This is a genomic window from Streptomyces sp. NPDC055099 (genome assembly GCF_053607685.1).
In genome coordinates, this window is the sequence record NZ_JBSGUA010000014.1 from 148,772 (window position 1) to 264,114 (window position 115,343).

General features: G+C 71.0%; 92 protein-coding genes, 1 tRNA gene and 1 other RNA gene (2 of these 94 running past the window's edge). 33 read left to right on the forward strand and 61 right to left on the reverse strand.

The annotated features are described in order from the left end of the window. A protein-coding gene (locus ACWFRU_RS30375; protein WP_363211451.1) for an SsgA family sporulation/cell division regulator crosses the window boundary here: on the forward strand, positions 1 to 34 show its final stretch. 446 nt of this gene lie to the left of the window's left edge; the window shows 34 of its 480 coding nt (coding positions 447–480); its start codon lies off the left edge, out of view; it ends in the stop codon at positions 32 to 34. A 42-nt stretch (positions 35 to 76) separates the two neighbouring features. Here the strand turns inward: ACWFRU_RS30375 and ACWFRU_RS30380 are convergent, their stop codons facing one another. Beyond that, positions 77 to 1,456, reverse strand: a complete 1,380-nt coding sequence (locus tag ACWFRU_RS30380) for an FAD-binding oxidoreductase (protein ID WP_453691308.1) — start codon at positions 1,454 to 1,456, stop codon at positions 77 to 79. A gap of 98 nt (positions 1,457 to 1,554) precedes the next feature. On the opposite strand from ACWFRU_RS30380, the gene ACWFRU_RS30385 reads away from it, so the two are divergent. After that, a complete protein-coding gene (locus ACWFRU_RS30385; RefSeq protein ID WP_453691309.1) occupies positions 1,555 to 3,108 on the forward strand; it encodes a tetratricopeptide repeat protein in 1,554 nt (517 codons plus the stop codon). An 8-nt stretch (positions 3,109 to 3,116) separates the two neighbouring features. Here the strand turns inward: ACWFRU_RS30385 and ACWFRU_RS30390 are convergent, their stop codons facing one another. From ACWFRU_RS30390 to hppD, 4 genes are read right to left on the reverse strand one after another with little or no spacing between them, the layout of a single operon-like run. Then, a complete protein-coding gene (locus tag ACWFRU_RS30390) occupies positions 3,117 to 3,704 on the reverse strand; it encodes a nitrile hydratase subunit alpha (protein WP_453691310.1) in 588 nt (195 codons plus the stop codon). Next, positions 3,704 to 3,991, reverse strand: coding sequence for an SH3-like domain-containing protein (locus ACWFRU_RS30395; protein WP_453691311.1), 288 nt, complete (start codon positions 3,989 to 3,991; stop codon positions 3,704 to 3,706). The genes ACWFRU_RS30390 and ACWFRU_RS30395 overlap by 1 nt, the downstream gene beginning before the upstream one ends. After that, positions 3,984 to 4,283, reverse strand: coding sequence for a hypothetical protein (locus tag ACWFRU_RS30400; RefSeq protein WP_453691312.1), 300 nt, complete (start codon positions 4,281 to 4,283; stop codon positions 3,984 to 3,986). The genes ACWFRU_RS30395 and ACWFRU_RS30400 overlap by 8 nt, the downstream gene beginning before the upstream one ends. Positions 4,284 to 4,335: 52 nt before the next feature. Beyond that, entirely contained in the window at positions 4,336 to 5,505 is a 1,170-nt protein-coding gene (hppD, locus tag ACWFRU_RS30405) for a 4-hydroxyphenylpyruvate dioxygenase (RefSeq protein ID WP_453691313.1), read from the reverse strand. A 133-nt stretch (positions 5,506 to 5,638) separates the two neighbouring features. Here hppD and ACWFRU_RS30410 point away from each other — a divergent pair, with 133 nt between their 5' ends. The 6 genes from ACWFRU_RS30410 to ACWFRU_RS30435 all read left to right on the forward strand — a co-directional run bounded on the left by ACWFRU_RS30410 (position 5,639) and on the right by ACWFRU_RS30435 (position 10,623). Next, positions 5,639 to 6,109 (forward strand): Lrp/AsnC family transcriptional regulator, encoded by a 471-nt coding sequence (locus ACWFRU_RS30410; RefSeq protein ID WP_160505290.1) that lies wholly within the window; start codon positions 5,639 to 5,641, stop codon positions 6,107 to 6,109. Between the two features lie 37 nt (positions 6,110 to 6,146). Beyond that, positions 6,147 to 6,794, forward strand: a complete 648-nt coding sequence (locus ACWFRU_RS30415) for an ABC transporter permease (protein ID WP_453691406.1) — start codon at positions 6,147 to 6,149, stop codon at positions 6,792 to 6,794. Continuing rightward, positions 6,787 to 8,055: a betaine/proline/choline family ABC transporter ATP-binding protein gene (locus ACWFRU_RS30420; RefSeq protein WP_453691314.1), complete on the forward strand. Its 1,269-nt coding sequence runs from the start codon at positions 6,787 to 6,789 to the stop codon at positions 8,053 to 8,055. The genes ACWFRU_RS30415 and ACWFRU_RS30420 overlap by 8 nt, the downstream gene beginning before the upstream one ends. 5 nt (positions 8,056 to 8,060) lie before the next feature. Next, positions 8,061 to 8,960 (forward strand): ABC transporter permease, encoded by a 900-nt coding sequence (locus ACWFRU_RS30425; RefSeq protein WP_453691407.1) that lies wholly within the window; start codon positions 8,061 to 8,063, stop codon positions 8,958 to 8,960. Continuing rightward, positions 8,957 to 9,928 carry a glycine betaine ABC transporter substrate-binding protein gene (locus ACWFRU_RS30430; RefSeq protein ID WP_453691315.1) on the forward strand — a complete coding sequence of 324 codons (972 nt, stop codon included), beginning with the start codon at positions 8,957 to 8,959 and terminating at the stop codon, positions 9,926 to 9,928. Before ACWFRU_RS30425 ends, ACWFRU_RS30430 begins: the two co-directional genes overlap by 4 nt. 95 nt (positions 9,929 to 10,023) lie before the next feature. Then, positions 10,024 to 10,623, forward strand: a complete 600-nt coding sequence (locus tag ACWFRU_RS30435; RefSeq protein ID WP_453691316.1) for an ArsR/SmtB family transcription factor — start codon at positions 10,024 to 10,026, stop codon at positions 10,621 to 10,623. Between the two features lie 148 nt (positions 10,624 to 10,771). Here ACWFRU_RS30435 and ACWFRU_RS30440 read toward each other — a convergent pair whose 3' ends face one another. The 6 genes from ACWFRU_RS30440 to ACWFRU_RS30465 form a co-directional block, all read right to left on the reverse strand. Then, positions 10,772 to 11,578, reverse strand: a complete 807-nt coding sequence (locus ACWFRU_RS30440) for a S16 family serine protease (protein ID WP_453691317.1) — start codon at positions 11,576 to 11,578, stop codon at positions 10,772 to 10,774. Positions 11,579 to 11,727: 149 nt separating this feature from the next. Next, complete coding sequence (locus ACWFRU_RS30445; RefSeq protein WP_190080202.1) at positions 11,728 to 12,369, reverse strand: IclR family transcriptional regulator; 642 nt, start codon at positions 12,367 to 12,369, stop codon at positions 11,728 to 11,730. A 337-nt stretch (positions 12,370 to 12,706) separates the two neighbouring features. Continuing rightward, positions 12,707 to 14,506, reverse strand: a complete 1,800-nt coding sequence (locus ACWFRU_RS30450; RefSeq protein ID WP_453691318.1) for a DEAD/DEAH box helicase — start codon at positions 14,504 to 14,506, stop codon at positions 12,707 to 12,709. Positions 14,507 to 14,629: 123 nt separating this feature from the next. Continuing rightward, on the reverse strand, positions 14,630 to 16,081 hold the full coding sequence (locus ACWFRU_RS30455; RefSeq protein WP_453691319.1) for an MFS transporter: 1,452 nt from the start codon (positions 16,079 to 16,081) through the stop codon (positions 14,630 to 14,632). 94 nt (positions 16,082 to 16,175) lie between these two features. Beyond that, positions 16,176 to 16,448 carry a DUF397 domain-containing protein gene (locus ACWFRU_RS30460; protein ID WP_453691320.1) on the reverse strand — a complete coding sequence of 91 codons (273 nt, stop codon included), beginning with the start codon at positions 16,446 to 16,448 and terminating at the stop codon, positions 16,176 to 16,178. Then, on the reverse strand, positions 16,445 to 17,314 hold the full coding sequence (locus ACWFRU_RS30465) for a helix-turn-helix domain-containing protein (RefSeq protein ID WP_453691321.1): 870 nt from the start codon (positions 17,312 to 17,314) through the stop codon (positions 16,445 to 16,447). The genes ACWFRU_RS30460 and ACWFRU_RS30465 overlap by 4 nt, the downstream gene beginning before the upstream one ends. Positions 17,315 to 17,475: 161 nt before the next feature. Between ACWFRU_RS30465 and ACWFRU_RS30470 the strand changes: the two genes are divergently transcribed. The 5 genes from ACWFRU_RS30470 to ACWFRU_RS30490 all read left to right on the forward strand — a co-directional run bounded on the left by ACWFRU_RS30470 (position 17,476) and on the right by ACWFRU_RS30490 (position 19,840). Continuing rightward, positions 17,476 to 17,907 carry an ATP-binding protein gene (locus ACWFRU_RS30470; RefSeq protein ID WP_453691322.1) on the forward strand — a complete coding sequence of 144 codons (432 nt, stop codon included), beginning with the start codon at positions 17,476 to 17,478 and terminating at the stop codon, positions 17,905 to 17,907. 264 nt (positions 17,908 to 18,171) lie between these two features. Continuing rightward, positions 18,172 to 18,948 carry a helix-turn-helix domain-containing protein gene (locus ACWFRU_RS30475; RefSeq protein WP_453691323.1) on the forward strand — a complete coding sequence of 259 codons (777 nt, stop codon included), beginning with the start codon at positions 18,172 to 18,174 and terminating at the stop codon, positions 18,946 to 18,948. Between the two features lie 42 nt (positions 18,949 to 18,990). Further along, positions 18,991 to 19,254 carry a type II toxin-antitoxin system VapB family antitoxin gene (locus tag ACWFRU_RS30480; RefSeq protein ID WP_453691324.1) on the forward strand — a complete coding sequence of 88 codons (264 nt, stop codon included), beginning with the start codon at positions 18,991 to 18,993 and terminating at the stop codon, positions 19,252 to 19,254. Next, positions 19,251 to 19,658, forward strand: a complete 408-nt coding sequence (locus ACWFRU_RS30485) for a PIN domain-containing protein (RefSeq protein ID WP_453691325.1) — start codon at positions 19,251 to 19,253, stop codon at positions 19,656 to 19,658. Before ACWFRU_RS30480 ends, ACWFRU_RS30485 begins: the two co-directional genes overlap by 4 nt. A 107-nt stretch (positions 19,659 to 19,765) precedes the next feature. Continuing rightward, positions 19,766 to 19,840 (forward strand) — tRNA-Cys (locus ACWFRU_RS30490). 117 nt (positions 19,841 to 19,957) lie between these two features. Here the strand turns inward: ACWFRU_RS30490 and ACWFRU_RS30495 are convergent. The 12 genes from ACWFRU_RS30495 to ACWFRU_RS30550 all read right to left on the reverse strand — a co-directional run bounded on the left by ACWFRU_RS30495 (position 19,958) and on the right by ACWFRU_RS30550 (position 31,871). Continuing rightward, a complete protein-coding gene (locus tag ACWFRU_RS30495; protein ID WP_453691408.1) occupies positions 19,958 to 20,482 on the reverse strand; it encodes an AAA family ATPase in 525 nt (174 codons plus the stop codon). 8 nt (positions 20,483 to 20,490) lie between these two features. Further along, complete coding sequence (locus ACWFRU_RS30500) at positions 20,491 to 22,803, reverse strand: xanthine dehydrogenase family protein molybdopterin-binding subunit (protein WP_453691326.1); 2,313 nt, start codon at positions 22,801 to 22,803, stop codon at positions 20,491 to 20,493. Continuing rightward, positions 22,800 to 24,509, reverse strand: coding sequence for a 2Fe-2S iron-sulfur cluster-binding protein (locus ACWFRU_RS30505; protein ID WP_453691327.1), 1,710 nt, complete (start codon positions 24,507 to 24,509; stop codon positions 22,800 to 22,802). Before ACWFRU_RS30505 ends, ACWFRU_RS30500 begins: the two co-directional genes overlap by 4 nt. After that, positions 24,506 to 25,408 carry an FAD binding domain-containing protein gene (locus tag ACWFRU_RS30510; RefSeq protein ID WP_365816486.1) on the reverse strand — a complete coding sequence of 301 codons (903 nt, stop codon included), beginning with the start codon at positions 25,406 to 25,408 and terminating at the stop codon, positions 24,506 to 24,508. Before ACWFRU_RS30510 ends, ACWFRU_RS30505 begins: the two co-directional genes overlap by 4 nt. A 297-nt stretch (positions 25,409 to 25,705) precedes the next feature. Further along, complete coding sequence (locus tag ACWFRU_RS30515; protein WP_453691328.1) at positions 25,706 to 27,322, reverse strand: beta-N-acetylhexosaminidase; 1,617 nt, start codon at positions 27,320 to 27,322, stop codon at positions 25,706 to 25,708. Between the two features lie 96 nt (positions 27,323 to 27,418). After that, the gene (locus tag ACWFRU_RS30520; protein ID WP_363211472.1) at positions 27,419 to 27,727 is read right to left on the reverse strand and encodes a DUF3039 domain-containing protein; all 309 of its coding nucleotides are present in this window, start codon (positions 27,725 to 27,727) and stop codon (positions 27,419 to 27,421) included. Between the two features lie 72 nt (positions 27,728 to 27,799). Beyond that, a complete protein-coding gene (locus tag ACWFRU_RS30525; protein WP_453691329.1) occupies positions 27,800 to 28,420 on the reverse strand; it encodes a hypothetical protein in 621 nt (206 codons plus the stop codon). Further along, positions 28,417 to 29,097 (reverse strand): hypothetical protein, encoded by a 681-nt coding sequence (locus tag ACWFRU_RS30530; RefSeq protein ID WP_453691330.1) that lies wholly within the window; start codon positions 29,095 to 29,097, stop codon positions 28,417 to 28,419. Before ACWFRU_RS30530 ends, ACWFRU_RS30525 begins: the two co-directional genes overlap by 4 nt. Then, positions 29,087 to 29,494 (reverse strand): hypothetical protein, encoded by a 408-nt coding sequence (locus ACWFRU_RS30535; protein WP_453691331.1) that lies wholly within the window; start codon positions 29,492 to 29,494, stop codon positions 29,087 to 29,089. The genes ACWFRU_RS30530 and ACWFRU_RS30535 overlap by 11 nt, the downstream gene beginning before the upstream one ends. A 10-nt stretch (positions 29,495 to 29,504) precedes the next feature. Beyond that, positions 29,505 to 30,764, reverse strand: coding sequence for a hypothetical protein (locus ACWFRU_RS30540; RefSeq protein ID WP_453691332.1), 1,260 nt, complete (start codon positions 30,762 to 30,764; stop codon positions 29,505 to 29,507). 135 nt (positions 30,765 to 30,899) lie between these two features. Continuing rightward, entirely contained in the window at positions 30,900 to 31,187 is a 288-nt protein-coding gene (locus tag ACWFRU_RS30545; RefSeq protein ID WP_453691333.1) for a hypothetical protein, read from the reverse strand. Positions 31,188 to 31,268: 81 nt separating this feature from the next. Continuing rightward, positions 31,269 to 31,871, reverse strand: coding sequence for a YqgE/AlgH family protein (locus ACWFRU_RS30550; RefSeq protein WP_453691334.1), 603 nt, complete (start codon positions 31,869 to 31,871; stop codon positions 31,269 to 31,271). Between the two features lie 245 nt (positions 31,872 to 32,116). Between ACWFRU_RS30550 and murA the strand changes: the two genes are divergently transcribed. Beyond that, entirely contained in the window at positions 32,117 to 33,457 is a 1,341-nt protein-coding gene (gene murA / locus ACWFRU_RS30555) for a UDP-N-acetylglucosamine 1-carboxyvinyltransferase (RefSeq protein ID WP_453691335.1), read from the forward strand. 99 nt (positions 33,458 to 33,556) lie between these two features. On the opposite strand, the gene ACWFRU_RS30560 is transcribed toward murA, so the two are convergent. The 6 genes from ACWFRU_RS30560 to ACWFRU_RS30585 form a co-directional block, all read right to left on the reverse strand. Continuing rightward, positions 33,557 to 33,838, reverse strand: coding sequence for an HU family DNA-binding protein (locus tag ACWFRU_RS30560; protein ID WP_016645140.1), 282 nt, complete (start codon positions 33,836 to 33,838; stop codon positions 33,557 to 33,559). 295 nt (positions 33,839 to 34,133) lie between these two features. After that, a complete protein-coding gene (locus ACWFRU_RS30565; RefSeq protein ID WP_453691336.1) occupies positions 34,134 to 35,567 on the reverse strand; it encodes a malic enzyme-like NAD(P)-binding protein in 1,434 nt (477 codons plus the stop codon). A gap of 359 nt (positions 35,568 to 35,926) precedes the next feature. Then, complete coding sequence (locus ACWFRU_RS30570) at positions 35,927 to 38,281, reverse strand: HelD family protein (protein WP_453691337.1); 2,355 nt, start codon at positions 38,279 to 38,281, stop codon at positions 35,927 to 35,929. 94 nt (positions 38,282 to 38,375) lie between these two features. Continuing rightward, positions 38,376 to 39,176: a zf-HC2 domain-containing protein gene (locus ACWFRU_RS30575; RefSeq protein ID WP_453691338.1), complete on the reverse strand. Its 801-nt coding sequence runs from the start codon at positions 39,174 to 39,176 to the stop codon at positions 38,376 to 38,378. Next, entirely contained in the window at positions 39,173 to 39,757 is a 585-nt protein-coding gene (locus tag ACWFRU_RS30580) for a sigma-70 family RNA polymerase sigma factor (RefSeq protein WP_453691339.1), read from the reverse strand. Before ACWFRU_RS30580 ends, ACWFRU_RS30575 begins: the two co-directional genes overlap by 4 nt. Positions 39,758 to 39,852: 95 nt before the next feature. Further along, positions 39,853 to 40,440: a CGNR zinc finger domain-containing protein gene (locus tag ACWFRU_RS30585; protein ID WP_453691340.1), complete on the reverse strand. Its 588-nt coding sequence runs from the start codon at positions 40,438 to 40,440 to the stop codon at positions 39,853 to 39,855. A gap of 165 nt (positions 40,441 to 40,605) precedes the next feature. Between ACWFRU_RS30585 and ACWFRU_RS30590 the strand changes: the two genes are divergently transcribed. Continuing rightward, positions 40,606 to 41,202 carry an anthrone oxygenase family protein gene (locus ACWFRU_RS30590; RefSeq protein WP_453691341.1) on the forward strand — a complete coding sequence of 199 codons (597 nt, stop codon included), beginning with the start codon at positions 40,606 to 40,608 and terminating at the stop codon, positions 41,200 to 41,202. Here ACWFRU_RS30590 and ACWFRU_RS30595 read toward each other — a convergent pair. The 3 genes from ACWFRU_RS30595 to ACWFRU_RS30605 all read right to left on the reverse strand — a co-directional run bounded on the left by ACWFRU_RS30595 (position 41,154) and on the right by ACWFRU_RS30605 (position 44,497). Next, positions 41,154 to 42,317: a uroporphyrinogen-III synthase gene (locus ACWFRU_RS30595; protein WP_453691342.1), complete on the reverse strand. Its 1,164-nt coding sequence runs from the start codon at positions 42,315 to 42,317 to the stop codon at positions 41,154 to 41,156. The two genes, ACWFRU_RS30590 and ACWFRU_RS30595, sit on opposite strands and share 49 nt — an antisense overlap. Positions 42,318 to 42,448: 131 nt before the next feature. Continuing rightward, positions 42,449 to 43,807 (reverse strand): nitrate/nitrite transporter, encoded by a 1,359-nt coding sequence (locus ACWFRU_RS30600; RefSeq protein WP_453691343.1) that lies wholly within the window; start codon positions 43,805 to 43,807, stop codon positions 42,449 to 42,451. A 144-nt stretch (positions 43,808 to 43,951) separates the two neighbouring features. Then, the gene (locus ACWFRU_RS30605) at positions 43,952 to 44,497 is read right to left on the reverse strand and encodes a MarR family winged helix-turn-helix transcriptional regulator (RefSeq protein WP_453691344.1); all 546 of its coding nucleotides are present in this window, start codon (positions 44,495 to 44,497) and stop codon (positions 43,952 to 43,954) included. Positions 44,498 to 44,640: 143 nt separating this feature from the next. Between ACWFRU_RS30605 and ACWFRU_RS30610 the strand changes: the two genes are divergently transcribed. Further along, a complete protein-coding gene (locus ACWFRU_RS30610) occupies positions 44,641 to 45,630 on the forward strand; it encodes an EamA family transporter (RefSeq protein WP_453691345.1) in 990 nt (329 codons plus the stop codon). A 90-nt stretch (positions 45,631 to 45,720) separates the two neighbouring features. Here the strand turns inward: ACWFRU_RS30610 and ACWFRU_RS30615 are convergent, their stop codons facing one another. The 4 genes from ACWFRU_RS30615 to ACWFRU_RS30630 all read right to left on the reverse strand — a co-directional run bounded on the left by ACWFRU_RS30615 (position 45,721) and on the right by ACWFRU_RS30630 (position 51,283). Continuing rightward, a complete protein-coding gene (locus ACWFRU_RS30615; RefSeq protein ID WP_453691346.1) occupies positions 45,721 to 46,989 on the reverse strand; it encodes an acyltransferase family protein in 1,269 nt (422 codons plus the stop codon). Positions 46,990 to 47,060: 71 nt separating this feature from the next. After that, complete coding sequence (locus ACWFRU_RS30620; protein WP_453691347.1) at positions 47,061 to 49,331, reverse strand: glycosyltransferase; 2,271 nt, start codon at positions 49,329 to 49,331, stop codon at positions 47,061 to 47,063. Further along, positions 49,328 to 50,026, reverse strand: coding sequence for a hypothetical protein (locus ACWFRU_RS30625; RefSeq protein ID WP_453691348.1), 699 nt, complete (start codon positions 50,024 to 50,026; stop codon positions 49,328 to 49,330). Before ACWFRU_RS30625 ends, ACWFRU_RS30620 begins: the two co-directional genes overlap by 4 nt. 231 nt (positions 50,027 to 50,257) lie before the next feature. After that, positions 50,258 to 51,283, reverse strand: coding sequence for a LysR family transcriptional regulator (locus ACWFRU_RS30630; protein ID WP_453691349.1), 1,026 nt, complete (start codon positions 51,281 to 51,283; stop codon positions 50,258 to 50,260). Positions 51,284 to 51,368: 85 nt separating this feature from the next. On the opposite strand from ACWFRU_RS30630, the gene ACWFRU_RS30635 reads away from it, so the two are divergent. Continuing rightward, positions 51,369 to 52,631 (forward strand): MFS transporter, encoded by a 1,263-nt coding sequence (locus tag ACWFRU_RS30635; RefSeq protein ID WP_453691350.1) that lies wholly within the window; start codon positions 51,369 to 51,371, stop codon positions 52,629 to 52,631. Here the strand turns inward: ACWFRU_RS30635 and dacB are convergent. The 8 genes from dacB to ftsE form a co-directional block, all read right to left on the reverse strand. Beyond that, positions 52,555 to 54,147 (reverse strand): D-alanyl-D-alanine carboxypeptidase/D-alanyl-D-alanine endopeptidase, encoded by a 1,593-nt coding sequence (gene dacB, locus ACWFRU_RS30640; RefSeq protein WP_453691351.1) that lies wholly within the window; start codon positions 54,145 to 54,147, stop codon positions 52,555 to 52,557. The two genes, ACWFRU_RS30635 and dacB, sit on opposite strands and share 77 nt — an antisense overlap. A 121-nt stretch (positions 54,148 to 54,268) precedes the next feature. Beyond that, entirely contained in the window at positions 54,269 to 55,072 is an 804-nt protein-coding gene (locus ACWFRU_RS30645; protein WP_453691352.1) for a collagen-like protein, read from the reverse strand. Then, on the reverse strand, positions 55,069 to 55,341 hold the full coding sequence (locus ACWFRU_RS30650; RefSeq protein ID WP_453691353.1) for a hypothetical protein: 273 nt from the start codon (positions 55,339 to 55,341) through the stop codon (positions 55,069 to 55,071). Before ACWFRU_RS30650 ends, ACWFRU_RS30645 begins: the two co-directional genes overlap by 4 nt. 180 nt (positions 55,342 to 55,521) lie before the next feature. Then, positions 55,522 to 55,910, reverse strand: a transfer-messenger RNA (tmRNA) gene (gene ssrA, locus ACWFRU_RS30655). 118 nt (positions 55,911 to 56,028) lie between these two features. After that, the gene (smpB, locus tag ACWFRU_RS30660; protein ID WP_453691354.1) at positions 56,029 to 56,550 is read right to left on the reverse strand and encodes an SsrA-binding protein SmpB; all 522 of its coding nucleotides are present in this window, start codon (positions 56,548 to 56,550) and stop codon (positions 56,029 to 56,031) included. An 18-nt stretch (positions 56,551 to 56,568) separates the two neighbouring features. Continuing rightward, positions 56,569 to 57,750, reverse strand: coding sequence for a S41 family peptidase (locus tag ACWFRU_RS30665; RefSeq protein WP_453691355.1), 1,182 nt, complete (start codon positions 57,748 to 57,750; stop codon positions 56,569 to 56,571). Between the two features lie 78 nt (positions 57,751 to 57,828). Further along, the gene (gene ftsX, locus ACWFRU_RS30670) at positions 57,829 to 58,746 is read right to left on the reverse strand and encodes a permease-like cell division protein FtsX (protein WP_453691356.1); all 918 of its coding nucleotides are present in this window, start codon (positions 58,744 to 58,746) and stop codon (positions 57,829 to 57,831) included. A 43-nt stretch (positions 58,747 to 58,789) separates the two neighbouring features. After that, positions 58,790 to 59,479 (reverse strand): cell division ATP-binding protein FtsE, encoded by a 690-nt coding sequence (gene ftsE / locus ACWFRU_RS30675; protein WP_030788113.1) that lies wholly within the window; start codon positions 59,477 to 59,479, stop codon positions 58,790 to 58,792. A 240-nt stretch (positions 59,480 to 59,719) separates the two neighbouring features. Here ftsE and ACWFRU_RS30680 point away from each other — a divergent pair, with 240 nt between their 5' ends. Further along, positions 59,720 to 59,911, forward strand: coding sequence for a hypothetical protein (locus tag ACWFRU_RS30680; protein ID WP_361186803.1), 192 nt, complete (start codon positions 59,720 to 59,722; stop codon positions 59,909 to 59,911). Positions 59,912 to 60,025: 114 nt separating this feature from the next. On the opposite strand, the gene ACWFRU_RS30685 is transcribed toward ACWFRU_RS30680, so the two are convergent. The 4 genes from ACWFRU_RS30685 to ACWFRU_RS30700 all read right to left on the reverse strand — a co-directional run bounded on the left by ACWFRU_RS30685 (position 60,026) and on the right by ACWFRU_RS30700 (position 65,218). Further along, entirely contained in the window at positions 60,026 to 60,703 is a 678-nt protein-coding gene (locus tag ACWFRU_RS30685) for a hypothetical protein (protein WP_453691357.1), read from the reverse strand. 270 nt (positions 60,704 to 60,973) lie between these two features. Further along, positions 60,974 to 62,080, reverse strand: coding sequence for a peptide chain release factor 2 (prfB, locus tag ACWFRU_RS30690; protein ID WP_363211507.1), 1,107 nt, complete (start codon positions 62,078 to 62,080; stop codon positions 60,974 to 60,976). Positions 62,081 to 62,193: 113 nt separating this feature from the next. Further along, positions 62,194 to 63,432: a serine/threonine-protein kinase gene (locus tag ACWFRU_RS30695; protein ID WP_453691358.1), complete on the reverse strand. Its 1,239-nt coding sequence runs from the start codon at positions 63,430 to 63,432 to the stop codon at positions 62,194 to 62,196. A gap of 142 nt (positions 63,433 to 63,574) precedes the next feature. Further along, complete coding sequence (locus ACWFRU_RS30700) at positions 63,575 to 65,218, reverse strand: serine/threonine-protein kinase (RefSeq protein ID WP_453691359.1); 1,644 nt, start codon at positions 65,216 to 65,218, stop codon at positions 63,575 to 63,577. Between the two features lie 425 nt (positions 65,219 to 65,643). On the opposite strand from ACWFRU_RS30700, the gene ACWFRU_RS30705 reads away from it, so the two are divergent. The 6 genes from ACWFRU_RS30705 (at position 65,644) to ACWFRU_RS30730 (ending at position 76,084) form a co-directional block, all read left to right on the forward strand. Next, a complete protein-coding gene (locus tag ACWFRU_RS30705; RefSeq protein WP_453691360.1) occupies positions 65,644 to 68,844 on the forward strand; it encodes an FHA domain-containing protein in 3,201 nt (1,066 codons plus the stop codon). A gap of 174 nt (positions 68,845 to 69,018) precedes the next feature. Continuing rightward, a complete protein-coding gene (locus ACWFRU_RS30710) occupies positions 69,019 to 70,416 on the forward strand; it encodes an ABC transporter substrate-binding protein (RefSeq protein ID WP_453691361.1) in 1,398 nt (465 codons plus the stop codon). Between the two features lie 73 nt (positions 70,417 to 70,489). Beyond that, positions 70,490 to 71,770: a carbohydrate ABC transporter permease gene (locus ACWFRU_RS30715; protein ID WP_453691409.1), complete on the forward strand. Its 1,281-nt coding sequence runs from the start codon at positions 70,490 to 70,492 to the stop codon at positions 71,768 to 71,770. A gap of 88 nt (positions 71,771 to 71,858) precedes the next feature. Beyond that, positions 71,859 to 72,740, forward strand: a complete 882-nt coding sequence (locus ACWFRU_RS30720) for a carbohydrate ABC transporter permease (RefSeq protein WP_453691362.1) — start codon at positions 71,859 to 71,861, stop codon at positions 72,738 to 72,740. Positions 72,741 to 72,902: 162 nt separating this feature from the next. After that, a complete protein-coding gene (locus tag ACWFRU_RS30725; RefSeq protein ID WP_453691363.1) occupies positions 72,903 to 75,152 on the forward strand; it encodes a bifunctional glycosyltransferase/CDP-glycerol:glycerophosphate glycerophosphotransferase in 2,250 nt (749 codons plus the stop codon). A gap of 41 nt (positions 75,153 to 75,193) precedes the next feature. Further along, positions 75,194 to 76,084: a class I SAM-dependent methyltransferase gene (locus tag ACWFRU_RS30730; RefSeq protein WP_453691364.1), complete on the forward strand. Its 891-nt coding sequence runs from the start codon at positions 75,194 to 75,196 to the stop codon at positions 76,082 to 76,084. 9 nt (positions 76,085 to 76,093) lie between these two features. On the opposite strand, the gene ACWFRU_RS30735 is transcribed toward ACWFRU_RS30730, so the two are convergent. From ACWFRU_RS30735 to ACWFRU_RS30765, 7 genes are all read right to left on the reverse strand, one after another. Continuing rightward, positions 76,094 to 77,275, reverse strand: a complete 1,182-nt coding sequence (locus ACWFRU_RS30735) for a glycosyltransferase (RefSeq protein WP_453691365.1) — start codon at positions 77,273 to 77,275, stop codon at positions 76,094 to 76,096. Continuing rightward, positions 77,272 to 80,103, reverse strand: a complete 2,832-nt coding sequence (locus tag ACWFRU_RS30740) for a bifunctional glycosyltransferase/CDP-glycerol:glycerophosphate glycerophosphotransferase (protein WP_453691366.1) — start codon at positions 80,101 to 80,103, stop codon at positions 77,272 to 77,274. The genes ACWFRU_RS30735 and ACWFRU_RS30740 overlap by 4 nt, the downstream gene beginning before the upstream one ends. Then, on the reverse strand, positions 80,100 to 83,594 hold the full coding sequence (locus ACWFRU_RS30745) for a bifunctional glycosyltransferase/CDP-glycerol:glycerophosphate glycerophosphotransferase (RefSeq protein WP_453691367.1): 3,495 nt from the start codon (positions 83,592 to 83,594) through the stop codon (positions 80,100 to 80,102). Before ACWFRU_RS30745 ends, ACWFRU_RS30740 begins: the two co-directional genes overlap by 4 nt. Before the next feature lie 187 nt (positions 83,595 to 83,781). Next, on the reverse strand, positions 83,782 to 84,600 hold the full coding sequence (locus ACWFRU_RS30750; RefSeq protein WP_453691368.1) for a TylF/MycF/NovP-related O-methyltransferase: 819 nt from the start codon (positions 84,598 to 84,600) through the stop codon (positions 83,782 to 83,784). A 55-nt stretch (positions 84,601 to 84,655) separates the two neighbouring features. Continuing rightward, positions 84,656 to 85,396 carry a class I SAM-dependent methyltransferase gene (locus ACWFRU_RS30755; RefSeq protein ID WP_453691369.1) on the reverse strand — a complete coding sequence of 247 codons (741 nt, stop codon included), beginning with the start codon at positions 85,394 to 85,396 and terminating at the stop codon, positions 84,656 to 84,658. Between the two features lie 52 nt (positions 85,397 to 85,448). Further along, complete coding sequence (locus ACWFRU_RS30760) at positions 85,449 to 86,612, reverse strand: acyltransferase family protein (RefSeq protein ID WP_453691370.1); 1,164 nt, start codon at positions 86,610 to 86,612, stop codon at positions 85,449 to 85,451. Then, entirely contained in the window at positions 86,609 to 88,351 is a 1,743-nt protein-coding gene (locus tag ACWFRU_RS30765) for a hypothetical protein (RefSeq protein ID WP_453691371.1), read from the reverse strand. The genes ACWFRU_RS30760 and ACWFRU_RS30765 overlap by 4 nt, the downstream gene beginning before the upstream one ends. A 133-nt stretch (positions 88,352 to 88,484) precedes the next feature. On the opposite strand from ACWFRU_RS30765, the gene ACWFRU_RS30770 reads away from it, so the two are divergent. After that, entirely contained in the window at positions 88,485 to 89,420 is a 936-nt protein-coding gene (locus ACWFRU_RS30770; RefSeq protein ID WP_453691372.1) for a hypothetical protein, read from the forward strand. Beyond that, on the forward strand, positions 89,417 to 92,254 hold the full coding sequence (locus tag ACWFRU_RS30775; RefSeq protein ID WP_453691373.1) for a stealth conserved region 3 domain-containing protein: 2,838 nt from the start codon (positions 89,417 to 89,419) through the stop codon (positions 92,252 to 92,254). Before ACWFRU_RS30770 ends, ACWFRU_RS30775 begins: the two co-directional genes overlap by 4 nt. Here the strand turns inward: ACWFRU_RS30775 and ACWFRU_RS30780 are convergent. After that, a complete protein-coding gene (locus tag ACWFRU_RS30780) occupies positions 92,239 to 94,347 on the reverse strand; it encodes a bifunctional glycosyltransferase/CDP-glycerol:glycerophosphate glycerophosphotransferase (protein WP_453691374.1) in 2,109 nt (702 codons plus the stop codon). The genes ACWFRU_RS30775 and ACWFRU_RS30780 overlap by 16 nt on opposite strands. A gap of 151 nt (positions 94,348 to 94,498) precedes the next feature. Here ACWFRU_RS30780 and ACWFRU_RS30785 point away from each other — a divergent pair, with 151 nt between their 5' ends. The 4 genes from ACWFRU_RS30785 to galE all read left to right on the forward strand — a co-directional run bounded on the left by ACWFRU_RS30785 (position 94,499) and on the right by galE (position 102,352). Continuing rightward, complete coding sequence (locus tag ACWFRU_RS30785) at positions 94,499 to 97,990, forward strand: CDP-glycerol glycerophosphotransferase family protein (RefSeq protein ID WP_453691375.1); 3,492 nt, start codon at positions 94,499 to 94,501, stop codon at positions 97,988 to 97,990. Next, entirely contained in the window at positions 97,987 to 99,606 is a 1,620-nt protein-coding gene (locus ACWFRU_RS30790) for a hypothetical protein (RefSeq protein ID WP_453691376.1), read from the forward strand. Before ACWFRU_RS30785 ends, ACWFRU_RS30790 begins: the two co-directional genes overlap by 4 nt. A gap of 35 nt (positions 99,607 to 99,641) precedes the next feature. Next, positions 99,642 to 101,300, forward strand: a complete 1,659-nt coding sequence (locus tag ACWFRU_RS30795; protein WP_453691377.1) for a glycosyltransferase family 2 protein — start codon at positions 99,642 to 99,644, stop codon at positions 101,298 to 101,300. Between the two features lie 68 nt (positions 101,301 to 101,368). Further along, positions 101,369 to 102,352, forward strand: a complete 984-nt coding sequence (galE, locus tag ACWFRU_RS30800) for a UDP-glucose 4-epimerase GalE (RefSeq protein WP_453691378.1) — start codon at positions 101,369 to 101,371, stop codon at positions 102,350 to 102,352. Between the two features lie 17 nt (positions 102,353 to 102,369). Here the strand turns inward: galE and ACWFRU_RS30805 are convergent, their stop codons facing one another. Further along, entirely contained in the window at positions 102,370 to 103,002 is a 633-nt protein-coding gene (locus tag ACWFRU_RS30805; protein WP_453691379.1) for a TetR/AcrR family transcriptional regulator, read from the reverse strand. 123 nt (positions 103,003 to 103,125) lie between these two features. On the opposite strand from ACWFRU_RS30805, the gene ACWFRU_RS30810 reads away from it, so the two are divergent. Continuing rightward, entirely contained in the window at positions 103,126 to 104,037 is a 912-nt protein-coding gene (locus ACWFRU_RS30810; protein WP_453691380.1) for an ABC transporter permease, read from the forward strand. Further along, entirely contained in the window at positions 104,030 to 104,830 is an 801-nt protein-coding gene (locus tag ACWFRU_RS30815) for an ABC transporter ATP-binding protein (protein WP_453691381.1), read from the forward strand. The genes ACWFRU_RS30810 and ACWFRU_RS30815 overlap by 8 nt, the downstream gene beginning before the upstream one ends. Before the next feature lie 22 nt (positions 104,831 to 104,852). On the opposite strand, the gene ACWFRU_RS30820 is transcribed toward ACWFRU_RS30815, so the two are convergent. From ACWFRU_RS30820 to ACWFRU_RS30830, 3 genes are all read right to left on the reverse strand, one after another. Beyond that, positions 104,853 to 105,995, reverse strand: coding sequence for a glycosyltransferase (locus ACWFRU_RS30820; RefSeq protein ID WP_453691382.1), 1,143 nt, complete (start codon positions 105,993 to 105,995; stop codon positions 104,853 to 104,855). Then, positions 105,992 to 108,886, reverse strand: a complete 2,895-nt coding sequence (locus ACWFRU_RS30825; protein WP_453691383.1) for a bifunctional glycosyltransferase/CDP-glycerol:glycerophosphate glycerophosphotransferase — start codon at positions 108,884 to 108,886, stop codon at positions 105,992 to 105,994. Before ACWFRU_RS30825 ends, ACWFRU_RS30820 begins: the two co-directional genes overlap by 4 nt. A gap of 152 nt (positions 108,887 to 109,038) precedes the next feature. Further along, positions 109,039 to 113,985 carry an NAD-glutamate dehydrogenase gene (locus ACWFRU_RS30830; RefSeq protein ID WP_453691384.1) on the reverse strand — a complete coding sequence of 1,649 codons (4,947 nt, stop codon included), beginning with the start codon at positions 113,983 to 113,985 and terminating at the stop codon, positions 109,039 to 109,041. Between the two features lie 496 nt (positions 113,986 to 114,481). Here ACWFRU_RS30830 and ACWFRU_RS30835 point away from each other — a divergent pair, with 496 nt between their 5' ends. Then, on the forward strand, positions 114,482 to 115,048 hold the full coding sequence (locus ACWFRU_RS30835) for a DJ-1/PfpI family protein (RefSeq protein ID WP_453691385.1): 567 nt from the start codon (positions 114,482 to 114,484) through the stop codon (positions 115,046 to 115,048). Between the two features lie 7 nt (positions 115,049 to 115,055). Here ACWFRU_RS30835 and ACWFRU_RS30840 read toward each other — a convergent pair whose 3' ends face one another. Continuing rightward, positions 115,056 to 115,343, reverse strand: partial view of an HAD family hydrolase gene (locus ACWFRU_RS30840; protein WP_453691386.1) — the 3' portion only. It continues 390 nt past the right edge of the window; only the last 288 of its 678 coding nucleotides appear in the window; its start codon lies beyond the right edge, outside the window; its stop codon occupies positions 115,056 to 115,058.

Here is a 115,343-nt window from a genome sequence, read left to right on the forward strand (position 1 = left end):
CTGGCCCTCGGACGAGTCCACGGACGGTGAGTGAGCCGGCTCACGGGGGCCAGGGTCAGCGCTGCTTGCCGAAGCGTCAGAACAGCTTGCCGGGGTTGAGGAGGGAGAGCGGGTCGAAGGCTGCCTTGATGGCGCGCTGCATCTCCACGCCCACCGGGCCGATCTCGCGCGCCAGCCACTCCTTCTTCAGGACGCCCACGCCGTGTTCGCCGGTGATCGTGCCGCCGAGTTCCAGACCGAGGGCCATGATCTCGTCGAAGGACTCGCGGGCCCGGCGGCCCTCGTCGGCGTCGGCGGCGTCGAAGCACACGGTGGGGTGGGTGTTGCCGTCGCCGGCGTGGGCGCAGACGCCGATCGTGAGGCTGTACTTGTCGGCGATGCGCTCCACGCCTTCGAGCATGGCGGCGAGCTTGGAGCGCGGCACGCACACGTCGTCGATCATCGTCGTGCCCTTGACGGCTTCGAGCGCGGTGAGCGACAACCGCCGCGCCTGGAGCAGCAGTTCGGACTCCGCCGCGTCCTCGGCCGGTACCACCTGGGTGGCACCCGCGGCCTCGCAGAGCGCGCCGACGGCCGCGAGGTCCGCCGCGGGGTCGGCGGTGTCGAAGGCGGCGAGCAGCAGTGCCTCGGTGGTCTCCGGCAGGCCCATGTGGGCCAGCGCGTTGACGGCCCTGATGGTCGTGCGGTCCATCAGCTCCAGGAGGGAGGGGACGTGCCCGCCTTCCATGATCTTGCACACGGCGTCGCAGGCGGCCTTCGCCGAGCCGAACTCGGCTGCCAGGACGAGCTGTTGGGGCGGCTGCGGCTTCAGGGCGAGGGTGGCGCGGACGACGATGCCGAGGCTGCCCTCGGAGCCGACGAAGAGACGGGTGAGGTCGTAGCCCGCGACGCCCTTGGCGGTGCGCTTTCCGGTGCTCATGAGCCGTCCGTCGGCGAGGACGACGTCGAGGCCGAGCACGTACTCCGCCGTCACCCCGTACTTCACGCAGCACAGGCCGCCCGAGGCCGTGCCGATGTTCCCGCCGATGGTACAGGTCTCCCAACTGGACGGGTCCGGCGGGTAGTAGAGGCCGTGTTCGTTGACGGCGCGGGAGAGGGCGGCGTTGACGACGCCGGGTTCGACCACCGCGATCCGGTCGACGGGGTTGATCTCCAGGATGCGGTCCATCTTGACCAGCGAGAGGACGATGCAGCCCTCGCTGGCGTTCGCGCCGCCGGACAGGCCCGTGCGGGCGCCCTGCGGGACCACCGGGACCCGTAGCTCGGTCGCGGTGCGCATGACGTGCTGGACCTGTTCGACGGTGCGCGGCAGGACGACGACGGCCGGGGTGCCCGCGTCGCAGAAGCTCGCCATGTCGTTCGCGTACGAGGACGTGATGTCGGGGTCCGTGAGGACGGCGTCGGCGGGGAGTGCCTCGCGCCCGACACAGAGACGTTCGATGAGTGTGCGGCTCATGATCACAGCCTCGCACCCGGGGCCATCGGTGTGAACCCGTGTGCGACGCCCGTCCACGTGCCGTGATGTGCTCTTCGTATTGACGCACAGTGAGCGCCATGGAGATCGAGACCGGGTCCGAATCCGTTACGGAGCAGGCCGGCAAGGCCGAGAAGGCGCGGCCGGTGGCCGCGCCCCGTCTCTGGAGCGAGTCGCCGGGCGCGCGCCGCTCCCCCGCCCTGCGGCGGGTCCTCGTCGCCTCCGTCGCCGGGTGTGTGGTGCTCGGCGGTGTGGTGGTGCTGCTGCCCGGCTCGGACGGGAAGGCGGCGCCGCCCGCTCTTGGTCCCGCCGGGCGGGCGATGGCCGCCGCGGGGGCCGGGGCTCCGGCGGCGCTGCCCGATCTGACGGTCCTGATCGAGGAGCGGGAGGCGCATCTGCGCAAGCATCCGGGGGACGACGAGTCGTGGGCGGTGCTCGGGGCCGCCTACGTCGAGCGGGGCCTTCGGACCGCGGACTCCGCGTACTACCCCAAGGCGGAGGCGGCGCTGCGTACGTCCCTCAGGACCCGCCCGGAGGGGAACGCCCAGGCGCTGACGGGCATGGCGGCGCTGGCGAACGCGCGGCACGACTTCCGTGGGGCCAAGAAGTGGGCCGAGGGCGCGGTCAGGCTCGCGCCGAAGCGGTGGTCGGCCTATCCGGCGCTGATCGAGGCGTACGGCGGACTGGGGGACGCGAAGGGTGTGGGGAAGGCCCTGGAGACGCTCCAGGAGCTGAACGCGGACATCCCTTCGGTGATGGTGCGGTCCGGGCAGGTCTACCGGGACCGCGGCTGGCGCGAGGACGCGGCGGCGAAGCTGACGGACGCGGCGGCGCTCGCGGAGGGGCCCGCGGAGAAGGCGGTGTGCCTGTACCGGGTGGGCGAGCTGACCTGGGAACGGGGCGATCCGGCGGAGGCCCTGCGCTACTACGAGGCGGCGCTGGTCGCGGACCCGGACCATCACCCTTCCCTCGCCGGGAAGGGCCGCGCGCTCGCCGCCCTGGGCCGTACGTCGGAGGCCCTGCGCTCCTACCAGAGCGCGCTGGTCAAGCAGCCCGCCCCGGAGTACGCCCTGGAGCTTGGCGAGTTGTACGAGTCGCTGCGGCTCGGTCCGGCCGCCCGGGCGCAGTACGACGTGCTGCGGGCCCGGGTGAAGCAGGAGGGGGTCAACGGCGTCAACGACGAGCGCATCCTCGGCCTCTTCGAGGCGGACCACGGGGACGCGGACGCGGCGGTGGAGCGCCTGCGTGCGGAGTTCAAGCGGCACGCCAGTCCGCAGGTGGCGGACGCGCTGGGCTGGGCGCTGCATCGGTCCGGCGAGGACAAGGAGGCCCTGAAGTACGCGAAGCGGGCCACGGAGAAGGGCCCGCTGGTCGCGGTGTACGCCTATCACCGGGGGCAGATCGAGAGGGACCTGGGCAAGTACGGTGCGGCTCGGCGTCACATCGGCGAGGCGATGCGCCGGAACCCCTACTTCTCCCCGCTGCTCGCCCCTGCGGCGCGGGCCGCCCTGAAGCGCCTGGGCGATCCTCCCTCGGGCGGCCCGGCCCAGATGTACGCCCCCCGTGGCGAACGCCCGGCCCCGCTGCCTTCCCCGTCCCCGTCCCCGTCGAAGCCTCGCTCCAGCGAGAGCTGACCCGGGGGTCAGAGCTGGGACGTGCCGATCAGGGCGTTGCGGGTGACGAGCCCGACGAGGTCCGCCTCCGGGAGGGAGGCCGCGGAGTCGGGCCGCCGGGGCAGGACCATGTAGCGGGTCTCGGCGCTGGAGTCCCAGACCGTGATCTGCGTGTCGGGCGGCAGAACGAGGCCGAACTCCGCGAGCACCGCCCGCGGCTCCCGCACCACCCGGGAGCGGTACGCCTCGCTCTTGTACCAGCTCGGGGACGGGCCGAGGAGACGCACCGGATAGCAGGAGCACAGCGTGCAGACGACGACGTTGTGGACGTGCGCGGTGTTCTCCACCACCCGCAGCCGCTGCGGCTGGACCCCGCCCGCCGCGTAGCCCAGCTCCGCCACCGCCGACGTACCGTCCGCGAGCAGGCGCTCCTTGAACGCGGGGTCCGTCCACGCCCGCGCCACCACCCGCGCCCCGTTCAGCGGGGACGACCCCGCGAGGAACGCGTCCAGGGCCTCGTCGAGGACGACCCCCGCGACGATCCCCCGCTCCTCCAACAGGGCTTCCAGACCCCGTACTTGGCGGGAGATCACCGCGTCGTCGTGCGTGCCGGACATCAGCCGTCCTCCGAGGGTTCGGGTTCCAGGTAGCTCTCCCACAGGTCGAGGACCACCCCGTGCTCCCCCTCGCCCCACAGCTCCCACGCGGCGAACCGCACCGCGTACACCTGCTCCACCGGCGCGTCACCCCGCCCCTGGGAGCTGACGTCCGCCAGCGGGTGGCGCCCCTCGGGCTCGATCACCACGCCCGACTTGCCGCGGGCGTACCGCGGCAGACGGGTGTGGTGGGCCGGGTCGTGGTGGACGGTGCGGACGCGGGCGCCCGGGACGAAACGGTCACCCATCCCGCTCACCCAGCCGGCTCACGTCACCGGCCGTCAGCACGCCCTTGCGCACCAACAGCACCCGGATCGCGTGGAACCACCGCTCGTAGTACGACGCCGCCAGGTACTCACCCGGCGGCATCGTCTCCACGGCGTCCCTGAACTCGTCCAGGTTGTAGACGCCTTCACGCACCAGCGCACTGTTGAGCGCGAACACCCGCGCCTCCCAGTCCGCGTGGAAGGGCTCCGTGTCGTCGGTGGTGTCGATGGGCCCGAAGCCCGTCATCCCGCCGACGTCATTGATCCTGGCCATGCCCGCACCCTAATGCGGAACCCTTCCGGCAGCCCCTGCTCAAGGTCGATCTCTACAGATTGCCGCGCTTCTCCTGCTCCCGCTCGATCGCCTCGAACAGCGCCTTGAAGTTGCCCTTGCCGAAGCCCATCGAGCCGTGCCGCTCGATCATCTCGAAGAAGACCGTCGGACGGTCCTGGACCGGCTTGGTGAAGATCTGGAGCAGGTAGCCGTCCTCGTCGCGGTCGACCAGGATCTTCAGCTCGCGCAGGGTCTCCACCGGGACGCGGGTCTCGCCGGCCCACTCGCCCAGCGTGTCGTAGTACGAGTCGGGGGTGTCCAGGAACTGCACCCCGGCCGCGCGCATGGTGCGTACGGACTCCACGATGTCGTTCGTGGCGAGGGCGATGTGCTGGACGCCCGCGCCGCCGTAGAACTCCAGGTACTCGTCGATCTGGGACTTCTTCTTGGCGATGGCGGGCTCGTTGATGGGGAACTTCACCTTGAGGGTGCCGTCCGCGACCACCTTCGACATCAGCGCGCTGTACTCGGTCGCGATGTCGTCGCCCACGAACTCCTTCATGTTCGTGAAGCCCATGACCTTGTTGTAGAAGGCGACCCACTCGTTCATCTTGCCGAGCTCGACGTTGCCGACGCAGTGGTCGATCGCCTGGAAGGTGCGCTTGGCGGGCGGCTCGACGATCGGGGATGCGGCCTGGAAGCCGGGCAGGTAGGGGCCGTCGTAACCGCTGCGGTCGACGAGGGTGTGACGGGTCTTGCCGTACGTCGCGATGGCGGCGAGGACGACCGTGCCGTTCTCGTCCTTGACCTCGTACGGCTCGGTGAGGCCGCGGGCGCCGTGCTCGACGGCGTACGCGTACGCGGCGCGCGCGTCCGGCACCTCGATGGCGAGGTCGACGACACCGTCACCGTGCTCGGCGACGTGGCCCTCGATGAAGTTGCCCCAGTCCGTGGACGCCTTGATGACGGAGGTGAGCACGAAGCGGGCGCCGCCGTTGGTGAGGACGTACGAGGCGGTCTCGCGGCTGCCGGTCTCCGGTCCCGCGTACGCCACGAGTTTCATGCCGAACGCCGTGGAGTAGTAGTGGGCCGCCTGCTTGGCGTTGCCCACGGCGAAGACGACCGCGTCCATTCCCTTGACCGGGAAGGGATCGGCCTCGCGTGCGGTGTGGGGGGTGCCGGAGACGGCTGACGTGGGCTGAGTGTTCGCGGTAGCTGCCATGTCCGCAGGCTCCCGCCGTATCGCAAGGTGCGCAATAGTTTGCGTATTCAGTGGGCAATTTGTATGGCGACAGGCCAGGATGAGCGGGCTATCTGTACATGATGACCACCCCCGAAGCGGAGCTGAGCGCACCATGACGATCGATCATCTGGACGGCAGGCTCATCGTGCTGCTCGCCCGCGAGCCCCGTATCGGCGTCCTGGAGGCGTCCCGCAGGCTGGGCGTCGCGCGCGGGACCGTGCAGGCCCGGATGGACCGCCTTCAGTCGAACGGAGTCATCCGCGGCTTCGGTCCGGAGGTCGACCCCGCGGCCCTCGGCTACCCCGTCACCGCGTTCGCGACGCTGGAGATCAAACAGGGCCAGGGCGCCGACGTACGGGCACATTTGGCGACCGTCGCCGAGGTGCTCGAACTGCACACCATCACCGGTCACGGCGACATGCTCTGCCGTCTGGTGGCCCGTTCGAACGCGGATCTCCAACGTGTGATCGACCGGGTGGTGGGTTTTGATGGCATCGTCCGGGCCTCCACGGCGATCGTCATGGAGAACCCTGTTCCGCTGCGCATCATCCCGCTGGTCGAACAGGCATCGGAGGACACCTGACGCGGGCAGACCGCGAGACGGGCAGGTGAGCAGTTCAGTGAACTTCTGGGACTACCTCGGCAACCGCCACCAGCAGCTGCTTACGGACGCGTACCAGCACGCCAGCGCGGTCTTCCAGTGCATGGTCGTGGCGACCGTCGTCGGAGTGCTGATCGGCGTCGTCACCTACCGCAGCGCGTGGGCGGGCAATCTGGCCACGACCGCGACCTCCACGATCCTGACCGTCCCCTCGCTCGCCATGATCGGTCTGCTGATCCCCGTCGTCGGCCTCGGAGTCGCCCCGACGGTCATCGCCCTGACCCTCTACGGCCTGCTCCCCATCGTGCGCAACGCCATCGTCGGCCTGCGCGGCGTCGACCCCTCGCTCGTCGACGCGGCGAAGGGCATCGGGATGTCGCGTGCCGCACGTCTCGTCAGGGTGGAGCTGCCACTGGCCTGGCCGCCGATCCTGACCGGCATCCGCGTCTCCACGCAGATGCTGATGGGCATCGCGGCCATCGCCGCGTACGCGTCAGGACCCGGCCTCGGCAACGAGATCTTCCGCGGCATCGGCTCGCTCGGCAGCAAGAACGCGCTCAACCAGGTGCTCGCGGGCACGCTCGGGATCATCGTCCTGGCCCTGCTCTTCGACGCCGCGTTCGTCCTGATCGGCCGCCTGACCATCTCGAGGGGTATCCGTGTCTGAGACCGTGTCCGAGACTGTGTCAGCGTCCGAGTCCGGGACCACGGGCGCGACGATCGAGCTGGAACACCTCACCAAGCGGTACCCGGGCAGCGGTGACCCGGCGGTGGACAGCGTCAGCATGGAGATCAAGGCGGGCGAGATCGTCATCCTCGTCGGACCCTCGGGCTGCGGTAAGTCGACCACGCTGAAGATGATCAACCGGCTCATCGAGCCGACCAGCGGCCGTATCCGCATCGGCGGCGAGGACGTCACCGACATGGACCCGGTGAGGCTGCGCCGGAAGATCGGCTACGCGATCCAGTCCTCCGGGCTCTTCCCGCACATGACGGTCGCCCAGAACATCGCCATCGTGCCGAAGATGATCGGCTGGGGGAAGGCGAAGATCAAGTCCCGGGTCGAGGAGATGCTCGACCTCGTCGGGCTCGACCCGGCCGAGTTCCACGGCCGCTATCCGCGCCAGCTCTCCGGTGGCCAGCAGCAACGCGTCGGCGTGGCAAGGGCGTTGGCGGCCGACCCGCCCGTGCTCCTGATGGACGAGCCGTTCGGCGCGGTCGACCCGATCACCCGCGACCATCTCCAGGACGAGCTGATCCGGCTCCAGCACGAGCTGCACAAGACGATCGTCTTCGTCACGCACGACTTCGACGAGGCCATCAAGCTCGGCGACCGCATCGCGGTCCTGCGGGAGCGCTCGCACATCGCGCAGTTCGACACCCCGGAAGCCATCCTCACCAACCCCGCCGACGACTTCGTCTCGGGCTTCGTGGGCGCGGGCGCGGCCCTGAAGCGGCTCAACCTCACCCGCGTACGCGACGTGGAGATCGCCGACTTCGCGACGGTGACCGTCGACGACCCGCTCCAGACCATCTTCGACAAGCTGCGGGAAAGCGGCACGAACGAACTGCTGCTCCTGGACAAGCGCCGCCGCCCCTACAAGTGGCTGCGGCGCGGCGACCTGATGCGCGCCAGGGGCTCACTGGCCCGCGCGGGCACGCTCGTCCACGACACGGTCACCCGTGACGCCACTCTGCGCGACGCGCTCGAAGCGGTCCTCACGGACAACGCTGGGCGGGTCGCGGTCACCGGGCGGCGCGGTGAGTACACCGGCGTCGTGGACATGGAGACGCTGATGAACTCCGTCCACGAAATGCTGGAGGCCGACCGGCTCGACGCGATGGAGCACCAGCACGAACTGGAGGCGCAGCGCGCCGAGTTGACCCACCACGAGCAGGAAGGCCCCGGAGGGGAGGCGAAGGCGTGAACGGCATCCCCGGGAACAATCCCCGTGTCCCCGACCACCCCCCGGCCCCCGGCGGCGGACCAGGGGCGCGACCCGACGGCGAGCACGAGGTCAAGGGCCATCTCTACCGTGACACGGGCGAGGCCGAGCAGGAGCCGCCGCCCTCGGGCGCTGCCACGGGCCGGCGGCGGCGGATCGGCTGGCAGAAGCTCACCATCCTGCCCGCGTTCCTCGCCCTGGTCCTGCTGCTCACCTGGTGGTGGTTCGAGCAGGCCGACCTGGACTCGATCTCCACGAACGCCCTGGCGGACGGCAACGTCTGGCTCAGGCTCCGCCAGCACATCCAGCTGACGGTGATCTCCACCTTCTTCGTGCTGATCATCGCGATCCCGCTGGGCATCCTGCTGACCCGCAAGAAGCTCCGCAAGGCGGCGCCCGGCGCGATGGCCCTGGCCAACATCGGCCAGGCGACACCGGCGATCGGCCTGCTCGCCCTCCTGGTGATCTGGATCGGCATCGGCGAGAAGGCCGCCCTGATCGGCATCATCATCTACGCCGTCCTGCCGGTCCTCTCCAACACGATCGCGGGCCTGAACGCCAACGATCCGACCCTCCTGGAGGCCGCGCGCGGCATCGGCATGTCGCCGTGGGGAGTCCTCGGCAAGGTCGAGCTGCCGCTGGCCGTCCCGCTGATCCTGGCGGGGGTGCGCACCGCGCTCGTCCTGAACGTCGGCACGGCGACGCTCGCCACCTTCGGCGGTGGCGGCGGGCTCGGCGACCTCATCACCACCGGCATCACCAACCAGCGGATGCCGGTGCTCATGCTCGGCTCGATCCTGACGATCGCGCTCGCGCTCCTGGTCGACTGGCTGGCCTCGCTGGCCGAACTGGTGCTGCGTCCGCGCGGGTTGGAGGCCGGGACATGAGGGTCACGATGCGTACGGCGGCGTTCGGCGTGCTGGGCGGGGCCCTGCTCGTGAGCTGCGGTCTCACCAGCGGCAGCCCGATGGTGGACGACGTGAAGCCGGGCACGATCGGCAAGGGCCTGCCCCTGAAGGGCGTCGACCTCACCGTGACGTCCAAGGAGTTCACCGAGCAGCTCGTCCTCGGCGCGATCATGGGCATCGCCTTCGAGGCGGCCGGCGCGGACGTCCTGGACCGGACGGGCATCCAGGGCTCGATCGGCGCCCGCGAGGCCGTCAAGAGCGGTGACGCGGACGCCATGTACGAGTACACGGGCACCGCCTGGATCACCTACCTCGGCAACTCCGAGCCCATCGACGACCCCCACAAGCAGTGGGAGGCGGTGCGTGAGGCGGACGCGAAGAACGGCGTCACGTGGCTGCCGCCCGCCGAGCTGAACAACACGTACGCCCTGGCCGTCAACCGGAAGAACGAGGCCAAGTACAAGCCGAAGACCCTCTCGGACGTGGCGGCCCTCTCGAAGTCGGACCCGGACGCGGTCACGCTCTGCGTGGAGAGCGAGTTCTCCTCGCGCGAGGACGGGCTGCCGGGCATGCAGAAGGAGTACGGGATGAAGATCCCCGCCTCCAACATCACCAAGATGGACACCGGGATCATCTACACCCAGGTCTCCAAGGGGTCGTGCGTGTTCGGCGAGGTCTTCACCACGGACGGCCGCATCAAGGCGATGGACCTGTCGGTGACGGAGGACGACAAGCACTTCTTCCCCAACTACAACGTCGCCCCGGAGATCAACAGCAAGGCGCTCAAGAGGTACCCGAAGATGGCGGAGGTCCTGGACCCCATCACGAAGAAGCTGAACAACACGGTGGCCCAGGAGCTGAACTCCAAGGTGGACGTGCAGGGTCAGGATCCGCATGAGGTGGCGCTGGACTGGTTGGTGCAGGAGGGGTTCGTGAGGGAGGGGTAGCGCTTGGGTGCGGGGCGCCGCGGGGCGCCGATAGTTGCAAAGACTCCGTTGCAAAAAGCGTTGCAACGGAGTCTTTGCATGTCTACGGTGAAGGCATGACGGACGGCACGACAGACCCCGAGGGCCGGAAGGTCCATACGCTCACCCCTCGTTCCCTGCGGGGCCTCGCGCATCCCCTGCGCATGCAGCTGCTCATCTCGCTGCGGCGCGAAGGCCCGGCGACCGCCTCCCAACTGGCCTCCCGCCTGGGCGAGTCCAGCGGCGCGACGAGTTACCACCTGCGTCAGCTCGCGGCGCACGGCTTCGTCGAGGACGCGCCGGACCGGGGCAAGGGCCGGGAGCGCTGGTGGCAGTCGGCACACCAGGGGACCCGCCTGGACGAGTCCCTCATCAACGACCGTGACCCGGCGGTGCGCGGCGCCGTCGCGGTGTACCTCCACGAGGTCACGACGTTCCATGCCACGGAGACGTCCACCTGGGTCGGCACCCAGCACGACTGGCCCACGGAGTGGAGGGAGAGCTCCGACCTCAGCGACTACACCCTGCGTCTGACGCCCGAGCTCACCGCCGAACTGGCCGGAAAGATCAGCGAACTCATCGAGAGTTACCGCCCGTCGGAGGTCGCCGACACCACCCCGGGCTCAGCCAGGGTGCGCCTGCACACCCACGTCTTCCCGACGCATTACACAGCCTGAGAGGCCACAGCCATGCACCCGGACGTACATCTCCTGCTGCACCACGCCCGCGCCGAAGAGCTCCACCGTGCCGCGCCCTTACGTGACAGCCGGCCCCCGCTTCGCACTCAACTCGGCTGGACCATGGTCGAGTTGGGCCTGCGGCTGGTCAGCAGCTCGGGACCTTACCGCCCCGGTCCAGGGAACGCAGCGCGTCAACCGTGCCCTTCAGCGACGTGATCGGGATCAGCCGCAAGCCCTTCGGCAGCTCCGCCTGAGCGTCCGAGCACTCGTCCTCCGGGACCAGGAAGACGGTCGCACCGTCACGCTTGGCGGCCTGCGTCTTCAGCGCCACACCGCCGACCGGGCCGACCTTCCCGTCCTCGGAGATCGTGCCGGTGCCCGCGATCTTCCGGCCGCCCGTGAGGTCCCCGCCGCTGCCGTTGCCGTCGATCAGGTCGATGATGCCGAGCGAGAGGAAGAGGCCCGCGCTGGGGCCCCCGACCTTGCCGAGGTCGACCTTCACCTTCACCTTGTCGGTGCCGTCCACGCCGTTCGCCTTGAGGTACGAGAGCGCGGCTTGCGTGGCCGTGTCCTGCGACTTCCTCATGTCGCCGAGGTTGTGCTCCTCGACTTCCTTCACGTTGTCGCCCGTGGGGTACACCGAGTCCTTGGGCATCACGGCACGGTCCGTGCGGAACCAGCCGTCCACCACGTCGCTCAGGCTCGCGTCCATGTCGGGCCCCGTGGCCACGATGGTCGTCATCCGCAGCTGCCCCTCCGTCTCGCGCGTGGGCGTACCGGTGATCGTGATGACCGGCTTGCCCTCGCTCTCGCCGAGCACGTTCGCCGTCGACCCCGGCTGGGCCACCGCGAACGGCAACGGCGCGAGCCCGGCGACGGCCAGCAGGGCGACCACGGGAACGGCACAGACGGCGAGGGCCTTGGGGCGCGTGAGGCTAGAGAGGGAGAACACGGGATCAATCTAACGGACGGGGGTTCCCGTCCTGCCGGTCAGCTGACGACGGACGAGGAGAGCACATTCAGCCCGTCCGGCGCTTGAGGACGAACTCGGCGGAGCCGGTGATCGACGGTGCCCAGGAGAACCCGCTCGCCCGCGCGGCCTCAGCGCAACGCATCGGCTACTTCCCTCGCCGCGTCCACCACCCGTGGCCCCACCCGCTCCGGCACGGAGTCCGACAGCATGACGACGCCGACGCTGCCCTCTATGCCGGTCACGCCGACCAGAGGCGCCGCTGCCCCGCTCGCGCCGGCCTCCAGCTCGCCGTGCGTCAGCGCGTAGCCGGGGTCGGTGGCGAGGCCCTGCCGGGCGGCGAGGATCGCGCGGCCCGCGGCGCCCCGGTCCAGGGGATGCCGGAAGCCGGTCCGGTAGGCCACGTGGTAATCCGTCCAGGTCGGCTCCACGACGGCGACGGCGAGGGCCTCCGTGCCGTCGACCAGCGTCAGGTGCGCCGTCGCACCTATGTCCTCGGCCAGCGAGCGAAGCGCGGGCAGCGCGGCCTCGCGCACCAGCGGATGCACCTGGCGGCCCAGGCGCAGCACCCCGAGGCCGACCCTGGCCCGGCCGCCCAGGTCGCGACGGACCAGGGCATGCTGCTCAAGGGTGGCCAGGAGGCGGTACACCACCGTGCGGTTCACGCCGAGCTTGTTCGACAGCTCGGTGACGGTGAGCCCATGGTCGGTGTCGGCCAACAGCTTGAGGACGCGCAGTCCTCGGTCGAGCGTCTGGGAAGTCTCCGCGGTCACGACGCCCACTCCTTAGGTGAGGGTCGACGGCCTCTCTACGCAGCGGTTGCGTCGCCGGTCCCGTGGGCGACGCGCGTCAGAGGCCGCCGGTCGGAACTCCGGCTGCGCTCCGCGGCGGCGCTGCCACGGGGCGTGTACGTTGCGGGGACATTAGCGAGGCCGTCCCGCTCAGCGGAAGACTCCGTCCAGAATCCGGGCACGAGACCGACTGTTAGGGGCGCAATGCCCCATACGCGGGGCGCGTCGGCGGGGGTACGCACGACTCCCGCACACGCGGAACACACCCCTCCCCCTCACACCGGCGGAAGGCACGCTCACTTCACGGACAGGGGCCCGCTCACTTCATGCGGGTGGCCCACTCGCCGACCTTCGCGATCCGCTGCCGCAGCTGCCCGGCGGTGGCCTCGGCGCTCGGCGGGCCGCCGCACGTGCGCCGCAGCTCGGTGTGGATCACGCCGTGCGGCTTCCCGCTCTGGTGGACGTACGCGCCGACCATCGTGTTGAGCTGCTTGCGCAGCTCCAGCATCTCCTTGTGGGAGACCACGGGCCGCCGCTCGGCGGGCAGTTCGAGGAGATCCGCCTCCTCGTCGGGCCGCTTCTTGCTGTGCGCGATCTGCCGGGCCTGCCGCTTCTGGAGCAGCATCTGCACCTGGTCGGGTTCGAGGAGGCCGGGGATGCCCAGATAGTCCTGCTCCTCCTCGCTCCCCGGGTGCGCCTGCATCCCGAACTCCGCACCGTCGAACAGGACCCGGTCGAAGACGGCGTCGGACTCCAGCGCCTCGAAGGAGAACTGCTCCTGCTCGCCGGTGTCCTCGTCCTCCTGCTTGTTCGCCTCGTCCATCTCCTTCTCGGACTCGGCGTAGGGGTCCTCCTCGCCCTCCTTCTTCGGCTTGTCGAGCACGTGGTCGCGCTCGACCTCCATCTCGTTGGCGTGGCCGAGGAGGTCGGGGACGGTGGGCAGGAAGACGGACGCGGTCTCGCCGCGCCGCCGGGAACGCACGAAACGCCCCACGGCCTGCGCGAAGAAGAGCGGCGTCGAGATCGTGGTCGCGTACACGCCCACCGCGAGGCGCGGCACGTCGACGCCCTCGGACACCATGCGGACGGCGACCATCCACCGGTCGGTGCTCGCGGTGAAGTCGTCGATCCGCTTCGAGGCGCCCGTGTCGTCGGAGAGGACGACGGTGGCCTTCTCCCCGGTGAGCTCGCGGATCAGCTTGGCGTAGGCGCGGGCGGAGTCCTGGTCCGAGGCGATCACGAGCCCGCCCGCGTCCGGGATGGCCTTCCTGACCTCGGTCAGCCGCTGGTCGGCGGCCTTCAGCACGTTCGGCATCCACTCGCCGCGCGCGTCCAGGGCCGTCCGCCAGGCCTGCGAGATCGCGTCCTTGGTCATCGGCTCGCCGAGCCGCGCGGCGATCTCGTCACCGGCCTTGGTGCGCCACCGCATGTTGCCGGAGTAGGACAGGAAGATGACCGGCCGGACGACGCCGTCGCCCAGCGCGCTCCCGTAGCCGTACGTGTAGTCGGCGGCGGACCGCCGGATGCCGTCGTTCCCCTCCTCGTACGTGACGAAGGGGATGGGGTTGGTGTCGGACCTGAACGGCGTACCGGTGAGCGCGAGGCGCCGGGTGGCGGGCTCGAACGCTTCGAGGCAGGCCTCGCCCCACGACTTCGAGTCTCCCGCGTGGTGGATCTCGTCGAGGATCACCAGGGTCTTGCGCTGCTCGACGCGGTTGCGGTGCAGCATGGGCCGCACGCCGACGCCCGCGTACGTGACGGCGACGCCTTGGTACTCCTTGCTGAGCGGCCCCGCGCTGTACTCCGGGTCCAGCTTGATGCCTATGCGGGCCGCGGCCTCCGCCCACTGCTTCTTCAGGTGCTCGGTCGGCGCGACCACCGTCACCTGCTGCACGACATGGTGGTGCAGCAGCCAGGACGCGAGCGTCAGCGCGAAGGTCGTCTTGCCTGCGCCGGGTGTCGCGACGGCGAGGAAGTCACGCGGCTGCTCCTGGAGGTACCGCTCCATCGCGCCCTGCTGCCAGGCTCGCAGCTTGTTGGCGGTGCCCCAGGGGGCGCGGCCGGGGAAGGCGGGAGAGAGGTGGTGGGAGGAGGCGGAGTTGGCGGCGGTGGTAGTCACGGTCTCCGGGTTTTGACGTCTGGGGTAGGTACGACAACCGGGCCACCCTACCGGTGAAGGTTGACGCCTCGCGGAGAGCGGCACGGCCCCCGGGACGGGTGCGACGGGTCTCACACGGCGACCTCAGGCCGGGCGTTCCTCCAGGCGCGTCGCCACCCACGCCCCCACCAGGGCGACCGCCGCCATCGGCAGGAAGACGGCGACGAAGGCCCCCGGGTGCGATCCGCCGACCCCGGTGGAGCCGTGCGCGTCCACCATCCCGCCGCCCAGCGCGGCGAAGGCGGCGCCTCCCGCGGCCAGGAGCAGGGCGTTGGAGAGGCCGTCGGAGATCTGGAGTGCGGCGGAGTTGGCTCCCGCGTCGGCGGGCGGCGAGAGCCGGAGCAGCAGGACGCTGGTGGACCCGATGACGGTGCCCATGCCGAGACAGCCGAAGGCCCAGGCCACCGCCACGATCCACACCGGGACGGCGTCGATCAGGACGGTGGGAGCGGCGGCGATGGAGGCGGTCACCAGGAGCATCCCGACGACCATGAGCCGGGTACGGTGCGGCTCCATGCCCGGCCGCGACTGCACGAACGACCCGAGCGCCCACGTCGCACCGCCCACGGCGAGCGACAGCCCCGCCATGGTCGGCGAGAGCCCCCGCTGGGTGACGAGCATCAGCGGTACGAACGACTCGGCGGCGATGAAGGACCCGGCCGCGATGCCCCGCAGCAGCACGACGGAGGGCAGGCCGCGAGCGGCGCGGTACGTGCCGCGCGGCAGCAGCCCGAGGACGGCGGGCACGAGGACCACCGCCCCGACCGCGGCGGGCAGCAGCGAGAGCCAGCGCAGCTCCTGACCCGCGTACTGGAGGAGTCCGGCCCCCAGCGAGATCCCGAGCGCGAGCCGGATGCGACGGCGGTCGAAGGGGCCGGCGGGCACATCGGAGACGGGCCCGGCGGCCCGCTGCCGGATCTGCGGCAGCGCGATGGCCAGCGGCGCCACGACGAGCACCGGGATGCCGATGAAGACCCAGCGCCAGCCCAGGTGCTCGGTGACGGTCCCGGAGACCAGGGGCCCCACCACGGACGGCACCACCCAGCTCGCCGCGAACGCCGCGAGGATGGACGGCCGCAGATGCTCCGGGTAGGCGCGGCTGACGACCACGTACAGCGCGACGATGACGAGCCCGCCGCCGAACCCCTGCACGGCACGGCCGAGGATGAACATCCACATGGCCTGGGCGGTCCCGGAGAGCAGCAGCCCCGCGGCGAACGCGGCGATCCCGCAGGCCAGCGGCCCCAGCGGCCCGCGCCGGTCGGCCCACTGCCCGGAGAGCACCATGCCGAAGAGGCTGGTGGTGAAGTACGCGGAAAACCCGAAGGCGTAGAGGGAGACACCGTCCAGCTCACGGGCGGCCACCGGCATCGCCGTCCCCACGGCGGTCGCCTCGAAGGCGATGAGCAGCACCACGGAGACGATGCCGAGACTGAGCGCGCGGTAGGGCGCGCGGAGCACTCCGCCCTTGAGCTCGGACGGCGGGACTATCGGGGCGGCTGCGACTTCGGCGTCGCGTGGTTCCAGGGCGCTCATGCCCGCCAGCGTAAGGGGCGTGGCGGGCTATGACCCCTGTCCGGGGTCGGTCGGCTTCTGGTCCCTTGGTCGTACGTCTCCGGCTGTCTGCGGGTCAGCTCGCGGAGGCGTACGTGATGAAGTCGCCCCATGCGGCGGGGGTGACGGCGAGGCGGGGACCTTGGGTGTTCTTGGAGTCGCGGATGTGGATGGTGGCGGGGGTGGTGGCTACTTCTACGCAGTCCTCGCCGTTACTGCTGCTGCTGAAGCTGCTCTTTCGCCACTCCAACGCGACCTCGACACAGTCGTTGCCGTCGCCGCTGCTGCTGTAGCTGCTCTTGAACCACTCCAGTTTGGAGGCGTCCCCGGCAGAGGCCTTGCGGATCATGTCTCTCCCAGCACTTGTTCGATGAAGGCCAGCGACTTCCGCGGCGTGAGAGCTTGAGCCCGGATCATCCCATAGCGCAACTCAAGGATCCTGAGCTGTTTCGGATCAGATACCGGCCGGCCACTGAATGCTCCCTCAGAACGCCCTACTGCCGTGCCGTCGGGGAACTTCAGCACCTCGATGAGCCCGCCCGTACCGGGATGCTCTTCGCAGCTGGTTGGCATCACCTGGATCGCCACGTTTCTCAACTGGCCCACTTCCAAGAGGCGTTCAAGCTGGCGGCGCCATACCATTGTGCCTCCAACTGGGCGACGTAGCGTCACCTCCTCCTGGACGAAGCTCAGCGCCGGAATGGGGTCACGCTCGAAGATGGACCGGCGACCCATTCGAGCGGCCACCATGCCATCCATCTCGTCCAGCGTGTAGGCGGGCAACCACCCCGCGAAGAGTGCGCGCATATGCTCCTCTGTTTGCAGCAGCCCGTGGATGTTGTGGTTGCTGTACAGCAAGACCTCAACCGCCCGCTCCTCCAGCTTCGCCAGCTCCCGTACCTTCTTTGGATACCGGGCCTCCCGCATCTCCTTCTTCATCGCGGAGACGAGCCCGCCCGCGTTCAGGAACTCGTCCACCTTGTCCAGATACTCGGGACGAGGAATCCGCGCCCCGCGCTCGATCTTCCGGATGAGGTCTTCCCCGTACCCGATGGCCTCCCCGAACTGGGCTACCCGAAGGCCCGCTGCCTCCCTCCACAACTTGAGCTGGTGGCCAGTCATCTCGACCACCGCACTGATTTCGTCGTCCTCAGGATCGATGTCCCAACCAGGCTCATCCGCCCCGTCGTTACATGCCTCGCCGCCACTGTTCACGCCCACCACGCACCTCCGACGTACCGTCCAAGCCCAACGCGCACTCGTACCCGTACGTCACCCCGGACAGCCGGGACAAGCCGGGACAAGCGCGGGACAAACGCGGTACGCACAGTCCGCGCCGCTGTTCACGGTACGCACGCCCGGCCACGCTGAGTGACGTGAATCAAGAAACCGCCCGCACTTCGACCCCCGTGCGCCAGTTCACGATCCTGCTCTCCGCCACCCGCAGAGGCGCCCGCCTGGCTCGGCTTCTCACAGGCGAGCAACTCCGCGCCCAGGGGCTCCCGTTCGAGGCCGCGGAGCAGATCGTCGCCGAGTTGGCGAGCAACGCCGCGCTGCACGGGCACGTACCCGGCAGAAGTTTTCGACTGACGCTGACACTCACCGGGGCGGCCACGCTCCGTATCGAGGTGACGGATGCGAGGGCGGACCGCAGCCCACCGGCAGACGTCCAGCTCCCGCCCGTCTACGCCGAGTCGGGCCGAGGCCTGTTCCTGGTCGCCGCCCTGTCCGACCGCTGGGGCACGGAACACGGCTCGCCCCTCTGCAAAACAGTTTGGGCGGAAATTGATGTCTCCGACCCCATTTGATCCGATCGAGGTTTCCACGCCCTGGCGGCCCCGCGATCGGCGGGGCGCGACATCAAGTACGTAAGAAATGAGGGTGAGAACCTCCCCCACCCACCCCAAACCCCGCCGCCGTCACTCACACGGGTGATCTCCCCCAACGCAACTGGCGCATATGCCAGTTCGCGGTGCAAGCTCGGCCTCGACAACTCCAGACATAGGACGGCCCTCGCCGGGACTGCAATCCCAGTGCGAGGGCCTGACACCAAGGAAGAAGCAACCTTCCCGATGGCTGATCAGCAGCTTAACGCGCCCCCGTGCGCAGCGTCCCCCGTTCCGTCCTCCGGGATCGGGCACGACAACCGCCGCCACGCGGACCGCTTCACCGTGGTCGGCAACCACCTCACCCAGCACCGGGATCTCTCCCTCACGGCGATCGGCCTGGCCGCCCACATCCAGTCGCTGCCCGCCGGCGCCAAGGTCAGCATCAAACGCCTGGCGGAGCGCTTCCCCGAGGGGGAGGTCCGTATCGCCGCTGCCCTGCGCGAGCTGGAGGCCCACGGCTACCTCACGCGCACTCGGGAACGTCTGCCGTCGGGGCAGGTGATCACGCGAACGGTGTCGTACAACAACCCGCCCGCGATGACGGCAGCCCAGCCATCGCCGACGCCTGCCCCGCCACCCCCTCCCCCGGAAGCGCACGACACCGCCGCGACCACCCTCCTCACGGACCTGCGGCGCCACGATCCCCGCCTCCTGCTCGCCGAACGCGACGTACACCGCCTCGCACCGGCGGCCACGGCCTGGCTGGACCGGGGCATCAGCCCGGAGGCGGTGCGCCGCACGCTCACGGCAGGGCTCCCCACCTCCCCGATCCACCACCCGGCGGCCCTGCTGGCCCACCGCCTCACGGAGTTCCTGCCACCACCGCTCCCGGCCACCCCGGCGCCCCCATCACGCCCGGACCCCCTCCAGAACTGCGACCACTGCGACCGCGCTTTTCGGGCCCCGGGGCCGGGTTACTGCCGCGACTGCACCGCACCAAGCGCTACGACAGCGGCGTAGTATATACGTGCTAGCATTCCGTATATACGCAAGGGAGTGGTCATGACGAAGATGCTCATCGACATCGATGACGAAGCGCTCGCCGAGGCCCAGAAAATCCTGGGCACGGCCACCAAGAAGGACACCGTGAACCAGGCCCTCGCCGACATAAGGCGGCGCTCCGTACGCGCGGAGGCTCGTCGTGAGCTGGCCCAGCTCGTCGCCTCCGGCGCGATCGACCTCGACGCCCTCAACGAGAAGCACGGCTACGACTCCTACGAGGACCTGCACAAGCCGACCGGCAAGGACCAGACACCCGCCGCATGACCGTGCACTTCCTGGCCGACAGCTCGGCCCTCACGCTTCTGCTGCCCGACCTGGACGATCGCCACGGCATGAATCAGACGATCGACGCCGGACTGGTCGGGATCTGCGACGTGACCGAGCTGGAGTTCCTCTACACCGCCCGCTCGGCAGCCGACCGCGCCATAATTCTGCGCGCCCTGAACCTCGCCTACGCGTGGGTCCCCGTTCCCGACAGCGTTTACGCACGCGCACGCGAGGTCCAGCACACGCTGACCAATCGCGGCGAGCACCGCGCACCGGGAGTCGTGGATCTGCTCACCGCCGCGACCGCCGAACTGACCGAGCGCACGCTGCTCCACCGGGACCACGACTTCGAGACGATCGCGCGCCACACGGGGCAGCCCACGCTCTTCCTCGGCGCCTGAGCGCGCCGTGAATCATGAACGGGGTGTGGCAGTCCCGTTGCGGCAGCCGGAGATCCCTTGAGCGCGCCCGCCGGCCACGGCTAGGTTCAAGGAGTCGAGTTCAACTCGGCCGTGTGCCCGAGTGGTTCAGGGGCTGGACTGCAAATCCAGTTACGCGGGTTCGATTCCCGCCACGGCCTCCACGATCAAGGGGCGCGCCCCGAAGGGGCGCGGGGAACTGCGCGACCAGCCACGACGGACCCGCACGCGACGGACCCGCACTCGACGGACCTGCTCGCGACGGTCCCGCCTCCGTCTGGCTAGACCCGCGCCTCGTCGAGCCCCGCGAGAATCGCGTCCACCGTCTCGTCGACCGTCAGGTCGGAGCTGTCCAGCCAGAGGCCGAGCCTCGGGGTCGTGGAGCGGAACCCCGCGTCCAGGTCCTCCACCGTCCACGCGCCGTACCCGGTCTTGCCGCGCCCGGCCTCCCGCGCGGCGACCGCGTCCGGGCGCGGGGCGAGCACGACGACGTGCACGGGGTGCGTACGCAGCAGATCCACGTACGTCTTCAACTCCTCGCCCAGGATGACGTCCTGGACCACCGCGACGAAGCCCGCCGCCGCGTACGCGTCCGCCGTAGCCGCCGACAGGCCGTAGCGCAGGCGGAGTTGGGCCGCCGCCTCGTCCGAGGCGCCGGGCTCGTACTCCTGGCCGCCCGACACGATCATCCGGCGGAAGACGTCGCCCCGCACATGCGCCGCGCGCGGAAGGCGTTCGGCGAACGCCTGCGCCACCGTGGACTTGCCCGAGGCCATGATGCCGGTGATGACGACGACCCCGGCCAGGGGCGCCGTCACGTCGCCACCGCCGCCTGCGGACGGATCGGGAGGCGGTTCACCGGGCGGCCGGTGGCTGCCCGTACCGCTGAAGCCACCGCGGCCGGGGTCGTCACCACCGGCACCGCGCTCGCCGCCTTCGCGCCGAAGGGGGCGACCACGTCGCGCTCCTCGACCAGCTTCACGATGCGGATGTCCGGGGTGTCCAGGGCCGTCGGGAGCGCGTAGCCGGTGAGGTCCGGGTGGCGGACCAGGCCGCGCGGCGTACGGAGGTTCTCCGTGAGCGCCGCGCCGACGCCCTGCGTGACGCCCGCCTCGATACGTACCTTCAGCTGGGTCGGGTTGAGGATGCGGCCCACGTCCTGGGCGACCGCCAGCTCCACGACCCGTACCGAACCGATCTCGATGTCGACGTCCACCACCGCGCGGATCGCGCAGAACGCCATGCCGACGAACGCGTCGCCCTGGCCCGCCTCGTCGAGGGGCTCGGTGGGGTGGGGGCGGCACTGGGCCGTGGCCCAGAGTTCCTTGCCGTCCATCGCCTCCGTCACCGTCGTGCTCAGCACGCCGTCGTACGAGGTGATCTTGCCGTCGGTGATCTGGAGCAGCTCGGTCGACATACCGAACTTGTGGGCCAGGGGCTGGAGCAGCTGCGTGCGGACCATCTTCGCCGCGCGCTCCACCGCGCCGCCCGACACCCACGTGTGGCGGCCGTGGCAACTCGGTCCGGCGGGGGGCTGATCGGTGTCGACGGGAGCGACCCGTACGTCGTCGATGCCGAGCGTCTCCTGGACGATCTGGCGGGCGAGCGTGGTGAAGCCCTGCCCCGTCTCGACCGCCGCGCAGATCACGGTCGCGATGCCGTCGTGGACCTTCACGGTGGCCGTGGAGACCTCGTCCGTGCCCTCGGCGCCCAGGAGTTGGACCATGCCGAGGCCGTAGCCGACGCCCCGGCGCACCGCGGCGGGCTCACCCGCGCCCTCGGGGCCGCCGGGCAGCAGCCACTCGTCCTCGGGGGTGTCCTTGGGCAGCTCGGGGAGGGGGAAGTCCCGTACGGCGGCGAGGAGTTCGGCCACCGGGGCGGGACAGGTGACCGTCTGGCCGGTGGGGAGGATGTCCCCCGTCGCCATCGCGTTGCGCAGCCGCACCTCGGCCGGGTCGATGCCCAGCTTCTTCGCGATCTTGTCCATCTGGGCTTCGTACGCCGCGCACACCTGCATGGCGCCCTCGCCCCGGACATGTCCGGACGGCGGGTTGTTCGTGCGGACCGCCCAGCCCTCGATGAAGGCGTTCGGGACTACATACGGTCCGCAGGCGAAGGAGACGGCCGCGGCGAGCGCGTCCGACGACGTGTCCGCGTACGCGCCCGCGTCGAGCAGGACCTGCGCCTCCACCTTCACCAACTTGCCCTCGGCGTCCGCGTGATGGCGGTAGCGAAGGAGCGTCGGGTGGCGGTGGGCGTGGCCGAGGAAGGACTCCTCGCGGGTCGCCGTCAGCTTCACCGGGCAGCCGGTGGTCAGCGCGAGCAGGCCGAGCGGGAGGTGGAAACTGGCGTCCTCGCGGTCGGCGGTCGCCCCGGGCACGCCGGTCACGACGACCTTCACGATGTCGGGGTCGATGCCGTAGCAGGACGCGGCCATGTCGCGGTCGGTGTGCGGGTCGGTGGAGGCGATGTAGAGCTCCACGCCCCCGTCCGGACGCGGCACCGCGAGCCCCGCCTCGGCGCCGATCGGCGCCGGGTCCTGGCGGCCGATGCGGTAGAGGCCCTCGACGACGAGCTCGCCCGCCGCCTCCGGGTCGCCGTGCCGCAGCGGGATGTGCCGGATCAAGTTGCCGTCGGGGTGCAGGGGTTCGGCCGCGAAGGCCTTCTCCGGGTCGGTGACCGGTTCGAGGACCTCGTACTCGACGAAGATGGCCGCGGCGGCCATCCGTGCCGTGTCGGGGTGGTCGGCGGCCACGGCGGCGATGGGCTCGCCGTGGTGGCGTACGACCTCGGAGGCGAAGACCGGGCGGTCCGCGGTCTTGCGGCCGTGCAGCGCCTCGCCGGGCACGTCCTCGTGCGTGACGACGGACCGCACGCCCGGCATCTCGCGCGCCTGGGACGTGTCGATCGAGACGATGCGCGCGTGCGCGTGCGGCGAGCGCAGGACGGCCGCCCAGAGCAGTCCCTCCGCCCACAGGTCGGACGCGTAGGGGAACGTGCCCTCCGTCTTGGCGCGGGACTCCGCCGACGGCAGGGACGCGCCGATGCCGTGCGGCAGCGGCTCCGGGCCGGGCTGCGGCTCCACTGCGGTCGCGGTGTTCCCGTTCCCCGCGGCTTCGTTGCTCACGCCTGGCCTCCGCCCTGGCCGTATGGTCCTTCGTACGTTCCGTCCTGCGCCGCCGGGTTGACCCCTCCGGCGCCGGGTCCCGCCTGGTGCGGGATGCGTGCCTCACCGTCGCCCTGGGCGGACGGCTCGGCGGCCGCCGCCGACGCCTCGCGCTCGGCGACCACTTCCTGCACGGCGTCGAGCACGCCCCGGTAGCCGGAGCAGCGGCACAGGTTGCCGCACAGGGCGCGGCGCGTCTCCAGGTCGGTCGGGGCGGGATTGCCTTCAAGCAGGTCGTGCAGGGTCATCGCCATGCCCGGTACGCAGAAGCCGCACTGGACGGCACCACAGGCCGCGAGCGCCCGCTGCACGTCCGAGGGCCTTCCGTCGGCGGCGAGGCCCTCGACGGTGCGCACCTCACTGCCGGCGGCGGTGGCCGCGGGCACCAGGCAGGAGGCCACGAGACGGCCGTCCACCTGGACGTTGCAGGCACCGCACTCGCCCTGCGAGCAGCCGTCCTTGGCACCCGCGAGGCCGAGGCGCTCACGCAGGACGTAGAGGAGCGACTCGCCGATCCACGCGTCGGTGACGGGGCGGTCGGCGCCGTTGACGCGCAGGACGTACGAGCAGAGGGGGTGTTCGTCGGAGAGGGCGGTGGCGGTGAGGACCGCTTCGGGCTCGGGCTCGGCCTCGGGGGCGGGGTCGGCTTCGGGAGCGGGATCGGTTTCGGGAGCGGGGTCGGGGTCGGCTTGGGCGTCTGCCTCGGCTTCGACCTCGACCTCGGCGTCGGCTTCTGCATCCGCATCGACTTCGGCGTCGGCCTCGGCTGCGAGCTCCGGCTCCGGCTCGGGGTCCGGCTCCGCGGACACCTCAGACGTCTCGGGTACCTCGGGCACCTCAGGCGCCTCAGGAACCAGCGGCATCTCAGGCACCACATGCATCTCGGGAGCCACCGGCGCCGCCGGGACGAAGGGCTCCGGCGGCAGGACGGGTTCGTGGTGCTGCGGCTCGTGGTGCTGGGGCTCGGCGTACTGCTGCTGCGCGTGCGACTGCGGGTCGACCTGCGCCTGCGGGTCGGCGTACGGCTGCTGCACGGGCTCCGACCACGGCGCGCCCGCGCCGGCGCCTCCGGTCGCCCACGGCGCGGCCGCACCGCCCGGCAGCGTCGCCGGGGGCGTGCCGCCCCACTGCGCGGCGAGCGAGGACGCGGTGAACTCACCCGATTCGTCCGGAAGATCACCATTGGCGACGGGAATCGACCACTGCCCCGTGACGTCGGCGGGGGCCGGGGCGGCGGGCGCGTGCCCCTCCGCCTCGTGGAAGCTCCACTGCCCGGTGGCCCGGGGGTCGTACGCGTGCTCGTCGACGGAAGGCTGCGAAGGATGCGGCGGTTGCGGCGACTCGGGCACACCGCCCGCGTCGGGCCACGTCACGTTCTGGCCACCGGCGCCCGCGGCACCCGTGCCCGCGCCCGTCACCTCGGGCGGCATGACCCAGACACCCGTGGCGGCCGGGTCCGTCGCGTCGGCCGTCGTGGGGGTGACCGTTATCTGCGGCGGCACGTAACCGTGGCCGGGCGCGGCCAGCGGGGAGTGGTCGAAGTCCAGGGCGCCTTCCGGGAGCTGCACGAAGGCCGTGGCGTCCGAGTCGTACTCGCCCTGCGGATGCGGCTGCCAGCCGCCGTTCGCGGCGTCCGCGGCGTTTGCGTCGGTCTGGTCGTCCCTCACGACAGCGCCCTCCCCAGTGCTCGTCGGGCCAGCGCGGCGACGGTGCGCCGCAGGTGCAGTACGGCGGGCGGCAGCGGCTGCGGCGAGCCGTCCTCCGCCGGGGGCTGGTCGGGGATGCACGCGGCGGCGACGTACTCACCGAAGGCGGTGAGCGCCTCCGGCACGATCGTCCGCTCGCCGTCCCAGTCGATCAGCGAGGCGACCCACTGCTCGGCCTCCAGGGGCCGCAGCGGCATCGGCGCGACGGCACCGACCGCGCAGCGCACACCGCGCCGCGCCGGGTCGAGGACGAGCGCGACGGAGGCCAGGGCACGGCCGGGGCCGGTGCGTCCGGTCGCCTTCAGGAAGACCTGCGGGGCGTGCAGGAGCGGCAGCCGTACGAAGCCGATGAGTTCGCCGGGGCGGAGCATGTCCATCCCCGCGAGCAGGTGCGAGACGGGGACCTCGCGGCGTGCGCCGCCGGGGCCCGCGATGACGAGGACGGCTTCCAGGGCGGCCAGGACGGGCAGGGTGTCGCCGGTCGGTCCCGCCGTGGCGATGTTGCCGCCCAAGGTGCCCGCGTTGCGGATCTGCGGGGGTCCGGCGGCGCGCGCGGCCGCGGCGAGCGCGGGGATCAGGGCGGCGAAGTCGGGCCGTCCGACGCGTGCGTGGGTGAGGCCGGCGCCGAGCAGCGCGTGACCGTCCTGGTACTGCCAGCCGCGGATCTCGCTGATGCGGCCGAGGCCGACGAGGGCCGCGGGGCGCAGGAGGCCCGCGTTGACGGAGGCCATGAGGTCGGTGCCGCCGGCCACGGGCACGGCGGCGGGCATCGCGGCGAGCGCCTCCACGGCCTCGTCCAACGTCGCAGGCAGCGTCGCCGTCTGCGCTGTGTGCGCCGCCTGCGGTGCGTGCGTGCTCAAAACCGGCTGCCCCTTCCCGATGTCCGGCGGCTTTCTCGCCGTGCCCACCGTTACGCCTGTTCCGCCGTACGGTACGTGCTCACAGCCCGGACGTGGCAACTCTGGCACATCTTCCCCGGGCCCCGGCGCGGGGGTCCGCTAGGAGTCATTCGTCCGCAGACCTGGGGGATGTGCCGTTTTCACACGCCCTCGCCGGTCAGCGGGAATTGCCACTCTTCGGTGACTCTTGTACGGCTTTCGCCGGACCGCCCACGCTGTCAGCGCGGGCGGCCCGACACGCGGAGCACGGGGTGCGCCTCACACGTTCGGGGGCGCTCCGTCGATCGGGCGTCCGAGCACTCCCGGGCGCTTCTGCCACGGCAACGGGCCGCCGGGCGGGCGGTAGTCGACGCCGAGCGCGTCAAGTCGCGCGTAGTGCGGGGTCATTCGCCGCTCGAAGTCCGCGAAGTCGCGCTCGGCCGATGGCGGCAGCGGGCTCCAGGCGACCTCGGCGAAGGCGGCCAGACGCGGGAACACCTGGTAGTCCACGCGTGCGTGGTACTCCATCACCTCGGTCCAGACGTTGGCCTGGGTGCCGAGGACGTGGCGTGCCTCGTCCTCGGTGAGCTGCGGCGGCACCGGCTCGAAGCGGTAGACGTCCTCCAGGGTGCGGACGAAGCCGATGGGCGCGGGCTCGTCGGGGCCGCCGTCCTGCCGGTGATCCAAGTACACCTGCTGCTCGGGGCACATGACGACGTCGTGACCGGCCTTGGCCGCCGCGATGCCGCCCCCGTAGCCACGCCAGGAAGACACGGTGGCGCCCTCGGCGAGGCCGCCCTCCAGGATCTCGTCCCAGCCGATGAGCCTGCGCCCGCGCGCGGTCAGCCAGCTGTCGAAGTGCCGGATGAACCAGCTCTGCAGCCCGTTCTCGTCACCGACTCCCAGTTCCTTGATGCGGGCCTGCGCGGTGGGGGACGCCTTCCACTGGTCCTTGGGACATTCATCCCCTCCCACATGAATGAACGTGGAGGGGAAGAGCTCAAGAACTTCCTCGAACACCCCCTCGTAGAAACGGAGGGTGTTCTCGGTCGGGGCGAGGACGTTCGGATTGACGCCCCAGGTGTCCCAGACGCCGAGCGACGCGGTGTCGACGACGTCGGTGTTGCCGAGTTCCGGGTAGGCGTGGATGGAGGCCTGCGAGTGCCCGGGGATGTCGATCTCGGGTACGACGGCGATGTGCCGCTCATGGGCGTACGCGACGATCTCGCGGATGTCGTCCTGCGTGTAGTAACCGCCGTGCGGGGTGTCGTTCCACAGCTCGGAGGCGCGGTGCCCCCACTTCGTGCGCGGACGCCACGAACCGGCCTCCGTCAGCCTGGGGTAGCGCTTGATCTCGATGCGCCAGCCCTGGTCGTCGGTGAGGTGGAAGTGGAAGACGTTGAGCTTGTGGGCGGCGAGAAGATCGAGATACCGCAGCACGCCGTCCTTGGGCATGAAGTGCCGGGCCACGTCGAGCATCATGCCGCGCCACCCGAAGCGGGGGCTGTCCTCGATCAGACACCCCGGCACGGCGTACCGCCCGGCGGCCCGCAGCGGCGCGCGCCGGAAGGCCTCGGGCCCGATGAGCTGCCGCAGGCTCTGGGCCCCCCAGAAGACCCCGGGAGCGGCACCACCGGTGATCTCGACACCGCTCTGGGTCGCGCTGAGCCGGTACGCCTCGGGAGCAAGGGAGTCATCGATGCCGAGCGAGATGGCGCCGCCGTCACCGGGCGCGAGGGGCAGCCCCAACGCACCGCCGAGCGTGGCACGCAGCCAGCGCTCGGTGGACTCGGTGCCGGGCCCGGCACGGAGCGCGGTCGACGAATCGAGGATGAAGCCTTCGGGAAGCGGTCCCTCGGCGCGTGCGGGCGCCGGAATGAGTTGCTCAAAGGTCATGCGGCGAGGCTGCCACGCGATTGCACAACGCAAAAGGGGCGTTGCGGTACACGCAACGCCCTTTCACGAGGGTGGTCCTGGGACCGCGCCCGGGGGCTACTTCTTGCCGCCGCCCTTGCCGTCCTTGCCGCCCTTGTCCTTGTCGCCACCGGCGCTCATGGACTCGTAGATCTCCTTGCACATGGGGCAGACGGGGTACTTCTTCGGGTCACGACCCGGCACCCACACCTTGCCGCAGAGCGCGACGACGGGCGTACCGTCGAGCGCGCTCGCCATGATCTTGTCCTTCTGGACATAGTGCGCGTAGCGCTCGTGGTCACCGTCACCGCTCGACACCTGCGGCGTCGGCTCTACGAGGGTCCCCGTACCTGCCCCGCGCTCGGGCTCGGGCTCAAGAGTGCTCATGGCATCCAAGGGTACCTACGCTCACGGGTTGCGGGCATCGCCCGGACCGGTACACCGCACGCGGCACGATCCTCAGGGAACCACCCGGACCGACAGCGACCGCGCCAGGCCGTCAAGGTCGTCGGCGGCGCGCAGGAGGTGGGCGACATCTTCGGTGGCCGCCCATACGACGACGTCCGCCTTGTGCTCGTCCACCTGCCAGCCGTAACGGACGCAGCCCAGCAGGTGGGGCGAGTCGGTCTGCGGCACATAGCGGAAGGTGGTCAGTCCTTCGCCCAGCTTCTCGGACTTGACGCTCTTCACGACCGCGGGCTCGACGGCTCCCGGGTCGTCCGCCTCGGTGAGGGCGCGGAGGGCCGCCTCCCGAGGACCTGACGCCGGTCCGACGGCCGCGCAGACCGGGAGCGGCAGGTTGGTGGGCTGATCGAGATGGAGGAATACCCAGTGGTCCGAGCCGGGCGGCGCGAATGCCTCGGCGCAGCGCTCCAGGGTTCCCGCGACGAAGTCCACGCCGTTTGTGCCCGGGTCGAGGCCGTGGTCCTCCCACAACTCCTCGGCGACCTCCCGCGACCAGGCGCGGATGTCCTCCCACACCGACCAGGGGGCCGTCAGGCCGGACCGAGGCGGCACCATCACCCAGGGCGTGGGGTCGACGTCCTCGATGTCGATGACGGCCCGGAAGTACTCGCTCATCCACGCGTCCAGCGGAGATTCGCCATGAGGGCGTCGAACCATTCGACGAGGGCCTCGGCCAGCTCGTCCCGGGGACTGCCGCCCCCGACGGTCGAGAAGGCCGCCACGAACCAACGGTCCGGGTCACCCGGTACGGAGATCATGTACTCGACACGCCGCGAGGCGAGTTCTGTTCCTTGGCCGCTGTCGGCCTTCGCCACATGCTCCCGGCGGACCGCGAGGGCCCCGTCGACCTCCCCCGAACTCAGGTCGGCGCCCTCCACACCGTCCCTGGAGAGGAGCCGAACGGCCGCCTCGGTGGGCTCGGCCGCGTTCTGCGGCTGCGGCTGCGCCCGGCGCCGGGACAGGAGGCTCTCGGAGACGAGGATCGACGCCCCGACGCTGAATTCACCCATCGGCTTGACCGGCAGGTAGAGGTCCAGGGCCTTGCTCCTCACGGCCTGCGCCACAGCCTCCCGAAAGCGGCGCTCCAGCTCCCGCTTGTAGGGGCCGATCTTGTCCGGCGGCGCATCGGCGGGAATGCGGGCGCAGGCGTCGTCGAGGATCCGTCGGATTGCCTCCTCCGTGCCGTGACGCAGGGGGACTTGGGCCCACTGGTCGGGGAGGATGATGCGGTACCCGGTGACCGGGGCCACGTCGTCGATCCGTTCCGCCCACCCGACCGGCTCAGGCTGCACGAAGCCGCTCCGCGCGGTTGAGGTGCCACATTCCGGCGAAGCCGGCGAGGCAGACGCCCACAGCGATCCAGAGCGTCCAGGCGCCCATGCCCACGGCCCCCAGCAACGCGTAGAAGATGTACAGAATGAGCGCCCACTTGATCAGGCTGCGCTCACCGCGCAGATCCTCCCAATCATCCGGACGCCGCGACAAATAGATCACGAGCACCGGTACCAGCGCACACAACACCCAGTCCCACGTCGGCCACGGCAGCAATTCCCTGCCAAAGAAATCTTTGCTCGCGGGAGCAGCGAACATACGCACCATGGACAGCAGGAAGAACCATCTGAAAAAGCCCAGGTGCCACGCCAAACGCCGCTCACTGCGGGCTACCCCGTCGGCGCCTTCCACGGTCATCAACTCTTCCTCACCATCGCGAGCCCACTGACCGCGTCATGCGATCCTTCATTCTGCTGTACTCGCCGCCCGAGAACTTGTCGCCGGCTTTGTCCCCACTGTCAAGGACCGTACTGGCTCCCCACGACCCTACGAGCGCGTCCTTATGACGCTCGGCCTGGCGGGCGTTGGCCGCGAGCTGCGCGTCGGCGGGAAACTGAGCGCGCCACTTCTTGATGTCTTTCATCTGCCGACCGAGCTGGGCGTCTCCCAACACATCGGCCTTCTCCTGCGCGGTAATCTGCGGCATCTCCGCATCTCGCACCTCACCGGCGGCTTTCTTCCCGTCTGCCCGACTCTTGGCCAGCTGGCGCATATTTCGGGCTCTGGCGTTGTTGCGCGCATTTCCCGACCTTCCACCACCTTTCCGGGACTTCGCCACCGAACTGGCCCTCGACCCCGCGGTCTTCGACGCGCTCTGCACCTGTTGGGCGGTACCGGCCGACTTGGAGGCGACCGTGCGTGAGCTGTTCTGCAGGAGCTTGATCCCCTTGGCCGCTCTCATGCCATTACGGGCCAGCTTCAAGGCCCCGATGTCCATGAGGACGTCGAACCATGAACCGTTTCCTGTTGCCGCCTGTGCCGCGTGGGCAGCCAGCACCACGACAGTCAAGGCAGCCGCGATCCAGCCGATGCCCGGGAAGAGCATGGCTGCCACACCTACGGCCGTCGCGGCCCAGCTCAACCTGTCAGCCCACTCACCGATCCAGTCGGCGTCAGCGATCGCCCCCTTGGCGTCGTTCCACCAACTGTCCGCCATGTCATCGTCGATGGAGTCCCTGATCTTCGCTGCGAAGTGACCGGAGCGTTCGTCGTAATCGCCGACCGCGGAGTTGAATCGCCCCCGGGCACTCTCCAGGTCTTCTTTGGCACGCTTGAGTGCGGCGTCCTCCGCACCGGAGCCCGTGCCGCCCTTGCCGCCCTTTTCGCCCTTGCCGGAGGCAGGCTTGTCCTCAGCGCTGCCCTCGTGCGCGTCGATCACACGCTGAGCGTCCTTGGCGTCTTCAAGCGCCTTGTCCGCCCTCTTCTGGAACCCCTCGAGTTCATCTGCCCAGCCAGCCAGATGACCTTTGACCTCTCGGTACCGGTCTTCCGCCTCGTCAAGCTTTCGCCCCAAGCCCCGCGCATCCTCACCGAGCTTTTCCGCATACTTTCCCTTGAGGTTGTCCGCGTCAGCCATCGCGTTGAGCGCCGCGGCCTGAGTACGCAGATACTCGGCGATCTTCTTCATGTGCTTCACCTGGCCGCGAACCCCATCAGGATCACCCGGCACGGGATCACTTTCACACAGGGGCCGCCAGTCCTTCGGTCGTGCCACTCTTCCCCCGGAATCAAACGATGGGTCGACGTGATGACCGAGTCACCACTACTTCTTGCCAGGCTTCGACAACTCGTCATCGAGCTTCTTGAATGCGTTTCGCGTTTCCTCGACCATCGTGCCGACGGCATTCAACGACGCGAGCAGACGCTTGCGGTTGTCGTCCCAGTTGTCGATGAAATCGGCCATCGCTCCTCTGAGGTCGGAGGCCCCCACGACCGACGCGATGTCCTCTTTCCATTCACCCAGGTTCTTGAACTCTCTTTGAATGGCACCCAGCTGCTTCGCCGACGTATCGAGCAACTCATGGTCGACAGCCAGATCAGGATCAGACACTCCCCCGGCCTCCCCTCACGCACACGAGGCCACCGGACCATCGCCCGGCACACGTTAGGGGCCGGGTGCCCCGAGGAGTCCTCAGTTGAGCGACGCGTCATCCGGATAGGTGGCCACCATCGCCAGTTCGCTGCGCTGGCGGCGCAGGACCGCGCGCCACAACCGCTCCGGGGACGGCGAAGAGACGTCGCCGGGCTCGGACTCGACCACGTACCAGGCGCCCTCGACGAGCTCGTCCTCCAGTTGGCCCGGGCCCCAGCCCGCGTAGCCGGCGAAGATGCGCAGGGAGCCGAGCGCGGGCGCCAGGAGTTCGGGCGGGGTGTCCAGGTCGACCAGGCCGATCGCGCCGTGCACGCGGCGCCAGCCGATGGGCTCGCCTCTCCCCGGTCGCGGCCGGGAGCCGGCCCCCTCCTCCCCCGGAATCACCGCCACGCCGAGCGCCGAGTCGAGCGAGACGGGGCCGCCCTGGAAGACGACGCCCGGCGCGCCCGCCAGGTCACCCCAGCCCTCCAGGATGTCCGCGACGTCCACCGGCGTGGGCCGGTTGAGGACCACGCCGAGCGAGCCCTCCTCGTCGTGGTCGAGGAGCAGCACCACCGCGCGGTCGAAGTTCGGGTCCGCCAGGGCAGGCGTGGCCACGAGCAGCCGCCCTGTGAGCGAGGACACCTCGGTCATGAACGACATGATCCCGCATCTTTGCCCCGCGGGGGGAGGCAATGCCCGTACGGGAGTGAATGCAGCTCAGGGGCGCATGGGCGCGTCCGGAGCGCACACTTTCGGCGGTGACCCGGAGTGTCCGGTTCCGAACGGTTCGTGTTGTCACGAAGTCCTGACGTGTTTCGCGCGCCCTTGGCCTTACGGAGAGGGGGTACACGCCCATTACGCTTGCCCTTTGGTCCACCCGTCCATCCAATCGGAACGCGAGATTCATGACCGTCACCGACGATGTACTGCTTGTCCACGGCGGAACCCCGCTGGAGGGCGAGATCCGTGTCCGCGGCGCGAAGAACCTCGTGCCCAAGGCCATGGTCGCCGCGCTGCTCGGCAGCGCTCCGAGCAGGCTGCGCAATGTCCCCGACATCCGCGACGTCCGCGTCGTACGCGGACTCCTGCAGCTGCATGGCGTCACGGTCCGCCCCGGTGAGGAGCCGGGCGAGCTGGTCATGGACCCCTCGCACGTGGAGAGTGCCAACGTCGCGGACATCGACGCCCACGCCGGGTCGTCGCGCATCCCGATCCTCTTCTGCGGGCCGCTCCTGCACCGCCTCGGCCACGCCTTCATCCCCGGCCTCGGCGGCTGCGACATCGGCGGCCGACCCATCGACTTCCACTTCGAGGTGCTCCGCCAGTTCGGCGCGACCATCGAGAAGCGCGAGGGCGGCCAGTACCTGGAGGCCCCGCAGCGGCTGCGCGGCACGAAGATCAAGCTGCCGTACCCGTCCGTCGGCGCCACCGAGCAGGTCCTGCTGACCGCGGTTCTCGCGGAAGGCGTCACCGAGCTCTCGAACGCCGCCGTCGAGCCCGAGATCGAGGACCTCATCTGCGTGCTGCAGAAGATGGGCGCGATCATCGCGATGGACACCGACCGGACCATAAGGGTCACGGGTGTCGACAGCCTGGGCGGCTACAACCACCACGCCCTCTCGGACCGCCTGGAGGCCGCCTCCTGGGCTTCCGCGGCCCTGGCGACCGAAGGCAACATCTACGTCCGCGGCGCCCAGCAGCGCTCGATGATGACGTTCCTGAACACCTACCGGAAGGTGGGCGGTGCCTTCGAGATCGACGACGAGGGCATCCGCTTCTGGCACCCGGGCGGCTCGCTCAACGCGATCGCCCTGGAGACGGACGTGCACCCCGGCTTCCAGACGGACTGGCAGCAGCCGCTGGTCGTCGCGCTGACGCAGGCCGCCGGTCTGTCGATCGTGCACGAGACGGTGTACGAGTCGCGGCTCGGCTTCACCTCCGCGCTCAACCAGATGGGCGCACACATCCAGCTCTACCGCGAGTGCCTCGGCGGCTCCGACTGCCGCTTCGGGCAGCGCAACTTCCTCCACTCGGCGGTCGTGAGCGGCCCCACGAAGCTCCAGGGGGCCGATCTGGTCATCCCCGACCTGCGCGGCGGCTTCTCGTACCTGATCGCCGCTCTGGCGGCCCAGGGCACGTCCCGCGTGCACGGCATCGACCTGATCAACCGCGGCTACGAGAACTTCATGGACAAGCTCGTGGAACTCGGCGCGAAGGTCGAGCTGCCGGGGCGGGCGACGCTGTAGCAGATCCAGCCCGGCCGGCGATTGAGGCCATCTTTGAGACGGCACGCAGAAGGGGCGGCCACCCAACCGGGTGGCCGCCCCTTCTATCGCTGCTTCAGGCTACTTGCCCTTGGCCGCTTCCTTGAGCTTGGAGCCCGCCGAAACCTTGACGCTGTAGCCGGCCGGGATGTTGATCGGCTCGCCGGTCTGCGGGTTCCGGGCGGTGCGAGCGGCACGGTGGGTGCGCTCGAAGGTCAGGAAGCCGGGGATGGTGACCTTCTCGTCGCCCTTGGCAACGATCTCGCCGACGGTCTCGGCGAACGCCGCCAGCACGGCGTCGGCGTCCTTGCGGGTCACCTCGGCGCGGTCGGCCAGCGCGGCCACCAGCTCACTGCGGTTCATGTTTGTACTCCCGTGTTCTTCTTGCCGTTGAGGCGTGCCACGCGGCGGGGCCGCATGATGGGCACAGCGAAGCCGATGCTGCCAGGGTCCTCGGTCAGGCCCCGGACCCGGGTCCGTCATCCGGACCCTCGCGCCCAGAAAGGCATCCTGCCCCCACCTGCGGCGGGAAAGCCAATCCGGGCCCCTTGGGGTCACACGAAAAGCTTCACCGCCCCTGGGAAGGTGGCAGTCGGGGGCGCGCTTCCACGCCACCCTAGAGGGCCTTTGAGGGCCCCGCGTTCCGCGACGCGCCGTACTACTGGGCCGTGGCGGCTGTCACAGTCACCCCGGCGGCCTTCGCCGCGCTGCGCACCGCATCGGCGACCGCGCCCGCGACCTTGTCGTTGAAGACGCTGGGGATGATGTAGTTCGGGTTGAGCTCGTCCTCGGCGACGACGTCCGCGAGGGCGCCCGCCGCCGCCAGCATCATCTCCGTGTTGACGGTGCGCGACTGGGCGTCGAGCAGACCGCGGAAGACACCGGGGAAGACCAGGACGTTGTTGATCTGGTTCGGGAAGTCCGAGCGGCCCGTGGCCACAACTGCCGCCGTCTGACGGGCGATCGCGGGGTCGACCTCGGGGTCCGGATTCGCGAGCGCGAACACGATGGCGCCGTCGGCCATGGCCGCGACGTCGTCGGCGTTCAGGACGTTCGGGGCCGACACGCCGATGAAGACGTCGGCGCCGACGACCGCTTCCTTGAGGGTGCCGCGGGCGCCCTCGGGGTTGGTGTTGTCGGCGATCCAGCGCAGCGGCGAGTCCGGCGCGGCGTCCACGAGGTCCTCGCGGTCCGCGTGCACGACGCCGTGGATGTCGGCGACGACGGCGTGCTTGACGCCCGCCGCGATGAGCAGCTTGAGGATGGCCGTACCGGCCGCGCCCGCACCGGACATGACGACGCGTACGTCGCCGACTCCCTTGCCCACCACGCGAAGTGCGTTGGTCAGCGCGGCGAGCACGACGATCGCGGTGCCGTGCTGGTCGTCGTGGAAGACGGGGATGTCCAGCGCCTCGCGCAGGCGGGCCTCGATCTCGAAGCAGCGCGGCGCCGAGATGTCCTCCAGGTTGATGCCCGCGAACCCGGGTGCGATCGCCTTCACGATCTCGACGATCGCGTCGGTGTCCTGGGTGTCCAGGCACAGCGGCCACGCGTCGATGCCGGCGAAGCGCTTGAAGAGGGCCGCCTTGCCCTCCATGACCGGCAGCGCGGCCTTCGGACCGATGTTGCCGAGCCCGAGGACGGCCGAACCGTCCGTTACGACCGCAACGGAGTTGCGCTTGATGGTGAGGCGGCGCGCGTCCTCGGGGTTCTCGGCGATCGCCATGCACACGCGGGCCACGCCCGGGGTGTAGATCATGGAGAGGTCGTCGCGGTTGCGGATGGGGTGCTTGGACGCCATCTCGATCTTGCCGCCGAGGTGCATCAGGAACGTACGGTCGGAGACCTTGCCGACGGTGACGCCCTCGATGGTGCGCAGCTGGGCGACGATCTCGTCGCCGTGCGTCGTGGAGGTCGCCGCGATCGTGACGTCGATCCTCAGTGCCTCATGGCCGGACGCCGTGACGTCGAGGCCGGTCACCGAGCCTCCGTGGGACTCGACGGCCGTGGTGATCTGGGAGACCGCGGTGCCGCTCGCGGGCACCTCCAACCGGACCGTGTTCGAGTAGGAGACGCTGGGCGCCGTTGCCATGGCCGACTTCCTCTGCTTTCACCGTGTTGCTCTTGCCGTCCGATCGTCGCACCTACCACTGAGTACGTGGTAGCCGCCTCGGATTGCGAACTTTTCGTTCACCAGCTTTTCGGAAACTGGTTTCCACCATACGAGAAGTTGCGGGCCGTCGGTAGGGGGAGAACCGAAAGAGGCCTCCGTCACCGAGTGACGAAGGCCTCTTCGAACGCTTATGACACCGACCCGCCATGCTCGCCTCGCGGCAAGTGGTCGCTCGTAGCGACGATGGTTGGGCCCGGGGGCTTGGATCGGGCCGGTGCCACATCAACGGTAACAAACGATCCCCGCTAGGCAATTCCCGTCACGAGAAGTCTCCGAAGTCATTCGCGGAGCAGGTCCGGCACGCCGTCCGCGTCGGGGTCGTCGCGCTCGCCGGAAAGCACCGTGAGCTGCTGCGTGGCCCGCGTCAGCGCCACGTACAGGACGCGCAGGCCCGCCGGGGACTCGTCCGCGATCTCCGCCGGGGAGACGACGACCGTGGCGTCGTACTCCAGGCCCTTGGCCTCCAGGCTGCCCAGCGCCACGACGCGGTCACCGAGACCGTCGAGCCAGCGCGCCGCCTGCTCGCGTCGGTTCATCGCCACGACCACGCCGATGGTGCCGTCCACCTGGTCGAGCAGCCGCGCGGCCTCCGCGCGCACCGACGCGCCGAGGTCCTTGTCCCGTACGACCGCGAAGCGGGGCTTCACCCCGGTGGACCGTACGGCCGAAGGCGACTCGGAGCCCGGCATCGCGAGCGCGAGCACCTTGGCCGCGAGATCGGCGATCTCGGCGGGGTTGCGGTAGTTGACCGTGAGGGTGAAACGGCGGCGCGGGCGGCTGCCGAGGGCCTCGTCACGGGCGGCGGCGGCCTCGTCCGGGTCGGACCAGGAGGACTGGGCCGGGTCGCCGACGATCGTCCACGTGGCGTGCCGACCCCTGCGGCCGACCATGCGCCACTGCATGGGGGTCAGGTCCTGGGCCTCGTCGACGATGACGTGCGCGTACTCGGTGCGCTCCGCGGCGAGCCGCTCGGCGCGCTCGCGCTGGGACTCCTCGCGCTGCGGCATCAGTTCGTCGAGCCCGGTGAGCAGGTCGAGGGGGTCGAGATCCTTCTTCTTGCGGGGCCTGTGCGGCGTACCGAGGATCGAGTGGAGCTCGTCGAGGAGCGCCACGTCGTGCACGGACAGGGCGTCGCGCTTGAGGGAACGGGCGACCTTGCGGACCTCGCCCGGGTTCAGGACGCGGCGCGCCCAGCGGCCCAGGCGCCGCTCGTCGCCCATCGCGGAGAGCACGGCGCGCGGGGTGAGTTCGGGCCACCAGGCGTCGAGGAAGCGGATGAAGTCGTCCTCGGAGGTGATGTCCTCGTCGAAGGACGAACGCAGCTCGGCGGCCAGCTCCGGGTCGCTGTGCCGGCCCGCGGAGCCCGACTGGGACCACAGGGCGTCCAGGAGGAGCTTGCGGGCGCGTGGGCGCAGCAGGTTGACGGGAGCCGTGCCGCTGAGCGCGTTGCGGCGGATGCGGGCCAGCGCGTCGGCCTCCAGCTCCAAACGGCGGCCGAAGGCGACCACGCGCAGGCGGGTGGGGGTCTCGGCGGGGGCCTGGGGCGCGTCGTGCTCGTCGTCGCCGAAGGCGAGCTGGCCGTCCTGCGAGGCGGGCTTCGCGGTCGTGCCCGTACCCCCCTCCAGAGCGCCCCTGGCGGCCTTCCGCAGGACGTGCAGCATCCGGGAGGAGCCCTTGACCCTGGCCACCGCGGGAGAGTCGTAGACGGTGGCCTCGGCCGGGCCCGCCGCGTCGTCGGCCAGCGCTCCCACCGCGCGGATCGCGACCTGCCCCTCCTCGCCGAGCGAGGGCAGCACGCCTTCCGTGTAGGCCACGAGGAGCGGGGTCGGGGAGACGATGAGGATGCCGCCCGCGTAGCGCCTGCGGTCCTGGTAGAGGAGGTAGGCCGCGCGGTGCAGGGCCACGGCGGTCTTGCCGGTGCCGGGGCCGCCCTCGACGTACGTCACCGAGGCGGCGGGCGCCCGGATGACCATGTCCTGCTCGGCCTGGATCGACGCCACGATGTCCCGCATCGTGTGGCTGCGGGCCTGGCCGAGCGCCGCCATCAGGGCGCCGTCGCCGATGACCGGCAGCGACTCCCCGTCCAGGGTCGCCTTGAGCTCCGGGCGCATCAGGTCGTCCTCGACGCCCAGAACCCTGCGGCCCTTGGAGCGGATGACCCGGCGGCGTACGACACGGCCCGGGTCGACCGGCGTCGAGCGGTAGAACGGCGCGGCGGCCGGTGCACGCCAGTCGATTACCAGCGGGGAGTAGTCCGCGTCCAGGACGCCGATGCGGCCGATGTGCAGGGTCTCGGCGATCTCGGCCGTGTTGTCCTCGCCGACGGCGTCCTCGGCGGGCTCGACCGACGTGTACGCGCCGTCCGGGCCCTTCTTGCCGTCCTTGCCGAGCAGCAGGTCGATGCGCCCGAAGAGGAAGTCCTCGAACTCGTTGTTGAGTCGGTTGAGATGCACTCCCGCGCGAAACACCTGGGCGTCCCGCTCGGCGAGCGCGCCGGGCGTGCCGACCTGGGAGCGCTTGGCCGCGTCGGTCATGAGGAACTCGGCCTCGTGGATCTTCTCCTCGAGACGCCGGTAGACCTGGTCGAGATGTTCTTGTTCGACGCTGATCTCACGGTCGCGTACGTCGGCCACCGAGGCCCCTTTCCGGACGTGCAGCTGCCCAATCGAGCAGCCGTCTACCGTACGCGAAAGGGGGACCCCTGTGTGACCTCCCTGTGCACTTCTCCTACGCGTCGACCTCCACCAGACGGTCGCCGTCGAAGGTGGTCACCTCGAAGTGGTCGATGTCGTTCCGGTCCATCGCGGCGCCCCCGTGGACGTACAGGGGGCTGCGCGCCCACTTGTTCGGGCTGTTCTCGATGCCGTAGCCCCATTTCGGGACGGACCAGGTGGTGACCGTCTCCTTCTCGCCGTCCTTGCCGACCGCGACCAGGGAGCACTTGAGCGGGCCCTTGACGTTCTTGAGCTCAAGGACCGCGTGCGTGCCCCAGGCCTTCTTCTCCGTGCCGACCGTGGCGCTGACCTTGGTCTTCGGGTCCGTGGCCTTGATCTTCTCGTCCATGTGGTTGAAGAAGGCGTCCTCGGCGGGGCTCGTGGGGTGCGGTTCGCCCGCCACGTCCGTCGTCCCGCCGTCGTCGCTCACAGCGAGGACCGTGAGCGGCCCGCCGATGATCAGCGCGGCCGCGGCTGCCACCAGATACATGCCGCGCCTGCGCTTCTGCTGACGCTTCACGGAGACCTCGTCCACGAGGCGGTCCGCCAGGCGCGGGCTCGGCCGCGCGGCGAGCTGCTCGCCGATCGCCGGTACGCCGCGTCCGCCGGGGAGGTCCGCGAGCGCGGCCAGCATCGGTTCCATGCCGGAGAACTCCTCCAGCTGGTGCGCGCAGAACTCGCAGACCGCCAGATGTGCCTCGAAGGCCGTCGCCTCCGCGTCGTCCAGGATGCCGAGGGCGTAGGCGCCGACGGTCTCGTGCACGTCGCCCGCTTCAGCCTGCCCCCACGCGTCATGTCCGTAGGACTCGTTCATGCCGTCACCCCCCGCTCCTCAAGCGCAAGCTTCATCGAACGCAGCGCGTAGAAGACCCGCGAGCGCACCGTCCCACTCGGTATACCCAGAGTCTCGGCCGCCTCATTGACCGTACGCCCCTTGAAATAGGTTTCGACAAGTACTTCCCGGTGCGCGGGAGTCAGGTCGTCGAGCGCGTCCGAGAGAGTCATCAGCCACAGCGCCTTATCGATCTCGTCCTCCGCGGGGATGACCTCCAGCGGCGACGGATCGACCTCCTGCGGCCGGGCCTGCCGGCTGCGGTGGCCGTCGATGACGATGCGCCGGGCGACCGTCACCAGCCAGGGGCGTACCGAACCGGTCGCACGATTGAGCTGACCGGCGTTCTTCCAGGCACGGATGAGCGTTTCCTGTACGACATCTTCGGCGCGCTGCCGGTCGCCCGCCACCAGGCGGAGCACATAGGCCAGAAGTGGCCCCGCGTGCTCGCGGTAGAGGGCGCGCATCAACTCCTCGTCGGGTCCGTTGCGTTGGGGGACCAGACGATGTCGGGGCTGGCGTGCCTGCGGGCGCTCATCGGCCACGGCGGAATCCTTGCGCACGCTTGCCTCCGGTGTCCGCTCTTCGTCTTGGCTGGCTCACCGGAGATGTACGTACGCGGTGACGGCTGTGTTCAGCCGCCGTGGAAGAAATTCGATCAGGCCCGCGCGAGCGCCGCCCGCCGCCGGTGTCTGGCCACCCGTTCACGGTTGCCGCACACCTCACTCGAGCACCAGCGGCGGCGCCTGCCGCGCGAGGTGTCCAGGTACACGATGGGGCAGTTGTCGCCCTCGCACTGGCGCAGCAGGGCGCGCGCGACGGGGTCCGTGAGCAGGTCGACGGCATCGCGCGCCACGGCGGCGAGCAGGGCCGCGCAGCCGGGGTCGCCGTCCAGGGTGCGGGCGAGGCTGCCGTCGGGGCGCCGGACGGCGCGCGGGGCCGGGGGCGCTGCCGCGGCGAGGGCGTTGACCCGCCCCAACGCGGCTTCGGCGGGGCGCCCTTCGAGCTCGGCGAGCACCAACTGGCCGATGCTCTGCCGCAGTTCGCGGAAGCCCACGAGCCAGGCCGGGCCTGCCCCCGGCAGGGCGGTGCGATCCGGGATGAGCCCGGCGCCCGCGAGCCAGGCACGCAGCCGGTCCACGGAGTCGAGCCGTTCCACGGGATGGTTCGTCGCCACGAGGTCCAGAGAACTCCGCCCGGAGTCGAATCGCAGCTCGTAGGTGGCCGGGTCCATGCCCAGTGCCATGCGCCTGTCACCGCCTTGTGGGGTTACCGGTGAGTGCTCCCCCTACAGTGCCTCGCCGCGGGCGGGTGCGGAACCCCTGCCACCGGGCGCGGATGAGACGCGCGCTTATGGGGGCGCGCTTCGGGACCATGGTCCGGCGGCCGCCCGGCCGGTTGACTCGGTCCCATGGAAGCCAAGCGTGGGACGAAAAGCCGGGGACAGGAGCAGGGCCAGGGTCGGAGGGGCGGCTCCGCAGGAGCCGTCCTGGGGGCGGCCGTCGTGACCATGGGCCTGATCGCCGGGACCTTCTACATCTTCTCCTGCGGCGTCATGCCCGGCCTCGCGCGCAGCGAGGACCGTGTCTTCATCGAGGTCATGCAGAACACGAACGACGCGTTCGACAACCCGGTCTTCTTCGCGAGTTTCTTCGGCGCGCTGATCTTCACGGCGGTCTCGGCGTGGCAACTGCGCGGCACGGCCCCGTACCGGTGGGTCCTCGCGGCGCTCGTCCTCTACCTCGTCACCTTCGTGATCACATCGGCCGTGAACGTGCCGCTGAACGACGAACTCGCGGACGCGGGCGACCCGGCGAAGATCGCCGACCCGGCCGCCGTACGCGAGACGTTCGAGGACCCGTGGCTGGCGTGGAACGCGGTGCGGGCCCTGCTCTCCACGGTCGCGATCGGGCTGCTGGCACGGGCCCTGGTGCTGCGGGGGCGGGACAACAGGGCGCGTCAGTCGGCGTACTTGGCCCCGGCCGCGGGGTCGAGCGCCAGCCGATAGCCGCGCTTGACCACCGTCTGGACGAGTTTCGGCGCCCCAAGTGCCGTACGCAGCCTGGCCATCGCGGTCTCCACGGCGTGCTCGTCACGCCCCGCTCCGGGCAGCGCGCGCAGGAGTTCGGCGCGGGAGACGACCCACCCCGGGCGCCGCGCGAGCGTCCGAAGCAGCGACATGCCCGCGGGCGGCACGGGCCGCAGCTCGTCGTCGACCAGGACGGCGTGGCCGCGGATCTCGACGCGGTGGCCCGCCACGGGCAACGTACGGGCGCGGGAGGGCAGTTCCTGGCAGAGGATCTGTACGAGGGGGCCGAGCCGGAAGCGTTCGGGCTGCACCGTCTCGATGCCGAGGGCCTGCAGCGGCAGCGCGGTGACCGGGCCCACACAGGCGGACAGGACGTCGTGCTGGAGGGCCTCGAAAAGCTCGGCGGACATGCCCCGGTCCTCGGCGCGGGCCAGGAAGGACGCGGCGGCGGGCGCGCTGGTGAAGGTCAGCGCGTCGACGGAGCGCGCGACGGTGGCGTCGAGGAGCCGGTCGACGGGCGCGAGGTCCTCCGGCGGCAGCCACCGGTAGACGGGCACGCCGACGACCTCCGCTCCCCCGGCGCGCAGCGACTCGACGAAGCCGGGCAGCGGTTCGCCGTGCAGCTGGAGCGCGATGCGCTTGCCCTCGACGCCTTCGTCGAGCAGCCGGTCGAGCACCTCCGCCATGGACTCGGAGGAGGGCGACCACTCCTCGGTGAGCCCGGCGGCGCGGATGGCGCCCTTGACCTTGGGCCCGCGGGCCAGCAGCTCGACACCGCGCAGACATCGCAGCAGCGCCTCGCCGAAGCCCCAGCCGTCGGCGGCCTCGATCCACCCGCGGAACCCGATCGCGGTGGTGGCGATCACGATGTCGGGCGCGTGGTCGATCAGTTGCTTGGTGGCGGAGAGGAGTTCGCTGTCGTCGGCGAGCGGGACGATGCGCAGTGCGGGCGCGTGCAGGACGGTGGCGCCGCGCCGCTGGAGCAGCGCGCCGAGCTCGTCGGCGCGCCTCGCGGCGGTGACGCCGACGGTGAATCCGGCGAGTGGGGCGTTCTGACGGCCGGCCTGTTGACCGGTCGGAGGGGTCCCGTGCATGGCAGCTGCTTTCGTCCCGCTAGTACCGCGTGATGGATGATCCGGGGTTGGACGAGCCTGCCAACGGCCCGTGACAACCCCGGATCATCACGATGTCGTACGTGTTACACCAGGCTACGACCACCCCTGAGTCAGACCTGCGCGTACGTGAGCTGGGGCTTCTCCTCGGCGTCCGGGGTCTGCCCGGAGTCCGGGGTGGCCGCCGGGCGGCGAAGGTATACGGCCCAGGTGACGCAGAAGCAGGCGGCGTAGAAGACGAGGAAGGCGACGAAGGCGCCGGTGCCCGACCCCACGGTCTGGAAGGACTGCCGGAAGGCGAGGTTGATCCCCAGCCCGCCGAGCGCCCCGATGGCGCCGATGAGCCCCATGGAGGCCCCGGAGAGCCGCCGCCCGTAAGCCGCGGCGGCCTCTCCCTGGAGCCCCTTCTGGAGGGCCTTGGCCTGGAAGATCCCGGGGATCATCTTGTAGGTCGACCCGTTCCCGAGCCCCGTCAGCACGAAGAGGACGACGAAGGCGGCGACGAAGAGGGCGAGCGACTCCCGCATGGACGCGATGACGACGACGCCGGTGGCCGCGCCCATCCCGACGAAGTTCCACAGCGTGATGCGGGCCCCGCCGAACCGGTCGGCGAGCCGCCCGCCGACGGGCCGGATCAGCGAGCCGAGCAGCGGCCCGATGAAGGTGACCGCGGCGGCCTGGAGCGGCGTACGGCCGAACTGGGTCTGCAGGACGAGCCCGAAGGCGAAGCTGTACCCGATGAAGGACCCGAAGGTCCCCACGTACAGGAAGGCCATGATCCAGGTGTGGGCGTCCCGTACGGCTTCCTTCGCGGCCCCGGTGTCGTTCTTCACGGTGGCGAGGTTGTCCATGAAGAGGGCGGCGCAGACGGCGGACACGAGGATGAGCGGGATGTAGATCCCGAGCAGCACGCGCGGCCCTCCCCCGGCCCCGATGACCGCGAGCCCGGCGAGCTGCACGACGGGCACGCCGATGTTGCCGCCGCCGGCGTTGAGCCCAAGAGCCCACCCCTTCTTCCTCAACGGGAAGAAGGAGTTGATGTTGGTCATGGAGGAGGCGAAGTTGCCGCCGCCGACGCCGGTGAGCAGGGCGCAGAGCATGAAGGTGGTGTAGGAGGTGCCGGGCTCCATCACGGAGAAGGCCGCGACGGTCGGCACGAGCAGCATGCTCGCCGAGATGATCGTCCAGTTACGTCCGCCGAAGCGGGCGACGGCGAAGGTGTAGGGGACGCGGGCGACGGCCCCGACCAGAGTGGCCATGGACACGAGGAAGAACTTCCCGGCGGGATCGATCCCGTACTCGGGCCCCATGAAGAGCACCATCACGGACCACAGGGTCCAGATGGAGAACCCGATGTGCTCCGAGAGGATCGAGAACACCAGGTTCCGCCGGGCGACCCGCTCCCCTTCCTCCTCCCAGAACGTCTCGTCTTCCGGGTCCCACCGTTGGATCCACATGCCAGACCTCCGCATCTCCACAGCCGGCGGCTGATGATCCGAAGGTAGGGAGGCCGGGTTTCAGCCCTGTGGCACGCGGTGACCGGCGGGGAACTTTGCTCTCACGTGGGGGCGGGGCAGGCGGTGAGGGGTTCCACGTAACGGGCTGCACCCGGGGGCCTAGCCCAGGTGTGTGTCCCCCAGGGACACGAGCAGCCGGCGCAGGGCGCCGTCGAGGGCCGCGCGGTCCTCGGGGGTCAGGGCGGCGAGCATGCGCTCCTCGTTGGTGATGTGGTCGACGACGGTACGGTCGACGAGGTCGAGGCCCGCCTCGGTGAGGCGTACGCGGATGGCCCTGCGGTCGCCGGGATCGGGGTGGCGGGCGATCAGGCCCTTGCGTTCCAGCTTGTCGAGGCGGTTGGTGATGGCTCCCGATGTCACCATCGCGCTCTTCAGGAGGCCGCCCGCGGTCAGCTCGTGCGGGGCGCCGACCCTGCGCAGCGTGGCGAGGACGTCGAACTCCGCGAACTCCAGGCCGTACTCGACGAAGACCCGCTTCATGCCTTTGCTCAGCAGGTGATCGGCGCGTTTGATGCGGCCCACCAGGGCCATGGCGTCGAGATGGGCGGTGTCCAGATCGGGCCGCTCGCGCCTCCACTGGGCACGCAGCTCGTCGATGGCGTCGGCGTCCGCGGCGACTTCGGGTCCGGGCCCGGTCTCGCTCATGTACGTGCTCCTCTCGATCAGAACCGGCGGCGTCGGACCCGAACATCTCTCAACGTTCAGATACTTGACGTTCGCAGACCCTCGGTCCATATTTATCTCAACGTTGAGAATAACAGCGTTGAGGGGAACAGAGGGGGAGCACCATGTCGACCACCAGCCCAAGCGCGAACGCGGTACGCACGACACCCGCGACCGGCAGCCCGATGACCCGGCGCCGGCCCGGCCGGGGCCCCCGCACCTACGCCCTCGCCGCCGCGGCCCTCGCGGCCATCGGTCCGGCGACCTGGGGCACCACGTACGTCACGACGACCGAACTCCTGCCCGCCGACCGCCCGTTGCTCGCCGCGGCCCTGCGCGCGCTGCCCGCCGGGCTGATCCTCCTCGCGATCACCCGGCGGCTGCCGAGGGGCGACTGGTGGTGGAAGGCGGCCGTGCTGGGGCTGCTGAACTTCGGGGCGTTCTTCCCGCTCCTCTTCTTCGGCGCGTACCACCTGCCCGGAGGTGTGGCATCGACGGTCAGCGCGGTCATGCCGCTCCTGGTGGCGGGCTTCGGCGTCGGCGTGCTGAAGGTGCGCCCGTCCGCTCGTACGCTCGTCGCGGGACTCGTGGGTGTCGCGGGCGTCGCCCTGCTGGTCCTGCGCGGCAGCGCGGCGGTCGACCCGGCGGGCATCGCGGCGATGCTGACGGCGACCACCCTCATGGCCCTCGCGGTGGTGCTCAGCAAGCGCTGGGGCCGCCCCGAAGGGGTCTCGCTCCTCACCCTCACCGGCTGGCAACTGACCGCGGGCGGCCTGGTTCTGGCCCCCATCGCCCTCATCGCCGAGGGCCTGCCGAGCCACCTCACCGGCGCCAACATCGCCGGGTACGTCTACCTCGGCGTGATCGGCACGGCCATCGCGTACGCCCTGTGGTTCCGCGGCATCGAACGCCTCCCGGCCTCGTCCGTCGCCTTCCTCGGCCTGACCAACCCGGTGATCGCCACCCTCGCCGGCCTCCTGCTCCTCGGCCAGACACTGACGCTCTGGCAGGTGGGCGGCCTGGTGCTGGTACTGGGAAGCGTGCTGCTAGGCCAGAGCGGGGGCACCAAGTCACGCGCAAGGCTCAAGGACCCGCAGTTCACTCCAAGTCGGTAACTTGCCGTACCCCCACGCACACGAAAAAGCGGCCGCACGACGCACCGAAGTGCGCGTGCGGCCGCTGTCTTCGCGTCAGCCCTCGTAACCTCAGGCCTCTGCTCGCGCCCTTCGGCCCTTGTTTTTCTTTGATCCGTCCGGCCACAGACGTGGTTTCCGCTTCGCTGCGATGTCCTCGAGCCAGCCCACCGCCATCACCATCAGGCCGATCAGCGGCCAGACCAGGACCGTCATCCACAGCATGTACGTCGAGTCCAGCGCCGAGCTCCAGCGCTCGTCCTGCATGAACGGCAGGTCGTACGCCATGTCGATGAGCGGCACCGTGGCCATGATCAGGAGGTTGTGCCAGAGGTAGATCGTCACCGCTCGGTTGTTGGAGAGGGTGATGAGTTTGTCCCAGCGCTTCAGGCGGCCCGGCAGTTCCTGCCATGACGGGGAGTACTGGAACAGGATGACCACGAAGCCGAACGACCACGCCGCCTGGGCCAGCGGGATGTCGTTCAGGTCCCAGCCGTCCGGGCCCAGGTGGCCCGACGCCCACCACAGGCCGAACGCCATGATCAGGGTCGAGACGGAAACCGCCACGTAGCGCGGGACCCGGGCGAGTACGCCCTCCTGGTGGGCCATGCCGAGCACCCAGCAGCTGCCGTACACCGCGAAGTCCGACACCGCGTTGCCCGTCTCGCCGGGGATCTTGACGATCTCCGTGGCCAGTACCGCCGTCAGGGCCAGGGGGGCGAAGAGCGTGGCCCACGGGACCCTGCGGAACGCCCAGAGGAGCAGCGGCGAGGCGATCACGAACCACAGGTACGCGCGGATGTACCAGAGCGGGCCCGCGGCCTGCGCCGGCCAGGTGTCCTCCAGGAGGCCCGCCTTGTCCCCGATGTGCCAGGGGAAGGGCGGGGCGCCGATCGGGAACACGTAGTTGAGCATGCTGACCAGGCCCCACGTGTCCCCGTGGTCCGGGTCCTTGGTGACGTTCCAGCCTCCGTAGAAGAGGAGGAAGAGCGCCACCGCGCTGAATGCCCACATGGGGGGCAGCAGTCGGCGTATTCGGCCCCTGATCACGCCCCATGCCGGGCGCTTCAGCGAGCGTGCCATCAGCGCGCCCGCCAGCGCGAACATCACACCCATGGACGGGAAGATGATCGTCAGCCAGGCCCAGCCGAACAGGTGGTAGATCACGACGCGGACCAGGGCGAGGGAGCGCAGTACGTCGAAGTAGCGGTCCCTGCCCGGCCTCTTGGGAGCCGCCGGGGTCGGAGGGGCCTGCGGGGTCACCGGCGGAGTCGCCGGGCCCACCGGCGTCACCCCCATGCCCGGAGCCCCCATGCCCGGAGCCCCCATGCCCGGAGCCATCGGCGCATGATTTCGCAGCCCCGGAGGCGGCGGAACCTGCGGCAGCGGCTGCGTGGGCTGCTGGGGATACGTCATGCGACGGGCCTCCGATCAGGGCTGCCCGTCCGCTGCTGCGGGATAGAGGGCGGAGTTCCAAGGACTCCCGTACGCCGGAGCTTCTGCCAGCGCAGGCGGCCTCCGGTCAGGGCGGTGATCCAGGACTGCAGCAGCACGACGTACATCAGCTGCCGGTAGAGGATCTGCTGCAGGGGCAGCGAGATCAGATGGGTCATGCGCTCGCGGTCGAGCCGGAAGGCGTACGCCGCGCACACCGCTTGGACGGCGAGCACGCCGAGCCACGCGATGATCGTCTTCTGGGTGGGGCCGAAGACCAGGCCGTAGAGCAGGAACACGTCGATCAGGGGCGCCAGGAGCGGGGCCAGGACCATGAACAGGGAGACCAGGGGCATGCCCACGCGGCCGAAGCGGCCCGAAGGGCCGGACTCGATCACCGAGCGGCGGTGCTTCCAGATCGCCTGCATCGTGCCGTACGACCAGCGGTAGCGCTGCGACCAGAGCTGCTGCACCGTCTCCGGCGCCTCGGTCCACGCGCGCGCCTTCTCGGCGTACACGACCCGCCAGCCGTCACGGTGCATCGCCATCGTGATGTCGGTGTCCTCGGCGAGCGTGTCGTCGCTCATGCCGCCGACCCGCTCCAGCGCCGAGCGCCGGAAGGCTCCCACGGCGCCGGGGATGGTCGGCATGCAGCCGAGCATGTCGTACATCCGGCGGTCGAGGTTGAAGCCCATCACGTACTCGATGTGCTGCCAGGCGCCGATCAGCGAGTCCCTGTTGCCGACCTTCGCGTTGCCCGCGACGGCGCCCACGCGCGGGTCGCCGAACGGCTGCACCAGCTCGCGCACGGTCGACTGCTCGAAGACCGTGTCACCGTCCATCATCACGATGAGGTCGTAACGGGCGTTTGCTATGCCGCGGTTGAGGGCGGCCGGTTTGCCCGCGTTCTGCTGGCGCACGACGCGTACGTTCGGCAGGCGCAGGCCCTCGACGATCAGCGCGGTGCCGTCCGACGAGCCGTCATCGACCACGATGATCTCGATGGGATGGTCGCTCGTCATGAGGGAGCGGACCGTCGCCTCGATGCACTTCGCCTCGTTGTAGGCGGGGACGAGGACTGACACCGGTTCGGTGACGTCAGGGCCCCAGCGGAAGCCCTTCTTGCGCACCTTGCGCGCGTGCACCGCGGAGAGCAGCAGCATCATGCCGAAGCGGAGCATGACCAGGGACCCGATCACGGCCAGGGCCACGACGAGTACGCCGGTGATCTTCTCCGAGGCTCCGACCAGGAAGACCCAGGCCTTGCCCTTCCACAGGTCGAGGCCGGTGACCGGCGCGTGCGCGCTGGGGGCGCCGAGAGCCTCGGTGAGGTTGGTGAAGCGGTAGCCCTTGTCCTGCAGATCGGGCAGGAAGGTGTCGAGCGCGGCCACCGTCTGCGAGCGGTCGCCTCCGGAGTCGTGCATCAGGACGATCGCCCCGTCGCCGTTCTTGGGCGTGGCGCGGCGGATGATCTCGTCGACGCCGGGGCGCTTCCAGTCCTCGCTGTCGGTGTTGTTGACGACGGTGAGGTAGCCGCGGCTGCCTATGTACTTCGTCACCGGCCAGGACTTGTTGTCCATGGCGTCGGAGAAGGAGGAGTACGGGGGACGGAAGAGGGACGTACGGACGCCGGCCGCGCCCGCGAGGGCGAGCTGGTTCTGCGAGAGCTCCCAGTCGATGCGGCTCTTGGACTGGTACGACAGGTCGGGGTGGTTGAACGTGTGCAGGCCGACCTCGTGGCCCTCGTCCACCATGCGCTCGACGAGGTCGGGGTAGCGCGAGGCCATCGTGCCGGTGACGAAGAAGACGCCGTGCGCGCCGTGCTTCTTCAGTACGTCGAGGACCTTGGGGGTCCACTCCGGGTCCGGGCCGTCGTCGAAGGTCAGCACGAGGCGGTGGTGGGGGACGCTCAGCGTCTCCTCGTTGCCGCCACGGGTGTCGATGACCGGGCCGCCGTCTTCGAGGACCTTCTTCGGGACCTGGTCGGTTGCCGCGGGCGGGCGCACGCGGTGGTCGGCGAGGATCTCGCTGTGGGTGTAACCACGCAGCATGAGCATCGCCATCAGGGCGACCAGGAGGAGCAGCGGCAGGAGGTAGCGCAGGGGGATCCGGCGCCGCTTGGCGGTGCGGGCGGGCTGTGCGCGGCGCCGGCCGCCGCCGCCCCGGGGCTGGGCGGCGCGAGCGTTCCGGGGCTGGGCGTGACTGTGCCGGGAGCCGGCTGACCGGCCCCTCTTGGTGCGGGTGTTCATAGCTGTGCGCCCTCCGAGGGCTGCTGGCCGGCGCCTCGCGGGGACAGATGACCGATCGCCTGGGCGCTCTGCGGGGACTGCTGATCGGCGGCGGGCTGCACCGCGGGGACCTCGCCGCCGCCTCCGGACGCGCCGGGCGGGGTTTCGGTCGACGGGTCCGGGTCCGGAGTGGTGGGGTCGTCGGTCGGATCCGGGTCCGGGTCCGGCTTCGTGGGGTCGTCGGTCGGGTCGGGGTCCCCGCTGTCGCCCGTGGGGTCGGGGTCGGGCTTGCCGTCGCCCGTGGGGTCGGGGTCGGGTGTGTCGCCCGGCTTGGTCTTGCCGCCGCCCGGTTCGGACGGATCGTCCGCGTCCTCGTCGCCGGTCGCGGGAGCGGTGCTGCCGCTCTCCGAGGCGCCGGGCGAGGGGGTGTCGCCGGGGGAGGCCGAGGGGTCGAGGGAGTCGGCCGGGCGGTCGGGTGTGTCCACCTTGCTCGCCGGCTTCTCGTCCTTGGCGTCGATCGGGAGCCAGGGCGCGCTGGAGTTGCCCGAGAACAGGGTGGCCACGATGATCACCGCGTAGACGGCGCAGGCCATGCCGACGAACACGCCTATCCGGCGGTACCTCCGGCTGCGGCGGCCCGTCTCGTCGACGAAGACCGGCCCGTCGGGCCCGTCCTGGTCGTTCTCGGCGGCCAGCTCGGCCAGCTGCCGTCCCACACCGTCGATCTGAACAGTGACCTCGTTCGGATCATGAGTGTGTTCCGGTAGGGCATCTTCTCGCCAATTATCCATGCGTACGCACAACCCCCCACATAACCTGACTCGGGCGCGCACGACTCCGGGCAACTCGCCGTTCGGACCGAGCCCCCACCCGATCCGAGCGCCCCCCTATCACACCGCGCCCGGACCATGAATGTAGCGCACGGCGGTGTCAGTCGTACTAATCCGTCAGTCCAGCCTCATCATGATGAGTGCATCTGTGGCCGGAACCCACCCGTCATCGGGCCTTCGCAGCCACCCCTCGGCGGCCGCGAGCTCGGCCGCGGCAGCGCGCAGCGCGTCGACACCCGGGTGCACGAGCCCCTTTCTCCACACCAGGGACACGGGCGACAGCGGAACGGGGTCGGTCAAGGGCCGCAGGACCGATTCGGGCATGGTGGGGAAATCCACAGCGGTGAGGACGGGGGTGCGGTTCTTGGCCATGATCCTTCCGAACTCCTCGGGGCCCACCGCCAGGGGCGCGGGCGCAGCCACCTCGATCCCGCGTCCCTCGAAGAGGCGATGCGCCAAGTCGGTCCACTCCAGCGTCCGGGGGTTTCCGGCGCCCGCGTACACGCTCTCCCCCGCGAGCGCGCCGAGCGGCACAGCGTCGAATTCGGCCAGCGGGTGCCCGAGCGGCAGCAGCACCGCCATCGGCTCGTACCGCACGGGCTGCTGCGAGAGCCGGGCCCGCAGCGCGGGTTCGAGCCCGGCGTAGCGCCCGAAGGAGACGTCGAGCCGCCCGGCGAGAATCTCGGCCGCGGCCCCGGTGAGCCCGCTCTCGAAGCGGGCCATCAGCTCGCAGTCCGGGGCGAGCTCGCGGGCCCGCTCCAGGACGCGCCCGGAGATCAGGCCCGGGCTGTTCAGGTCCACGAGCAGCGGGCGTGCCGCGCCGCCGGCCCCCGTACCGCGCGCGAAGGCGGCCGTCAGGTCGTCCTGCGCCTCGATGACCCGCCGCGCGTACGGCAGCAGCCGCTCCCCCTCGGCGGTCGGCGTGACCTGCCGTGTCGTGCGCACGAACAGCTCGGCCCCCAACTCACGCTCCAGGCGCCGCACATCACGGCTCAGCGCCTGCTGGGCGACGTAAAGCCGGGCAGCGGCCCGCGTGAAGTGCAGCTCTTCGGAGACGGCCAGGAAGGCGCGCAGGAGGCGCGGTTCCACGTCGCGGGGCAGACCGCGCTCGGGGCCACGGGGTATGCGGGGTTCTGCGGTCACCCGCGGGAACTTACAACAGGAGTGCGTGAGTCGAGCCCCAGAAGGTGTTGGACCTCACACCGGAGCCCCGGCGAGGGTGATCCCCATGCCGCCCGCCGAACCCCGCGCGCCCCGCCGCCGCAATCCCTACGCCCGCCTCTTCCGGATACCCGGAGCCACCGCCTTCACCATCGGCAACCTCATCGCCCGCCTGCCCATGGGCATGTTCAGCGTGAGCGCCGTCATCATGATCGCCGGGTCCCGCGGCTCGTACGCGCTCGCCGGCGCCGTCACCGCGACGGGCCTGGCCGCGACCGCCGTCGTGGCCCCCTGGACGGCGCGCCTCGTCGACCGGTACGGCCAGGCGCGGATCGCCGTCCCGGCCACCGCGATCGCCGCGCTCGGCTCGCTCGCGCTGCTGCTGTGCGTGCATTACGGAGCGCCCGACTGGACCCTGTTCGCCGCGTACGCCGCGACGGCCACCACGCCCAACACGGGCGGCATGTCCCGGGCCCGCTGGGCCCACCTCCTCAAGGACGACGAGCGGGCCGTGCACACCGCCAACTCCTTCGAGCAGGCCGCGGACGAGCTGTGCTTCATGCTCGGACCCGTCCTCGCCGCCTTCCTGTGCGGCGCGCTCTTCCCGGAGGCGGGCACCCTCATCGGGGTCGTGCTGCTCCTGACCGGCGTCCTGCTCTTCGCCGCCCAGCGCTCGACGGAACCGCCGCCCCGGGGGCGTACGGCCACCAAGGAGAGGTCGCCCCTGCACGCGCGCGGGATGCCCACCCTGCTCGCCGCCTTCCTCGCCACGGGCGCCGTCTTCGGCTCGATGGAGGTCGTGACGATCGCGTACGCCGACGCGGAAAGCCACAAGGCCGCCGCGGGCGCGATCCTCGCGCTCCAGGCCGCGGGCTCCTGCGCGGCGGGCCTCCTCTACGGGACGGTCAGACCGAGCGGACCCGCGAACCGCCGCCACATCCTGTGCGCCGTGGCGATGGCGGCCCTGATGACGCTGCCACTCCTCGCCGCCACGCTCACCGGCTCACTCCTTGTGCTCGCCGGGGCTCTCCTTGTCGCCGGTATGGCCACGGCCCCCACGATGGTCACCGGCATGTCCCTGATCCAACAGCGCACCCCCGAGGGCCGGTTGAACGAGGGCATGACCCTCGCCGTCACCGGACTCCTCGGGGGCATCGCCTGCGGCTCGGCCTCCGGCGGCTGGGTGGTGGAGCGCCTCGGTGCCGCCCAGGGCTACGCGGTCCCGGTCGCCGCCGCGTGCTGCGCGCTGCTGCTCAGCATCGCGCAGGCTTGCGCCACGAGCACTCCAGGTCCCCGCTCGGCTCGGCCGCACGCTCCGAGCGCGGCCTGACGAGCACGGCCTTGTCCTCGGTCGACCTGGCGAGCGTCACGACGATCGCGTCCTCCAGGGCCTTCACCGAAGAGGGCAGGTAGTTGTTGAGGATGATGCTGAACACCAGCTCACGCCCGCCCGCGTCCTTCACGTACCCCGAAAGAGCGGACGCCCCGGTCAACGACCCCGTCTTCGCCCGTACGTTGAGGGCCGCCGGCGTCCCGCACATCCGTGTGCGCAGGGTGCCGCCGACGAACTTGTCCGGGTCGCAGGCCACCGGGAGCGACTTGTACCAGTCGGCGTACCAGGGCTCGCCCTTCGCCGAGAGCAGCAGGTTGATCAGCTGGTCGGCGGGGACGTTGGTCTTGCGCGAGAGCCCGGAGCCGTCGGCCTGGCGCAGCTTGCCGGGATCGACGTCTGCCGTCTTCAAGTAGGCGCCGATCGCCGCGAGTCCGTCCGGCCAGTTGCCGGGCCGTCCGGTCGCCTCGTACCCCATCGTCTTCGTGAGGTTCTCCGCGTGCATGTTGTTGGAGAGCTTCATGAAGGGGATCATCAGCTCGCTGAGCGGCATGGAGTCGTGTGACGCGAGCTGCCGCGCGCCCTGGGGCGTGGCGAGCCCGGTCTTCGTCGGGCCGCTCACCCGCACCCCGTGCGCCTTCAGGGCGTCCCGGAAGACCGCGGCCGCGTAACCGGTCGGCTCCCAGACGGCGATCCACTCCTTGGTGGCGGAGCCGCCCTCGGGGACGGTGCCGGTGACCGTGATCGTGTTGGTGCCGTGCTCACGCTCGATGGTGAGCGTGTCCGCACCACCTGCGGGGACGGTTCTGGCGCTGATGTCGACGTCCACGTAGTCGGTCTTCGGGGTCACCGTCACCTTCGGCCTGTCCCCGGCCTTCGCGCCGGGTGTGGCCTCGACGATGACCGTCCCGGTGTCGTAGTCGGTGTCCGGGGCGACGCTCAGCGCGGAGATCTGGGCGTTGTAGTACGCGAACTCGTCGTCGGCGGCCCAGGTGTCGCCCAGACGCCTGTCGTCGAACCGGGTGTCGTCCGCGACCAGGCGCCCCGAGACCCGCCGGACGCCCGAATCGGCGATCTTCGCGGCGAGCCGGTCGTAGTCCTTGGCGAGTGTCGTCGGGTCGCCGGTGCCGCGCAGATACAGGTCACCGTCGAGCACACGGCCGTTGCGCTTGGCGTCGGTGAGCACGTCGGTGGTGAAGCGGTGGTCGGGGCCGAGCCGCTCCATGGCCGCGGCCGACGTCAGGAGCTTGGTGTTGGAGGCGGGCATAAGGCGCCCGCTGGGCAGGTGCTGGTAGAGCACGTCACCGGAGGCGGCATCGGCGACGACGACGCTCGCCGCGCCGCCCTCCATCCGGGGATCGCCGAGGATGGTGTCGATGGCTTCGGGCAGGCCGCTGCGGTCGGAGTCCGCACCGGCCGGCGAGCTGACGGAGAGGGTGGCCGCCGCGACGCCGAGCACGGCGGGCCAGATCCAGTGGCGCATACGGGCGTTGACGCGTCTCACGGGTCTACTCATGACCCAGGAGCATCCCTGACTCGGGGCTCCCGCGACAGCCCCCACTCCGGCCACGTACGCCGCAGGAGGGGTGGACCACAAGGGGTCGGCCACCGCTTGGGCCGCCCCCCCGCCCCCGCCCTCAGTCCGGTGCGTACGGCGTGCGGCGGCAGCGGGGCAGCAGGGAGGCCAGGAGCAGCAGGGCGGGGGCGGGGTCGGCCGGGGCCACGCCCGTGCGGCGGCAGACCAGGGCGTCGGGGTCGCCCGGTGACTGCTGGAGGCTGTAGCCGTCGGGGCAGGCGGGACCGGCGTCGCCCGTCTCGCCCTTGGGCCCGCGCTCACCGCGCGGCCCCGCCGGGCCCGCCGGGCCCGAGGGTCCTTCGGGGCCCGAGGCACCGCCCGCGCCGTCGGACCCGTTGGCGCCGTCGGTACCGTCAGCGCCGTTGGCGCCCGGGGGCCCCGCCGCCCCCGCCGGTCCTTCCGGGCCTCGTTCGCCGTTCGCGCCGTCCGTGCCGTCGGCCCCTGCCGGGCCAGGATCGCCGGCCGCTCCCGCCTCGCCGCGCTCCCCCGCCGCACCCTGGCGGCCACCGTCTCCCGGCACCCCCTTCTCGCCCTGCTTGCCGTCCTCGCCCTGTGAGCCGGTGGCGCCCGGCCTCCCGGGCACCCGCGCCCGGGACAGCAGGTCGTCGACGGCGTCGGCGGGGTCGGGCGCGGCAGGGGTGTCACCGTGCGAGCGGACCTGCGCACGCAGGGTCCGTACGTCGCGGGCCAGCGTGGACACGGCCTCGCCGCGCCGGTCCGCCTCGGCGGCGAGCCGGTCGGCACGACGGTCACCCGCGTCGATGCGGGCCCAGAGCAGCGCCGCGACCCCGCAGAGCGCGACCAGCACACAGACGAGGAATACGCTGCGCCAACGGCGGGCCAGCAGTCGCTCGAGCTGGATCACGGAGTGCCTCCGAGCCGTTGGTTGTCGATGAGCAGCCGGGCGATCTCGCTCTGGTCATGGACGTGCAGAGCGTTTAACTCGGCGAGTTTCGTGTCGCGTTCGGCGACCTGCCGCTCCAGCCGGTCGCGCTCGGTCTGAAGTCTCTCCGTGAGGCTGGAGTAACCGGTGAGCGCGTTCTCACCGCGCTTGCCGAGATAAGCCACCACCGCCGCGCCGAGAACCCCGAGGCTGGCGACGATGGAGCCTAAAAGAGTGACGGTGGCATCCAAGCGACTGCCTCCTGCACTTGCGTACTCGGCCGGGCTTCTGGGCCGCCCGGCCGTTTGGGAACCTGCACTCGGATGCACTAACGAGTCACATGCCTGGAGGATGTGCCCGGACGGTGCGTGCCCCGCACACGGAAAAAGCCCCCCGGCCACCGGCCGGAGGGCTTCAACCTCACATGGGAATTGTGGAGATGGCGGGAATCGAACCCGCGTCCAACGGTGCAAAAGGAGGGCTTCTCCGAGCGCAGTTCGCTACGATTTTCTCGGCCCCGGAGATCTCGCGAACAAGTCTCCGACGGGCCCAGTCACTGTTTGATTTCCCATCGAATCCCGTGACCGGACTCGATGGTTTAGTTCCCTAGATTATGCCAGGATCCGGGTCGGGAACACTCCCGGGCTGACACCCATTAAGGGTCCTTCACTCACTGCTTATTAGGCAGCGAGGGCGAAGGACTGGGAATCGCTCTTGTTATTGGCGATTATTGGTTGCGACATATGGTTTACGAGATCATTGCCGCTTCCTCGGCTCGCTTCCCCTGCTTCGACATCCGCTGTCGAAACCGATCATCCCCATGTTGTTTTTTCAAACGGTGCACCCGCTGTGAGGTGCGGTGCCCATCGTACGTGACCAACGCCCGACGGGGCCAGCCAATTCCCGCGTGGCCCGTCAGGACCCACGGGACCCGGCGGTCAGGCGCTGCGCTGACGCCGTTTGACGTCCGCGACGGCGCGGTTCGTCTCGCGCAGGTCCTGCTTCTCCTTGAGCGTCTGACGCTTGTCGTACTCCTTCTTGCCCTTGGCAAGGGCGATCTCGACCTTGACCCGGCTGTCCTTGAAGTACAGGGACAGGGGCACGATGGTGTGACCCGTCTCCTGCGACTTCGACTCCAGCTTGTCGATCTCCGCACGGTGCAGCAGGAGCTTGCGCTTCCGCGTGGCCGAGTGGTTGGTCCAGGTGCCCTGCACGTACTCCGGGACGTGGATGTTGTGCAGCCACGCCTCGCCGTTGTCGATGTGCACGAAGCCGTCCACCAGGGAGGCCCTGCCCATCCGCAGCGACTTGACCTCGGTGCCCATCAGCACCAGGCCGCACTCGTACGTGTCCAGGATGTGGTAGTCGTGCCGCGCCTTCTTGTTCTGCGCGACCATCTTCCGGGCGGGTGCCTTCTCGGCGGCCTTGGCGGCCTTGCGCTTTACCTTTTCCTTCGCCATAGTGCGGCCATTTTCGCACTACGAGGGGGGTCCGAGGCCAGTCAATACTGTTTCGGCCCGCCTCTCGGCACCGTCCTCGACCTCCAGGTCCGGTGTGATGCCCCGGCCGTCGACCGCCTGCCCCGAAGGAGTGCGGTAGTGCCCGACCGTCAGCTCGGCGACCGAACCGTCGGGCAGCCGGCTCGGCATCTGGACCGACCCCTTGCCGAAGGTCTTCGACCCCACCACGACCGCGCGGCCACGGTCCTGGAGCGCGCCCGTGAGCAGCTCGGCCGCGCTCATCGTGCCGCCGTCGACCAGCGCGACCACCGGCCTGGTGGTGTCGCCGCCGCGCTCGGCGTGCAGGGCCTTCTGCCGGCCGCGTACGTCGTACGTCGCCACCAGGCCGCCGTCCACGAGACCCGAGGCGGCGGTGACCGCCTCCGACACCAGGCCCCCGGAGTTGCCCCGCAGGTCCAGCAGAATCCCGGCGCCCTTGGGGGCGTCACGCACCGCTGACCGCACGCGCTCGCCCGTGCCCTTGGTGAAGGCCTCGACCTTGATCATGACCGCGCCGCCCGCGAGCTGCGTGACCGTGACGGAGTCCGTGGAGAGGCGGGCCCGGTGCAGTGTCTCGCTCCACGCGCGCGTGCCCCGCTCCAGGCCGAGCTCGACCGGGGTGCCCGCGCGGGCACCGCGCAGCAGGGAGACGACCTCGGTGACGGGACGTCCCGTCACGCGCTTGCCGTCGATGCTGCGGAGCCGGTCGCCCTCGCGGATACCGGCCTGCTGGGCGGGGCCGCCGCGCTGGACCCGGGAGACCTCGATGCGGCCGTCCTCCGTACGCCTGGCCCACAGGCCGACGCCGGTGTACGCGCCGTCGAGGGCCTGCTCGAACTCCTGGTACTCCCCAGGGGAGTAGACCGATCCCCAGCGGTCACCGCTGCGGCTGACGGCTTCCTCGGCGGCCTTCTTGCCGGACTTGCCGTCGGCCATCGCCTCGGCCGCGGCGTCGGCCGCCTCGTCGGCGGCGTCACCGGACGAGACGACGGAACGGGTGGACAGGGCAGGCGACTTCCGGCCTTCACCGGACGCCTCGCTCCAGGAGCCGGTGGCCGCACCGGTGGCGAGCACGCTCACGAACACCAATGTCAGGGTCGCCCCGCGGCGGATACGGCGGGGCCGGGAGAGCAGTTCACAGAACCGGTCGGGGCCTGACATGCCGGTGAGTCTAGGACAACGAAGGGCGCCGTACGGTCGGTTGAACCGTACAGCGCCCTTCGGAACAGGCGGGTTTTGTCACACCTTCAGATACTTGCGCAACGCGAAGAACGCGGCGAGCGCGGGCATCAGGAGGCCGATGGCGAGCACCAGGGGCAGCTTGGCGAGGACCGCGTCCCACCCGATGAAGTCGATCAGATTCAGCTTCTCGGAGAGCGCGAGGCCGTGGTCGATGAGGAAGTACCGGCCCACGAGGAGCATGCCGCAGGCGACAGCGCCACCGATGAGACCGGCGACGGCCGCCTCCATGATGAACGGCATCTGGATGTAGAAGCTGGACGCGCCGACGAGCCGCATGATGCCGGTTTCACGTCTCCTGCTGAACGCGGAAACACGCACGGTGTTGACGATCAGCATCAGCGCCACGACGAGCATCAGCGCCATTACCGCGAGCGCCGCCCAGTTCATGCCGTTCAGGAGCTCGAAGAGGTTGTCCAGATAGCCCTTCTGGTCCTCCACGGACTGCACCCCGTCACGTCCGGAGAAAGCGGTCGCGACGACCTGGTACTTCTCCGGGTCCTTCAGCTTGACGCGGTACGACTCCTGCATCTGGTCCGGCGTGAGGGAGCTGGACAGCGGGGAGTCGCCGAACTGCTCCTTGTAGTGCTTGTACGCCTCGTCGGCCGATTCGTACTGCACCGTGTCGACGACGGGCATCTTCTTCAGATCGGTCTTGATCTGGTCCTTCTGCTCGTTCGTCACCGCGCCCTTGGCGCAATGCGGGTCCTGCTCCGCGTCCCCCTTGTTGCAGAGGTAGATCGAGACGTTGACCTTGTCGTACCAGTAGCCCTTCATCGTGCTCACCTGGTCGCGCATGAGCAGCGAGCCGCCGAACAGGGCGAGCGAGAGGGCGACGGAGACGATGACCGCGAAGGTCATCGTGAGATTGCGGCGGAGACCGACGCCGATCTCCGACAGGACGAACTGGGCGCGCATGGCTCCCTTTCAGTGGATCAGTGCGGTGGATCAGTACGGGTCGTCAGTGCTGGTAGCCGTAGACGCCGCGCGACTGGTCGCGGACGAGACGGCCCTTCTCCAGCTCGATGACCCGCTTGCGCATCTGGTCCACGATCTGCTGGTCGTGGGTCGCCATGACGACGGTCGTGCCGGTCCGGTTGATCCGGTCGAGCAGCTTCATGATGCCGACCGAGGTCTGCGGGTCGAGGTTGCCGGTCGGCTCGTCCGCGATGAGGAGCTTCGGGCGGTTGACGAAGGCGCGTGCGATCGCCACCCGCTGCTGCTCACCACCGGAGAGCTCGCCGGGCATCCGGTCCTCCTTGCCGCCGAGACCGACGAGGTCGAGGACCTGGGGCACGGACTTGCGGATCTCGCCGCGGGACTTGCCGATGACTTCCTGCGCGAAGGCGACGTTCTCGCCGACGGTCTTGTTCGGAAGGAGCCGGAAGTCCTGGAAGACGGTGCCCAACTGGCGCCGCATGTGCGGCACCTTGAAGTTGGAGAGGCGCGCGAGGTCCTTGCCGAGGACGTGCACCTGGCCGTGGCTGGTGCGCTCCTCGCGCAGGACCAGCCTCAGGAAGGTGGACTTTCCGGAGCCGGAGGAGCCCACCAGGAAGACGAACTCGCCCTTCTCGATCTCCAGGGAGACATCCCGGAGGGCGGGCCGGGTCTGCTTGGGGTAGGCCTTGGAGACGTTGTCGAATCGGATCACGGATGCACCACGGGTCGCCGGGGGTAGGTGAGCGTGACCATACGCGAAGCCGGTGCGCGAGCGCAGTCAGCGTCCTGAGTTGCGAGAATTGTCGCGGATATACCACGGAACGTAACAGTCTGAAACCGACGAGGACGGGCGGGCCGCGCCGAAATTCGTGGAAGCTGGCACAGTGGTAGGGGGAACGGTTGGGTTCCCTCTAGCGTTGGGCAGGCTGTAACTGTGCGGGAGGAGAAGCGCATGACCTATGACAGGTTGGTGTGCGCGAACTGCGCGGCGCCCGTGAGTGAAGGCCGCTGCCCCGTGTGCCGGGCCAATCGCGAGCGCATGCAGCAGGAGGGACCGTTCGGCGGCCTCAGCCCTGCGGCCCTGATAGGAGTGCTCGTCGTGCTGATCGCGGCGGTGGCCCTGCTGGCGCACCAGACCGCTTAGCGCGCCAGAGGGCGCGTCCAGGACACCCAGAAGGGCCCGGAGCCGTCGGCTCCGGGCCCTTCTGTCATGTCATGCGCCGCGCACGTTCCCGTACGCGGATGCCGTCGCCCTGGATCAGGCGGCAGCGCCGCGGTTGCCGACGAAGCGCGGCAGGATGCGGAAGCCGATGCCGCCGGCGATCATCGTCGCGGCGCCGGTCAGCAGGAACGTGGTCTCGGCGGCGCCCGTCTCGGCGAGCTCGCCCTTGTCGGCCTTGTCACCCTGCTCGACCGGGGCGGAGCCCGTGTCGGTCAGGCTGTCCTTGCCCTTGCCCTGCTCGACGGGGTTGGAGCCGCCGTCGGGGTCGTTGTCGTTGCCACCGGTGCCGTTGCCGCCGCCGGTGCCGTTTCCGTTACCGGGGTCGCTCGGGCCCTCGGTCGGGTCGCTCGGGTCCTCGGTGGGCGTGCCCGGGTCCGTCGGGTCCTCGGTGGGCTCCGTGGGCTCCTCGGTGGGCTCGGTCGGCTCCTCCGTGGGCTCGGTGGGCTCCGGGTCCTCGGTGGGCTCGGTCGGGTCCGGGTCCTCGGGGATACCCGTCGGCTCGGTGGGCCCGGCGGTCGGCTCGTCATCGTCCTCGCCGATGCCGACGTCAACGCCGATGCCGTTCTCGTCGGCGCTGGCGCTGGCGCTCGCGCCGCCGAGGTCGACACCCACGTCGAGGGCCGAGGCGGCACCGGCGGCGGTCAGCGAAGCACCCGCGGCGATCACCGCACCGGCCGCTATGCGTGCTACGCGGATCCGCGTCTTCTTGGTCATCTGGCTGCTACCCCCAGTAGCTGAATCGTCAGTGAGGCAGCGTCCGGGACTGCGTTCGTCGGGGGCGCTGGATCGGCCCCCACAGATCACACGCGCCCCAGAGATACGCATGCCGCTCGGTAGCCTTTCCAGTTTCCACAGCAACGTCAAGGTCGTTGCGCGCGCGATGTCTGAAATAACAGCAGTTGACCGGCCTACGGAGATGTGACTGTGACGTAAAAGGCAACTGCCGCCTCATGGGCGGCAGTTGCCTTGTCGATAAAGCGGCGCTTACTTCTCCTGCTGCTTGCGCCAGCGAATTCCGGCCTCCAGGAAACCGTCGATCTCGCCGTTGAACACGGACTCGGGGTTGCCCACTTCGCACTCCGTGCGCAGGTCCTTGACCATTTGGTACGGGTGCAGGACGTACGAACGCATCTGGTTGCCCCAGGAGTTGCCGCCGTCCCCCTTGAGGGCGTTCATCTTCGCCTGCTCCTCCTGGCGGCGGCGCTCGAGAAGCTTGGCCTGGAGGACGTTCATGGCGCTCGCCTTGTTCTGGATCTGCGAGCGCTCGTTCTGGCAGGAGACGACGATGCCGGTGGGGATGTGCGTCAGGCGGACCGCGGAGTCGGTCGTGTTGACGCCCTGGCCGCCGGGGCCCGACGAGCGGTAGACGTCGATGCGCAGCTCGGACTCGTCGATCTCGATGTGGTCGGTCTGCTCGACCACCGGGAGGATCTCGACTCCGGCGAAGGAGGTCTGGCGACGTCCCTGGTTGTCGAAGGGCGAGATGCGGACGAGCCGGTGCGTGCCCTGCTCGACGGAGAGCGTTCCGTAGGCGTACGGGACCTGGACGGCGAAGGTGGTCGACTTGATGCCGGCCTCTTCCGCGTACGAGGTTTCGTAGAGCTCCGTCTTGTAGCCATGGCGCTCGGCCCAGCGGAGGTACATGCGCTGCAGCTTCTCGGCGAAGTCGGAGGCGTCGACGCCGCCGGCCTCGGCGCGGATGGTGACGAGTGCCTCACGGGCGTCGTACTCGCCGGAGAGGAGGGTGCGGACTTCCATTTCGTCCAGCGCCTTCTTGACGGCCGTGAGCTCGGTCTCGGCCTCGGCCCGGGTGTCCGGGTCGTCCTCCTCCTCTGCCATCTCGAAGAGCACGCTGAGGTCGTCGATGCGCCCGCGCAGGGCCTCGGCCTTCCGCACCTCCGCCTGGAGGTGGCTCAGCTTGCTGGTGATCTTCTGTGCCGCATCCGGGTCGTCCCACAGGGACGGCGCGGCCGCCTGCTCCTCGAGCACGGCGATGTCTGCCCTCAGCTTGTCGAGGTCCAGGACGGCCTCGATCGACTCCATGGTCGAGGAGAGGGACTTGAGCTCTTCGGATACATCGACGACTGCCACGGGACCAGCCTAACGGCTGGACGCAAGCGGTCGGGCCTCCCGGCCTGGGAGGCGGCTCTCTCCAGGCCCCTGGGCCGGCCCTGCGGCTCGGCCGGAGCCGCCGGAGCGGCGGGTCAGGGTGCTGAAGGGGATGAGTTCTTTGTGTCCTGGGGGGTGCCGTTCGCGTCGTCGCCGTTTGTGGCTGCCCAGGTGCCGATGCCTGCCGCCGCCACCAGGACCGCTCCCGCCACGCCCAGCGTGATCCTGCGGCGGCGGGCGGAGGAGCGGTGGCGGGCCGAGCCGGGGCGGGCCGCGCCGGACGCCCGGGGGGCGCGGGCGGTGCCCCGGGCGCCCCCGGCGAGCTCGTCCGGGCCCGGGACGCGCATGGAGGTGTGGGTGTCGCGGTTCGAGTCGGGGGACGAACCGGGGACGAGGGGGACCGCCCCGCGCCGGGGGGCGCCCGCGGACGGCGGCTCCGGTGCCGGCTCCTCCTCCGCCTCCTCCGGGAGCGGCTCCGTGTCCGGCTCGTCCACATCCAGCGGCGGCATCCCCGCCACCAGGGACTGCAGCTCGCGCAGCCGCGCCGCGAGCTCCGACGCGCGCAGCCGGGACGCCGGGGCCTTCGCCAGGCACTGGACCATCAGCTGCCAGAGCTCGTCCGGGATGCCGGGCAGGGGGACGACCGTTTCTGTCACGTGGCGGCGCAGGACCGCCCCGGGGTGGCCGCCCCCGAAGGGGGTGAAGCCCGCGAGGAGCTCGTACAGGACGGTGGCGAGGGCGTAGATGTCGACGGCCGCGCGCGGGGGCAGGCCCTCGATGATCTCGGGGGCGAGGTAGTCCGGCGTACCGATGATCTTCGTCGCGCGGGTCCTGCGCGGGGAGTCGATCAGTTTGGCGACGCCGAAGTCCGTGAGCAGGGCGGGGTGCGAGCCGCCGGGGCCCAGCGGACCCTGCATGTCGAGCAGGACGTTCTCCGGCTTCACGTCCCGGTGCACGATCCCCGCCGCGTGCGCCGCGGCGAGGCCGTCCGCCACGTCCGCCACGATCGCCACCGCCGCCTCGGGGGCGAGGCGGCGCTCACGGTCGAGGCGGGTACGCAGGTCGGTGCCCCGGACGAGGTCCATGACGAGGGCGAGGTCGTTCCCGTCGACCACCAGGTCGTGGACGCCCACCACGCGCGCGTGGTCGAGGCTGAGCAGGGCCGTGCGCTCCTGGACGAAGCGGCCGACCAGCTCCTGGTCGGACGCCAGGTCCTCGCGCAGCAGCTTGATGGCGACGGGACCCTCGGGTCCTTCGCCGAGCCACACCGTGCCGGCGCTGCCCCGACCAAGGATCTGGTGGGCGGTGTACCGGCTGCCGATCTTGCGTGCCAAGACTGCTCCTACGGATGCGTGTTGGCGACAAAACTACGCGGCCTCGACGCCAACCTTCACTCCAGGAGCAGAAATCACCCCGCAGGTGTCGACAAATCCCCAGAGTAGGGAGGTGATTCGCCCACCGCCGACCACCGGACGGCTACTTGCCGCCCACCTTGCCCATCCAGCCGGAGACCGTGTCGTACCAGTCCGTCAGCTGCTCCCAGTAGCCCTTCGTCGTGCCGATCCACTCCTGGAGCGGGCTCAGCTCCCAGACGAGCCAGCTCGCCACGAACAGGATGATGAGCGTGAAGAGGCATCCCTTGAGGCAGCCGAGACCCGGGATCTTCATCCGGTTCGGGTTCGAGCTCCGCTGCCTCGGCTCGCGCGGCGGGCGTCCCGCGGGCGGCTGCTGGGGCGGCGGTGCCTGCTGCGGCGGCGGCGCGTACTGCTGACGCTGCTGCTGCGGGGCGTACTGCTGCCCGCGCTGCTGCTGGGGCGCGTACTGCTGGGGGCGCTGTTGCTGCTGCGGCTGCGGCTGCTGCACCTGGCGCTGGGGGCGACGGCGGCGCAGCGGATCCTGGCTGGGGTCGAGGTACGACTGGACCTGCGTCTGCTCGTTGCGGTCGCGCGCGGCCCGCATCTGGTTCTGCCAGGGGTGCGGGTCGTTCGGGTCGGCGCCCGGCTGGTTCGGCGGCACCGGCGGCATGACGGCCGTCGGGTCGGCGGCGCCGCGGCTGCCGGAGGGGAGCACCGAGGTGGGGTCGGCGTCCCCGGAGCCGGTGTTCTGCATGACGCTCGTCGCCGCGTTCGGATCGTACGAGCCCGCGTTGTGCGGAAGCGCCTGGGTGGGATCGGCGGCTCCGGCGGTCCCCGGCACCATGGCGGGGTCCGGGTCGGGCATCAGGAGGGCGCCCACACCCTCGGCCGCGGCGATCTGCGCGCTGGACGCGTGCACGCCCACGCCGTCCGCGACGGCCCGCAGGCCGCGCGCGAGGTTCTCGGCGCTGGGGCGGTGGTCGGGGTTCTTGCTGAGGCACCGTTCTATGACCGTCCACAGCGGGTCCGGGACCGTGGAGGGGCGGCGCGGTTCGGCGCTCAGGTGCTGGTGCAGGACCTCCAGGGCCGAGCCGCCGCCGAACGGGGGACGTCCGGTGACGAGCTCGTACAGAAGGATGCCCGCGCCGTAGATGTCGACGGCGCTGGTCTGCGGGCGGCCCTCGGCGGACTCGGGCGCCACGTACGCGGGCGTGCCGACGAACTCGTGGGTGCGGGTCAGTCCCGGGGAGTCGGCCAGGCGTGCGATGCCGAAGTCGGTGAGCATCGGGTGCATCGCGCCGTCGGCATCCTGCTTGAGCAGCACGTTCGCGGGCTTCAGGTCCCGGTGCACGACCCCGTCCGCGTGGCTCGCGGCGAGGGCGTCGGCGATCTGGGCGGTCATGAGGGCCGCCGCGACCGGTGTGAGGGGGCCGTTCTCGCGGAGGTAGCGGTGCAGGTCGGGGCCCTCCACCAGGTCCATGACGAGGGCCAGGAGCTCGCCCTCGACGACCAGGTCACGGGTCCGCACGATGTTCGGGTGCGTGAGCCTGAGCAGGACGGACCGCTCGCGGAGGAACCGCATCACGATGTCCGCGTCGTTCGCGAGCTCTTCCTTCAGGACCTTGATCGCGACGGTCTCGCCGGGCTGGCCGGGGACGGCCGCCTCGGCACCCGCGGTCTCACGCTGGCGGGCTCGCCAGACGGTGCCCGTGGCGCCGCGCCCGAGCGGCTCCTCGAGCAGGTACTTGCTGCCTACCGGCCGCACGTCATGCTCCCTGCTGATCTGCTGATCTCGCTGGTGTGTCCGGACCCGGCTACCCGCCGGAAGATGTTCCGACCCACTCTAGTGCCGCCGAACGGGGCACCGGCCGGTCACATTCCACGTCGGCCGCCGGGTGACCGGATAGCTGTTCGGTGGGAAGACGCCCCTTGCGGGCCGTTGGTTGCCGGATGGCGTCGAATTGACCTTCGTCACGAAGGGATGACCCGCGATCGCATCGGTCCAAGCAGGCACTTTTCCGAGCAGAGCCGACCAATCAAGATCACTTACGGGTGGCCGCCGGGCGTGTTGTCAGTGGCAGGTGCGAGGATGCTTCTCTGTTACTGGCCGACGTGGCCGTGTGCGGTGGGGGGAATCACAGCGCGAGTCCCCGTGCCCGGCGGCAAGGGCAGAAGGGACCGCTGACGGCGATGCAGATCCGGCTGACCGTCCTCGGGCCGCGCAGCGGCCAGACCGCCGAGCCCCATGGCCGCCTCGCCGCGCCGCGCGGCGCCTGTGACGTGCTGGTCACCGCCCCTGCCGGGACCGCCCTGGCCACCGTCGCCTCCGGTCTCGCCGCCGTCGTCGCGGGCGGCGAAGGACCCGTCGTCCTGTACGCGGAGTCGGAGCGCCTGGACGCCCAGCGCTGCACCCTCGGGGAGCCCCCGCTGATAGACGGGGCGGTGCTCTCCCTCGGCTCCCCCGCGGAGCCCGGACCCGAACTCGCCGGAGCCGCCGCCCAGTTGCACGTGGTCGCGGGACCCGACGCGGGCGGTGTGCACCTCCTGCACGGCGGCCAGATCCGCGTCGGCCGCTCGGCGGACGCGGACGTCCCGCTGGACGACCCGGACGTCTCACGGCTGCACTGCGCGGTGACACTCACCCCGGACGGCCAGGTCACGGTCACGGACCTGGGGTCCACGAACGGCACGACGGTGGACGGCCACGAGATCACCGACCGCCCGGTGCGCCTGACCCCCGGCTCCCTGCTGCGGCTCGGCGAGTCCGCGCTGCGGTTCACCGCCGGGGACGGCACGGGCGGCGCGCTGCCGACGGCTCCGGACGGCGAGGGACACGTACGCGTGCGCGTCACCGCGAGCGCCGACGCTCCCCTCGACGCGCCCCCGGGAGCGGGCCGCACGCCCTCGGACGGCACCCATCACGCGTACGGCTCCGCGGGCTGGGGCGCCGCGGGCGAGGGCGACCAGGGCGGTCCGAGCGGGTCCCACGGCACGTCCGGCCAGGCGTCCCACACCGATGTGCCGCTCGTGCCGCAGCAGGGCGGCGCCCCGGACGCCGAGAGCACCCGCGTCGGCACCCCCTTGCGCGGGACACCCGTGCCGCGCGCGCTCCGCAAGCGGGGCGGCCTGTCGGCCTGGGCCCGGCGGCTCACGGGCGCCCGCGACGACGAACACGGCCCCGCGGGCCACGAGGACGACGCGTACGGGACGGGGAGCGGCGCCACGTTCCCCGAACCGGCCGCCCCCACCCCGGAGGACCTCGCGGTGGCCGCCGCCGCGCGGACCCCGGAGTCCTGGCCCGACCCCGCGGCCCTGCTGCTCACGGCGCTCGGCCCCGGCCCCCGCCTCTGGGAGCGCGGACCCGGCCACCCCGAGGCGCTCGCGGTCCGGCTCGGCACGGTGGACCGCGCGACCCCCGACGAGCGTGGCCTGCTGCCCGCCGTCCCCGTGACGGTCAGCCTGCGGGAGGCGGGCGCGCTCGGCCTCGCGGGCCCGCGCGAGCGGCTCACGGGCCTCACCCGTGCCGTCGTCGCCCAGCTCGCCGCGCTGCACTCCCCCGACGCCCTGGAGATCGTGCTGCTCAGCACGGACCGGGCACGGACCACGCCGGAGCGCACCGCCGAGTGGTCCTGGCTCGGCTGGCTCCCCCACCTGCGGCCCCTGCACGGCCAGGACTGCCGCCTCCTCCTCGCCTACGACCGCGAGCAGGCGGCCGCGCGCACCGGAGAGCTGCTGCGGCGCCTGGACGACCACGAAGCGGACCGGGCGTCCGCCGCCGAAGGCGACAGTGCCGCCGCGAGCGCCCCGGACCCGGGGCCCCGCACCGTCGTCGTGGTGGACGGCGACCCCGGGTCGGCCGGGCTGCGCGAGGCCGTGGTGCGGCTGACGCGGGAAGGGGCCGCCGCCGGCATCCATGTCGTCTGCCTGGCGGAGACCCCCGCCGCGTCACCCGCCTCCCCGGTGACGGCCACGTACGAAGCCGCGTGCTCCGTGTCGCCCGCCTTCCGTGCCTGCGGTGCCGTCGCGCTGCTCAGCGGCGACGTGGCGACCGCGCTGCGGCTGCTGCGGACCGTGGACGGCCGCCTCGCGGGGCACGGCACGGTCGCCGCGGTGGACGCGGTGTCGCATGCCTGGGCCGAGCGGTTCGCCCGCGCCCTCGCGCCTTTCCGTACGGACGGGGCGCCCGGCGACGGACACGCGCGCGTGTCCGCTCCTTTGCCTCAAATGGCGCGGCTGCTCGACGAGTTGGGTCTCGCCAGGGCCACCCCCGCTTCCCTGATGGCGCGGTGGGCCGCGGCCGCCGACGACGCCGAGGCGCTGGGCGGTCGGGCCTGGGCGGTGCTCGGCGCGGGCCCGCGCGGACCCGTGGTCGTGGACCTCGCCGCCGAGGGCCCGCATGTCCTGGCCGAGGGCCCTTCGGGCAGCGGGCGCACGGAACTGCTGCGTTCCGTGGCCGCGTCGCTGGCCGCGGCCGAGCGCCCGGACCGTCTCGGCATGGTCCTGATCGACGGACGTGACACCACGGGAAGCGGCGGCAGCGGCACGAACGGCGGGAACATCCGGCTGGTCGAGGGCCTCGCGGTCTGTACGGACCTGCCGCACGTCACGACGCATCTCGCCGCCAACGACCCCGTCCGGATGCGGGAGTTCGCCCAGTCGCTGACCGCCGAGCTGAAACGGCGGGCCGAGCTCCTGGGGCGGCTCGGGTTCGCCGAGTGGCACGCACAGGCACCTCAGGCCCGGGTGGCCGGCGGGAGCGGCGTCAGCGTCGGGACCGCGGGCGGGGGCGGTGGCGGCGCGGGCGATCTTGACGCTCCGCCGAGTTCCACGATGCGGCTGCGGCCCGTCGCCGCCCGCAAGGGGATCGAGCCGGGGCCTCCGCTGCCTCGGCTCGTCGTGCTCGTCGACGACTTCGACGCACTGCTCTCACCCGCGCTCGGGTCTCCCGGGCGGCCCGCCGCGGGCTCCGTCGTGCGGGCGCTCGAAGCCGTGGCCCGGGACGGGGAGCGGCTCGGGGTGCATCTGGTCGCCACCACCGCGCGCAGCGAGCGGATGCCGGAGACGGAGCTGGGGCGGCGGGCGACGCTGCGGATCGTGCTTGACGCCGTCACCCCGGGGCCGGAGGAGCCCGCCCCTGGCCGGGGCGAGCTTCGTACGGCCGACGGCCGGGTGAGCCCCTTCCAGGCGGGGCGGGTCACGGGACGCATTCCTCGTACGTCGACGGTGCGGCCCACGGTCGTCCCGCTGGAGTGGGAGCGGATGGGTGATCCCCCGGCCCGGCGCCCGGTGCGCGAACTGGGCAACGGACCAACGGACTTGGCGCTCCTGGCCAGCGCGCTGGAGCGGGCCGCCCGCTCCGTCGCGGCGGATCAGGTGTCCTCTCTCCTCTAGTTCCGCACCACCTCTTCGCCGGCTCCGCACGTTGCCGGGCGCCAGGCCTCATGACGGCACGTCACAACGCCATCACGATCACCTGGTTGACACTGTTTGCGCTCTTGCCGCCCCTCCCCGCCCGGGCGTAGACAGACCGCACGGGACTCGCCATGGCAGAGAAACGGGGCAGTGATGCGCAGCAGTCTTCGAACACGCAGGGCACCGCACCACCGGCGTACCACCGCCAAATTCGCCGCGGCCTTCGTCGCGGGCGCGCTCGCGCTCACCGTCACCGCGTGCGGCGGCGACGGTGACGACGACGGGGACAGCGGCGACAAGGGCGGCGGCAAGCAGAGCGCCGCCGCGGTGAAACTGCCCAAGCTGGACGGGCAGACCGTCTCCGTGGCCGCCGTCTGGGGCGGCTCCGAGCGGAAGGTCTTCCTCAAGGTCCTCGACGAGTTCGAGAAGCGGACCGGGGCCGAGGTCACCTTCGTACCGGCGCAGGACCCCATCATCAGCTTCCTGGAGTCGAAGGTCGCGGGCGGCCAGCCGCCGGACGTCGCGATGCTTCCGCAGGTCGGCGCGATCGAGCAGGCCGTGGAGAACAAGTGGGCCAAGCCGGTCGGGCCCGAGGCGCAGAAGCAGCTCGACAAGAACTACGGGCAGGGCTGGCAGGACCTCGGGGCCGTCGACGACAAGCAGTACGGCGTGTACTTCAAGGCCGCCAACAAGTCCCTGGTCTGGTACAACACCAAGGTCTTCGACAACGCGGGCGCCAAGGAGGCGAAGACCTGGGACGACTTCATGAAGACGGCCCAGACCGTGTACGACTCCGGGGTGCCGCCGATCTCCGTCGCGGGCGCCGACGGCTGGACGCTCACCGACTGGTTCGAGAACATCTACCTCTCGCAGGCGGGCCCGGAGAAGTACGACGACCTCGCCGAGCACGAGATCAAGTGGACGGACCCCTCCGTGAAGGAGGCGCTGACCACCCTCGGTGAGCTCTTCGGCAAGAAGGGCTTCGTCGCGGGCGGTGCGAACGGCGCGCTGCAGACCGAGTTCCCCGCCTCCGTGAAGCAGACGTTCACGGGCGGCGACCAGCCGAAGGCCGGCATGGTCTTCGAGGGCGACATGGTCTCGCTGCCGATCTCGGAGACGAAGGCCGAGGTCGGCACGGACGCCAAGGTGTTCCCGTTCCCGGCGGTCGGCGACGGTGAGTCCCCCGCGGTCGTCGGCGGTGACGCCGCCGTGGCGCTGAAGGACAGCAAGGGCGCGCAGGCGCTGTTGACCTTCCTCGCCTCGCCGGACTCGGCCAAGATCTGGGCGGAGGCGGGCGGCTTCGTCTCGCCGAACAAGGAGCTCGACCTTGCGGCATACCCGAACGACGTGCAGCGGGGCATCGCCAAGGCCCTGATCGCCGCGGGCGACGACATCCGCTACGACATGTCCGACCAGGCCCCGCAGGCCTTCGGCGGCACGCCCGGCAAGGGCGAGTGGAAGGCGCTGCAGGACTTCCTGAAGAACCCGAAGGACGTGGCGGGCACCCAGAAGGCGCTGGAGACGGCCGCCGCCGCGGCCTACAAGGACTGACCCGGTGGCGTCCGCGAACGCCGGGGGCACGCCGAATGTGGCGCTGCCCCCGGCTCCCAAGCCGCGCAAGAGCGTGACGGGCACACGCAAGGGTGTGGCGGTGCTGTTCCTGGCACCGGCGCTCGTGCTGCTCGGCGCGCTCGTCCTCTACCCCATCGGGTACTCGGTCTTCCGCAGCTTCTTCGACAAGTCGGGCGACTTCACGGCGTTCGGCAACTACAAGACGCTGTTCACGGACGACACCATCCTGACCGCGATCAAGAACAACGCAATCTGGGTGGTCGTCGCCCCGACCCTGGCGACCGGGCTAGGCCTGATCTTCGCCGTGCTCACCGAACGCATCCGCTGGGGAACGGCGTTCAAGCTGGTCATCTTCATGCCGATGGCGATCTCGATGCTCGCGGCCGGCATCATCTTCCGGCTCGTGTACGAGTCGGACCCGGACCGGGGTGTGGCCAACGCCGTGATGGTGGGGGTGCACGACACGTTCGCCGAGTCGTCCGCCTTCCCGCAGGCGCACCCCAGTTCGCAGTCGCCGCTGAAGTCGGCGAGCGGCGGCGCGTTCATCACGCGCGAGCCGGTCAGCGCGGGCACTCCGGTGGTGCTCCCGCTGACGGGTGTCGCGCCGGACAACATGCCGGGCGACGCCAAGTCCGCGGCGGCCGCGAAGCCGGACCCCGACAAGGTCACGGGGACGGCCTGGCAGGACTTCACGCGCGGCAAGGGCCGGGGCGAGATCAACGCCCCGGACAAGGCCGAGTTCGGCTATCCCGGGATCAAGATCGAGGCCGTCAAGGACGGCAAGGTGGTGGCCTCCGCCGAGGCCGCGGCGGACGGCACCTTCGCGCTCCCCAAGGAGGCGGACGGGGCCCAACTCCGCTTCCCCGCATCGAACTTCCGCGAGCCGTACAACGGCGTGGACTGGCTTGGCCCCTCCCTGATCACGCCCGCGGTCATCGGCTCGTACCTGTGGATCTGGGTGGGCTTCGCGATGGTCCTGATCGCGGCGGGTCTCGCCAGCGTGCCGCGTGAACTCCTGGAGGCCGCCCGGGTGGACGGCGCCAACGAGTGGCAGGTGTTCCGCAGGATCACGGTGCCGATCCTCGCGCCGGTGCTCGCGGTGGTGGCGGTCACGCTCATGATCAACGTACTGAAGATCTTCGACCTGATCTTCATCATCGCGCCGAACTCCTCGAAGGACGACGCGAACGTCCTGGCGCTCCAGCTCTACAACTCGGCGTTCCTCGACGAGGATTCGGGGGTGGCGAGCGCGATCGCCGTGCTGCTCTTCCTCCTCGTGATCCCGGTGATGCTCTTTAACGTGCGGCGACTTCGGCGGGAGGGACGGCGATGACGCGCCACTCAAACGCCGGCTGGGGGTCCGGGGGTTATCCCCCGGGAAAACACAGCAACGTGCGGCGACTTCGGCGGGAGGCTCGGCGATGACCACCCAAGTCGAAGTGGTGAAGGCGAAGCAGTCGCTCGGCGGGCGGATCGTCTCCGTCCTGAGCGGCACCGCCGTACGCGTCTTCCTCGTCGTCGTCGCGCTGTTCTGGCTGGTGCCGACGATCGGTCTGCTGCTCGGTTCGCTGCGCACGTCGGCCGACATGGCGGAGAGCGGCTGGTGGAAGGTCTTCAGCACGCCGTCGCAGATGACGCTGGACAACTACACGACGCTGCTCAAGGACGAGACGATCACCGACTCGATCCTGTCCAGCATCATGATCACCGTTCCGGCGACGCTGCTCGTCGTGATCATCGGGTCCCTCGCCGGATACGCCTTCGCGTGGATGGAGTTCCCGGGCCGCGACTGGTGGTTCCTCGGTGTGGTGGGGCTGCTCGTGGTGCCCGTGCAGGTGGCGCTGCTCCCGGTGTCGAAGATCTTCGGCGCGATCGGGATCTTCGAGTCGACGATCGGCGTGGTCATCTTCCACGTGGCCTTCGGCCTGCCGTTCGCGATCTTCCTCCTGCGGAACTTCTTCGCGGAGATCCCCCGCGAACTCCTGGAGGCCGCGCGCCTGGACGGAGCCGGTGAACTGCGGCTCTTCTTCCGGGTGGTGATGCCCCTCGGCGCGCCGGCGATCGCCTCGCTCGGCATCTTCCAGTTCCTCTGGGTCTGGAACGACATGCTGATCGCGCTGATCTTCGCCGACTCCAAGAGCCCGCCGATCACGGTCGCGCTGCAGCAGCAGGTGCGGTCCTTCGGTGACAACGTGCAGATCCTGGCCCCGGGCGCGTTCATCTCGATGGTGATCCCGCTGGCCGTCTTCTTCGCGTTCCAGCGGCAGTTCGTGTCCGGCGTGATGGCGGGTGCGGTGAAGTAGCCGACCACCGGCGACACAGGCACGTGCGTTCGACGAGTGAGGCGGGCCCGGCACCGGGTCCGCCTCCCGCGCGTCCGTCCCCCGTATGCCTCATACGACGTAACCCGACCGGCCGTCCGGGCGTTTTCGGGCAGTATGCCCGCGTCGACCCATGGATGTGCCTTGCCCCGGTTCAGTGTCATCGTGCCCGTGTACAAGGTGCAGGCATATCTGCACGCATGCCTCGAGTCCGTGCTCGAGCAGTCGTTCACGGATCTTGAGCTGATCGTGGTCGACGACGCCTCCCCCGACGCGTGCGGCGTCCTCATCGACGAATGCGCGGCCCGCGACACCCGGGTGAAAGCCGTCCACCTCAAGGAGAACGTCGGCCTCGGCCGGGCCCGCAACGCGGGCATGGAGCACGCCGGCGGCGACTACCTCATCTTCCTCGACGGCGACGACACCCTCACCCCGGACTCCCTGCACGCGATCTCCGACCGCCTCAAGGAGACGGACGAACCCGACGTCCTGCTCTACGACTACGCGCGCGTGTTCTGGTCGGGCGAGGCGGTGCGCAACCAGTTCGCGCACCTCCTCAAGGAGGAGGGCGGGGCGCCGTTCCGGCTGGTCGACCGGCCCGGCCTGCTGCACCTCCTGATGGTCGCCTGGAACAAGGCCTACCGCCGCGACTTCATCGAACGCGAGGCCCTCGCCTTCCCGCCCGGGCTCTACGAGGACACGCCCTGGACCTATCCGGTCCTGATGAAGGCGGACACGATCGCCACCCTCGACCGGGTTTGCGTGCACTACACGCAGCGCCGCAGGGGCAGCATCCTGCGCACCACGACCCGCAGGCACTTCGAGATCTTCGACCAGTACGAGCGGGTCTTCGCGTTCCTCGACGAGCACCCGGAGCTCTCGGCGGCCTGGCGGCCCGTCCTCTTCCGGCGGATGATCGACCACTACTCGACGGTCTTCACCAAGCACGACCGCCTGCCGCGCGGCAGCCGCGCCGCGTTCCTGCGCAAGGCCCGCACCCACTACCGCCGCTACCGCGTCCCCGGCGTCCGCCCCCGCGCCAGCACCCGGGTGCGGCACGGCCTGGTGCGCCTGGGCACGCACCGCACCTACCGCACCCTGTGGACGGCGCTGCGGGTCAGGTCGCGGGCCAAGCGGTACGTGGCGACCGCGCGGCGCCGCGCCAAGGGCGCCGTGCTGCAACTGCACTACCGCGTCCAGCTGCGCCTGCCGCTGCGCGCCGACCGCGCGGTCTTCTCCTCGTACTGGGGCCGCGGCTACGGCTGCAACCCCGGCGCCCTGGAGGCCGCGCTGCGCGAGCACGCCCCGCACGTGCGCACCGCCTGGATCGCGGACCCGGCCCACCACCACACCCTGCCGACGGCCACCCGCGGGCTGCGCCCCGGCACGGCCGCGTACTGGAGTGCCCTCGCGCGCTCCAAGTACCTCGTCAACAACGTCAACTTCGACCGCAGGCTCGTCAAGCGCCCCGGCCAGATCATGATCCAGACCCAGCACGGCACACCCCTGAAGCTGATGGGCCTGGACCTCCAGGACCGGCCGGCCGCCGCCCGTGACATGGACTTCGGTGCCCTCCTGCGCAACGCCGACAAGTGGGACTACGTCCTGTCGTCGAACCGCCACTCCACGCTGGTCTGGGAGCGCGTCTACCCCGCCTCGTTCACCACGCTCGAGTACGGCTATCCGCGCAACGACATCTACCAGCGGGCGAGCTCCGCCGACGTGGCCCGCATCCGCGAGTCCCTCGGCATCCCGCACGGCGCCGTCGCGATCCTCTATGCGCCGACCCTGCGCGACTACCGCCACTCGCAGCTCCGCACCCTCGACCTGGAGCGGCTGCTGCACAACCTCGGCCCCCGCTTCGTCGTCCTGACCCGCGCCCACCACTCGTACGGGGAGCCCCTGGCCCCCTCGTCGGACCGGCTGATCGACGTGTCGGACCACCCCGGCGTCGAGTCGCTCTGCCTGGCGTCCGACGCCCTGGTCACGGACTACTCGTCGCTGATGTTCGACTACGTCAACCTCGACCGCCCCGTCGTCCTGCACGCCACCGACTGGGAGGCGTACGAGGCGGCCCGCGGCACCTACTTCGACGTGCGGGAGTTCCCGCCCGGCGCCGTCGCCCGCAGCGAGGACGAACTCACCGACATCTTCGCCACCGGCCACTGGCGCGGCTCACGCTCGGCGCAACTGCGCGCCGCCTTCCGAAACCGCTTCTGCGTGTACGACGACGGTCGGGCCGCTGAACGAGTTGTGAGGCATGTGGTGCTCGGTGAGACAGGGGGTCTACCGTCTGTGGCGCCACTGGCGGACCGGCACCCCGTGCCTGCCGCGGGGGCGGCCGGTGAGCCGCTCCCGCGGGTCGACGTCGCCCCGCCCACTCCGCGCCTCTAACCCCCCGCACCGTCCTCCTTCCCCCATCCCCGGGACCAGACATGCGACACGCTTCCGCCACCACCGGCCGGCTTCCGCGACCGCGCCAACTCTCCGACGTGAAGGGGTGGTTCCACCCGGTCGACCAAGTGCTCTTCGACTGGATTCTGAGCCGCCAGCGCGACCACGAGCAGCGGGGTGATCTGCTGGAGCTCGGCGCGTACCTGGGCAAGAGCGCCATCTTCATGGGCGCGTACCTGCGGGCGGACGAGACCTTCACCGTCTGCGACCTCTTCGACTCGCCCGCCCCCGACGAGGCCAACTCCGCCGAGATGGGCCGCTCGTACGCCACGCTGACGCGCCGCGCCTTCGAGGCGAACTACGGCGCGTTCCACGACGGTCTGCCGCGGATCGTCCAGGAGCCGTCGTCGGGGATCACCGCGCACGTGGCGGCGGACAGCTGCCGCTTCGTGCACATCGACGCCTCGCATCTGTACGAGCACGTCCACGCGGACATCGCCGCCGCCGAGAAGGTCCTCGGGCCGGACGGGATCGTCGTGCTCGACGACTTCCGGGCCGAGCACTGTCCGGGCGTGGCCGCGGCGACCTGGGGCGCGGTGGCGAGTTCGGGGCTCAAACCGCTGTGCATCACGGCCACCAAGTTCTATGGCACGTGGGGGAGTTACGACGCGATCCACGCCGATCTCGCCGCCTTCCTGAAGGGGCGGGACGACATGTGGCACGGCGCCGAGGAGGTCGCGGGCTTCCCGATGATCCGGATCAGCGGCAAGAAGGCGAGGTCGCCCGAGCACCCGGTGTCACGGTACGCGGACGAGCCGGTCCCCGAGCTGCCGGACAACGCACCCCGGCCGGCCGCGGCAGGAGCCGGGGGCCGGGCCAGGGGCCTGCTGTCGTCGCTGCTCGCCCGCTCGGGGCGCTCGGACCGCTCCTGACGGCGGGCGTCAGCGCTCAAGGAGCTCGAACAGCTCCTCCCAGCGCTCTAGCACCCGCGCCTCGGAGAACCGCTGCACGTTCCTGCGGGCCCGCTCCCCCATCGCGTCCCGCAGCCGCGGGTTGCCGGTGAGGCGCAGGAGGCGGTCGGCGAGGGCCTCGATGTCACCGGCGGGGGCGAGCAGGCCGTCCTCGCCGTGGCGCACGATCTCGCGGACGCCGGGCGCGCAGTCGAAGGCCGCGCACGGCACCGCGCTGGCCATCGCCTCCATCAGGGCCAGCGGGAAACCCTCGCCGCGGGACGACTGCACGAAGAGGGAGCTCTCGGCGAGCACGCCGGGCACGTCGCTGGTGCGGCCGCGCCACTGGACCGAACCGTCGAGGCCCAGGCGCGTGCACTGCCGTCTGAGGTCGGCCTCGTCCGCCCCGGCGCCGTAGATCCGCAGCGTCCAGTCGGGGCGCTGCGGGGCCACGAGCGCCCAGGTGTCGACGAGCATGTCGACGCCCTTCTGGTCGGCGAGCCTGCCGATGCTGCAGACCACCTTGGCCTCGCGCCGTGAGGGCACATCGGGGAGGTGGGCCAGGGCGTTGGGCATCGCGCCGACGTTGTGCATGCCGTCGGCGATCCAGTCGTCGGCGTCCTCCTGGGTGAGCGCGAGCCAGCGGTCCACCGAGGGATAGCTGCGCTTGACCGCGCGGTAGCGGTGGCAGGCGCGGGTGTAGGCGTACGACTCGTGGCTCATGCCGATGATGCGCAGGCCCGCGGTGTCCGCCTCCCTGATCCACTCCATCGGCCAGACCTGCGTGACGATGGCGACCGCTCCGGGGCGCGCGGCGCGGAAGAGCTCCGAGAGCCGGTCGACGGTACGGCGCTTGGCGGCGACCCGGGCCGCCTCGCGGCGGCGCGCCACCACGTTGAGGCGGCCGAGGCCGCGCGCCGGGCGCGGGGTCTGCGGATGCTCGCGGTAGAGGCTGGTGACGGGGTAGCCGAGGTCGTCCGGGAGCGCCAGTTTCAGCTCGGCCTCGTGGACGCCGATGAGGTGCACACGGTGGCCGTTGCGCTGGAAGAGCCTGGCCATCTGGTGGGCCCACGCGGTGACGCCGCCGAGTTCGTCGACGGTGTTCGCCACGAGGAAGAGATCGCGGCTCTTCGGCGGGGCCACGATCCTCTTGGTCGCGATCGTCGTGGTCATGCCCCGCCCCTCTGCCGCGTGTCCCCTGACTGCTCCCCTGCCTGTTCCCCGGACCGCGCCCCGAAGAGCGCGTCCACCACGTCGGCGGCGGCCCGCCCCCGGTCGTACGCGCCGAACCGCGCGGCGAACGCCCGCCGGGGCCCGGCCCACGCGCCGTCCGCCTGCTTCAGCGTGGCGAGCACGCGCAGCAGCTCGTCCTCCGTCTCCACGACGGGTCCGCCCGCTTCGTCCCGCAGCGCGAAGTAGCTGCCGCGCTCGGCCGCGTACGCGTCGAGGTCCGGCGCGAAGTGCACCATCGGCCGGTCGAGGAGGGCGAAGTCGAACATGATCGACGAGTAGTCGGTGACCAGGACGTCGGCGAGGCAGAGCAGCTCGCTCACGTCGTGGTGCGCCGAGACGTCGATGACGGTGCCCGGCGGGCAGAGGGGCAGGTCGGCCGCCTCCGAGTAGTGGGCGCGCACCAGGAGAACATGGGTGTCGCCGAAACGGTGGGCGAACTCGCGGACGTCGAGCGTCAGTTGCACCGCCTTGTTGTTCTTGGGCAGCCCGCGGAACGTCGGGGCGTAAAGGACCACCGTCTTGTGGTCGGGGATGCCCAGTTCGCCTGCCACGGACGGCCGGGGGAAGCGGCCCGACGCCTCGTCGCGGGCGCGCGCGGCGACCAGGCGGTCGTTGCGCGGATAGCCGCAGCGCAGCAGCCGCTCCTCGGGGATGCCGTAGGCGCGGGCGAGGGTGTTCACGTCGTGTTCGGAGCGCACCAGGAAGTGGTCGAAGCGGTCCACGGCCTGCCGCAGACGTTCGCGCTGCGGGGCGTTCTGCGTCTTCAGGCGTGCCTCGTCGAAGCCCATGCGCTTGTACGCGGAGCCGTGCCAGGTCTGCAGATACGTGGTGTGGCGCGGCTTGTCCAGGGCGTGCGGGAAGCCTTGGTTGTCGATCCAGAACTCGGCGCGGGCCAGGGCCCACAGATACCGCCAGGACCAGCGGCGCACCAGGCGGGCGGAGCCGGGGTAGCCCTCGGCCGAGGTGGCGTACGCCCAGGTGCAGCGCAGCCGCAGCCCCCGGTCGACGATCTCCTGGTGGATCGCGCGCGGGCTGTCGCCGTAGCACCGGCCCATGTGGCTCTCGAAGACGACCGAGCCCTTGCTGACGGGGAGGCGCCGCAGCACCCGCCGGTAGACGCGCAGCTTGACCCCTTTGCCGCTCAGCCCGTCCCATCGCTTGCGCAGGGCGCGCAGCCGCAGCCGGAGTTTGCGCGCGGGCCGGAAGTGGGTGGCGTAGTGCAGTGTCGCGCGCAGCGTGCGGGCGGCACGGTGGCGGGGCATGAGGCGCAGCTCCACTTTGTTCGCGCCGGTGACGGTGACGCCTTGGCTCTGCCCCACGGTCTCCGGTTCGGCGACGAGTTCGGTGGTCATGTCGTGTCCCCCGGCCGCCAGTTGGAGCCGCGGCTCCCATACGCGGTCGCGGACGCCGAGGTCCCGCAGCCGGGCGGTGAGGATCACGGTGGCCCGCCAGAGGACCGCGCCGCCGTCGTAGTGCACCTCGTCCACGGGTACGCGAAAGCCGCGCCGTCCCGCGCCGTGTTCCCGTACGTCGAGGCGGGCGGTAAGCGGCGGCCGGTCGGGCGCCAGAGCGCCGGGCAGCACGACCCGGCCTTCGAGGACCGCCTTGCCCTCCTCGACGTCGCACCTGGTGAGCCGGTTGAGGAGACGCGCGTCCACCAACTCCTGGTGCTGGTGGCCTAGTTCGGTGACGTCGAGCACCTCCCGTACGCGGGGGTCGTCGAGGCCGTCCACGCGCCAGTAGACCTTTCCCTCCCGCTCGGTCAGCTCCGAGACGACGGTGCCGGGCCGCGCGAGCGCGTACGCCGCCGCGAGGACGCCGTCCGTGTCGCCGTCCGCGAGCAGCCGTACGCACACCCGCTCCACGGGGGCGAGGGCGTCCAGGGCGCGCACGTCCACGCGGCCTTGGAGGTGCGGGGCGGTCCCGTCGGCGGCCCGGCGCCGCTCGTCGGCGGTGAGCTGGGGGAACGCACGGGCGCAGGGCAGCACGTGGTCGACGAGGAAGAACCGCTCGCGCCGGTCGGCCAGGTCGAGGCGGCCCAGGCTCACCAGGAGTCCGGCGACGCGGGCGTTGGCGGTGGCCAGCGCCGGGGTCTCGCGGGCGGGGGCGGGCGGTGCGCGGTGGGTGGTGATCAGGTTCGGGACGAGGGTGATGGCGCGGGACCCGAGGGCGGCCTCGGCGCCGAAGAGGACCTCGCTGTGGTCGAGGTCCCGCGCGTACCGGAGCCGCAACCGGTCGAGGACGTCGCGGCGGACGCAGAATCCGGTGACCAGCGAGTCCCTGGCGACGAGTTCGGGGGCCTCGGAGAGGTTCTCGACCTTCCGTGTCCTGGCGTGCAGCTGTGCCTGCCAGTCCGGCCCGCGCTCCTTCTTGCCGCTGCCCGTCAGGCGCGTCCAGCGTCCCGCCACCAGGTCGGCCCCGGTGGAGCGCGCGGCGTCGAAGAGGTTGCGGCAGGCGTTCCGCTCCAGGAGTTCGCCGTCGCCGAGCACGATGACGTACCGCCCGCGTGCCGCGTCGAGCCCGAGATTCCGCGCGGCGGCCACCGGCAGCTCGCCGTCGGCACTCACGAGGCGTACCCGGTGCGGCTGGTCGGCGGCGAGTTCCCGCGCCGCGTCGCGGGCGGCGCCGTCCGTGCCGGATTCGACGACGACCGCCTCGACGTTGGCCATCGTCTGGTCGAGCACGGAACCCACCGACTGCCGCAGCGCCTCGGCGTCCGTACCGGCGACCACGACGCAGCTCACGTCGTGCAGGTCGGGCGTGCTCATGCGCGGCCTCCTTCGAGCATGGCGTCCGCCACTCCCGCTGCCGCGTTCCCGTCGTCCAGGTCGCAGAAGACCTCGCGGAATCTTTCGTACTTGTCGGCGTACGCGGCGGTGGCGGCCCGCGGGTCGCGCAGCGCGGCGATCACCTGGTCGCTCGTGGCGAGCAGCGGGCCCGGCGCCTGCGCCTCGAAGTCGAAGTAGAAGCCGCGCAGGGTGTCGCGGTAGTGGTCGAGGTCGTGGGTGTGGAAGAGCATCGGGCGCCCGGTCTGCGCGAAGTCGAACATCAGGGACGAGTAGTCCGTCACCAGGACGTCGCTGATCAGGAGCAGTTCGCTGACGTCGGGGTGGCGCGTGACGTCGCGGACGAAGTCCGAGCCGGGGACGGTGCCGCCGACGAGGTAGTGCCTGCGGACCAGGAGCACCGTGTCGTCGCCGAGCGCGCGCTCGGCGGCGTCGAGGTCGAGCCGGAGGTCGAGGGCGTAACGCCCAGCCTGCTTGGGCTGGTTCTCGCGCCAGGTCGGCGCGTACAGGACGACGCGTCTGTCCTCGGGGATGCCGAGCCGTTCGCGTACGGAGGCCGCGACCTTCGCGCGGTCGGCGGCGTGCAGCAGGTCGTTGCGCGGATAGCCGCGTTCCAGGACCTCGCCGGTGTAGCCGAAGGCGCCGCGCAGCAGAGGCGTCGAGAAGCGGTTGGGGGAGACCAGCAGGCTCCACTGGTCGGCGCGCCCCGGCAGGGTCGCCATGTAGGCGCGGTCCGCGGAGGCGTGGCCCGCGAGGTCGCGGCCGATGCGCTTGAGCGGGGTGCCGTGCCAGGTCTGCACGACGTACTGGCCCTCGGCGCGCTCGAACCATTCGGGCAGCTGGGTGTTGGTCACGATGTACCGGCAGCGGGCGAGGGCCTCATGCCACTCGGCGCTCCACAGGGCGAGCGGCGTGGCGCTCTCGGGCAGCGCCACCTGCTGGTCGCGGACCACCCACAGGTGCTCCAACTCGGCTCCTCTGGCGACCAGTTCCTCGTGCACGGCGCGGGGCGAGTCGGAGTACTGCCGTCCGTCGAAGCTGCAGTACAGGACGGCGTCGCGCAGCGGTCCGCCGCGCCGGGCCGCGTACTCCTCGCGCAGCCCCCGCTGGCGCGGGCCGCCCCGGTCGGCCACGGGCAGCGCGGAGCCCGAGCGCAGGTGGAGACCGTCGTGCGCGTGGCGCTGCAGGGTGATCTCGCGGCCGGACCTGGTGCGTACGAGGGGCAGTTCGCGGCCCTTGCCCGGGGCCACGCACACCGCGGTGTACTGCTCGGGGTCGCTCTCGCCCGGCGCGCGCAGGAAGAGGTTCCAGCGTCCTTCGGCGAGCGGCAGGGTTCCTCCGGGTCCTGGCACGGCCTCGGGTCGCAGCGCCGCGGTGAACCGCCCGCTCTCGACCCGCACCGGCACCACGGCCTCGTCGCCGTGGCCGCCGTGCACGAGGACCAGTTCCGCGGCGGGGGTCTGCGCGTCGGGGTGGCTGCCCTCGACGATCAGTTCGTCCTCCCAGGTCACGGTGTCCGCGAGCGGCCGCACGGTCTGGTCGCGCAGCTCCAGGTTCCCCGACGCGTTGGCGAGGACGAGGAGTTCACGCCCCGGGAGGAGGCCGTACCGCCCGGCCGGCACGTCGGGGCAGGCGGCGAGCGGTGTGCGGTCGCCGCCCTCGCGGAGCACCGAGACGCCCCACGGGTCGGCCTTGCGCGGCTCGCCGGTGCGTTCGTCCTCACCGGCGTGGAAGAGGCCGAGCGGCACATCGGCGCTGAAGTCGCGGCCGTTCGCCAGGACGGGGACGTCGTGCCTCTCCTTGGTGGCCCAGTTCTCCACCCGCAGGGCGTCGGCGCCCCGCGTCTCCCCCGGCGCGAGCCGCCCGTGCAGCCGGACGGTGCCGCCGCAGCCCTCGTGCGTGACGAGCCGCGCCGCCACCCGTTCCGTGCGCAGCCTCAGCCGCCCCTTGCTGAGGGTGACGGCCACCCGCAGGAACTCCTCCAGATACCGCACGGGAAGCCGCGGCGGGCTGCTCGTCCTGACCGGCCCGGTGCGCGGCAGGAGCGCGCTGACCACGCCCATCTCCAGTTTCCAGGTGGTGCTGCGCCGCTTGGTGACGGTCCTGCGGGGGTCGATGACCGTCTCGAACCCCGACCGGTCGTAGCTGTGCAGGCCCTGCCTGGAGCGGTACGTCGCCTCGCGCGCCCGCACCGTGCGCAGCCTCAGCGGCAGGACGCGCCGCCGTCCGGCCCGCAGCCAGGCGACCCTGGCGCGCGCCCCGACCCGTCCCGCGGGCAGGTTGGGGATGTAGGCGTAGCCCTTGAGCCGCAGCCTGCCCTGTTCGTCCCAGGCGATGTGCGTGAGCTGCGCGGAGAGCGGCAGATCGGAACGTTTCAGGGCTACGGTCTCGCGCGGCAGCCCCTTGATCCCGGGGTACTCGGCCCGGCGCCCGCGCAGGCCGCGGACCCTGAAGGCGTCGGGGTTGGCCTTCTCGTACGCCATGAAGGCGAGCAGGTCGGTGACGCGGCGCCCGCGGATGAGCTGCCAGCGCACGCGCAGGGCGAGCGGCAGCGCGGCCAGGACCGCGGGGTCGACGGTGTCGGCGAAGGCGTTGGCCTGCTCCATGAAGACGTCGTGGTACGTGGAGTCGCCGTGCGGCAGGGCCTCCATGAACAGCCACAGGTCCCCGGCCAGGACCGTCGTGTCGTAGCGCCGCTTGGCCTCCGCGAGGACCTCCCCCCGCGGTGTGCCCGCCGCCTCGGCGGCCTTCGACGCGAGGAAGCCGCCGGCCGCGAGGACGGCGGCGGTGCGGTCGCGGACGGCGCGGGGCTTGGCGCGGCGGGTGGTGATGGAGCCGTCGCGGTCGCGCCAGAGGTAGACGGGCTCCTTCAGTACGTCGACGGCTTCGGCGAGGAAGTGGGCGGGGATCATCACCGGGGTGTCCTCGAAGAGGACGCCCTCCGGGAAGGTGAGGGCGTGGCGGTCCCAGAAGTCCCTGCGGAAGACCTTGTTGCAGGCGATGCGGTCGCCGAGCAAGTCCCAGTCTCGGGTGACGTGCGTGCCGGCGCGGTTGCTCGCCATCATCTTGCGGAACATCGGCGACTGCTCGCTCCGGTCGCCGGAGCGCAGCCGGTGGACGTTGCCGGTGACGAAGTCGGAGCCCGACTCCTCCAGTGCCGCCAGCATCCGCGCGTACGCGTCCCGTGGGACGACGTCGTCGCTGTCGACGAACGCCAGGTACGTGCCCCGTGCCTCGCGCACCCCCGTGTTGCGGGCCGCCCCGAGCCCCGCGTTCTCCTGCTCGACGAGCCGGAATCTGGCGTCCTCGGCGGCGAACTCGCGGGCGATGCGCGCGCTCCCGTCGGTCGACCCGTCGTTGACCATGACGACCTCGATGTCCGGCATGGTCTGCTCGGCCAGCGACCGCAGGCAGGGGGCGAGAAACTCCTCGACGTTGTAGACGGGGACGACGACGGCGAGTCGGGGTGTCATGCGCTGCGCACATTCCTTCCGGAGAGCTGACGGGCACGGCCGCGTGTCCTGCCGAGGGCCACTCGGATAACCACCACCGCCCTTCCGGGTCACCCGCACAGAGCCATTCGAGTGATCTCGCGAGAGGGCCCGGCACCCGGTGGCCGAGGCCGCCGGGCGCTGGGCCCGCTCACGTGCCGCCGCCCGGTCAGGGCTTCACGGCGATGCGTCCTTCGTCCATGCGCAGGAGCAGCAGCCGCTCGCCGGTCTTGTCCATGAACTCGTCGACCGCCTGGCGTGAGCCCTGCCAGTAGCCGTAGTCGTCGATGAGCAGGACGCCGCCGCTGACCAACCGCGAGTAGAGGTGCTCCAGTTCGTGCTTGGTGGAGGCGTACCAGTCGGTGTCCAGGCGCAGGATCGAGATCTGCTCGGGCGCCTCGCGCGGGACGGTCTCCTCGACCATGCCCTTGACGTAGTGCACGCGCTCCTTGGGGTACGGCACCTTCTCGAAACCGGACCTGACGTCGTCGAGGGAGGCGACCGCCCAGATCGGGCGGTCCTTGCCCTGGAGCTTGAGCAGTTCCTCGGCGGACTTGCCGTCGAGGCGCAGGTCCTCCTCGGTGGGCGGGGTCATGCCCTCGAAGGTGTCGAAGAGGTACAGGTCGCGCTCGGTGTCACCGGCGGCGAGCAGCGCCTTGGCGCAGGCCTGCATCGAACCTCCGCGCCACACACCGCACTCGACGATGCCGCCGGGGATGTCGTGCCGCACCACGTGCCGGGTCGCCAGGATGAAGGCGTTCAGCCGTTCGGGAGAGGTCATCGTGTACGGCTTCACCGCACGGATGATCTCCTTCGCCTCTTCGTCGTAGTCGGCGGGGAGGTTCAGGGCCTTCGGCTTCGGCTTGGGTGCCGGGGCGGGCTTCGGTGCCGGGGCGGCCGCCGCTCGCTGGGCCGGCACCGGCCTGCGGGTCAGCTGATATCCGGTCAGTTGCTTCAGTGCGCCATTCACAGCGCGTCGCCATGCCATGGGAGCGGACAGTACGCGCCAAACATCCCTGATGCCATATTTCGTCAACATGAAGTCATTTGACATCACTTGCAGACGAAACGGGCTGTTCGTCGGTCTCGCGCGGCGCCACCACCTTCGGCCTGCCGCAGTCGGCGCGGCCCTCGACGGGCTTGGGCAGCGGGACTCCGTCCACGCCGCCGATCCTGTTGGCCCACCAGTTGGTCGTGCCGCGCACGAAGGCCATGGTGAGGGCCGGGTAGTTCTTGGGGCGCTGGAACACGCCGACGGAGTCACCCCAGTAGGCGTGCTTGGCGTCGATGCTTCCGTAGGCGTGGCGGATGCCCTTCATGGGCGGGAAGTCCGTGTAGGCCTCGCGGAGTTCGAGCCGGGTGTAGGCGGCCAGGGCGCGGAACCCGTCGGGGTAGTAGCGCCAGCAGTCCTGCGCGTCGTGCACGTGGCCGCGCGAGGGCGCCGTCACGAAGGCGATGCCCTCCGGCTTCAGGACGCGGGCGATCTCCAGCATCGTCGCCCAGAAGAAGGGGATGTGCTCGAACGCCTGCCCGGAGATGACGAAGTCGGCGCTGCGGGACTTCACCGGGATGCGGTACGGCTTCGTCATCACCGCGTCGACGTTGCGTCCGTCGAGCACGTCGACGCCCACGTACTCCGTGTCGCGCCCTTCGAGCAGGGTCTTGTGGGTGCGGGTCTGCCCGTCGGAGACCCGGGCCCCGAGGTCGACCACCCGGTGGCGCTTCCCGGCGGGCATGTACTGCTTCACACAGAGTTCCATCTGTTCGTACGCGGACTGGTGCACGTCTCCTCCTACACAGGGGTCTGAACCGGGATCTTCGCGGCATCACGCGCGTTTAACGTGTACCGACACAGCTGCGCCATCTCTGCGGGGTCCGCCGGGCGCACCACTTCCTCGCCGGTTCCTCGACGTACGTGTAGAGCGCCCACGACAGCGCGATGACCGTGACGCCGACGCCGAGGAGCGTGAACACCGCGACGTTCTCCGGCTGCGGGCGGCCGTAGGTGTCGAGGATCAGCCGGTTGAGGGTCTGGTGCAGCAGATAGAAGGCGTACGACCAGAGCCCGAGCAGCACCATCGGACGCGAGCAGAGCCAGCCGCGGCGGCCGGACAGCTCGCGCTGGACGTAGGCGGCGATGAACAGGACGGCGAAGAGCGCCGCGACCGACCGCAGGGCCCAGGTGAGCTGGCCCGCCGCGTACGGACCGAACAGTTCCGCGCGGTGGCTGTGGACGGCGGCGTACGCCACGAAGCAGGCGAAGAGCACCGGCGGGCTGAGGCGCAGGCGGTGTCCCCGGCGCAGGGCCAGGGCGCAGGCCATACCCACGAAGAACTCCGGCAACCGGGTCACCGGATGCCGCATGACCCACTCGCTGGCGAAGGGCGAAAGGTGGGTGGCCGTCCACCAGTTGAGCGCCCACATCGCGACGAGACCGCCGACGGCGAGCACGGCGAGGGTCCGGGTGCGCAGGCGCAGGACGTAGCGGATCGCGAACGGGAAGAGGAGGTAGAAGAAGACCTCGACGCTGAGGGTCCAGGCGACGCCGTTGCCGGGGAACATCGGGGTGACGCCGGGGAACCACGTCTGCACCAGGAACAGCGAGGCGACGAAGCTGAGGACGTCCGTCGGCACGCCTCCCCAGAGGTAGAACACCCAGACGCAGGGGATGGTGGCGACCAGGTGGGCGGGCCAGATGCGGCCGAACCTGCGCCAGTAGAAGAGGCCGGCGCGGGCCCCGGGGCGGTGCCCCCAGGTGAGCAGGAAGCCGGAGAGCACGAAGAAGAAGTCGACGCCGGTCGCGCCGAGCCGTGAGTACGGGAAGAGCAGCGGCGCGTGGGCGACGCCGCCGTACGCGCTGAGCCCGGTGAAGTGGTGCACGAACACCGCGAAGGCGGCGAGGAAACGCATCCCGGTGAGGGAGTCGACCCGGGACTCGGGAGCGACGGGGGTGGCCGGTCCGGGGCGGGTCCTGGTCTGGCGCGGGAGAGCCGTCGTCATGCCTGTGCCCCCTCGCCCGCGCGCAGGACGGGGCCACAGCCCGCCGGGCGCATCTCGGCGACCATGGTGTCCAGGACCGGGCCCACGTGTTCGCGGAGTGCGGTGATGCGGTCCGGGTCGCGCACCGCTGCCGCCCGGACGTAGTCGCCGCCGTTGCCCTCGCGGTAGAGGGGGACGTAGCCCGCGGCGGTGAGACGGGGCTCGGTCAGGCCCGACTTGGCGGTCCAGGCGGCGTGCACGTGGAGCAGTTCGGGCCGTACCTCGTCCAGGACGTAGCGGCGCAGGGCGGCCGTGTCGCGGGCCGCGTAGGCGTCGGCCACGCGGCGGTCGGTCAGGCCCGCGACGTCCACGACCCGCAGCCGCGAGGTCAGCAGGGTGCCGCCGAGGTCGGGCAGGGCGACGGTGGCGTCGCGCAGGCCCAGGTACGAGGCGTACGCGTTGAAGGTGTGGCCGAAGCGCTCGGCGACGTAGCACATGGACAGCGTCGGGCGGTCGGTGAATTTGCCGTTCTGCGCGGCCTGTCCGGTGACCGAGAGCAGCAGGGCGCCCGCGAGCGCGCAGCCGACGAGGGCACGCGCGCGGGTCCGTTCCGCGTGCCAGACGGTGGCCGTGGCCAGCGCGAGCGCCGTCGCGGCGAGCACCCACACCGGGGTCGCGAAGCGGTACAGCGCCATCCAGTCGCGGCCGAGCACGCCGTACGCCAGGAGGGTCAGGGCCAGTGGGACGAGCAGCGCGGCCAGGGCTCCGCGGGCCGGTCCGGGGCGGGCGAGCGCGATGCCGACGCAGGCCGCGCCGGTCAGGGCGAGCGCCCAGCCGCCGTACGTCAACAGCTCGCCCGCGGAGGCGAGTTGAGCGAGCTGCGGGGTCTTCTGGGCCTTGGCAACCGCCGTGTTCGGGACCCAGAGGCCGAAGGTCGCGCGGCGCCACAGCAGGAACGCCGCGTACGGCAGGGCGAAGGTGCCGCAGCTCAGCGCCGCCGCCCGCGCGGTCCGCGCGAGGTGGCCCTTGCGCAGGAACAGCAGGGCGGTGACCGGGTAGGCCGCGGCGAGCACCGCGCCGTCCGGGCGGGTCAGCGCGGCGAGCAGGGCGATGACCCCCGCGCCCGCGGCGACGGCGGGCCGCAGCAGGGTGCCGCGCACGGCCGCCCGGACGAGCAGGGCGCCGGTCGCGGCGGCGGTCAGCGCGTACAGCGGATTCTCGAGCCCGGAGAAGGACCACGCCACGTACGACAGGTTCGCGGCGAGGACGGCGCCGGTCAGCAGCGTCACGGCCCAGGCGCGTCCCGGCAGCACGGCGCGCGCCGCCACGGCCACGCAGGCGAGGACGCCCGCCGTGCAGAGCAGCGCGAGGGCCTTGGGGTAGAGCACCAGGTCGCTGACGCCCAGGAGCGCGCCGTGGTCGAAGAGGCCGAGCCTGCGGCCGACGACGAGCAGGGCGAGCCAGGAGGGGTTGGAGTAGCCCTCGACGGGGTCGGCGCCCGGTTGCTGCACGGGGCCGAGGCCCTCGTCGATGCTGCGGGCGTAGGCGAAGGTGATGGCCGCGTCGTCCACGATCCACTGGCCGAGCGCGCTCGCACGCCAGGCGACGAGCAGGGTCGCGAGGGCGACGGCCGCGGGGTCGGCCCAGCGGTGGAGGGCCGCGGCGGTCGACGTGCGGGCCGAAGGCGGGGTTTCGGCCGGTGGTGCGGAGGGTTCCTTGGGTTCCTTGCGGCGCTGGAACTGCGCGAGGGGACTGATCATTAAGGGGCTAACTTACACATATCGCCTCAAGTCACTCTTACGTCCGCCACGCGGGTGACCCGTACGCGGCCTCACCCTGCCCCGGGGGGAACAACGGGCAAAGTGGCACAATGCACCACATTGGGTTCACGCCATGACCCCGGCCCTGCCGCCCGCGGCACGGCGGCTCCTCGCCACCGCACGGACCACCCGCTTCCGCGCGGAACGCGCCGCCGCGGGGCGGGCCGGTGGCGGGGCTCAGGCACTGCAGGCGCCCGTGCATCTGTCGATCCGGGACAGCCGTACGCTCAACGTCGCCGTCGCCGCCCTCCCCGGTGAACAGGGCGAGGGGGCGCACCTGTTGATCTCGCGCGGCCACCGCAGGTTCCGCGTCCCGCTCGCCCCCGAACAGCACGCCCGCGGTGGTCTGCTGCTCGCCGGGACGGCCACCTTGCGCGACCTGTGTGAGGGTGTCTGGCGGCTCACGGTGGTCACCGCCGACGCCCGCGGACGCGTACGACGGCGCGGCATCGGCATCGAGGGGGACGCCGAACTGCCGCCCACGCCCACCCTCCGCCACGCCCCCGACCCGCGCACCGGCACGCTCATCCGCGTCGTCCGGTGCCGCGGCGGCCGCGCGGTGCTTCAGGTGACCCGGTCCAGGCCGCGCGCCGAGCTCGTGCGGTTCGTGCCCGGCGGTGACGGCATCGTCGTCCACGGACGGCTCGTCATGGCGGGCACCTCGCGGCGGTGGCGGGCGAAGGCCGTGCGGCGGCGGGACGGGGTGACCGTGCCCGTCGGGGCGGTGTGGGAGGGCCCCGAGTTCAGCTTCCGGCTGCCGCTGGGGGAGATGGCGGGGGCGAGCCCCGGGCAGTGGGTGTGGGACTTCCTCGTGGAGGCGGAGACTTCCGGCGCCTCGCTCCCCCTCGGGCGCCGGCTCACCGACGTGCGCGACCCCTCGGCCGCCTACCCGACACCCTTCCGTGTCTTCGCCCTGCCGGGCGGCGCCCTGATCCGCGCGCACGCCCACTTCACCAAGGCCGGCGGCTTCGCCCTGACGTGCTGGGACATCTCGAAGGAGACCTCATGAAGATCACGTACCTGCTCGGCTGGGGCGACGAGATGGGCGGCACCGAGCTGGCCACCTACACGCAGGCGCAGCACCTCGCGGACCGGCACGACGTCGAGGTCATCTCCGTGTTCCGGACCCGCCCCGAGCCCTTCTTCCCCGAGGCCCGCAGCCTCCCCGTCCGCTATCTCGTCGACCGGACCGCCTCCCCCGAGCGTCCGGTGCGCGGCTCACGCCTGGACGAGGCCGCCTGCCGCACCCTGGCCGCGCTGCCCAGCGAACTGATCAAGCCCGCCTGGGAGTCCGCCTTCGACCGCCTCTCCGACATCGAGATGGCCGCCGCCCTGACCACCCTGGACTCCGACGTCCTGGTCACCACGACGCCCGCCCTGATGGCCGCCGCCGTCGGGCTCGTCCCGGCCAGGGTCGTCACCGTGCACCAGGAGCACCGCCCCACCCAGCGCCGCGGCCCCTCCGGCGAACCCCTGCTCCTGCACGCGCCGCGCCTGGACGCCCTGGTCACGCTCACCGACCGCACCCGCGACTGGATCGCGGAGTCCCTGGGCGCAACCGCCCCCGAGCTGGCGGTCATCCCGAACGCCGTGCCGGACGGCTTCCGGCCGCGCGCCGACGGGGAGAGCAAGGTCATCGTCATGGCGGCGCGGCTGACCGGCGAGAAGCGCGTCGACCACGCCGTGCGGGCCTTCGCCGAAGTCGCCGACGCCTACCCCGACTGGACCCTGCGGGTCTTCGGCGGCGGTCACCGCGAGCAGAGCCTGCGCCGCCTCGTCGACGGCTTCGGCCTCCAGGACCGGGTCGAACTCCTCGGCCCCTGCCAGGACATGGCCGCCGAATGGGCCAAGGCGGGGCTCACGCTGATGACCGCGGGGCACAACGAGGCGTTCCCGCTGGTGCTGCTCGAAGCGCTGGCCGCGGGGGTGCCCGTGGTCGCGTACGACGTCCTGACCGGGCCCGCCGAGATCGTCAGGCACCGCGTGGACGGGCTGCTCGTGCCGCCGGGCGAGGTGCGCGAACTGGCCGCCGCGATGAGCGAGTTGATGGGCGATCCCGAGACCCGGCGGTCCTACGCGCGGGCCGCGCGCGAAGGCGTCTACGCCCGCTTCTCCTCCGCCGACGTCACGGCGCGCTGGCAGGAGCTGTACTCCCGGCTCGTGGCGCGGCGCGACGCCCCCGAGCGCCTCGGCGACCGCGCGGACCGGGTGGCGCTCGGTGTGGCCTCCGGGGGCAGCAGCTTCCGCCCGACCACGCCGTACACCCTGGACGCCCCGCCGAGCGCCGAAGAGCGTGCCCGCGAGGACGAGATCGCCGCCGCCGACACGAGCGGCCTGCTCATCCGCTCCGTGGGCCGGCTGGCCGAGCGCCGTGACGACATCCTCGCGCCGGCCATGACGGACTGGAACCTGGAGATCGCGGCCACCGCCCTGGAGTCGGAGGACATCCCGTACGTCCTCGTCCGCACGTCCGGCACCACGCACACGCTCGCCGTGGCCGACGACGAGCGCGAAGGGGCGCTCAAGGCGCTCTCCGAGTCCCTGCACGGCCAGCCCGTCTACGCCGAACTGGTCCACCCCCGGGACGCGGCCCCCGGCGTCGTGCTCGCCGAGCGGCTCGACGGCATCGGCGAGGTCGCCGGCGTCAAGCTCTTCAAGCCGGTGACCACGACGACGCTCTCCCTGCGCCACGGCGTCCAGCAGGCCTGCACGGTGGCGTTCTGGCCGCGGGTCGACGGAGCCGCCGGTCTCACCGGGGCCGAGGCCCGGCGCGCGCCCTTCGGGACCACCCTCGCCGGGTCCGAGCTGCCCTCGCTGGCGCCCACCGCCACCCTCCGGGTGGGCGAGCGCACGTACCCCACGCTGGACGTCTTCGCCCAAGTGCTGGTCGGTGACGTCGACTTCCCCATCGACGCGGTCTACACGTGGGTCGACGACTCCGACCCCGAGTGGCGTGCCCGTCGCGCGGAGGCGCTCGGCGGGCCCGAGGACGACACGTCGCCGGACCACGGAGCCGTCCGCTTCCGCAACCGCGACGAGCTGCGTTACTCGCTGCGCTCCCTCGCCATGTACGCGCCCTGGATCCGGCACGTCTACCTCGTCACGGCGGGCCAGAGGCCGTCGTGGCTGGACGAGGACCACCCGGGCCTCACGGTGGTCGACCACCGTGACCTCTTCGCCGATCCGGACGCCGCGCTCCCGACCTTCAACTCCCACTCCATCGAGAGTCAACTGCACCGCATCGAGGGCCTGTCGGAGCACTTCCTCTACCTGAACGACGACATGTTCCTCGGGCGCCCCACCACCCCGGAGACGTTCTTCCTCAGCTCCGGCACCGCCCGCTTCTTCTGGTCGTCCGCCTCGGTGCCCGCGCTGCCCGTGTCAGCGCAGGACGAGGGCTACCTGGCGGCGGCGAAGAACAACCGGGAGCTGCTGCGCGAGGCGTTCGGCAGGACGGCGACCCACAGCTTCTTCCACGCGCCCTACGCCCTGCACCGCAGCGTCCTCGCGGAGCTCACCGAACGCTTCCCGGAGGAACTGGAGGCGACCGCGCGCAGCCGCTTCCGCTCGAACAGCGACCTCGCCCTGGTGTCCTCCCTGCACCACCACTACGCGTACCTCACCGGCCGGGCGGTGCCCGCGGGCATCGCGTACGACTTCGTGGACATCGGCACCCGCACCGACCACGCGCGCCTCGGCCAACTCCTCCAGGGCCGCTACAAGACGGCCTTCTGCATCGGCGAATCCCCCGACAGCGAACTGACGGACGAGGAGATGGCCCTGGCCATGCGGGCGTTCCTGGCGGCGTACTTCCCGGTCCGCTCCCCCTACGAGCGGGGCTGACCCTCCAGGAAGAGCCGCCGCACGACCCTCTCGGCGGCTCCTCCGTCGTCGTACGGGCAGAACCGGTCCCGGAAGGCCGCCCGCAGCGCCGTCGCCTCCGCCGCGTTCCAGGCCCCGTCCCGGAACAGCCGCACGAGTTCCTCCTCGTCCCTCGCCACCGCTCCCGGCGTCTCCCCCGGCCGTCCCGAGAGCAGGTCGAAGTACGTTCCCCGCGCCAGCCGGTAGGCCTGCCAGTCCGGGGCGTACGTCACGATCGGGCGGTCCAGGCAGGCGTAGTCGAACATCAGCGACGAGTAATCCGTGACGAGGGCGTCGGCGGCCAGGCAGAGGTCCTCCACGCGCGCGTGGCCGGTGACGTCGACGAGCCGGGGGTGGGCGCGAAGGCCCGCGTCGGCGCCGTAGAAGTAATGGGCGCGGACCAGGACCACGTACTCCTCGCCCAGTGCTCGCACGAAGCGCTCCAGGTCGAGGCGGGGCGAGAAGCCCTTCTGGTAGTCGCGGTGCGTGGGGGCGTAGAGCAGTGCCGTTCGGCCGTCCGCGATGCCCAACTCCGCGCGGAGGGCGGCGATCTCGCTCTTGCCCGCCGTGTAGTACACGTCGTTGCGCGGGTAGCCCGCCTCCAGGGCCTCGTACGCGGTCGAGGGGTAGACCCGTTCCCAGATCTCCGTGGAGTGCGGGTTCGCGGAGAGGCTGTAGTCCCACTGGTCGGTGTGGTCGAGGATCTTCTGGAAGCTGATGCCGTGCGTGCCCGCCGGGTAGCGGCGCTGGTCCAGGCCCATCTTCTTGAGCGGCGTGCCGTGGTGGGTCTGGAGGTAGACCTGGCCGGGGCGTTTGGTGAAGCCCCCGGGGAAGCTTGAGTTGTTGATCAGGTACGTGGCTCTCGCCATGGTCTGCCAGTAGTCGCGCGAGCCCTCGATGACGTACGCGATCCCGGGCGGCACGCGGTGCTTGTTGCGGGACGAGACCACCCACACGCCCTCGATGTGCGGGGCCAGTTCGCGGGCCTTGGCGTGGATGGCGGCCGGGTTGCAGGAGATCCCGCGGTTCCAGTACGCGCCGTAGACCGCGAGATGGGGGTCGAGGGGGCGGCGCAGGTCGGCGCGGTAGGCGAGGCGCATGGCCCGGGCGCGCAGCTTCTTCTTCTGCTGCTTGAGCCTGCGGGTGAGGCCGCTCCTGCGGGACCGGCTCTTGCGGTGCGCCTCGTAGGCGGCGTACGAGGCGGTGGCCAGGGCGCGTTCGCCCGCTGTGGCCGCCGGGCCCGCGGGTCCGTACGTCCGGTAGAGGCGGGCCGCCTCGCGGAAGAAGTCCTTGCGGTCGCCCGGCGTGATGCGCCCCGCGTCGTCGAGCACGGCGAGCAGATGCCTGGCCGCGTGCGGGACGAGCCGGGCGCGCTCGGCGGGGTCGGCCGCGGCGAGGAGTTCCTCGTACCGGCCGATCAGCGCGAAGTGCGCCCGGCCCGGCGTCTTGGCGAAGCTGCCGCCGCGCCGCTCGCGCCAGCGGACGCAAGGCCGGTCGAGGACGGCGGTGCGCGCTCCGGGGGCCAGGGTCGCGCGGCGCACCGGCACCACGTCCTCGTAGGGGCCGTCGCTGAACGCGAGGCGTTGCTCCTGCCAGAACGCGCGCCGGTAGACGCGGTTCCAGGGGGCGACGGTGACGGCGAGGGGGTCGCCCGCCAGGTCGTCGCCGCCCGCGCGGACGTTCTCCCACCAGTCGACGCGGTCGTGGCCGAAGAGGAGGACGTCCGGGTCGTCGGCCGCGTCGAGGGCCTCGGCGATCGCCTCCAGGGCGCCCGGCAGGAGCAGGTCGTCGCCGTCGAGGAAGAGGAGGTAGGTGCCGGTGGCGCGGTCCGCGCCGATGTTGCGGGCGGGGCCTGCGCCCGCGTGGGCGGGCAGGCGTACGAGTTGCACGCGCGGGTCGCGTTCCGCACACTCCGCGGCGATCGCGGCGGACGCGTCGGGCGATGCGTCGTCCACGACGATCAGCTCCAGGTCACCGCCGTTGCGGCAGAAGGCCTGTTCGAGCACGGAGTCCAGGCATTCCCGCAGGTAGCCCTGGACGCGATGGGCGGGGACGACAACCGAGAAGCGCGACATGGACACCGACGGTAGCCAGCCGGACACGGCCTGTCGAAGACCCTCCCTCACTCATTGGGGTGAAGGGGGGCAAAGAAATTGACGGGAACGGGCAAAGGGGATGAATACGCCCGTACTCCCATGATTGCTCCCCCGTGAAAGGCCGGTCGCCGTGCAGCCCCGTCTCAGCGTCGTCGTGCCCATCTACAACGTCGAAGAGTTCCTGGAGGAGTGCCTGGAGTCGATCGCCGGGCAGACCATGGCCGACCTGGAGGCCGTGCTCGTCGACGACGGCTCCACGGACGGCAGCCCGCGGATCGCACGTGAGTTCGCGGCGAAGGACCCGCGGTTCGTCTATGTGCGCCAGCCGAACGCGGGCCTCAGCGCCGCCCGCAACACCGGGGTGCGGCACGCGACCCCGACCGCCGAGTACCTGGCCTTCGTCGACAGCGACGACGTCGTGCCGCACGACGCGTACGCCCGGATGACCGCGAGCCTGGACTCGACCGGCTCCGATTTCGCCAGCGGCAACGTCTGGCGCCTGAACGAGCGCGGCCGCCAGCAGGCCTGGCAGTACAAGTGGCTCACCGAACCGCGCTCGCGCACCCACATCAGCCGCGACCTGGAACTCCTCGCGGACCGCGTCGCCTGGAACAAGGTGTTCCGGCGCGCCTTCTGGGACCGGCACGGCTTCACTTTCCCCGAGGGGAAGCTGTACGAGGACACGCCCGTCATGATCCCCGCCCACTTCCTCGCGGGGTCCGTGGACGTGCTCAGCGACCACGTCTACTACTGGCGGGTGCGCGAGGGCTCGATCACCCGGCGGCGCACGGACGTCAAGGGCGTGCGCGACCGGATCGCCGCGTGCGCGCACGTCAGCGCGTTCCTCGCCGAACACGCGCCTGAGATGCGGGGGACGTACGACACCTCCTGCCTGCGCGACGACTTCGTGTACTTCCTGGAGGGCCTGCCGATGGGCGGACCCGAGTACCGCGCCGCCTTCGTGAAGGGCGCCGCCGCGTTCCTGCGCCGCGCCGACCCGGGAGTCATCGCGGGGCTCCCGGTGTCCCTGCGGGTGAAATGGCACCTCGTCCGCGAAGGGCGCACCGCCGACCTGATCGACCTGCTCACCTTCGAACAGCGCAACAACAAGAACGCCTTCCAGGTCCGCGGGGTGGTGCGCCGCAGCGCCGCCTACCCGCGCGCCACCGGCGGGCACATCCGTGTGCCGCAGGAGATCGCCCGGCTCGGGCGGGGCGAGCTGCCGGTCATCGCCCGGGTACGGGAGGCGGGTTGGAGCTCCGACGGGCTGCTGCGGATCAGCGGATACGCGTACGTCCGCAATCTGGAGGCGACGCGTCCCGGGCACTCCGTCAAGGCCGCCGTCCTCAAGTCGACCAGCAGCCGCACCCAGGTGCGCAGGGTCGCCACCCGGACGGTCGCCACCCCGCAGGCCACCGAGAACTCCCGGCAGCGGCTGCACTGTTACGACCTCTCCGGGTTCGAGATGACCGTCGACCCCGAGCAGCTGAAGACGGGCGGCCGGTGGCGGCCGGGCAACTGGCTGCTCGGCGTGGTCGTCGCGGGCCACGGTTCGGTGCGCCGGGCCGCCGTACGCCCGCTGCACGGGTCGGCCGCCCAGTCCGTCGTGCGCGAACTGGGCGACGGACTGCGCCTCGTCCTCGGCTTCAGCAAGGGCCGCCTGGTGCTGCGCATCCAGGAGTACGTGGCGCGGGTCGACGCCCACCGCCGGGACGGCGACGAGATGGTCCTGAGCGGCCATCTGCCCAGCCATCTGCGTCCCAAGGCCCTGCGCCTGACGCACAAGCACTCGGCGGCGGAGTTCGACTACCCGGTCACATTGCCGGGCGACGACCGCTTCGACGTACGGGTGCGGCTTGCGGACCTGGAGGACATCGCACCGACCCCGCACCTGGCCCCCAAGGAGGTCGAGCCCCCGCACGGCGACCGCTGGCAGGCCAACCTGGTGCTGCCCGACGGCAAGCTGAAGTCCCTGGCGGCGGCCCTCGACCTGCCGCCGGGCCGCTACGCCTCACGCGCGGGCGGCCGCGAACTGTGCGCTTCGGCGAACGACCAGGGCCAGCTGGTCGTCGAGCTGACCCGGCAGCCGATCGCCGACCGGGTGGCGTGGAGCACGGACGGCACGCTGACGATCGAGGGCACGGTGTCCGACGCGGGCCGGGACGCGGCCGAACTGGTGCTCCGGCACAGCGGCAGGGACGAGGAGGTGACCGTCCCGGTGGAACGTTCCGCCGGGCGCTTTCGGGGGGTGGTCTCACCTGGGGGCGGGGTGCTGCGCGAGGGGCGCTGGTACGCGTTCCTGCGCGAGGCGGGAGACGACGCGGGCGGGAGCGTCGCGCACGGCACCGCGGGGGACGGCATGCCCGTACGGCTGCTCGCCTCCGTGTCCGCCGCGTTCCCGCTCCATCAGACCGTGGACGGGCGGGAGTTCACCGTCGACCGCCGGTTCGGTGACCGGCTGCTGATCGAGGCCGGGTCCGTGCTCAGCCGCGGCGAGCGGGGGGCCTACCGGCAGCACCGGCTGCGCACCGCGCACTATCCGCACCAGCGCACCAAGCCCCTGCGGGACGCGGTGCTCTACTTCGACGGTGACTCCCCGCGCGCGGTTCACGAGGAGCTGGTGCGGCGCGGCGCGGACGTCGAGCACCTGTGGGTGACGCAGGACCAGCAGACGCGGGTGCCCGCCGGGGCGAAGGGCGTGGAGGAGCACAGCACGGACTTCCACGAGGCGCTCGCCCGCTGCCGGCGCATCGTCACCGCCGGCCATCTGCCCGACTTCTTCGAGCGGCGGGACGGGCAGACCGTCGTACAGACCTGGAACGGCGCGCCCCTCAAGCGCATCGGGACCGACCTCACCGACACCCTCTACGCCGACCACGGCCACCTCGACGTCCTGCCGCGGCTCTCGCGCCAGTGGGACGTGCTCGTCTCCCCGAACCGCTTCTCGACCCCCCACCTGGGGCGCGCGCTCGCCTACGAGGGCGAGGTCATGGAGGCGGGCTCGCCCCGCAACGACGTGTTCTTCTCCGACGACCGCGCCAAGGTCGCCGAACGCGTGCGCCGCGAGCTGGGCATCGCCCCCGGCAAGCGGATCGTCCTGTACGCGCCGACCTACCGGGACCACCTGGCCTACTCCCCCGGCCGCTTCCGCTACGAACCCGCGCTCGACTTCGCCGCGGCACAGGACGTGCTCGGCGGCGACCACGTCCTCCTCGTGCGCAAGCACCCGCTGACGGCGGGCCGGCTGCCCGGGGCCCGCGCACCCTTCGTACGCGATGTGTCGTCCCACCCGCGCACGGCCGAACTCCTGCTGATCGCGGACGTGTTGGTGACGGATTACTCCTCCCTGATGTTCGACTTCGCGCACACCGGGCGTCCGATGCTCTTCCACGCCTACGACCTGGAGCACTACCGCGACACGGTCCGCGGCTTCTACCTCGACTTCGAGACCAGCGCCCCGGGGCCGCTGCTCGCCTCCACGGGCGAGGTCGTCGAGGCGCTGCGCGACCTGGACTCGCTCTCGGCGCGGCACGCGGAGGCGTACGCGGCGTTCCGCGAGGCCTACTGCGACCTGGACGACGGGCGGGCGGCGGCCCGTGTCGCGGAGAGGCTCATGCGATGACCATGGCCACGCGGGGAGCCGGGCTCCTCACGCGCCGCGAGGTCCACGGCGCGACGGCCCTGCACGGGCGCAAGCGGTGGCGGCCAAGCCCGTACGTCGTGTTCGGCGGGCTCTTCTGGATCGTGATGACGCTCGCCTTCTGGCGGGTGCCGATGTGCTGCGACTTCGGGCAGCACGCGGCGGTGATCGAGCGGCTCAAGGTCGACCTGCTGCACCCGCGCCACCCGATGGCGGACCTGCCGGGCGCGGGCAGCCCGTACTACTCGCCGTACGCGGTCGCGCAAGGTGCCTTCGCGCGAGTGACGGGGCTCGCGGGCTGGGAGGTCGTGAAGCTGGCGGGGCCCTTGAACCTGCTCGTGCTGCTCACGGGCCTCGGCCGGTTCGTGAAGGTACTGACACCACGTCAGTGGGCGCCCGTGCTCGCCCTGTTCGCGATGGTGCTGCTCTGGGGCACCCGGATGGCGTGGTGGAGCGGCTACCTCGGCCTGATGTCGATGACGGGGAACCTCGCCTACCCGTCGACCTTCGCGATCGGCCTGGCGTTCTGGGCGTTCGGCTGGGCGGGCTCGCTGGCGAAGGCGCCCCGGGGGGTCATGGCGCCCCGGGGAGTCATGGCGTACGTGGGTCTCGGTGCGCTGTGCGGGGTGATCCTGCTCGTCCACCCGATCTCGTCCGTGGCGGCGGTGATCGGGGTGGTGGCGTTCGCCGCCTCCGGCCCGCGCCCCTTCGCGCGGCTGTGGAAGTGGGCGGCGACCGGCGTGACGGCGGCGGTCCTCGCGGCGAGCTGGCCCTACTTCTCCGTCTTCTCGCTCGTCGGTGACGAGAGCGTCGACTGGATCCACCGGCAGCTCTACACCGAGATGCCGCAGCGGTTCTGGCTCGCGCTGATCGGCCTGCCCGCGCTCGCACTGCGCTTCCGCAAGAACCGGCGCGACCCGCTGGTCCTGATGTTCGTCCTGGACTGCGCGGTCGTGGCGTACGGCTGGCTGAGCGGCCACTACACCTACGGCCGCATCATGGGGCTGACCCTCGTCCCGCTGCAGTTCGCCCTCGCGATCGAGCTGGCGGCGCCCCGGCCCTGGCGCAGGTGGCGCATGGCCCTGGGGGGTGTGGCGGCGACCGGAGCGGCCGTCGGGTTCTTCACGCTCCAGGCCGGCGCCGTCGTGCCGCGTGCGCTGGACCCGGTGGGCTTCGACCAGCCGCCGCGCTGGCCGGGCTACGGCTGGGCGGTGGGCCGGATGCACCAGGGGGACGTCGTCCTGACCAACGGCTACTACCCCACCCGCTCCCTCCCGGCGTACGGCGCCAACCTCGTCGCCCCCGCCTGGCCGGACGCCTCGCTGGCCGAGGACACGCGCAACCACCGCCTCCAGAAGGTGCGCGACTACCTCTCCGAGGAATCGACCCGGGCGGAACGCACGCGGATCGTCCGCCGCTACGACGTGCGCTGGCTGCTGCTCTCCCCCGACCAGAAGGTGCCCGCCGAGGCGGTGGTGGTGGCGTGGGGGCCGCGGACGGGCGAGGTGCTTGCGCGGGTCGGCGGCGGGCACACGGTCGCAGGAGACGACGACAGGAACACGGGAGAGAGCAACACGAACCAGCAGAAGACCCCCTAATCGGATAATTACCGGCAACCTCTAAAATTTCCCCCGTGGACCCCTCTTTGTCTCTCTCGCCCCCGACGCCACCGTCACCTCTGTCGCCCCAGGTCTGCGTCGTCGTGATCGGCTACAACGACGCCGCGCACGTCACGGACGCGGTGCGCTCGGCGCTCGCCCAGGGCCCCGCCGTCCGCGAGGTGATCGCCGTCGATGACTGCTCGACGGACGGCAGCGACGAGCTGCTCGCGTCGCTCGCCCAGGAGGATCCGCGCGTCAAACCGATCCGCCGCGCCACCAACAGCGGCGGCTGCGGAACCCCCCGCAACGACGGCATCGAGGCCACCACGTCGGCGTACGTGATGTTCCTCGACAGCGACGACGTGCTGCCGCCGGGCGCGGTGGACGCCCTCCTCACGGCCGCCGCCCGGCACGACGCCGAGGTGGTCACGGGCCTGTGCGTACGCCGTGAACTGCCCTCCGGGCGCGAGACGCCCTGGCAGCCCATGCTCTACACGAAGCCCCGCCTGATCGCCCGCCCCGAGCTGCGCACCCGCCTGGTCCACGACACCCTGTGCGTCAACAAGCTCTACCGCACCGACTTCCTGCGCCGGCACCGCCTCCGCTTCCCCGAGGGCCGCTTCACGTACGAGGACTTCGTCTTCACGGCCCGCATCCTGGCCGCGGGCCCCCGCATCGCGCTGATCACGGACCCCGTCTACGTGTGGAACGTGCGGCGCACCGCGGCCAAGCTGTCGATCTCCCTTGACCGCTCGGGCATCGACAACTGGCGGGCCCGCCTCGAGGCCCACCGCCAGGCCGTCGAGATCCTGCGGGAGGCGCGGAGCGCGTCGGGCGACGGGGGCAAGCGGCTCGCCCGTGCCGCGCGCGCCAAGTTCATCGACCACAGCCTGCGGATGTACGCGCGTGAGCTCACCACGCGCAGCCCGGAGTACCGCGGGGAGTGGTGGACGGTCACGCGCGCGTACCTCGCGGGCTTCGACACGGCCGACCTGGACGCGGCGCCCGCGCCGGGCCGCATCATCGCCCGCGTGCTCCTGGCGTCCCCCGAGCCGCGCGACCTGCCCCGCCTCCAGGAGGTGGCCGCCCGCCCGGCGCGCCTTTCGCCGCCCTACGCGCGATCGGCCGACGGCGAGACTCCCGTCTGGTCCCCCGACCTCCCCCAGGTGACCCTGGACCACCTCCTCGTACGCCCCATCCGCCTCCTCCCGCTCGCGGTGGACGCGGAGCTGCGGCCGCGCGCGGGCGGCAGCCGCCTCACGCTGCGGCTGCACGAGCTGTACGGGCGGGTGGCGGAGGCGGGCCCGACGACGGTCGACGTGGAACTCGTGCCCAGGAACGGCGAGGGCCCGGTGCTGCGCCGCACGGCGGCGTTCGGCCCGGCTCAGGACGGGGAGACCTGGCTGACCGAGACCGTCCTGGACCTGGGCGCGCTCGGCGGCGGCGTATGGGACCTGCGGCTGCGCCTGCACTTCGGCGACGGGACGGCGCGCGAGACAACGGCGCGCGCGGTGGCGGGCCCGGGTCTGCTGCGGCGCACGGCGCTGCCGTCCCTGCGGGGGATTCTGCTGGCCCAGCCGTACCGGACGCAGGCGGGGAACCTGGCGGTGCGGCTCGCGCCGGGGCTGCGCGGCGTGCTCGGGGTGGTGCGCAGGCGGCTCGCGCGCTGGGTGGGCGGAGCGGGACGCTGACGCCGACCGAACACGGGCCTCTGCGACACTGCACACCCACCCGCACGACCACAGAGGGCTGACTGACGATGACCTGGCTGATCACCGGCGGCGCCGGCTACATCGGGGCACATGTGGTCCGCGCCATGACGGAGGCCGGCGAGCGGGCCGTGGTCTACGACGACCTGTCCACGGGCGTCGCCGAGCGCGTGCCCGAGGGCGTGCCGCTGGTGACCGGTTCGACCCTCGACGCGGACCTGCTGGCCCGCACGCTGGCGGGACACTCCGTCACGGGAGTCGTGCACCTGGCGGCGAAGAAGCAGGTCGGCGAGTCGGTGGAGCAGCCTCTGCGGTACTACCACGAGAACGTGGAGGGACTGCGGGTCCTGCTGTCGGCGGTGACGGAGGCGGGGGTCGCGTCCTTCGTGCTCTCCTCGTCGGCGGCCGTGTACGGCATGCCCGACGTGGACCTGGTGACGGAGGAGACGCCGTGCCTGCCGATGAGCCCGTACGGCGAGACGAAGCTGGCGGGCGAGTGGCTGGTCCGCGCGACGGGCCGGGCGCACGGCCTGTCGACGGCGTCACTGCGGTACTTCAACGTGGCGGGCGCGGCGAGCCCCGCGCTCGCCGACACGGGTGTCCACAACCTGGTCCCGATGGTCTTCGAGAAGCTCACGGACGGCGAGGCGCCGCGCGTCTTCGGCGCGGACTACCCGACGCCTGACGGCACCTGCGTACGCGACTACATCCACGTGGCGGACCTCGCGGAGGCCCACGTGGCGACGGCCCGCAAGCTGGCCTCGGCACCCGCCGGCACTGACCTGACGCTCAACATCGGCCGCGGCGAGGGCGTCTCGGTCCTGGAGATGGCCACCCTGATCAACGAGGTGACGGGGTACGACGTGCCGCCCACCGTGGCCCCCCGCCGGCCCGGCGACCCGGCCCGCGTGGTGGCGTCGGCGGACCGCGTCGCCACGGAGCTGGGCTGGTCGGCCAAGCGGGACGTGCGCGAGATGGTGGCGTCGGCGTGGGCGGGATGGCTGCGGACGCATCCGGGGGCGGCGCGGGGCTAGCCTGCGTCAGCTTCGTCTCACAACGCCCGCAGCGCCGCCGCCGTAGCCGTGGTGAGGCTGGCCAGGTAGCCCTTGGGCAGGTCCGCGCGGACCACCACGGAGCGCCAGTAGAGCGGGCCCGACACCAGGTCCAGGGCCAGGTCCTCGTCCACCCCGTCCCGTACCTCGCCCCGCGCCACGGCGGCCCGCACGATGCCGTTCGCCACGCCGTGCTGGCCCTCCCGCAAGGCCTTCTGCAGGGCCTCGGCGATCTCCGGGTTGCGTGCCGCCTCCGCCTGGAGATCGGGGATCACCTGCGAGGCCACGGGGTGCCGCAGGGCGCGCGACGTCACCTCGTACAGGAGGCGCAGGTCGCCCTCCAGGGAGCCGCTGTCCGGCATCGGCAGGCCCTGGACCGCTATCGCCGACACCAGGTCGAGCACGAGATGCAGCTTGGAGCGCCAGCGCCGGTAGACGGCGGTCTTGCCGACGCCCGCGCGGCGCGCGATGCCCTCGATGGACATGCGCGCGTACCCGGCCGCCGCGAGCTCCTCGAAGACGGCGGACCTGATGGCCTCGGTCACATCCTCGCGGAGCACCGCCGCGCCCGCGGGCGCCCTGCGGCGCGACCGATCACGCGGCTGTTCATCTCCTGGCCTGCTCGTCGTCATGCGAACAGCATAGAACGTGACGACGATACGGTTGCGTTCCGACGTCACATCGCCCTACTCTCGACGTTGCGACGATACGGGTCCGTCCCGACGTACCGACGTAACGAGTAAGGAGCAGCGGAAGTGAGTCAGGTCCTCGACGCACCACCCCGCCCGGCGGCCCCGGCCCCCGACCCGGCCGAGCTCGCGGCCCGGCACGGCCTGACCGTCAGCGGCGCCCGCCCCACGCTCCCCGGATACGTCCGGCAGCTCTGGCAGCGCCGCCACTTCATCACCGCCTTCGCGACCGCCAAGCTCACCGCCCAGTACAGCCAGGCGAAGCTCGGCCAGGTCTGGCAGGTGATGACGCCGCTCCTGAACGCGGCGGTCTACTACTTCATCTTCGGCGTGCTGATGAACACCAAGCACGACGTCCCGGACTACGTCCCGTTCCTGGTCACCGGCGTCTTCATCTTCACGTTCACGCAGAGCTCGGTGATGGCGGGCACCCGCGCCATCGCCGGCAACCTCGGCCTGGTGCGTGCCCTGCACTTCCCGCGGGCCGCGCTGCCGATCTCGTTCAGCCTCCAGCAGCTCCAGCAGCTCCTGTTCTCCATGGGCGCGCTGGTCGTGATCCTGCTCTGCTTCGGCGTGCCGCCGAGCCTGTCCTGGTTCCTGGTGGTCCCGGTCCTGGTCCTGCAGTTCACCTTCAACACGGGCCTGGCCCTGGTGATGGCCCGCCTCGGCAGCAAGACGCCCGACATCGCCCAGCTGATGCCGTTCGTGCTGCGTACGTGGATGTACGTGTCCGGGGTGATGTGGAGCATCGACGCGGTCCTCAAGGACCAGCACCTGCCGCACGCGCTCCAGGTCCTCCTGGAGTGCAACCCGGCCGCCATCTACATCGACCTGATGCGCTTCGCGCTCATCGACAGCTACCAGGCGGGCCAGCTCCCCGACCACGTCTGGGCGTGGGCCGTCGGCTGGGCGCTGCTCGCCGGGGCTGGCGGGTTCATCTACTTCTGGAAGGCAGAGGAGACGTACGGCCGTGGCTGACACCAGGAACGACATCGCCCCCACCGTCATCGTCGACCAGGTCGACATCGTCTACCGCGTGCACGGCGCCGGCGCCACCGCGGGCCGCGGCAGCGCGACCGCCGCGCTCGGCCGCATCCTCAGGCGCGGCGGGAAGGACGGCGAGGAGTCCGGCGTACGCAAGGTGCACGCCGTCAAGAAGGTGTCCTTCACCGCCCACAAGGGCGAGGCCATCGGCCTGATCGGCACCAACGGCTCGGGCAAGTCGACCCTCCTGAAGGTGATCGCGGGGCTCCTGCCCGTCGAGCACGGCCGCATCTTCACCGACGGCCAGCCCTCGCTTCTCGGCGTGAACGCGGCCCTGATGAACGACCTCAGCGGCGAGCGCAACGTCCGGCTCGGCGGCCTGGCGATGGGCATGTCCCGCGAGCAGGTCCAGGAGCGCTACCAGGACATCGTCGACTTCTCCGGGATCAACGAGAAGGGCGACTTCATCACGCTCCCGATGCGCACGTACTCCTCCGGCATGGCGGCCAGGCTCCGCTTCTCCATCGGCTCCGCCAAGGACCACGACGTCCTGCTCATCGACGAGGCCCTGGCGACCGGCGACCGCTCCTTCCAGAAGCGCTCGGAGGCCCGCATCCGCGAGCTGCGCAAGCGCGCGGGCACGGTCTTCCTGGTCAGCCACAACAACAAGTCGATCCGCGACACGTGCGAGCGCGTGCTCTGGCTGGAGCACGGCGAGCTGCGCATGGACGGCCCGACGGCGGACGTCCTGAAGGAGTACGAGCAGTTCACCGGCGGCAAGAAGTAGCCACCGAACAGTCACCGGGGAGTCACCGCTCCAGGAACGCGAACAACTCCTCCCAGCGCCGCACGACTTCATCCGTCGTGTAGCGCTGGATGTTCACCCTGGCCAGCTCCCCCATCCGGTCCCGCAGCTCCTTGTCGGACATCAACGTGTCCAGCCTGCGCGCCAGTTCACCCGTGTTGCCGAGCCGCGCCAGCAACCCGTCCACACCGTCCTGGACGATCTCGTGCACGCCCGGCGCGCAGTCGAAGGCCGCGCACGGCACGGCGGTGGCCATCGCCTCCATCAGCGCGAGCGGGAAGCCCTCGCCCCGCGACGACTGCACGAACACCGACCCGCCCCGCAGCGCGCCCGGCACGTCGCTCGTACGTCCCATCCACTCCACGGAGCCGTCGAGTCCGAGGGACGTGCACTGCTTCTTGAGGATCTCCTCGTCCTCGCCGGAGCCGTAGATCCGCAGCTTCCAGTCCGGGTGCAGCGGCGCGACCTCCGCCCAGGTGTCGAGGAGCATGTCGATGCCCTTCTGGTCGTGCAGCCGGCCGATGCTCGTGACGACCTTCTCGGTGCGCCGCGAGGGCTCATCGGGCATGAACGGCAGCGGGTTCGGCATGAAGGACGCGTTGTCCATGCCCTGCCTGATCCACAGGTCGGCGTCCTCGCGGGTCAGCGCGAGCATCCGGTCGACGTTCTTGTAGTGCTTCTTCACCCGCCCGAAGCGCGAGCACGCCCGTGAGTACGCGAACGACTCGTGGCTCATGCCGATGACCGTCAGGCCCGTGGTGTCGGCGAGTTCGACCCATTCCATCGCCCACACCTGCGTGACGATGACGACGGCTCCGGGCCGGGCCCGCGCGAAGAGCGCGGTCAGCTTGGCGGCCTGCTCGTGCATGCCCTGCTCGCGCCGCGTGCGCTGCCGGTGCTGGGCCACGTTGAGCCGCCCCTTGATGCCGCGGGCCGGGCCGACGCGCGGCGGGTGCTCGTCGTAAAGCGTCGTGGTGGGGTAGGGCAGGTCCGTGCCGATGTCCTGCGGTACGCCGGGTTCCGTGATGCCGATGACGTGCACGCGGTGGCCGCGCCCGACGAAGAGGCGGGCCATCTGGTGGGACCAACTGGTGATCCCGCCCAGCTCGTTGACGCTGTTGGAGACGAAGAATATGTCCCGGTTCACTTGCCGCTCCAGTGCGAGAAGAACTGATCGACGACGCTCTTGGCGGCCTCGCCCCGGTCGTACTCACCGAACTCGGCCACGAACCGCGCCCGCGCGGCCGCGTACTCGAGGACCTGCTCGTCCAGCGCCTTCAGCGCCCCGAACAGCTCCTCCTCGGTGTCGACCACCGGACCGGGGGCCCGTTCCCGCAGGTCGAAGTAGGTGCCGCGGCCCTCGTGGACGTACTCCTCGTAGTCGTAGGTGAAGAACACCATCGGCCGGTCGAGGAGCGCGTAGTCGAACATCACGGACGAGTAGTCGGTGATCATCGCGTCCGCGAGTTCGTAGAGCGGCGTGACGTCGTGGTGCGCGGAGACGTCGATGACGCTGCCGCGCACGGACGGCGGGAGCACCACGTGGTTCAGGTAGTGCGAGCGCACGAGCAGCACGTAGCGGTCGCCGAACTCCTCCGCGAACCGCTCGACGTCGAAGGGGAGTTCAAAGCGCCCGTGCCGGCCGCCGTGCCGTCGGAAGGTCGGCGCGTACAGCAGTACCTGCTTGTCCTCCGGGATGCCCAACTCCGCTGCCAGCGGGCCGCGTTCACGTACCCCGCTCGCATCCTCGGCCCGCTTCGCGCGCACCAGCGCGTCGTTGCGCGGATAGCCGGCCCGCAGCAGCACCTTCTCCTTCAGGCGCAGGGCCTTGGCGAGCGTCCGCACGTCGTGCTCGGAGCGGATCAGGAAGCGGTCGAAGCGGCCGAGCACCCGCTCCTGCTCGTCCTGCCGTGCCTTGCCGCGCAGCTTCCAGGCGGGCTCGTCGAAGCCCATGCGCTTGAGCGCCGAGCCGTGCCAGGTCTGGATGTACGTCGTTTCGGGCCGCTTGGTGAGCTTGAGCGGGTAGCTCTGGTTGTCGACCCAGAACTCGGCCTGCGCGAGGGCCCGCAGATACGGCAGCGACCAGCGCCGCACCAGCGTGGCGTCCCGCGGAAAGCCCTCCGGACTGCCCGCGTAGGACCACACGGCGTCGAAGTCGAGGCCCTGGCGCCGCATCTCCTCGTAGATCGCCCGGGGGCTGTCGCTGTACTGCTTGCCGAGGTGGCTCTCGAAGACGACCGTGCCCTTCTTCACCGGCAGGCGGCTGAACACCTCGTCGTACACGCGCAGTTTGCTCTGCCCGGAGGTGATGTCCTTGCGCAGCTTCTTGGCCCTGCGGAAGCCGGACTTGGCCAGCCGCCCCGGCACGCCCTGCGTCCCGCGCGCCACGAGGTCCTGGATGCGGCCGCTCGCCGTCTCCCGCGTGACGAGCCGGAACGCGAGGTGCCCGCGCTGCGAGACCTCGGGCTCCATGTGGTCGGCGACCAGGCGGGTCAGCCTCGGCCGCACGGGCAGCTTCCCCTCGGCGAGCCCCGGGTCGCACGCGGTGAGCCGCGTCCGGGTGCGCACACCGTCGGCCGTCAGATGCAGGCGTACGTCCCACACCGCGTCGACCACGCCGAGCGGACGCAGGCGGCGCGCGAGGTCGGCGGAGGCCTCCCAGACGATGACGTCACCCTCGTGCCGCACGGCGGAGACCGGGAAGCGGAACGTCTGCAGGCTGCGGCGGCGCGCGCCGAACTCCAGCTCGGCGGTGAGCACGGCGTCCGGGCCGATGACGCCGAGCGGGTTGGTGACGCGGCCGGCCATGCGGACGGTCCCCGCGGACTCCTCGTACCGCGTCAGGACGTTGCGCAGGAACATCTGGTCGAGGCGCTTGCTGTGGTAGCCGAGCGCGGTCACGTCCAGGACGCGGCGGCCGAACGGGTCGTCGAGGTGCTCGGCGCACCAGTACACGCGCCCGTCCCGCTCGGTGAGCGGCGAGGAGATCTTGTCGCGGTTGGTGAGGGTGTCCACGGCGGGCAGCAGGTTCTCCCAGTCGCCCTGCTCCAGGAGGTAGGCGCAGATGGCCTGAATGGGCTGCACCTCGTCGTACGCGGCGCGGTCGAGCCCGGCGAGATAGCCGCGGGCGAGCCCGGCGAACTCCTGCCGGAAGGCGGCGTCGCGGAACGGCAGGTCGCGCAGGTGGAGCACCAGGTCGTGCTTGAGGAACTTGATGTCCTTGAAGAGCCGCAGCTCGTCGAGGCCGCGCTCGGCGAGCAGCGCGTCGATGCGGCGGTGGATCTCGAGACGGTGCTCGAAGTTGGTCATCTCGTGGCGCCGGTTGGTCACGGACTTCGCGGCGTCGGCGGCGCGCTCGTGGACGTGCCAGTAGTAGACCTGGTTGGGGATGAGGGTGATGCGCTCGGCGGCGAGATAGGCCTCGGCGATGAACATCAGGTCCTCGTAGAACATGCCCTTGGGGAAGCGCAGGGCGTTCTCGACGAGGAAGTCGCGGCGGTAGAGCTTGTTCGTGGAGAGCGTGTCCCAGACGAACAGGTCGGGCAGCTCGGTGACCGATTCCAGGGTGCGGGTCGTGGCGTAGAGCCAGGGGTACCACTGGTCGCGCTTCTTGTTGCGGGTGTCCATGGACAGCCGTACGCAGAGCCCGGAGACGATGTCGGAGCCGTCGCGCTCGGCGGCTTCGAGGAGGTTGCGGCAGGCGTTGCGCTCCAGGACGTCGTCGCTGTCGAGGAACATCACGTGGCGGCCGACGGTGTGGCCGATGCCCACGTTGCGGGGCTCGCCGCCCGCGCCGCTGTTCTCCGGCAGCTGGTAGGCCCGTACGCGCTCGGGGTGCTCGGCGGCCAGGCGCTGCGCCGTCCCGTACGAGCCGTCGGTGCTGCAGTCGTCGACGATGACGATCTCGACGCCGCGCAGTGTCTGGTCGAGCACCGACCGGACGGCGGTCGGCAGCCGCTCGGCGTCGTTGTAGACGATCACCACCACGGACACATCGGGGCGCTCGTCCGGCGTCCCCCGCTCACCTATCGCTCCCATGCGTCCCTCCAGTCAGATACCGGCTCATCCTACTAATTATCGCTATTGCCCGATTGGCGCTCTTCAGGGGGGTGTGAACGGCCTAGTCCCGATACGCGAAAGGGCGCCCCCGGCCGTGCGGCCCGGGGCGCCCTTCCTGTGGTGACTACGGATTACGAGTGAGTGCGCAGCAGCGTCCGCATCGTCCGCATGGCGACCGACAGGTTCGCCAGGTCGAAGGCGTCCGAGCTCTGGATCTCGTCCAGGGTCGTCCGCGACCGGCTCAGGATCGCCGCGTTCTTCTCCTCCCAGGCCTTGAAGCGCTGCTCGGGAGTGTCCTCGCCGTTCCCGGCGGCCAGCACGTCGGCCGTCAGGGCGGCGTGCGCCGCGTACAGGTCCTCGCGGATCGACGCACGCGCCATCGACTGCCAGCGGTCGGCCCGCGGCAGCTCGATGATGCGGTCCATGAGCTGGGTGATCCGCAGCCGGTCCGCGAGGTCGTAGTACACCTCGGCGACGGCCATCGGGTCCTTGTCCGTGCGGTCGGCGATCGCCACGATGTCGAGCGACGGGAAGGCCGAGGAGAACCCGGCGACGCGCTGCGCCAGTTCGTCGGGGACGCCCGCGCCCACCAGCTCGTCGCGGATGCTCTGGTACCACTCCTGGTCGGAGCCGCGAAGCAGCTTCGGCAGCTCGGTCCAGACCTCGGCGACGCCCTGACGGAAGAAGTCGATGGTCTCGGCGAGCTGGAGCGGCTGCGGCCGGTTGTTGAGCAGCCAGCGCGTGCCGCGCTCGACGAGGCGGCGCGAGTGCAGCCGGATGCGCGTCTGGACGTCGGCCGCCACCACGTTGTCGAGCGCCTCGACGGCGTCCCAGACCTTGCTCAGACCGAAGATCTCGCGGGCCGCGAGCTGCGCCCGCACGATCTCCTCGAGCGAGGCTCCCGTCTCCTCGCGGAGGCGGTGCAGGAACGTCGAACCGCCCGTGTTCACCGTGTCGTTGACGAGCACCGTGGTGACGATCTCGCGGCGCAGCGCGTGCCCGTCGACCTGCTCGGGGAACTTCTCCCGCAGGGCCGCCGGGAAGTACGCGTGCAGCAGACCGCGCAGGTACTCGTCGTCCGGCAGCGTCGTCTGGATCAGCTCGTCGGCCGCGGTGATCTTCGTGTACGCGAGGAGCACGGCGAGCTCGGGCTGGCTGAGCCCGCGGCCGGAGCTCAGGAGCTCACGGATCTGCCGGTCGCTGGGCAGGAACTCCAGGCCCCGGTCCAGGTGACCGTCACGGCCCAGACGGCGCATGAAGCGCTGGTGGGCGTGGAGCAGTGACGGGGACTGGGCGACGGCGTTCGACAGGGCGGTGTTCTGCGCGTAGTTGTTGCGCAGGACCAGGGTGCCGACCTCGTCCGTCATCGCGGCGAGGAACGTGTTGCGCTGCTTGACGGTCATGTCACCGGCGCCGACGACCGCGTTGAGCAGGATCTTGATGTTCACCTCGTGGTCGGAGGTGTCCACGCCCGCGCTGTTGTCGATGGCGTCGGTGTTGATGCGCCCGCCGGCCTGCGCGAACTCGATGCGGCCGAGCTGGGTCAGGCCGAGGTTGCCGCCCTCGCCGACGACCTTGACGCGCAGGTCGGCGCCGTTCACGCGGATCGCGTCGTTCGCCTTGTCGCCGACATCGCTGTTCGACTCGGCGGACGACTTCACGTACGTACCGATGCCGCCGTTCCACAGCAGGTCCACCGGCGCCTGGAGGATGGTCTGCATCAGGTCGGCCGGCGTCATCTTGCCGACGCCCTTCTCGATGCCGAGGGCCTCGCGGATGTGGGCGTTCAGCTGGATCGCCTTGGCGCTGCGCGGGAAGATCCCGCCGCCCGCGGAGAGCAGCTCCTTGTTGTAGTCGGCCCAGGAGCTGCGCGGCAGCTCGAAGAGCCGGCGGCGCTCGGCGTACGAGGTCGCGGCGTCCGGCCTGGGGTCGATGAAGATGTGCCGGTGGTCGAAGGCGGCCACCAGGCGGATGTGCTCGGACAGCAGCATGCCGTTGCCGAACACGTCACCGGACATGTCGCCGACGCCGACGACCGTGAAGTCCTCGCTCTGCGTGTCGGTGCCCAGCTCCCGGAAGTGCCGCTTGACGGACTCCCAGGCGCCGCGGGCGGTGATGCCCATGCCCTTGTGGTCGTACCCGGCGGAGCCGCCGGAGGCGAAGGCGTCACCGAGCCAGAAGTTGTAGGACTGGGCGACCTCGTTCGCGATGTCGGAGAACGTCGCGGTGCCCTTGTCGGCGGCGACGACGAGGTAGGTGTCGTCCTCGTCGTGGCGCACCACGTCGGCGGGCGGCACGACCTCGCCGGCGACCAGGTTGTCGGTGATGTCGAGCAGCGCCGAGATGAAGATCTTGTAGCAGGCCACGCCCTCGGCGAGCCACGCGTCACGGTCCACGGACGGGTCGGGCAGCTGCTTGGCGACGAAGCCGCCCTTGGCGCCGACGGGCACGATGACGGTGTTCTTCACCATCTGCGCCTTGACCAGGCCGAGGATCTCCGTGCGGAAGTCCTCGCGCCGGTCGGACCAGCGCAAACCACCGCGAGCGACCTTGCCGAAGCGCAGGTGGACGCCCTCGACGCGCGGCGAGTACACCCAGATCTCGTACGCCGGACGGGGCGCGGGGAGTTCGGGGATGGCCTGCGGGTCGAACTTCATGGAGACGTAGTTGTGCGGCTTGCCGCCCTCCGCCTCCTGGAAGAAGTTGGTGCGCAGCGTCGCCTTGATGACCGTGAGGAAGGAGCGCAGGATGCGGTCCTCGTCCAGGGAGGCGACCTGGTCGAGCGCCCCGTCGAGCTCCTCGAGGAGTCCGTCGGTCAGCTCGGTCCCGGCGCGCTGGCGGTCCGGGGACATCCGCGCCTCGAAGAGCGAGACGAGCAGCCGGGTGGTGTGGACGTTGTTGAGGAGGGTGTCCTCCATGTAGTCCTGGCTGAAGGTGGAGCCCGCCTGGCGCAGGTACTTGGCGTAGGCGCGCAGGACCATCGCCTGGCGCCAGTTGAGCCCGGCCCGCAGGACGAGCGAGTTGAAGCCGTCGACCTCGGCCTCGCCCGTCCAGGCGGCGGAGAAGGCCTCCTGGAAGCGCTCGCGGCCGTCGTCGCCCAGGTAGTCGCCGTTGCCGTTCTGCGACTTGGGCAGCCGGAGGCCGAAGTCGTAGATCCACGCGTTCGTGCGGTCCGTGCAGCGCAGCTCGTACGGGCGCTCGTCGGTGACCTCGACGCCCAGGCGCTGGAGGACCGGCAGGACGGCGGAGAGCGAGACCTGGCCGCCCGAGCGGTAGATCTTGAAGCGGCGCTCGCCGGGGGCCGCGCCCACCGGCTCGTACAGGCTGAGGGCGAAGTCCTTGTGCCCGAGCTTGAGCTGCTCCAGGTGCTGGAGGTCGGCGACGGCCGCCCGCGGGGAGTGGTCGGCCTTGTAGCCCTCGGGGAAGGCACCGGAGTAGCGGCGGAGCAGCTCGGCGGCGCGCTCCTCGCCGCACTCGGCGGTCAGCGCCTCGGCGAAGCCGTCGGCCCAGGAGCGGGCGGCCTCGACGAGCCGGGCCTCGATGCGGTCGGTGTCGGCGTCGGTGAGCTGCGGGAGCCCGCCGCCCGGCGCGACACGGACCACGAAGTGCAGCCGGGAGAGGATCGACTCGGTGTTCCAGGCGGTGAAGTCGACGCTGGTGCCGCCGAGCTCCTCCTTGAGGATGTCGATGATCCGCAGCCGGACGCCGGTGGTGTAGCGGTCACGCGGCAGGTAGACGAGCGCGGAGTAGTAGCGGCCGTACTCGTCCTTCCGCAGGTAGAGCCGCAGCCGGCGGCGCTCCTGGAGGTACAGCACGGACGTGACGATCGCGCGCAACTCGTCGGGCGGGGTCTGGAAGAGCTCGTCGCGCGGGTAGGTCTCCAGGATCTGGAGCAGGTCGCGGCCGTCGTGGCTGTTGGGCGAGAAGCCCGCGCCCTTGAGGACTTCCTGGACCTTGCGGCGGATGACCGGCACGCGGCGCACGGACTCGGTGTACGCGGCGGACGAGAACAGGCCGAGGAAGCGGCGCTCGCCGATGACGTTGCCGTCGGCGTCGAACTTCTTCACGCCGACGTAGTCGAGGTAGCTGGGCCGGTGCACGGTGGCGCGGCTGTTGGCCTTCGTCAGGACGAGGAGCTTGTGCTCGCGGGCCTTCGCGCGCGCGTCCGCGGGCAGCCGGCTGAAGGAGGGGCTGACCGGGTGGTCCTCCGCCCCGTCGTGCTTCGGGTCGGCGCGCAGGATGCCGAGGCCGGTGCCGGGCACCGCGGCGAGCGAGTCGTCGTCCGTCAGGTCGTACTCACGGAAGCCCAGGAAGGTGAAGTGGTTGTCGGCGAGCCAGCGAAGGAGCTCGCGGGCCTCGTCGACCTCCTGGTCGCGCAGGTCGTCCGCGGTCGGCTCGGTGGGGAGCTCGTCGGCGATGCGCAGCGCGGCGTCGCGCATCTTCTCCCAGTCCTCGACGGTCTCGCGTACGTCGGAGAGGATCCGGAGCAGATCGGCGCTGATCTGCTTCAGGTCCGCGCGGTCGGTCTCGCGGTCCATCTCGACGTGGATCCAGGACTCGGTGACCGCGTCGTGCGGGCGCTCCGTGCCGGGATCGGTGAGGACCTCCAGGAGCTTGCCGGTCAGATCACGGCGTACGACGACCTGGGGGTGGATGACGACATGGATGCCGCGCCCCTGCCGCGAGAGCTCATTGGTGACCGAGTCGACCAGGAAGGGCATGTCGTCCGTGACGACCTCGACGACGGAGTGGCTGCACGTCCAGCCGTTCTCCTCGACGGTCGGGGTGTGCACGCGGACGTTGGCCGTGCCCTGCGGGCGGTTCTCGGCCAGCCGGTAGTGGGAGAAGGCTGCTCCGAAGACGTCGACCGGGTCGCGGTCGGCGAGGTCTTCCGGGGCGGTGTGCAGGTAGTAGCGCTGGAGGAACGCGAGGGCCATGTCCTCGTCAGGAGTGGCCTCGTCGCCCTTCGACCCGGTCGGTGCCCCATTCGGTAGGCGGCCACCGACCGGGCTGTTCTCAGCTACCCGGGCCGCCCGCGTGAGCAACTCGGCTTTGGCTTCGTCCAGCTTGGTCTGCATTGTCCTCTGACTCCTGTCGCGCGCCGTTGCGTGACGTAGAAGGAAGTGATCCGACGTAACGCCGCGACGCGGGGTCTCCGGTCGAAGTCGACGTTATGCCGCGGTGAGAGATGAGCGGGCGGTTATCCGCCATTTTCAGCGGTTTCGCTGACCGATGGCCGGGATGATCTGAGCGGCCGCACCGCGAAGAAGCGTCAGCGACGCCCCGGGCACGGATGTCCTCCGTGTTCCCCGGGCGCAGGGCGGGGGCGTACACGCCCCCGCGGGATATCGCGCTGATCACGGGTCAAGGCTATCGCCCTCCACCCCGGAGTCGTCATGAGCCGTATGTGTACAAAAGCAGGGGTGGAACTTTGACACTCTGCACAGAGACTTTCACGCCATCCGTCGGCGCCGGACCCGCCCGGCGGACCGGTGGGCCCCCTTGGCAAACCGGACGGGCGGATGCACGTTGAGCGGAACGGACGGTCAGCGCGCGAATGGGGAGCGAGCACCGATGGCAGCCAAGATCCTGATAGTGACCGGCGACGCGGCGGAGTCCCTGGAGGTCCTGTACCCCTACCAGCGGCTGCGCGAGGAGGGGTACGACGTCCACATCGCCGCCCCCGCCCGCAAGAAGCTGCAGCTCGTGGTGCACGACTTCGAACCGGGCTTCGACACGTACACCGAGAAGCCCGGCTACACCTGGCCCGCGGACCTGGCGTTCTCCGAGGTCGACCCCGGCCAGTACGTCGCCCTGGTGATCCCGGGCGGCCGGGCCCCGGAGTATCTGCGCAACGACCCGGAGCTCCGCAAGATCCTCAAGTCCTTCTTCGACTCGGACAAGCCGGTCGCCCAGATCTGCCACGGCCCGCTCCTGACCGCGGCCATCGGCGGCCTGAGCGGCCGCAGGGTCACGGCGTATCCGGCCCTTGAGCTGGACATGCAGTCGGCGGGCGCGACGTTCAGGGACGCGGAGGTCGTGGTCGACGGCACCCTGGTCTCGGCCCGCACGTGGCCGGATCACTCCAGCTGGATGAGGGAGTTCCTGACGGTGCTGCGGGCCAAGGCTCCGGTGACGTAGGCAGTACCTAGGCGGCCAGCCGCTCGGCGACGTCCACGGCCTCGGCAAGACTGTCGACCACGGGAACGTCGACCCCTACGGCCTCCAGGCTGGCCCTGCTGTGGGATCCGCCGGTGTAGAGCACGGCCTGCGCCCCCACGTGCGCCGCGGCGACCGCGTCGTCGACGGCGTCCCCGATGACCACGACGCGCTCGGCGGCGGCGACTCCCTCAAGGGCCGCCAGGTGCCGCACCATCCGCTCGGCCTTGCCCGCGTGCGAGCTGTCCATGCGGCCGTCGATGCGCACGAAGTGCTC

Excerpts from the sequence above, each read along its gene's own strand:
- ACWFRU_RS30380 (WP_453691308.1), bottom strand. The coding sequence starts at position 1,456 with ATGAGCCGCACACTCATCGAACGTCTCTGTGTCGGGCGCGAGGCACTC.
- ACWFRU_RS30385 (WP_453691309.1), top strand. The coding sequence starts at position 1,555 with ATGGAGATCGAGACCGGGTCCGAATCCGTTACGGAGCAGGCCGGCAAG.
- ACWFRU_RS30390 (WP_453691310.1), bottom strand. The coding sequence starts at position 3,704 with ATGTCCGGCACGCACGACGACGCGGTGATCTCCCGCCAAGTACGGGGT.
- ACWFRU_RS30395 (WP_453691311.1), bottom strand. The coding sequence starts at position 3,991 with ATGGGTGACCGTTTCGTCCCGGGCGCCCGCGTCCGCACCGTCCACCAC.
- ACWFRU_RS30400 (WP_453691312.1), bottom strand. The coding sequence starts at position 4,283 with ATGGCCAGGATCAATGACGTCGGCGGGATGACGGGCTTCGGGCCCATC.
- hppD (WP_453691313.1), bottom strand. The coding sequence starts at position 5,505 with ATGGCAGCTACCGCGAACACTCAGCCCACGTCAGCCGTCTCCGGCACC.
- ACWFRU_RS30410 (WP_160505290.1), top strand. The coding sequence starts at position 5,639 with ATGACGATCGATCATCTGGACGGCAGGCTCATCGTGCTGCTCGCCCGC.
- ACWFRU_RS30430 (WP_453691315.1), top strand. The coding sequence starts at position 8,957 with ATGAGGGTCACGATGCGTACGGCGGCGTTCGGCGTGCTGGGCGGGGCC.
- ACWFRU_RS30435 (WP_453691316.1), top strand. The coding sequence starts at position 10,024 with ATGACGGACGGCACGACAGACCCCGAGGGCCGGAAGGTCCATACGCTC.
- ACWFRU_RS30455 (WP_453691319.1), bottom strand. The coding sequence starts at position 16,081 with ATGAGCGCCCTGGAACCACGCGACGCCGAAGTCGCAGCCGCCCCGATA.
- ACWFRU_RS30460 (WP_453691320.1), bottom strand. The coding sequence starts at position 16,448 with ATGATCCGCAAGGCCTCTGCCGGGGACGCCTCCAAACTGGAGTGGTTC.
- ACWFRU_RS30475 (WP_453691323.1), top strand. The coding sequence starts at position 18,172 with ATGGCTGATCAGCAGCTTAACGCGCCCCCGTGCGCAGCGTCCCCCGTT.
- ACWFRU_RS30480 (WP_453691324.1), top strand. The coding sequence starts at position 18,991 with ATGACGAAGATGCTCATCGACATCGATGACGAAGCGCTCGCCGAGGCC.
- ACWFRU_RS30485 (WP_453691325.1), top strand. The coding sequence starts at position 19,251 with ATGACCGTGCACTTCCTGGCCGACAGCTCGGCCCTCACGCTTCTGCTG.
- ACWFRU_RS30515 (WP_453691328.1), bottom strand. The coding sequence starts at position 27,322 with ATGACCTTTGAGCAACTCATTCCGGCGCCCGCACGCGCCGAGGGACCG.
- ACWFRU_RS30520 (WP_363211472.1), bottom strand. The coding sequence starts at position 27,727 with ATGAGCACTCTTGAGCCCGAGCCCGAGCGCGGGGCAGGTACGGGGACC.
- ACWFRU_RS30525 (WP_453691329.1), bottom strand. The coding sequence starts at position 28,420 with ATGAGCGAGTACTTCCGGGCCGTCATCGACATCGAGGACGTCGACCCC.
- ACWFRU_RS30535 (WP_453691331.1), bottom strand. The coding sequence starts at position 29,494 with ATGACCGTGGAAGGCGCCGACGGGGTAGCCCGCAGTGAGCGGCGTTTG.
- ACWFRU_RS30540 (WP_453691332.1), bottom strand. The coding sequence starts at position 30,764 with ATGAAGAAGATCGCCGAGTATCTGCGTACTCAGGCCGCGGCGCTCAAC.
- ACWFRU_RS30550 (WP_453691334.1), bottom strand. The coding sequence starts at position 31,871 with ATGTCGTTCATGACCGAGGTGTCCTCGCTCACAGGGCGGCTGCTCGTG.
- murA (WP_453691335.1), top strand. The coding sequence starts at position 32,117 with ATGACCGTCACCGACGATGTACTGCTTGTCCACGGCGGAACCCCGCTG.
- ACWFRU_RS30560 (WP_016645140.1), bottom strand. The coding sequence starts at position 33,838 with ATGAACCGCAGTGAGCTGGTGGCCGCGCTGGCCGACCGCGCCGAGGTG.
- ACWFRU_RS30565 (WP_453691336.1), bottom strand. The coding sequence starts at position 35,567 with ATGGCAACGGCGCCCAGCGTCTCCTACTCGAACACGGTCCGGTTGGAG.
- ACWFRU_RS30575 (WP_453691338.1), bottom strand. The coding sequence starts at position 39,176 with ATGAACGAGTCCTACGGACATGACGCGTGGGGGCAGGCTGAAGCGGGC.
- ACWFRU_RS30585 (WP_453691340.1), bottom strand. The coding sequence starts at position 40,440 with ATGGCACTGGGCATGGACCCGGCCACCTACGAGCTGCGATTCGACTCC.
- ACWFRU_RS30590 (WP_453691341.1), top strand. The coding sequence starts at position 40,606 with ATGGAAGCCAAGCGTGGGACGAAAAGCCGGGGACAGGAGCAGGGCCAG.
- ACWFRU_RS30595 (WP_453691342.1), bottom strand. The coding sequence starts at position 42,317 with ATGCACGGGACCCCTCCGACCGGTCAACAGGCCGGCCGTCAGAACGCC.
- ACWFRU_RS30600 (WP_453691343.1), bottom strand. The coding sequence starts at position 43,807 with ATGCGGAGGTCTGGCATGTGGATCCAACGGTGGGACCCGGAAGACGAG.
- ACWFRU_RS30605 (WP_453691344.1), bottom strand. The coding sequence starts at position 44,497 with ATGAGCGAGACCGGGCCCGGACCCGAAGTCGCCGCGGACGCCGACGCC.
- ACWFRU_RS30610 (WP_453691345.1), top strand. The coding sequence starts at position 44,641 with ATGTCGACCACCAGCCCAAGCGCGAACGCGGTACGCACGACACCCGCG.
- ACWFRU_RS30615 (WP_453691346.1), bottom strand. The coding sequence starts at position 46,989 with ATGGCTCCGGGCATGGGGGCTCCGGGCATGGGGGCTCCGGGCATGGGG.
- ACWFRU_RS30620 (WP_453691347.1), bottom strand. The coding sequence starts at position 49,331 with ATGAACACCCGCACCAAGAGGGGCCGGTCAGCCGGCTCCCGGCACAGT.
- ACWFRU_RS30635 (WP_453691350.1), top strand. The coding sequence starts at position 51,369 with ATGCCGCCCGCCGAACCCCGCGCGCCCCGCCGCCGCAATCCCTACGCC.
- dacB (WP_453691351.1), bottom strand. The coding sequence starts at position 54,147 with ATGAGTAGACCCGTGAGACGCGTCAACGCCCGTATGCGCCACTGGATC.
- smpB (WP_453691354.1), bottom strand. The coding sequence starts at position 56,550 with ATGGCGAAGGAAAAGGTAAAGCGCAAGGCCGCCAAGGCCGCCGAGAAG.
- ACWFRU_RS30665 (WP_453691355.1), bottom strand. The coding sequence starts at position 57,750 with ATGTCAGGCCCCGACCGGTTCTGTGAACTGCTCTCCCGGCCCCGCCGT.
- ftsX (WP_453691356.1), bottom strand. The coding sequence starts at position 58,746 with ATGCGCGCCCAGTTCGTCCTGTCGGAGATCGGCGTCGGTCTCCGCCGC.
- ACWFRU_RS30680 (WP_361186803.1), top strand. The coding sequence starts at position 59,720 with ATGACCTATGACAGGTTGGTGTGCGCGAACTGCGCGGCGCCCGTGAGT.
- ACWFRU_RS30685 (WP_453691357.1), bottom strand. The coding sequence starts at position 60,703 with ATGACCAAGAAGACGCGGATCCGCGTAGCACGCATAGCGGCCGGTGCG.
- ACWFRU_RS30705 (WP_453691360.1), top strand. The coding sequence starts at position 65,644 with ATGCAGATCCGGCTGACCGTCCTCGGGCCGCGCAGCGGCCAGACCGCC.
- ACWFRU_RS30710 (WP_453691361.1), top strand. The coding sequence starts at position 69,019 with ATGCGCAGCAGTCTTCGAACACGCAGGGCACCGCACCACCGGCGTACC.
- ACWFRU_RS30720 (WP_453691362.1), top strand. The coding sequence starts at position 71,859 with ATGACCACCCAAGTCGAAGTGGTGAAGGCGAAGCAGTCGCTCGGCGGG.
- ACWFRU_RS30730 (WP_453691364.1), top strand. The coding sequence starts at position 75,194 with ATGCGACACGCTTCCGCCACCACCGGCCGGCTTCCGCGACCGCGCCAA.
- ACWFRU_RS30735 (WP_453691365.1), bottom strand. The coding sequence starts at position 77,275 with ATGACCACGACGATCGCGACCAAGAGGATCGTGGCCCCGCCGAAGAGC.
- ACWFRU_RS30740 (WP_453691366.1), bottom strand. The coding sequence starts at position 80,103 with ATGAGCACGCCCGACCTGCACGACGTGAGCTGCGTCGTGGTCGCCGGT.
- ACWFRU_RS30745 (WP_453691367.1), bottom strand. The coding sequence starts at position 83,594 with ATGACACCCCGACTCGCCGTCGTCGTCCCCGTCTACAACGTCGAGGAG.
- ACWFRU_RS30750 (WP_453691368.1), bottom strand. The coding sequence starts at position 84,600 with ATGGCATGGCGACGCGCTGTGAATGGCGCACTGAAGCAACTGACCGGA.
- ACWFRU_RS30760 (WP_453691370.1), bottom strand. The coding sequence starts at position 86,612 with ATGACGACGGCTCTCCCGCGCCAGACCAGGACCCGCCCCGGACCGGCC.
- ACWFRU_RS30765 (WP_453691371.1), bottom strand. The coding sequence starts at position 88,351 with ATGATCAGTCCCCTCGCGCAGTTCCAGCGCCGCAAGGAACCCAAGGAA.
- ACWFRU_RS30770 (WP_453691372.1), top strand. The coding sequence starts at position 88,485 with ATGACCCCGGCCCTGCCGCCCGCGGCACGGCGGCTCCTCGCCACCGCA.
- ACWFRU_RS30775 (WP_453691373.1), top strand. The coding sequence starts at position 89,417 with ATGAAGATCACGTACCTGCTCGGCTGGGGCGACGAGATGGGCGGCACC.
- ACWFRU_RS30780 (WP_453691374.1), bottom strand. The coding sequence starts at position 94,347 with ATGTCGCGCTTCTCGGTTGTCGTCCCCGCCCATCGCGTCCAGGGCTAC.
- ACWFRU_RS30790 (WP_453691376.1), top strand. The coding sequence starts at position 97,987 with ATGACCATGGCCACGCGGGGAGCCGGGCTCCTCACGCGCCGCGAGGTC.
- galE (WP_453691378.1), top strand. The coding sequence starts at position 101,369 with ATGACCTGGCTGATCACCGGCGGCGCCGGCTACATCGGGGCACATGTG.
- ACWFRU_RS30805 (WP_453691379.1), bottom strand. The coding sequence starts at position 103,002 with ATGACGACGAGCAGGCCAGGAGATGAACAGCCGCGTGATCGGTCGCGC.
- ACWFRU_RS30825 (WP_453691383.1), bottom strand. The coding sequence starts at position 108,886 with ATGGGAGCGATAGGTGAGCGGGGGACGCCGGACGAGCGCCCCGATGTG.
- ACWFRU_RS30830 (WP_453691384.1), bottom strand. The coding sequence starts at position 113,985 with ATGCAGACCAAGCTGGACGAAGCCAAAGCCGAGTTGCTCACGCGGGCG.
- ACWFRU_RS30835 (WP_453691385.1), top strand. The coding sequence starts at position 114,482 with ATGGCAGCCAAGATCCTGATAGTGACCGGCGACGCGGCGGAGTCCCTG.